At 65.8% G+C, this 113,516-nt stretch carries 100 protein-coding genes and 2 rRNA genes (1 of these 102 running past the window's edge); 42 read left to right on the top strand and 60 right to left on the bottom strand.

Annotated features, from left to right (window positions below):
* The 7 genes from HDC96_RS17660 to HDC96_RS17630 form a co-directional block, all read right to left on the bottom strand.
* A protein-coding gene (locus HDC96_RS17660; protein ID WP_179461089.1) for a hypothetical protein crosses the window boundary here: on the bottom strand, positions 1–575 show its 5' portion. 94 nt of this gene lie to the left of the window's left edge; the window shows 575 of its 669 coding nt (coding positions 1–575); the start codon lies at positions 573–575; the stop codon falls past the left edge of the window.
* A 96-nt stretch (positions 576–671) separates the two neighbouring features.
* Positions 672–1,772, bottom strand: coding sequence for a hypothetical protein (locus tag HDC96_RS17655; RefSeq protein ID WP_179461088.1), 1,101 nt, complete (start codon positions 1,770–1,772; stop codon positions 672–674).
* Complete coding sequence (locus tag HDC96_RS17650) at positions 1,763–2,890, bottom strand: hypothetical protein (protein ID WP_179461118.1); 1,128 nt, start codon at positions 2,888–2,890, stop codon at positions 1,763–1,765. Before HDC96_RS17650 ends, HDC96_RS17655 begins: the two co-directional genes overlap by 10 nt.
* Positions 2,891–3,058: 168 nt before the next feature.
* Positions 3,059–4,321 carry a sigma-70 family RNA polymerase sigma factor gene (locus HDC96_RS17645; protein WP_179461087.1) on the bottom strand — a complete coding sequence of 421 codons (1,263 nt, stop codon included), beginning with the start codon at positions 4,319–4,321 and terminating at the stop codon, positions 3,059–3,061.
* A 55-nt stretch (positions 4,322–4,376) separates the two neighbouring features.
* Positions 4,377–4,787: a VOC family protein gene (locus tag HDC96_RS17640; protein WP_179461086.1), complete on the bottom strand. Its 411-nt coding sequence runs from the start codon at positions 4,785–4,787 to the stop codon at positions 4,377–4,379.
* 27 nt (positions 4,788–4,814) lie between these two features.
* On the bottom strand, positions 4,815–5,237 hold the full coding sequence (locus HDC96_RS17635) for a VOC family protein (protein WP_179461085.1): 423 nt from the start codon (positions 5,235–5,237) through the stop codon (positions 4,815–4,817).
* Between the two features lie 27 nt (positions 5,238–5,264).
* The gene (locus HDC96_RS17630; protein ID WP_179461084.1) at positions 5,265–5,684 is read right to left on the bottom strand and encodes a YciI family protein; all 420 of its coding nucleotides are present in this window, start codon (positions 5,682–5,684) and stop codon (positions 5,265–5,267) included.
* A 213-nt stretch (positions 5,685–5,897) separates the two neighbouring features.
* Here HDC96_RS17630 and HDC96_RS17625 point away from each other — a divergent pair, with 213 nt between their 5' ends.
* Positions 5,898–6,272: a YciI family protein gene (locus HDC96_RS17625; protein WP_179461083.1), complete on the top strand. Its 375-nt coding sequence runs from the start codon at positions 5,898–5,900 to the stop codon at positions 6,270–6,272.
* Positions 6,273–6,278: 6 nt separating this feature from the next.
* Here HDC96_RS17625 and HDC96_RS17620 read toward each other — a convergent pair whose 3' ends face one another.
* Complete coding sequence (locus HDC96_RS17620; protein WP_257018792.1) at positions 6,279–8,357, bottom strand: SMP-30/gluconolactonase/LRE family protein; 2,079 nt, start codon at positions 8,355–8,357, stop codon at positions 6,279–6,281.
* Between the two features lie 133 nt (positions 8,358–8,490).
* On the opposite strand from HDC96_RS17620, the gene HDC96_RS17615 reads away from it, so the two are divergent.
* Positions 8,491–10,017: a hypothetical protein gene (locus tag HDC96_RS17615; RefSeq protein ID WP_179461082.1), complete on the top strand. Its 1,527-nt coding sequence runs from the start codon at positions 8,491–8,493 to the stop codon at positions 10,015–10,017.
* Positions 10,018–10,026: 9 nt separating this feature from the next.
* On the opposite strand, the gene HDC96_RS17610 is transcribed toward HDC96_RS17615, so the two are convergent.
* Positions 10,027–10,800, bottom strand: a complete 774-nt coding sequence (locus HDC96_RS17610) for a lytic transglycosylase domain-containing protein (protein WP_179461081.1) — start codon at positions 10,798–10,800, stop codon at positions 10,027–10,029.
* A gap of 273 nt (positions 10,801–11,073) precedes the next feature.
* Here HDC96_RS17610 and HDC96_RS17605 point away from each other — a divergent pair, with 273 nt between their 5' ends.
* A complete protein-coding gene (locus tag HDC96_RS17605; RefSeq protein WP_179461080.1) occupies positions 11,074–12,678 on the top strand; it encodes an EAL domain-containing protein in 1,605 nt (534 codons plus the stop codon).
* A 9-nt stretch (positions 12,679–12,687) separates the two neighbouring features.
* Here HDC96_RS17605 and HDC96_RS17600 read toward each other — a convergent pair whose 3' ends face one another.
* Both HDC96_RS17600 and HDC96_RS17595 read right to left on the bottom strand, forming a co-directional pair.
* Positions 12,688–13,635 carry a polysaccharide deacetylase family protein gene (locus tag HDC96_RS17600; protein WP_179461079.1) on the bottom strand — a complete coding sequence of 316 codons (948 nt, stop codon included), beginning with the start codon at positions 13,633–13,635 and terminating at the stop codon, positions 12,688–12,690.
* A gap of 106 nt (positions 13,636–13,741) precedes the next feature.
* Positions 13,742–14,944, bottom strand: coding sequence for an MFS transporter (locus HDC96_RS17595; protein ID WP_179461078.1), 1,203 nt, complete (start codon positions 14,942–14,944; stop codon positions 13,742–13,744).
* Between the two features lie 309 nt (positions 14,945–15,253).
* Here HDC96_RS17595 and HDC96_RS17590 point away from each other — a divergent pair, with 309 nt between their 5' ends.
* Positions 15,254–16,156 carry a LysR family transcriptional regulator gene (locus tag HDC96_RS17590; RefSeq protein ID WP_179461077.1) on the top strand — a complete coding sequence of 301 codons (903 nt, stop codon included), beginning with the start codon at positions 15,254–15,256 and terminating at the stop codon, positions 16,154–16,156.
* A 174-nt stretch (positions 16,157–16,330) separates the two neighbouring features.
* Positions 16,331–17,941 carry an ABC-F family ATP-binding cassette domain-containing protein gene (locus tag HDC96_RS17585; RefSeq protein ID WP_179461076.1) on the top strand — a complete coding sequence of 537 codons (1,611 nt, stop codon included), beginning with the start codon at positions 16,331–16,333 and terminating at the stop codon, positions 17,939–17,941.
* Positions 17,942–17,950: 9 nt separating this feature from the next.
* On the opposite strand, the gene HDC96_RS17580 is transcribed toward HDC96_RS17585, so the two are convergent.
* Entirely contained in the window at positions 17,951–19,282 is a 1,332-nt protein-coding gene (locus HDC96_RS17580) for a GTP-binding protein (protein WP_179461075.1), read from the bottom strand.
* A 69-nt stretch (positions 19,283–19,351) separates the two neighbouring features.
* Here HDC96_RS17580 and HDC96_RS17575 point away from each other — a divergent pair, with 69 nt between their 5' ends.
* A complete protein-coding gene (locus HDC96_RS17575) occupies positions 19,352–19,723 on the top strand; it encodes a MerC domain-containing protein (protein WP_179461074.1) in 372 nt (123 codons plus the stop codon).
* Positions 19,724–19,732: 9 nt separating this feature from the next.
* Here HDC96_RS17575 and HDC96_RS17570 read toward each other — a convergent pair whose 3' ends face one another.
* Positions 19,733–20,071: a hypothetical protein gene (locus tag HDC96_RS17570; protein ID WP_179461073.1), complete on the bottom strand. Its 339-nt coding sequence runs from the start codon at positions 20,069–20,071 to the stop codon at positions 19,733–19,735.
* 993 nt (positions 20,072–21,064) lie between these two features.
* Here HDC96_RS17570 and HDC96_RS17565 point away from each other — a divergent pair.
* Positions 21,065–21,484 (top strand): hypothetical protein, encoded by a 420-nt coding sequence (locus HDC96_RS17565; protein ID WP_179461072.1) that lies wholly within the window; start codon positions 21,065–21,067, stop codon positions 21,482–21,484.
* A gap of 148 nt (positions 21,485–21,632) precedes the next feature.
* On the opposite strand, the gene HDC96_RS17560 is transcribed toward HDC96_RS17565, so the two are convergent.
* Positions 21,633–22,118 carry a transposase gene (locus tag HDC96_RS17560; protein WP_176990480.1) on the bottom strand — a complete coding sequence of 162 codons (486 nt, stop codon included), beginning with the start codon at positions 22,116–22,118 and terminating at the stop codon, positions 21,633–21,635.
* Positions 22,119–22,308: 190 nt separating this feature from the next.
* Here HDC96_RS17560 and HDC96_RS17555 point away from each other — a divergent pair, with 190 nt between their 5' ends.
* Positions 22,309–23,151 (top strand): MnmC family methyltransferase, encoded by an 843-nt coding sequence (locus tag HDC96_RS17555; RefSeq protein WP_179461071.1) that lies wholly within the window; start codon positions 22,309–22,311, stop codon positions 23,149–23,151.
* A gap of 12 nt (positions 23,152–23,163) precedes the next feature.
* On the opposite strand, the gene HDC96_RS17550 is transcribed toward HDC96_RS17555, so the two are convergent.
* From HDC96_RS17550 to HDC96_RS17525, 6 genes are all read right to left on the bottom strand, one after another.
* Positions 23,164–23,340 carry a hypothetical protein gene (locus tag HDC96_RS17550; protein WP_179461070.1) on the bottom strand — a complete coding sequence of 59 codons (177 nt, stop codon included), beginning with the start codon at positions 23,338–23,340 and terminating at the stop codon, positions 23,164–23,166.
* A 110-nt stretch (positions 23,341–23,450) separates the two neighbouring features.
* Positions 23,451–24,263 (bottom strand): alpha/beta hydrolase, encoded by an 813-nt coding sequence (locus HDC96_RS17545; RefSeq protein WP_179461069.1) that lies wholly within the window; start codon positions 24,261–24,263, stop codon positions 23,451–23,453.
* Between the two features lie 505 nt (positions 24,264–24,768).
* Complete coding sequence (locus HDC96_RS17540; protein WP_179461068.1) at positions 24,769–25,056, bottom strand: hypothetical protein; 288 nt, start codon at positions 25,054–25,056, stop codon at positions 24,769–24,771.
* Positions 25,057–25,268: 212 nt separating this feature from the next.
* The gene (locus tag HDC96_RS17535; protein WP_179461067.1) at positions 25,269–26,411 is read right to left on the bottom strand and encodes a YncE family protein; all 1,143 of its coding nucleotides are present in this window, start codon (positions 26,409–26,411) and stop codon (positions 25,269–25,271) included.
* Positions 26,412–26,678: 267 nt separating this feature from the next.
* Positions 26,679–30,593, bottom strand: coding sequence for an XVIPCD domain-containing protein (locus HDC96_RS18480; RefSeq protein ID WP_179461066.1), 3,915 nt, complete (start codon positions 30,591–30,593; stop codon positions 26,679–26,681).
* Between the two features lie 11 nt (positions 30,594–30,604).
* Positions 30,605–31,060, bottom strand: a complete 456-nt coding sequence (locus HDC96_RS17525) for a hypothetical protein (RefSeq protein WP_179461065.1) — start codon at positions 31,058–31,060, stop codon at positions 30,605–30,607.
* 523 nt (positions 31,061–31,583) lie between these two features.
* On the opposite strand from HDC96_RS17525, the gene HDC96_RS17520 reads away from it, so the two are divergent.
* From HDC96_RS17520 to HDC96_RS17495, 6 genes are all read left to right on the top strand, one after another.
* Positions 31,584–32,447 carry a hypothetical protein gene (locus HDC96_RS17520; protein ID WP_179461064.1) on the top strand — a complete coding sequence of 288 codons (864 nt, stop codon included), beginning with the start codon at positions 31,584–31,586 and terminating at the stop codon, positions 32,445–32,447.
* A gap of 84 nt (positions 32,448–32,531) precedes the next feature.
* On the top strand, positions 32,532–33,059 hold the full coding sequence (locus HDC96_RS17515) for a hypothetical protein (RefSeq protein ID WP_179461063.1): 528 nt from the start codon (positions 32,532–32,534) through the stop codon (positions 33,057–33,059).
* A 40-nt stretch (positions 33,060–33,099) separates the two neighbouring features.
* Positions 33,100–33,960 (top strand): hypothetical protein, encoded by an 861-nt coding sequence (locus tag HDC96_RS17510; protein WP_179461062.1) that lies wholly within the window; start codon positions 33,100–33,102, stop codon positions 33,958–33,960.
* Positions 33,961–34,060: 100 nt separating this feature from the next.
* A complete protein-coding gene (locus tag HDC96_RS17505; RefSeq protein WP_179461061.1) occupies positions 34,061–34,927 on the top strand; it encodes a hypothetical protein in 867 nt (288 codons plus the stop codon).
* A gap of 27 nt (positions 34,928–34,954) precedes the next feature.
* Entirely contained in the window at positions 34,955–35,902 is a 948-nt protein-coding gene (locus HDC96_RS17500; RefSeq protein ID WP_179461060.1) for a hypothetical protein, read from the top strand.
* A gap of 95 nt (positions 35,903–35,997) precedes the next feature.
* On the top strand, positions 35,998–36,894 hold the full coding sequence (locus tag HDC96_RS17495) for an HNH endonuclease (protein WP_179461059.1): 897 nt from the start codon (positions 35,998–36,000) through the stop codon (positions 36,892–36,894).
* A 51-nt stretch (positions 36,895–36,945) separates the two neighbouring features.
* On the opposite strand, the gene HDC96_RS17490 is transcribed toward HDC96_RS17495, so the two are convergent.
* Positions 36,946–37,761: an endonuclease gene (locus tag HDC96_RS17490; RefSeq protein ID WP_179461058.1), complete on the bottom strand. Its 816-nt coding sequence runs from the start codon at positions 37,759–37,761 to the stop codon at positions 36,946–36,948.
* A gap of 34 nt (positions 37,762–37,795) precedes the next feature.
* The gene (locus tag HDC96_RS17485; RefSeq protein ID WP_179461057.1) at positions 37,796–38,215 is read right to left on the bottom strand and encodes a very short patch repair endonuclease; all 420 of its coding nucleotides are present in this window, start codon (positions 38,213–38,215) and stop codon (positions 37,796–37,798) included.
* Positions 38,216–38,347: 132 nt separating this feature from the next.
* Between HDC96_RS17485 and HDC96_RS17480 the strand changes: the two genes are divergently transcribed.
* Positions 38,348–39,670 (top strand): DNA cytosine methyltransferase, encoded by a 1,323-nt coding sequence (locus HDC96_RS17480; protein WP_179461056.1) that lies wholly within the window; start codon positions 38,348–38,350, stop codon positions 39,668–39,670.
* Positions 39,671–39,733: 63 nt separating this feature from the next.
* On the opposite strand, the gene HDC96_RS17475 is transcribed toward HDC96_RS17480, so the two are convergent.
* From HDC96_RS17475 to aceE, 3 genes are all read right to left on the bottom strand, one after another.
* Positions 39,734–40,567 (bottom strand): hypothetical protein, encoded by an 834-nt coding sequence (locus HDC96_RS17475; protein ID WP_179461055.1) that lies wholly within the window; start codon positions 40,565–40,567, stop codon positions 39,734–39,736.
* A 225-nt stretch (positions 40,568–40,792) separates the two neighbouring features.
* The gene (locus HDC96_RS17470) at positions 40,793–43,636 is read right to left on the bottom strand and encodes a DEAD/DEAH box helicase family protein (protein ID WP_179461054.1); all 2,844 of its coding nucleotides are present in this window, start codon (positions 43,634–43,636) and stop codon (positions 40,793–40,795) included.
* 72 nt (positions 43,637–43,708) lie between these two features.
* Positions 43,709–46,396 carry a pyruvate dehydrogenase (acetyl-transferring), homodimeric type gene (gene aceE / locus HDC96_RS17465; protein WP_123731337.1) on the bottom strand — a complete coding sequence of 896 codons (2,688 nt, stop codon included), beginning with the start codon at positions 46,394–46,396 and terminating at the stop codon, positions 43,709–43,711.
* Positions 46,397–46,865: 469 nt separating this feature from the next.
* On the opposite strand from aceE, the gene HDC96_RS17460 reads away from it, so the two are divergent.
* From HDC96_RS17460 to HDC96_RS17450, 3 genes are all read left to right on the top strand, one after another.
* A complete protein-coding gene (locus HDC96_RS17460; RefSeq protein ID WP_176990507.1) occupies positions 46,866–47,369 on the top strand; it encodes a PadR family transcriptional regulator in 504 nt (167 codons plus the stop codon).
* A gap of 90 nt (positions 47,370–47,459) precedes the next feature.
* Entirely contained in the window at positions 47,460–48,257 is a 798-nt protein-coding gene (locus HDC96_RS17455; protein ID WP_179461053.1) for a siderophore-interacting protein, read from the top strand.
* A 57-nt stretch (positions 48,258–48,314) separates the two neighbouring features.
* Positions 48,315–48,752 carry a hypothetical protein gene (locus tag HDC96_RS17450; RefSeq protein WP_179461052.1) on the top strand — a complete coding sequence of 146 codons (438 nt, stop codon included), beginning with the start codon at positions 48,315–48,317 and terminating at the stop codon, positions 48,750–48,752.
* 184 nt (positions 48,753–48,936) lie between these two features.
* Here HDC96_RS17450 and HDC96_RS17445 read toward each other — a convergent pair whose 3' ends face one another.
* Both HDC96_RS17445 and HDC96_RS17440 read right to left on the bottom strand, forming a co-directional pair.
* Complete coding sequence (locus tag HDC96_RS17445) at positions 48,937–49,638, bottom strand: YceI family protein (RefSeq protein WP_179461051.1); 702 nt, start codon at positions 49,636–49,638, stop codon at positions 48,937–48,939.
* A gap of 85 nt (positions 49,639–49,723) precedes the next feature.
* Positions 49,724–50,314, bottom strand: a complete 591-nt coding sequence (locus tag HDC96_RS17440; protein ID WP_176990511.1) for a malonic semialdehyde reductase — start codon at positions 50,312–50,314, stop codon at positions 49,724–49,726.
* Positions 50,315–50,443: 129 nt separating this feature from the next.
* On the opposite strand from HDC96_RS17440, the gene HDC96_RS17435 reads away from it, so the two are divergent.
* From HDC96_RS17435 to HDC96_RS17415, 5 genes are all read left to right on the top strand, one after another.
* Positions 50,444–51,415 carry a mitochondrial fission ELM1 family protein gene (locus HDC96_RS17435; protein WP_179461050.1) on the top strand — a complete coding sequence of 324 codons (972 nt, stop codon included), beginning with the start codon at positions 50,444–50,446 and terminating at the stop codon, positions 51,413–51,415.
* 123 nt (positions 51,416–51,538) lie between these two features.
* Positions 51,539–52,402, top strand: a complete 864-nt coding sequence (locus tag HDC96_RS17430; RefSeq protein ID WP_179461049.1) for a DUF2145 domain-containing protein — start codon at positions 51,539–51,541, stop codon at positions 52,400–52,402.
* A 35-nt stretch (positions 52,403–52,437) separates the two neighbouring features.
* The gene (locus HDC96_RS17425) at positions 52,438–52,941 is read left to right on the top strand and encodes a hypothetical protein (protein WP_179461048.1); all 504 of its coding nucleotides are present in this window, start codon (positions 52,438–52,440) and stop codon (positions 52,939–52,941) included.
* A gap of 42 nt (positions 52,942–52,983) precedes the next feature.
* Positions 52,984–53,508: a hypothetical protein gene (locus HDC96_RS17420; protein ID WP_179461047.1), complete on the top strand. Its 525-nt coding sequence runs from the start codon at positions 52,984–52,986 to the stop codon at positions 53,506–53,508.
* 75 nt (positions 53,509–53,583) lie between these two features.
* Positions 53,584–54,138, top strand: a complete 555-nt coding sequence (locus HDC96_RS17415) for a queuosine precursor transporter (protein ID WP_070471518.1) — start codon at positions 53,584–53,586, stop codon at positions 54,136–54,138.
* A gap of 213 nt (positions 54,139–54,351) precedes the next feature.
* Here the strand turns inward: HDC96_RS17415 and glnE are convergent, their stop codons facing one another.
* Entirely contained in the window at positions 54,352–57,192 is a 2,841-nt protein-coding gene (glnE, locus tag HDC96_RS17410) for a bifunctional [glutamate--ammonia ligase]-adenylyl-L-tyrosine phosphorylase/[glutamate--ammonia-ligase] adenylyltransferase (protein WP_179461046.1), read from the bottom strand.
* 375 nt (positions 57,193–57,567) lie between these two features.
* On the opposite strand from glnE, the gene HDC96_RS17405 reads away from it, so the two are divergent.
* On the top strand, positions 57,568–59,082 hold the full coding sequence (locus HDC96_RS17405) for an acetyl-CoA hydrolase/transferase family protein (protein ID WP_070471520.1): 1,515 nt from the start codon (positions 57,568–57,570) through the stop codon (positions 59,080–59,082).
* Between the two features lie 115 nt (positions 59,083–59,197).
* On the opposite strand, the gene HDC96_RS17400 is transcribed toward HDC96_RS17405, so the two are convergent.
* From HDC96_RS17400 to HDC96_RS17360, 9 genes are all read right to left on the bottom strand, one after another.
* A complete protein-coding gene (locus HDC96_RS17400; RefSeq protein WP_179461045.1) occupies positions 59,198–60,565 on the bottom strand; it encodes a VOC family protein in 1,368 nt (455 codons plus the stop codon).
* Between the two features lie 178 nt (positions 60,566–60,743).
* Complete coding sequence (locus tag HDC96_RS17395) at positions 60,744–61,292, bottom strand: hypothetical protein (RefSeq protein WP_179461044.1); 549 nt, start codon at positions 61,290–61,292, stop codon at positions 60,744–60,746.
* Entirely contained in the window at positions 61,289–62,041 is a 753-nt protein-coding gene (locus tag HDC96_RS17390; RefSeq protein ID WP_179461043.1) for an HAD family hydrolase, read from the bottom strand. Before HDC96_RS17390 ends, HDC96_RS17395 begins: the two co-directional genes overlap by 4 nt.
* A gap of 108 nt (positions 62,042–62,149) precedes the next feature.
* Positions 62,150–62,566 carry an EF-hand domain-containing protein gene (locus tag HDC96_RS17385; RefSeq protein ID WP_179461042.1) on the bottom strand — a complete coding sequence of 139 codons (417 nt, stop codon included), beginning with the start codon at positions 62,564–62,566 and terminating at the stop codon, positions 62,150–62,152.
* A gap of 219 nt (positions 62,567–62,785) precedes the next feature.
* Complete coding sequence (locus tag HDC96_RS17380; protein ID WP_179461041.1) at positions 62,786–63,163, bottom strand: hypothetical protein; 378 nt, start codon at positions 63,161–63,163, stop codon at positions 62,786–62,788.
* A 43-nt stretch (positions 63,164–63,206) separates the two neighbouring features.
* On the bottom strand, positions 63,207–63,944 hold the full coding sequence (locus tag HDC96_RS17375) for a M15 family metallopeptidase (RefSeq protein ID WP_179461040.1): 738 nt from the start codon (positions 63,942–63,944) through the stop codon (positions 63,207–63,209).
* Positions 63,898–65,475: a serine hydrolase domain-containing protein gene (locus HDC96_RS17370; RefSeq protein ID WP_179461039.1), complete on the bottom strand. Its 1,578-nt coding sequence runs from the start codon at positions 65,473–65,475 to the stop codon at positions 63,898–63,900. The genes HDC96_RS17375 and HDC96_RS17370 overlap by 47 nt, the downstream gene beginning before the upstream one ends.
* A 94-nt stretch (positions 65,476–65,569) precedes the next feature.
* On the bottom strand, positions 65,570–68,596 hold the full coding sequence (locus HDC96_RS17365) for a TonB-dependent receptor (protein ID WP_179461038.1): 3,027 nt from the start codon (positions 68,594–68,596) through the stop codon (positions 65,570–65,572).
* Positions 68,597–68,646: 50 nt separating this feature from the next.
* Complete coding sequence (locus HDC96_RS17360; RefSeq protein WP_179461037.1) at positions 68,647–70,131, bottom strand: transglutaminase domain-containing protein; 1,485 nt, start codon at positions 70,129–70,131, stop codon at positions 68,647–68,649.
* Positions 70,132–70,292: 161 nt separating this feature from the next.
* On the opposite strand from HDC96_RS17360, the gene HDC96_RS17355 reads away from it, so the two are divergent.
* From HDC96_RS17355 to HDC96_RS17325, 7 genes are all read left to right on the top strand, one after another.
* Positions 70,293–71,711 carry an SH3 domain-containing protein gene (locus tag HDC96_RS17355; protein WP_343203024.1) on the top strand — a complete coding sequence of 473 codons (1,419 nt, stop codon included), beginning with the start codon at positions 70,293–70,295 and terminating at the stop codon, positions 71,709–71,711.
* The gene (locus tag HDC96_RS17350) at positions 71,712–72,818 is read left to right on the top strand and encodes a dipeptide epimerase (RefSeq protein WP_176990525.1); all 1,107 of its coding nucleotides are present in this window, start codon (positions 71,712–71,714) and stop codon (positions 72,816–72,818) included. It abuts the gene before it with no gap.
* Positions 72,819–72,939: 121 nt separating this feature from the next.
* Positions 72,940–73,788, top strand: a complete 849-nt coding sequence (locus tag HDC96_RS17345) for a MurR/RpiR family transcriptional regulator (protein WP_179461036.1) — start codon at positions 72,940–72,942, stop codon at positions 73,786–73,788.
* A 15-nt stretch (positions 73,789–73,803) separates the two neighbouring features.
* Positions 73,804–74,580 (top strand): L,D-transpeptidase family protein, encoded by a 777-nt coding sequence (locus HDC96_RS17340; protein WP_179461035.1) that lies wholly within the window; start codon positions 73,804–73,806, stop codon positions 74,578–74,580.
* Positions 74,577–75,875: an amino acid permease gene (locus tag HDC96_RS17335; RefSeq protein ID WP_179461034.1), complete on the top strand. Its 1,299-nt coding sequence runs from the start codon at positions 74,577–74,579 to the stop codon at positions 75,873–75,875. Before HDC96_RS17340 ends, HDC96_RS17335 begins: the two co-directional genes overlap by 4 nt.
* Before the next feature lie 105 nt (positions 75,876–75,980).
* On the top strand, positions 75,981–76,328 hold the full coding sequence (locus HDC96_RS17330; RefSeq protein ID WP_176990529.1) for a hypothetical protein: 348 nt from the start codon (positions 75,981–75,983) through the stop codon (positions 76,326–76,328).
* 144 nt (positions 76,329–76,472) lie between these two features.
* Positions 76,473–77,621 carry a PQQ-dependent sugar dehydrogenase gene (locus HDC96_RS17325; protein ID WP_179461033.1) on the top strand — a complete coding sequence of 383 codons (1,149 nt, stop codon included), beginning with the start codon at positions 76,473–76,475 and terminating at the stop codon, positions 77,619–77,621.
* A 49-nt stretch (positions 77,622–77,670) separates the two neighbouring features.
* On the opposite strand, the gene HDC96_RS17320 is transcribed toward HDC96_RS17325, so the two are convergent.
* From HDC96_RS17320 to tsaD, 5 genes are all read right to left on the bottom strand, one after another.
* Positions 77,671–78,312, bottom strand: a complete 642-nt coding sequence (locus HDC96_RS17320; RefSeq protein WP_257018791.1) for a hypothetical protein — start codon at positions 78,310–78,312, stop codon at positions 77,671–77,673.
* A gap of 117 nt (positions 78,313–78,429) precedes the next feature.
* Positions 78,430–80,604 (bottom strand): glycoside hydrolase family 3 N-terminal domain-containing protein, encoded by a 2,175-nt coding sequence (locus tag HDC96_RS17315; RefSeq protein ID WP_179461032.1) that lies wholly within the window; start codon positions 80,602–80,604, stop codon positions 78,430–78,432.
* A gap of 137 nt (positions 80,605–80,741) precedes the next feature.
* Entirely contained in the window at positions 80,742–82,016 is a 1,275-nt protein-coding gene (locus tag HDC96_RS17310; RefSeq protein ID WP_179461031.1) for a mechanosensitive ion channel family protein, read from the bottom strand.
* A 26-nt stretch (positions 82,017–82,042) separates the two neighbouring features.
* The gene (gene folB / locus HDC96_RS17305; protein ID WP_176990533.1) at positions 82,043–82,411 is read right to left on the bottom strand and encodes a dihydroneopterin aldolase; all 369 of its coding nucleotides are present in this window, start codon (positions 82,409–82,411) and stop codon (positions 82,043–82,045) included.
* Between the two features lie 455 nt (positions 82,412–82,866).
* Complete coding sequence (gene tsaD / locus HDC96_RS17300) at positions 82,867–83,892, bottom strand: tRNA (adenosine(37)-N6)-threonylcarbamoyltransferase complex transferase subunit TsaD (protein ID WP_179461030.1); 1,026 nt, start codon at positions 83,890–83,892, stop codon at positions 82,867–82,869.
* A 167-nt stretch (positions 83,893–84,059) separates the two neighbouring features.
* On the opposite strand from tsaD, the gene rpsU reads away from it, so the two are divergent.
* From rpsU to HDC96_RS17270, 6 genes are all read left to right on the top strand, one after another.
* The gene (gene rpsU, locus HDC96_RS17295; RefSeq protein WP_002808376.1) at positions 84,060–84,275 is read left to right on the top strand and encodes a 30S ribosomal protein S21; all 216 of its coding nucleotides are present in this window, start codon (positions 84,060–84,062) and stop codon (positions 84,273–84,275) included.
* 136 nt (positions 84,276–84,411) lie between these two features.
* A complete protein-coding gene (locus HDC96_RS17290; RefSeq protein ID WP_176990535.1) occupies positions 84,412–84,858 on the top strand; it encodes a GatB/YqeY domain-containing protein in 447 nt (148 codons plus the stop codon).
* A gap of 155 nt (positions 84,859–85,013) precedes the next feature.
* Complete coding sequence (locus HDC96_RS17285; RefSeq protein ID WP_179461029.1) at positions 85,014–85,928, top strand: YihY/virulence factor BrkB family protein; 915 nt, start codon at positions 85,014–85,016, stop codon at positions 85,926–85,928.
* Positions 85,929–85,991: 63 nt separating this feature from the next.
* Positions 85,992–87,722, top strand: coding sequence for a DNA primase (gene dnaG / locus HDC96_RS17280; RefSeq protein WP_179461028.1), 1,731 nt, complete (start codon positions 85,992–85,994; stop codon positions 87,720–87,722).
* Positions 87,723–87,793: 71 nt separating this feature from the next.
* Complete coding sequence (locus HDC96_RS17275; protein WP_343203025.1) at positions 87,794–88,267, top strand: sulfur transferase domain-containing protein; 474 nt, start codon at positions 87,794–87,796, stop codon at positions 88,265–88,267.
* A gap of 52 nt (positions 88,268–88,319) precedes the next feature.
* Positions 88,320–89,318 carry a bile acid:sodium symporter family protein gene (locus HDC96_RS17270; protein ID WP_179461026.1) on the top strand — a complete coding sequence of 333 codons (999 nt, stop codon included), beginning with the start codon at positions 88,320–88,322 and terminating at the stop codon, positions 89,316–89,318.
* 51 nt (positions 89,319–89,369) lie between these two features.
* Here HDC96_RS17270 and HDC96_RS17265 read toward each other — a convergent pair whose 3' ends face one another.
* The 5 genes from HDC96_RS17265 to HDC96_RS17245 form a co-directional block, all read right to left on the bottom strand.
* Complete coding sequence (locus tag HDC96_RS17265) at positions 89,370–90,056, bottom strand: calcium-binding protein (RefSeq protein WP_343203023.1); 687 nt, start codon at positions 90,054–90,056, stop codon at positions 89,370–89,372.
* A gap of 202 nt (positions 90,057–90,258) precedes the next feature.
* Complete coding sequence (gene cyoE / locus HDC96_RS17260) at positions 90,259–91,149, bottom strand: heme o synthase (RefSeq protein WP_179461024.1); 891 nt, start codon at positions 91,147–91,149, stop codon at positions 90,259–90,261.
* 4 nt (positions 91,150–91,153) lie between these two features.
* Positions 91,154–92,365, bottom strand: coding sequence for a COX15/CtaA family protein (locus HDC96_RS17255; RefSeq protein WP_179461023.1), 1,212 nt, complete (start codon positions 92,363–92,365; stop codon positions 91,154–91,156).
* 11 nt (positions 92,366–92,376) lie between these two features.
* On the bottom strand, positions 92,377–92,952 hold the full coding sequence (locus tag HDC96_RS17250; RefSeq protein WP_179461022.1) for a hypothetical protein: 576 nt from the start codon (positions 92,950–92,952) through the stop codon (positions 92,377–92,379).
* Between the two features lie 27 nt (positions 92,953–92,979).
* Positions 92,980–93,714: an SURF1 family protein gene (locus HDC96_RS17245; RefSeq protein WP_179461021.1), complete on the bottom strand. Its 735-nt coding sequence runs from the start codon at positions 93,712–93,714 to the stop codon at positions 92,980–92,982.
* Between the two features lie 57 nt (positions 93,715–93,771).
* Here HDC96_RS17245 and HDC96_RS17240 point away from each other — a divergent pair, with 57 nt between their 5' ends.
* On the top strand, positions 93,772–93,990 hold the full coding sequence (locus HDC96_RS17240; protein WP_019185993.1) for a twin transmembrane helix small protein: 219 nt from the start codon (positions 93,772–93,774) through the stop codon (positions 93,988–93,990).
* A gap of 40 nt (positions 93,991–94,030) precedes the next feature.
* On the opposite strand, the gene HDC96_RS17235 is transcribed toward HDC96_RS17240, so the two are convergent.
* The 6 genes from HDC96_RS17235 to HDC96_RS17215 all read right to left on the bottom strand — a co-directional run bounded on the left by HDC96_RS17235 (position 94,031) and on the right by HDC96_RS17215 (position 98,755).
* A complete protein-coding gene (locus HDC96_RS17235) occupies positions 94,031–94,906 on the bottom strand; it encodes a cytochrome c oxidase subunit 3 (protein ID WP_179461020.1) in 876 nt (291 codons plus the stop codon).
* A gap of 20 nt (positions 94,907–94,926) precedes the next feature.
* The gene (locus HDC96_RS17230) at positions 94,927–95,517 is read right to left on the bottom strand and encodes a cytochrome c oxidase assembly protein (protein WP_179461019.1); all 591 of its coding nucleotides are present in this window, start codon (positions 95,515–95,517) and stop codon (positions 94,927–94,929) included.
* Complete coding sequence (locus tag HDC96_RS18410; RefSeq protein WP_257018790.1) at positions 95,514–95,648, bottom strand: hypothetical protein; 135 nt, start codon at positions 95,646–95,648, stop codon at positions 95,514–95,516. Before HDC96_RS18410 ends, HDC96_RS17230 begins: the two co-directional genes overlap by 4 nt.
* Positions 95,649–95,656: 8 nt before the next feature.
* The gene (gene ctaD, locus HDC96_RS17225) at positions 95,657–97,267 is read right to left on the bottom strand and encodes a cytochrome c oxidase subunit I (RefSeq protein ID WP_179461018.1); all 1,611 of its coding nucleotides are present in this window, start codon (positions 97,265–97,267) and stop codon (positions 95,657–95,659) included.
* Positions 97,268–97,331: 64 nt separating this feature from the next.
* On the bottom strand, positions 97,332–98,267 hold the full coding sequence (gene coxB, locus HDC96_RS17220; RefSeq protein ID WP_179461017.1) for a cytochrome c oxidase subunit II: 936 nt from the start codon (positions 98,265–98,267) through the stop codon (positions 97,332–97,334).
* Between the two features lie 11 nt (positions 98,268–98,278).
* Positions 98,279–98,755, bottom strand: a complete 477-nt coding sequence (locus HDC96_RS17215) for a DUF2244 domain-containing protein (protein WP_176990547.1) — start codon at positions 98,753–98,755, stop codon at positions 98,279–98,281.
* A gap of 276 nt (positions 98,756–99,031) precedes the next feature.
* Between HDC96_RS17215 and putA the strand changes: the two genes are divergently transcribed.
* Complete coding sequence (putA, locus tag HDC96_RS17210) at positions 99,032–102,256, top strand: bifunctional proline dehydrogenase/L-glutamate gamma-semialdehyde dehydrogenase PutA (RefSeq protein WP_179461016.1); 3,225 nt, start codon at positions 99,032–99,034, stop codon at positions 102,254–102,256.
* A 94-nt stretch (positions 102,257–102,350) separates the two neighbouring features.
* Here the strand turns inward: putA and HDC96_RS17205 are convergent, their stop codons facing one another.
* From HDC96_RS17205 to HDC96_RS17195, 3 genes are all read right to left on the bottom strand, one after another.
* Positions 102,351–102,995, bottom strand: coding sequence for a hypothetical protein (locus tag HDC96_RS17205; protein WP_179461015.1), 645 nt, complete (start codon positions 102,993–102,995; stop codon positions 102,351–102,353).
* 258 nt (positions 102,996–103,253) lie between these two features.
* Positions 103,254–103,733: a hypothetical protein gene (locus tag HDC96_RS17200; protein ID WP_179461014.1), complete on the bottom strand. Its 480-nt coding sequence runs from the start codon at positions 103,731–103,733 to the stop codon at positions 103,254–103,256.
* Between the two features lie 129 nt (positions 103,734–103,862).
* Positions 103,863–105,206, bottom strand: a complete 1,344-nt coding sequence (locus HDC96_RS17195) for an outer membrane protein transport protein (RefSeq protein ID WP_179461013.1) — start codon at positions 105,204–105,206, stop codon at positions 103,863–103,865.
* Between the two features lie 226 nt (positions 105,207–105,432).
* Between HDC96_RS17195 and HDC96_RS17190 the strand changes: the two genes are divergently transcribed.
* Positions 105,433–106,125 carry a rhomboid family intramembrane serine protease gene (locus HDC96_RS17190; RefSeq protein ID WP_179461012.1) on the top strand — a complete coding sequence of 231 codons (693 nt, stop codon included), beginning with the start codon at positions 105,433–105,435 and terminating at the stop codon, positions 106,123–106,125.
* A 173-nt stretch (positions 106,126–106,298) separates the two neighbouring features.
* Here the strand turns inward: HDC96_RS17190 and HDC96_RS17185 are convergent, their stop codons facing one another.
* Positions 106,299–107,828, bottom strand: a complete 1,530-nt coding sequence (locus HDC96_RS17185; RefSeq protein WP_179461011.1) for a S41 family peptidase — start codon at positions 107,826–107,828, stop codon at positions 106,299–106,301.
* A 126-nt stretch (positions 107,829–107,954) separates the two neighbouring features.
* Positions 107,955–109,379 carry a peptidoglycan DD-metalloendopeptidase family protein gene (locus HDC96_RS17180; RefSeq protein ID WP_179461010.1) on the bottom strand — a complete coding sequence of 475 codons (1,425 nt, stop codon included), beginning with the start codon at positions 109,377–109,379 and terminating at the stop codon, positions 107,955–107,957.
* Here HDC96_RS17180 and HDC96_RS17175 point away from each other — a divergent pair.
* Both HDC96_RS17175 and HDC96_RS17170 read left to right on the top strand, forming a co-directional pair.
* Complete coding sequence (locus HDC96_RS17175) at positions 109,378–110,040, top strand: hypothetical protein (protein WP_179461009.1); 663 nt, start codon at positions 109,378–109,380, stop codon at positions 110,038–110,040. The genes HDC96_RS17180 and HDC96_RS17175 overlap by 2 nt on opposite strands.
* A gap of 54 nt (positions 110,041–110,094) precedes the next feature.
* The gene (locus HDC96_RS17170; protein WP_179461008.1) at positions 110,095–111,825 is read left to right on the top strand and encodes a M28 family metallopeptidase; all 1,731 of its coding nucleotides are present in this window, start codon (positions 110,095–110,097) and stop codon (positions 111,823–111,825) included.
* Positions 111,826–113,185: 1,360 nt separating this feature from the next.
* Here HDC96_RS17170 and rrf (HDC96_RS17165) read toward each other — a convergent pair.
* Together rrf (HDC96_RS17165) and rrf (HDC96_RS17160) are read right to left on the bottom strand one after the other, a co-directional pair.
* A 5S ribosomal RNA gene (rrf, locus tag HDC96_RS17165) occupies positions 113,186–113,300 on the bottom strand.
* 130 nt (positions 113,301–113,430) lie between these two features.
* Positions 113,431–113,516, bottom strand: a 5S ribosomal RNA gene (gene rrf, locus HDC96_RS17160); the annotation flags it as partial.

Here is a 113,516-nt window from a genome sequence, read left to right as displayed (position 1 = left end):
AGGCCCTTCAGGTAGCCCGGCGATTCCTTGGCAACCCAGGCGCCGGCAGCCAGCTTGCGGCCGGCGGTGGCCAGCTGGGTGGCGCCCAGGCTCTTCATGCCGGCGGCGAAGTTGCTGGCTTCACCGCTCAGCTTCTGGCCTTCGGCAGCCGAGGCGACCAGGGCCACCAGGCCGTCGGCGTAATGCTTCTTGGACTCGGCGCTCAGTTCCGGCTGCGCGGCGACGCGCTCGTTGATCGCGGCCTGGGCGTTTTCGCTCACCGACACCGACTTCTTCATCTGGTCGACGTTGACCGAACCGGACGACAGCGCGGTGCGCTCGGCTTCCAGCAGCTGCACCTGTTCGGCCAGGCCAAAGGCGCGGGCGAACGAGGCCTGGGCCTGCAGCGAATGCGACTGCGAGCTGACGAAACGACGCACCAGGGCTTCCTGCGCGGCTGCGTCGGGGGCTGCGGCGCTGCTGGAGGCGGCGCTGTCGCCGCCGCCGACCAGGCCCTTGAGCTTGCCGAGCTGGGCGTGGGCCGGGGCGGCGAAGGTGGTGGCGATGGCCAGTGCGATCAGGGTCTTGCGGATCATGAGGGATTCCTTATGGGTGGGTTGTTGCCGACCATCGGCCGGCCGTCGTGCGGGTAGCTGCCGACCGTTGGTCGGCAGGCATTGGCCTGCGCTGGATCAGCGCACGGCCTTGACGTTGAGTTCGTTGATCATCTGCTGGGCAGCCTTCTCGGCCGCTTCGCGCAGGGCATTGGTACGGGCCACGGTTTCATTCGGGCCCAGGCCGGCGTACTGCACCGGGCCGACCGAGGACACGGTGCGCGGGAAGCGCCCGGTCACGTCCAGCACCTTGCCGGTCACGGTCACATACACGCGGGTGTTGCCCGAGACCGGGTCACGGTCGCGCATGCCGATATCCAGCGTGCCCACCGCGATGTAGGGGATGTTGGCCGCGCGGATGCCGTTGGCGGTGTCGCGCAGGGTGGCCGCGGACAGGTCGTTGCCGGTGCTGAAGTCCTTGCGGATGCGCTCGATGCTGAGCAGGCCGCGGCTTTCGCCTTCCACATATTCCGCTTCGACCACTTCATAGCCGGCGCTGCTGAAGGCGCCGGTCATGGCGGTGTTGACTTCGGCGGCGTTGGCCACCTTCCAGCTGATGTTGTCGCTGCGCGCAGTGGTGCTGCCGCCGCTGGTGACCGACACCGACGCGTTCTGGTTGATGCTGCCGTTGGTGCTGACCGAGTTGCCGCGGAAGCTGTCGCCTTCGCGGGTCTTTTCGTCATAGCTGCGGCTGGCGTCGACGCGGCGGTATTCCTTGTCCTGGAACGACTGCACGGTGTCCTGCGAGCGCGCCATGAACAGGAAGGTCAGCAGCGAACGCTCGTTGCTGCGCGCACCGGCCACGGCCGAACCGGCATCCAGCTTGGTCTGCAGCAGGGTGGTGTTGATTTCGGCACGGACGGTGACCGAGTAGGTCTTGGCCTTCTTGTCTTCGTCTTCGGACAGCGGCACCGCCGACAGCACGTAGCGATCGATCTCGCCGATCATTTCGGCGCGGCGCGCCTCGAACAGGCGCAGCTTGGCCGCGCCCGATTCGGCGATGTAAGCCTCAAGCGCGTTGACCTTGGCCTTGTTCAGTGCCTGCGCACGGGTGTCCGCGCTCAAGCGCAGGCCATAGCTGGCCGACCCGGTGCCACGCGAACTGGCGGTCTGCGCGGCGACCGGAGCGGTCACCAGCAGCGCGATGAGAATCAGCAGTACGGTACGAATCAACGACATGAATTGATCAACTCCTGGAGGGCCTGGGTCTGTTGCTGCAGCGGGCGTCCGCCCGGCTTCTGTTCGTTCAGCCAGGCGCGCGCATCGGCGCGCTTGGCGGCGGCGCCGGCGAAGGCGTCCAGCCCGGCCAGCACGGTTTCATAGCCGGCCGACCACTGGTCGACCTGCCACTGGGTGACCGGCACCACCTTGGTGGCGCCCTTGCGCAGCGGCTGGTCGAAGTACACCTTGCCGGAGAACGGCTCGACCACCGACACCTGGAAGAACGCGCCGAACAGCATGGTCTTCATCACCGGCGTTTCGCTGACCACCCCGCTCTTCATCGCATCCAGCTGCAGCTTGATCACGTAGTCCGGCTCGGGAATTTTCAACTGGTAGACCTTGCCGTCGGCAAAGCGCGCCGCCATCGCCCCGCCGATCGCCTCGCCGCTGGCCGGCGGCAACAGGCCGATGCCGGTGCTGGACGACAGCGCCTTGGACAGTTCGTGGGCCAGCGTGGCGCGCAGCGGCGCTTCCATCGCCGGATTGGGCAGCTTGGCGCGCGCGGCATCGGACAAGGTCACCGCGCCAACCTGCAGGCGGCGGACCGAGGCGTTGGGCAACTGGGCGTTGGCCAGGGTATTGGCCAGCACCGTGGGCAGGCCGGTGGCCGCCCCGCCGTAAAGCAGGTCGGCGACTATCGCGTCAATCTCGTCCTGGTCCGGGCGATACTCCAGCAGGTCGATGCGCTGCAGGGTGAGCGGATAGGAGGCCACCACCTGGCGCTCGCGGAAATCGAAGAACAGCGCCTGCAGCGCCACTTCCACCAGCACCTTGTACTGGTCGCCGATCGGCTCGACCGAGACCAGTTCGCGGTCGAGTGCAGCAGCCAGCACGGTGGCGCTGGTAGTGCCATCGAGCTTGGCCAGCTGGTCGCTGATCAGCTGCAGGTGTGCCGGTGGCTGACGGCGCAGGGCCGCGCTCAGCTGCTGGTTCAGGGTGTCCGCGCCGCGGGCCTGGATGACCCGGGTGCTATGCGGAGCCACGTCGTTGCGTGCCGATGCTTCACCGGTAAAGGCGAAGCCGGCCCAGTAGACCTGCTGGGACTTGTCGGCGGCGTAAGCGCCCCCGGTCACCATCAACAGGCACAACACCACCCACGCGCCAACCGTGCGCGTCCGCTTCTTCCCTGAAACCATCTGCCTGCGATCCTTGTCGTTGTCCGGCCCAAGGACGATCCCGGGAGCGGCAACTTGAATGCGCGGAACGATAGCCCTTAGCTTAGGCGTGGGCAAGAGGTGATTACGTCAGCCTTCTGCGAGGGCCTGGGCCCGCGCCTCCAGAACCGCGCGCTCGCGCGCGTTGCCGGTCAGCCCGGCCGCGCGGACAAAGGCGGCGCGAGCTTCGGCGCTGCGACCCAGCTGGGCAAGGAGATCACCCTGGACCGCGGCCAGCGGCGCGTAGTCGCGCAGCCGTGCGTCGCCAGCGAGCGCATCGACCAGAGGCCATGCCGCAGCCGCACCCTCCGCGCGCGACAGGGCGACCGCATGGTTCAAGGCGATCACCGGCGACGGCTGGCGCTGGGCCAGGCGCGCATAGAGCGCCGTCATCCGCGTCCAATCGGTGTCTTCGGCACGGCGCGCGCGCGCATGGCACTCGGCGATGGCCGCCTGCAGGACGTACGGATCCTCGCTGCCCCCCAGCGCCACCGCCTGCTGCAGCGCCGCCTGCCCGCGGCCGATCTGCAGCCAGTCCCAGCGCGCGCGGTCCTGATCGGGCAGCAGGATCGGCGTGCCGGTGGCATCCGTGCGCGCGGCGGTGCGCGAGGCCTGCAGCTCCATCAGGGCGAGCAGCCCCTTCACCTGCGGCCAGGTCGGCAACCGACTGGCGAGCACGCGGCCCAGCCGCAGTGCTTCATCGCACAGCGCCGGACGCATCCAGTCATCGCCGGCACTCGCGGCGTAGCCTTCGTTGAAGATGAGATAGACCACCTCCAGCACCGACGCCAAGCGCTCCGGCAACGCCGCCTGGCGCGGCACTTCGAACGGCACCTGCTTCTGCGCCAGCGTACGCTTGGCACGCACGATGCGCTGGGCGATGGTCGGCTCGGGCGCGAGGAAGGCCCGTGCGATCTCATCGGTGGTCAGCCCGCCCAGCAGGCGCAGGGTGAGCGCCACCCGTGCGTCGGCCGCCAGCACCGGATGACAGGCCACGAACATCAGCCGCAGCAGGTCATCGCCGATGTCGTCTTCCAGCGCATCGCTGTCATCCGGCGCAGGCAGCGGCAGCGGCTCCAGTTCACTGCCGTACTGCGCGTGCTGCCCGGCGACGCGCTGGTGCTGGCGCAGCACATCGATGGCGCGGTTGCGCGCAGTGGTCATCAGCCACGCTCCGGGATTGTCCGGTACGCCCTGGCTGGGCCAGCGCTCCAGCGCGGCCAGCCAGGTGTCCTGGACCAGCTCTTCGGCACGGCCGACATCACCGCCGAGCAGGCGGGTCAGGCGGGCGGTCAGCACTGGCGCCTCCATGCGCCAGATCGTGTCCAGTCGTTGCGTCAGTGCCGTGTCCATGCGGCCGATCAAAGCACCGGTGCGGCCGGGGCACAAGCCGCACCGCGCCGTGCCATCACCCGGGTTCGCCGTCCATGTGCGCGATTTCCCACAGATGGCCGTCCAGGTCCTGGAAGCCGCGCTGGTACATGAAGCCGTAATCGCGCGCCGGCTGCGGTTCGCGGGCACCGGCCTTCAGCGCCGTGTCCACCAGCGCATCGACTGCCTTGCGGCTCTCGGCCGACAGACAGGTGATCACCTCGGTCTGCCGCCGCGCGTCGCTGATCGGCTGGGTCGTGAACTGGGCGAAGAAGGACTCCACCAGCAGCATCACGAAGATGCTGTCGCTGATGATCATGCAGGCCGCATTCTCATCGGTGAAGGTCGGGTTGAACGTGTAACCAAGCGCGGCGAAGAACGCCTTGGAGGCCTCCAGGTCGCGTACCGGGAGATTGACGAAGATCATCTGTTGCGTTGCGTTGGACATGCGTGGGTTTCCTGTTGGACGTGGGGATCAGGGCTGCTTCATGCAATTGACCATCCACGGTTTGCCGTAGCGGTCGATCAGAAAGCCCCAGCGATGGGCCCAGAACGTTTCGGTGATCGGCATCTTGATGTCGCCGCCGTCGGCCAGGGCCTTGAACACGCGCTCGGCCTCCTCGATCGAGTCGACATCGATGTTGATCGTGGTGCCGCCCTGCCCTTCCGCGGACGGACCATCGGCGGCCATCAGGATCGCCGGACCGACCTCCAGCTGGCTGTGCGCGACGTGGTCCAGTGTCTCCGGCGGCATCTCGCCACAGCCTTCCTGGCTTTCCATCGGTGGCATGTCGCGGTACTTCATTTCCGACGTGACCTTGCCGCCGAGGACCTGCGCGTAGAAGGCCATGGCTTCATGGGTCTTGCCGTTGAAGCCGAGGAACGGAATCAGTTTCATGGGAATGCTCCAGGGGTGAGGGGTGGGTCAATCGGCAGTGCCGATCTGGTCGCGCAGACGCTGTTCCTGCGCCTGCAATTCAGGGGTGAAGGCCGCGCCGAAATCCTCGGCACTGAGAATCGGGCGCAGCTCGACCACGTCGCCCGGCGCGAACGGCGCACGCTTCAGCCATTCGGTGGCTTCGTCCAGCGAACGGACCTGCCAGAGCCAGAAGCCGCAGACCAGCTCGCGGGTTTCCGCGAACGGACCATCGATCACGCGCGGCGGTTCGCTGCCGAACGCCACCCGGCGCGCACGCGAGGTCGGGTGCAGGCCCTCGCCGGCCAGCATGATCCCGGCCTGGACCAGCTGCTCGTTGTAGGCGCCCATGGCGCGGATCTCCTGCTCGGTCGGCAGTTGTCCGGCCTCGGTGGCCGCGGTGGCCTTGACCAGTACCATGACTTTCATCGGTGTCTCCTTCAGGGCCGGCCCGTCTCTGGGCCGTTCAAGGGATACAACGTTGCAGTGCGCCGGAAATCGACATGCCCGCAAAAAAAAATGCCGCTGCCGTCGGCCGGGCCGTCGCAGGCAGCCTGAACAGGCGCGCCCTGTCGCGCTGCAACACGGCTGCCGCGTGGCCTGGGGCATGATGATGGCCCCTGCCCATTCCCTGGCCTGGCCATGCAATTCCTGCTGCTGATCTACATCGACGAGGGCCTGTTGCAGGCCCTGCCAGGCGAGGAGTACGACCGCCTGATGCACGACTGCCTGCGGCACGCCGATGCATTGCAGACCGAGGGCACGCTGGTGCTCGCCCAGCAACTGGAACCGGTGGACAGCGCGCGCACGCTGCGCGTGCGCCAGGGTCAGGCCCGCATCACCGATGGCCCGTTCGCCGAGACCCATGAACTGCTGGCCGGCTTCAACCTGATCAACGCCCCCGACCAAGCAGAGGCGATGCGCATCGCCCAGCAGTTCCCGTGGTCGCGCTTCGGCAGCATCGAGGTACGGCCGCTGGCCGACATGGACGCCGAGCGCGTGCGCGTCGGCGCCTGATACTGCTCAGGGCAGCAGCGTGATCTTCAGATCGCGCGTGCCGATCGCTTCGTTGCCGCTGTAGTCGCGCGCACTGCCACGCAGGATGTAGTCACCGGCCGGCAACGCATCGGGCTGCCAGCGTGCGGTCTCGACCAGCCCATCGCGCACCGTATTGGTGACCAGATAGCGGAACCGCGTGATCGCGCTGCCATGCACGGTGATGCCACTGTCCGGTGCATAGGCCACGCGGGTGGCGCTGTCTTCGCGCGGCATCCGGTTGAACACGATGTTGAAGCGCGGCTGCTCGTAGCCCGCCAGCGGCCGGCCCTGCGCATCCAGCACCTGGTAGCCGACCTGGTACAGGCCCAGCCGACGCCGCGGCAGGTTGCGGTCGACCTGGTCCCAGGCCTCCACCACGATCTGCACCCCCGGGCCTTGGCGCGGTATCGCAACGCGACCGTCGGCGCCGGCCGTGATCGGCTGGTCGAGATCGTCCAGTACGGCCACGTCGGTGATGCGCGGCGCGAAGGCATCGGCGTAACCGGAGAAGCCCAGGGCCACCGCATTGCGCTCGAAACCGCTGGCCCCCACGCTCAGGTGCACGTGCGCCATGCGGTTGATGGTGCCGAGCGCTTCACCTGCGGCGAAGCGGGTGCCGCGACGCACGCGGATACGCTCCAACTTACCGTCTTCACCGGACACCTGCTGCCAGCGCGCATCGAACGGACGGTCGCGCGGATCGCGACCGACCTTCATGTGGATGTACTTGAGCCGGCCCAGCGACAGACCCTCGGCCTGCCCCCCCACCGACCACGCCGCGAACGGGGTGTCGACCTTGCCATCGGCGATCGCCAGCACCGGCTGGCCGACGTCGCCGCGGATATCGAAGCCGCCGTGCAGGTGATGGCGGCTCTCGCCCTTGAAGTCACCGCGGACCTCACCCAGCGTGCCGACCACTTCATGCCACCCCTCCTGCGGGGCCAGCGGCCAACGGCCGGCGGTGGCGGGCAGCGGGGCGTCCGGCGCCGGGCCGATCAGGGCCGGCGGTGCGGTCTGGCCCGCGGCCAACGGACGCAGGCGATGCACACGGTAGGACGCGGCATCGGCCAGATACAGCCCACCGCCCGCATCCAGCGCGAGCGCGGTGGGGCGGGCGAAGCGGGGCTGCGGCGGCACCCCGGCCAGCGCGAGCTGGTGGCCCTGCGCCGAAATCTGCACCACCTTGCCATTGATGTCGCTGGCATAGATCACCCCGTCATGGGTCACCGCCAGGGACAGCGGACCGCTGAGCAGCCCGCCTTCGGCGACGCGCGTACTGAGCGTGCCATCCGGGGCGAGCTGGCGGATCGCGTTGTTGAACAGGTCGGCGATCAGCAGGTTGCCGTGCGGATCCAGCGCCAGCGCCACCGGCGTATCCAGCCGCGTGAGCGCACCATTCCCATCGGCGTTGCCCGGGCGTTCGCCACCGGCCACGGTGTGTACCCGCCCATCGGGCTCGATCACGCGGATGCGATCGTTGTAGGTATCGGCCACGTAGACACGGCCCCCCGCGTCCACCGCCACGCCCATCGGCCCATCGAAACGCGCCTGCGCGGCCGGCCCATCGACGAACCCCCGCTGGCCATCGCCGGCGAGCGTGCTCACCGTGCCATCCACCGCGATGCGCCGGATGACATGGTTGCCGGTGTCGGCGACGAAGACTGTGCCGGCGGCATCCACTGCGATGCCGGACGGCGTGTTGAACTGCGCCTGCATCGCAGCGCCATCGCGCCAGCCTTCGCCCTGCCCGGCCAGGGTGTCCACGCGCCCGTCGGGATGCACGCGACGGATGCGGTTGTTGTCGCCGGCATCGGCGATGTAGACGACGCCGTGGGCGTCGACGGCCAGCCCATACGGGTCGGCGAAGCGTGCCTGGGTGGCGGGGCCGTCCGCAATGCCGCCGACGCCATCGCCGGCGATGCTGTCGATCTGGGGGGACCAGCCCAACACGGTAGGCAGCGGGCCGGCGGGCGGCGATGGCGGCGATGGCGCACGCAGGAAGGTCCATGCGAGCACCGCAGCGGTAGCCGCGGCGATCATTCCTGCCCATGCGTTGCGTCCCATTGCGATCCCTGCATTCCAAAGGGCATTGACGATACGGCCTGCGCGCGGATCTGCAAACCCTGACACAGGTCGCTTGTGCCGCCACGGCCCGTCGGGTTCCAATCAGGATTCACGCCATGGAAGGAAGCGCCGCATGCTGCATCTGCGACCCCACAGCCTCGCCCTGTTGATCGCCCTGGCCCAGGCCATTGCCGTACCGGTGCAGGCATCGGTCGATACCCGCGCGCCAGTCGACAGCGCTCACGTACAAGCACTGCAGGACGCCCTGCGCGACGCCATGCAGCAAGGCGAGCAGGGTGACACGCTGGGCGCACTGATCACGTTCGAGCGGCTGCTGGCGGATCCCGGCCTGGCGGACATTCCCGATGCTGATCGGGTCAACGCCTACGTCGTGGCCGGCTGGGTGGCGATGCAGGCTCGCCAGCATGGTCCAGCGCGCAGCTATCTTGAACTCGCCCAACAATCGACACCCGATGAACCGCGCGCGCTCTATCTGTTGGGCGTGCTGGATGCGGAGGAGGGCCGTCACCTCGAGGGTGCGCGTCTGATCACCCGCTCGCTGCAGTTGTCCGATCAGTTCCTGCCCGACATCAGCATGTCCATGGCCGGATCGCTGGGCCAGCAGCTGCAGGGCCACGAAAGCGACTACCGGGACTTCCTGCAGGCGCTGTTCGACCAGGGCTGGAAACCCCAGGATATCGAGCCGACCGATTTCTGGAAGCGGCTGGCGGTGTTGCAGATCGACAGCGGCCAGGACGACCGGGTCGCCGCGACACTGGAACGGATCGACAGCCCGATGGCGATCCTCGCCCTGCGGGCGGACAAGCGGCTCGACCGCTTCATTGATCGCGACAGTCCGCGCTTCGACCCGCTGCAGTCTGCACAGCGCGAGCTCGATGCATTGCGCGTGGGTAACCTGCTGGCACCCGAGAAAATCCGCAATCTCGTGGAGATGAGCTATGCGCTGCTGGCACTCGGGCGCCATGAAGAGGTGGTCGCCATGACCGGGAGCGTCGCCGGCGCGGCGGCTGATACCAGCCTGCCGCGCAGCTTCGAGCACTCCGGGGATATTGCCTGGCTGCTCAACAACCGCGCCATCGCACAGCGCCGCCTCGGCGATGCGCAGGCCGGGCTGGCGACCCTGGAAACCGCCGCCGCGTTCCACGAGGAAGGCGCGGCCAACGTCAGCCAGCAGTTGAACCTGGCGACGTGGCAGGCGTCGCTGCTACGGCCGCGCGAGGCGCTGGAGACCCTCGAGAGGACCGGCAGCAACCTGAGCCCGTACGGTGAGGCCGTGCAGCAGTGGGTGCGCTTCTTCGCCTACCGCCAGCTGGGCGATACGGCGCAGGCCGCCACCGCCCAGCGCTGGCTGGCGGATCACAAGGACATCGCCGAAGACTACGTGGTGGAAACCCTGCTGGAAGACAATGCGCTGGACCAGGCCGCCGCACAGCTGATCGCACGGCTGCGCTCGACCGAGCACCGCAGCGAAGCACTGATGTCCATGCAGCAGCTGCTGACCGTACCCTCGCTGCCCGGTGACGCCGAGCGCGATCGCCGATGGCGGCAGGTCGTCGCGCGCGCCGATGTGCAGGCGGCATTGGACGCCGTCGGACGCAGCGAGCAGCACGCGTTGTTTGGTACGGGTTCCTCGCGCTGAAACACCGGCCTACTTCGCCGGCGTCTCCACCTTGAAGCCCATCGCCTCGCGATACCGCACATACAGCGCGCTGACCTTCTCCACGTAGGCCAGCGTCTCGGCATACGGGGGCACGCCCTTGTAGCGCGTCACCGCACCGATCCCTGCGTTGTAGGCGGCGGCCGCCAGCACGCGGTCGCCTTTGTAACGGCGCAGCAGCGCCTTCATGTAACGCGCACCGCCACCGATGGACTGCTCGGCCGAGAGGGGATCGGCCACGCCGTATTCGGTGGCGGTATCAGGCATCAGCTGCATCACGCCCTGCGCGCCCTTGGGCGAGATCGCGCCGGCGTCGAAGCCACTCTCGGCATGGGCGATCGCCCGCAGCCAGGCATCGTCCACCCCGGTGGCTTTCGCCGCCGCCTTGAACTGCTTGGCATGCCGGTTCAACTGCGGCGTACCGACCTTGCCCAGGCCTTCATGCGCCGGTTCGCCCGGCGGCGTGGCAACAGTGAACTTCAGGAACACACGCGAGCCCGGCAGGTTGCGCGTCGAGTAGACCAGCGCACCGTCCTGCTCGCGTTCGTACAGCGTGCCGCTGAAGACGCCCATGTTGCCCCACAGGTTGGGCGTCTGCACGGCGTTGTCCTCGATCTGCTGCGGGGTGCAGCGGGACCCTGGCTCGGGCGCGGTGGCCAGGCTGACCGTGTTGCTCTGCACGCAGCGATAGACCGTGCGCGCCGATGCCAGGCCAGGCAGCAGCAACGACAACAGGGCCAACATGGCAGGCAGGGTCGGGTTCATCGGCTCGGATCGGGGCACGGAAGGGTGCGGCGCGATCATCCGGCCGACGGCGCGAACCGAAGGTGAATACCGGGCCCGTCCCGGCGGGCTCATGACGGGATCAGCCAGTTCGGTCCGTGATCTTCCCCCTGCCCGCGCCGGCTCGGCAGGCGGCCCTGGACGCGCTGGTTTCAAATCGACCGCACTGATGGTCATATAGCGACTGGGGCCGCGACCGCCCTGGCCCGCCGGGCTGCCATGGAACCCCCCTTTCGACGAGGCATCGAGATTCGCTTGAACCGCGCCAGGATCATCGCCCTCACCGTCCTGCTGGCCCTGCTCGGCGCCCTGGTGCCGAACGCCACCGTGTTCTATTTCACCTGGAGCCGCGCCAGCGAGTCCGAGCAGGTGCGGTTGCAGACCACCGCCGAGCGCACCCTGCAGCGCGCGCACCGCGCCTACGAGGGTGCATTGAACACCTTGCGCGAGCTCAACCGCAGCACCCTGGTGCCCTGCTCGCCCGCGCACCTGCAGCTGATGCGCGGGCTGGTGATGCTCACGCATTCGGCCGAGCAGATCGGCTACTTCGAGAACGGTCGGCTGGCCTGCACCTCGTGGGGGCCGATGGAGGCCGAGGTCATGCAGCGGCCACCGGCCTACGTCACCGCCGAGGGCGCCGGCATCACGCTGGACGTCCGCCCGCTCGCCGGCACGCCGCAGCAGCCCCTGATGGCGCTCGGCTACGGCCGTTACGACATCCTGATGGACCCGGCACGGCTGATCGACGTGATCGTCGATCCCAACGTGCGGCTGGCCGTGGCCAGCCCCGACGGACGGCTGATCGCCCAGCAGGACATCCAGGATCAGGCATTGCTGCAGCGGCTGCTGCGCGAGCCGGCCAGCGGCCTGGAAGGTCAGACCCTGTATGCCAGCGCGCAGGACCAGGAGTGGCTGGCGATCGCCACCGCACCGCGCACCGACCTGGTCGCCGCGTTCCGCCACCAGATCGGCCAGTTCATTCCGCTGGGCGTGCTCGGCGCGCTGGCGGCGATCGGCGGCGTGGTGTGGCTGTCGCGGCGGCGACTGTCGCTGCGCGGCGAACTGGCCACTGCGGTGCGCAAGCGTGAGTTCTTCATGCACTACCAGCCGATCATCGAGCTGGCGACCGGCATCTGCGTGGGCGCCGAATCGCTGGTGCGCTGGCGCCGTCCCGATGGCAGCCTGGTGCGGCCGGACCTGTTCATTCCGCTGGCCGAGGAGGCCGGACTGATCGATGCGCTGACCGACCAGGTCATCGACCACGTGATCGCCGACATGCGCACCCTGCTGGTGCAGGATCGCAGCGCGCACATCGCGATCAACCTGGCCGCCGAGGATGTCAGCAGTGGGCGGGCGCTGAAGGTACTGGCGGCCAAGCTGCACGGCACCGGCATCCACCCCCAGCAGATATGGCTGGAAGCGACCGAGCGCGGCTTCATGGATGTACGCCGCGCGCGCACCCACCTGGCCAATGCACGGCGCATGGGCCACAGCGTGGCGATCGACGATTTCGGGGTCGGCTATTCCAGCCTGCAGTACCTGCAGCAGCTCCCGCTGGATGCGTTGAAGATCGACAAGTCGTTCATCGATGCGATCGGCACCAACAGCGCCACCAGTCCGGTGACCTCGCACATCATCGAGATGGCCAAGACGCTCGGTCTGTTTACCGTCGCCGAGGGCGTGGAAACCCCGGCACAGCTGGCCTATCTGCAGGCACGCCAGGTGGAGTTCGGCCAGGGTTGGCTGTTCTCCAAGGCGCTGCCGCCGGCGGAGTTCGTGGCATTCCACGAACAACGCAAGCAGCAGTACGGGCAGGCACCGGAGAACATGCAGAACCCCAACGGCGACACGCCCGACTGAGCGGCCACGCTACTCCGCATCGAGCCCGGCCAGCGTCATCACCCACGCCGGCACCTGGGGTTCGCCCGCGTAGAAGGCCTTGGGCCTGTTCTCGGCCATGGCCCAGCGCTGGATCCAGCTGATGCCGCCGGCACCGTTGTAGCCATCGGCATGCTGGTAGGCCGGATCCTGCAGGGCGGCCTCCAGCGAAACGAAGCGATAGCCGCGCCGACGGGTGGCCGCGACCAGTTCCTCCACGCAATCGGCGCTGAGCGCGTTGGCGTGGATCAACCACACCTGCGCCGGCAGCCGGCCCAGCAGCTGCTGCCCCTGCTGTTCGTAGTAGTCCAGCTTGTTGAGCATGTACGGCACATAGCCGCGGCGCAGCTGGCGCAGGCGGGCCTCGCGCGCGACGGCATCGGTCTCGGTATCGCGCACGCGGTCGTAGGCGAACGCCCAGATCCACTCGCTGTTGTCGACCGTGACCGGCGCCACCCGATAGCCGTGCTGCTGCAGGAACACACCGAGTGCGGCACGTTCCTGCGGCGACTGCCCGGCCCGCAGATAGGGATGCCGGAACCAGCGCGGCGCCTGCCCGGTCTCGGCCAGCAGCGGGCGCAACGTCGCCTCACCGCGCAGGATGTCCTGCTCATACGCGGCCAGCCCGATCGCATGCAGATCGACATGGCCGAAGGTGTGGTTGCCGAGCTCGAACCCGGCATCGCGCCAGTCGCGCAGCATCTGCACGCGCGCCGGCTGTATCCGGCCATCCACCTCGAGCTTGACCTCGTTGACGAAGCCCACCACCGGCACGTCCGCGTGCTTCAGGGCCGCGATCAGCTGCGCATGGCGGGCAGCAAGCTCGGGCTCGGCGCGTTCGTCCAGACGCTGCCAGGGCAGATCGTCGATGGTCAGCGCGATGCGCCGATCCGGCGCCGCCGCGTGGGCGATGCCGGCCAGGCACAGCAGTGCCAGCACAGCACTTCGAAGAACTCCCTTGCGCACCCGCTGCTCCCATCGCGATACCCGGCCCCAGCATAGCGCCGGGTATCGCGGCCCACCTTGCCGTGTGCGGCGGCTGGGCTCAGTGCGAGATCGGTTCCCATGCCCGCGGCTGGCGCAGCACCACGACCAGCGTGGCCAGCAGCAGCACCAGCAGGACCGCCGGCAACCAGCGTTCGCCGACGGTTTCCAGCATCACGCCGCCAAGGATGCCGGCCAGCGCGATCGCCAGGTTCCAACCGGTCACCACGAACGACTGCGCGATGTCACCGGCCTCGTCGGCACGGCGCGCCACGGCCGTCTGGAACTGGGTGGCGACACCGCCGAAGGACACGCCCCACACCACCGTGCCGGTCACCAGCACCCACGTCGAGCCCGGCCACAGCCCGAACGCCACCGCCGAGAGCGCGAAGGCCACCGTGCTCGCGATCACCAGCCCGCGCAGCCAGCGGTCCACCAGCAGGCCGGTGATCCAGATGCCGACCAGGGCGGCCACGCCGAACACCAGCAGCAGGCGATCCAGCCATGCGGCCGCGCCGGACAACGCCGCGAACGGTTCGATGTAGGTATAGAGCACGTTGTGCGCCAGCACGTACAGGAACATCGTCAGCAAGGCGGTGCGCATGCCGCGCAGGCGCAGCACGCTGCCCAGTGGCTGCTGCGCCGCCGCGCCCGGTGCCGGCAGCGGCGGCAAGGCCAGCCGCGCCCACACCAGCAGGCCCACGCTGAGGATCGACATCAGCGCGAACGCCCAGCGCCAGCCGATGGTCTGGCCCAGCAGGGTGCCGGCCGGAATGCCCAGCGACAGCGCCAGCGGTGTACCCACCATCGCCACTGCGATCGCCCGGCCCTGCAGCTGCGGCACCACCATGCGACTGGCATAGCCGGCCACCAGCGACCACAGCAGGCCGGCGCTGATCCCGGCGCAGAAACGCGCGACCAGCATCACCCCGTAGTGGTGGCTCATCGCGGTGATCGTGTTGACCACCACGAAGCCGGCGATGGCGGTGAGCAGCAGCGGACGCCGCGGCCAGCGCCGGGTCAGCGCGGTCATCGGCAGTGCCGCGACCAGCGAGCCCAGCGCGTAGATCGTGACCAGCTGTCCGACCAGCGCGCGGCTGACGCTGAGATCGGCGCTCATCGGCGACAGCAGCCCGGCGGGCAGCGCCTCGGTGAGGATGGTGATGAAGCCCGCGCAGGCCAGCGCCAGCAGGCCGCCGAGCGGCAGGCGGGTGGCGGCGTCGGGGAGGGGGACGGCGGTGGGATCGAGCGCATGCCCGCTCATGGAGAGGCCACCGTGCACGCAGCGGTACGGGGGGCGGAGAACGTGGCAGGGGCGTGGCGAGCAGACATGGGCAGCGGCCGGAAGGAGGGGAGCGCCACCGTAGGCCCTGTGCCGCCGGGGAAACAGTCGGGCGGCGCTCCGCACATTCCGGACTTCGGTGGCGGCAATCGGCAAGGTGCCCGCCCTGCAAGGTCCTGCGCCCGAACCCACCGATGGCGCACCGCAGTGTTGCGAGCCGATGCGCGCGCCCGTGCTCCTGCGCACCCCGATGGCCGCTAGAGTGGCCGCTTCCCTCCTCTATGGCCGCCCATGTCAGCCCTGGACAACCTCGGCAATCTGCAGACCTTCGTGCAGGTGGCCGATACCCGCAGCTTCGTCGAGACCGGCCGCGTGCTCGGCATCTCCGCTTCGGCCGCCGGCAAGACCGTATCGCGGCTGGAGCAGGCGCTGGGCGTGCGGCTGTTCCACCGCAGCACCCGCAGCGTCACCCTCACCGCCGAGGGCGAGCGCTTCCTGGTGCGCTGCCGGCGCATCCTCGACGAGCGCGATGCCGCCCGCGATGAACTGGTCCAGCAGACCGAGGCGCCGACCGGCGTGCTGCGGGTCAGCCTGCCGCTGGTCGGCGACATCTCGCTGCCGCTGCTGACCGAGTTCATGGCCGCTTACCCGGGCATCCGGCTGGAGCTGGATTTCGATGACCGCCTGGTCGATGTGATCGAGGAAGGCTTCGACGCCGTGCTGCGGGTCAGCGAGCCCGCCGACTCGCGCCTGAGCGCGCGGCAGCTGGGCGAGTTCCCACGCTATCTGGTCGCCTCGCCGGATTACCTGGCCCGCCGCGGCACCCCGCGTGTGCCCGAGGACCTGCTGCAGCACGACTGCCTGCACTACCGCTTCCCCAGCAGCGGCAAGCTGGAACCCTGGCCGCTACCGCAGGCCCCGGGCGCCGCGCCGCTGGTCCTGCCGATCTCAATGGTCAGCAATACGATCGAGGCGCGGCTTGCCTTCGCCCTGGCCGGGCGTGGCATTGCTTACCTTCCCGAGCACTCGGTGCGCGAGGCACTGGCCGATGGCCGCCTGCAGCGGGTGCTGGCCAACCGCATCCACGCCTGCGGCAGCTTCTACCTGCTGTGGCCCTCGGGCCGCCATGTGCTGCCCAAGCTGCGCGTTTTCATCGATTTCATCAGCGCGCGGCTGACCGGGGTGAGCTGCTGAGCAGGCCGCGTTCATCGCCCGGCCGCCGGGCGGTTTTATACTGGCCGCGCGACAGCCAGTCGCCTTTGTTGCCGAGGTAGGCCTACATGCGCCATTGATGCCGCCGTCGTCTGACGGCCTGTCTCCACCCGCCTGTCCTGCAGGAGGGGAGTCCTTGGCATCCATGGAGGTCGCATGACCGCATTCGCTCTCACGCTCGATCGCGTGACGCATACCCTGCCAGACGGCCGGGTCCTGTTTTCCGAACTGTCCGCCGCGTTCGACGGCACCCCGGCCGGTCTGGTCGGGCGCAACGGCGTGGGCAAAAGCGTGCTCGCCCGCCTGCTCAGCGGGGATCTCACGCCCACGTCCGGCCGCATCCAGCGCAGTGGCCCCGTGCACCTGCTCGCGCAGCACAGCGGCGTGCCTGCAGGCCGCATCGCCGATCTGGCCGGTGTCGGCCCGGTGCTCGACGCACTCCACCGCATCGAAGCCGGCAGCGTCGACCCGGACGACTTCACCTGCGTCGGGGAGCGCTGGGACCTGCGCGAGCAGCTGCAGGCGCAGTGGCACCTGCTGGGCCTGCCAGCGCTGGACCCCCTGCTGCCGGCCGCCACGCTCAGCGGTGGCCAGGCGGTGCAGGTAGCGCTGGCCGGCGCATTCCTCTCCGGTGCCGAGGGTCTGATCCTGGATGAGCCCAGCAACCATCTCGACGCCGCGCACCGCGAGCGCCTGATCGCGGCGCTGCAGCGCTGGCACGGCGGCCTGATTGTGATCAGCCATGACCGTGCCTTGTTGAACAGCATGGCGCGCATCGTGGAGCTGTCACCGGCCGGACTCCGCCACTACGGCGGCAACTACGCGCTCTATGCCGCGCAGAAACAGGACGAACGCCGCAGTGCGGATGCGCAGCTTGCCCTGCGTAAACGCGAGCGCCGCCAGCAGCAGACCGAGCTGCGCGACCAGCGCGAACGGATGGAGCACCGCCAGGCGCGGGCGACGCGCGATGCACGCACCGCCAACCAGGCACCGATCCTGCTCGGTGGCATGAAGAACCGCAGCGAGCACAGCGCGGGCCGCTGGCAGGCGCAGCAGAACGAGCGCCGTACCGAACTGGACGCGCGCGTGCGCGAGGCCGCCAGCGAGGTGGAGCAGGACATCGAGATCGCCCTGCTTGCCCCGGTGATCAGCCAGCCGGGCCCACAGCGCGTGGCCGAGCTAGTCGCTGCCGGGCTGCCGTGGGTGCAGGCGCCGTGGAAGACCCTCGATCTCACCCTGCAGCGTGGACAGCGGATCGGCGTGCAGGGCCGCAACGGCAGCGGCAAATCGACGCTGCTGCGATTGTTGGCCGGCACGCTGGCGCCCGTGTCGGGGCAGGTTGAGGTGGCCGCCAGCGTCGCCCTGCTCGACCAGTCGCTGACGATGCTGCCGGGCGATGCCTCGGCGCTGTCACTGCTGCAGCACGCGCATCCGCTGGCCGGCGAGGGCACGTTGCGCACGCAGTTGGCGCTGCTCGGGCTCGATGCCGAACGCAGCCTGCGGCCGTTGGCCACGCTCAGCGGTGGCGAGCGGCTGAAGGCCGCACTGGCCTCGGTGCTGTACGCGCAGACGCCACCGCAGCTGCTGTTGCTGGACGAGCCGGGCAATCACCTCGACCTGCCCTCGCTGACCGCACTCGAGCAGATGCTCAGCCAGTACACCGGCACGCTGATGATCGTCTCGCACGACAGCGCGCTGCTGGACGCGGTCGGACTGACCCACACGCTGCACGCGGCCGATGAGGGATGGCGGCTGACCCCGGTGTAACGCCGGCGGTCAGGCCTGCGCCCACGCCGGAAACGCATCCGGCAGCAGCTGCCACAGCAGCGGCCCGGCGCGCAGTTCTTCATCGTTGAGCAGGCAGGCATCCAGTTCGGCGCGGACCGCGTGCTCGTCCATCGCCACCCCGATCACCGCCAGCTCCTGCCGGCGGTCGCCCCACCAGGGATGCCACAGCCTGCGCATGGCCTGGTACTCACCGGCATCGCCGACCTGCTCGACGCTGGGCATCGGCGCGGTCCAGCAGGCCGCCTGCTGGCGGGCCCAACCCATATCGGTATACGGCACGCGCGTGGGCGGCAGCGTCGGCACGGTGTTTTCCAGCCCGGCCTCCATGCGCTCGCGCGCGGCGTACCAGAACCCCGCGACCGAGGTCTGCGTCGCCGCACCGACGCTGGAGAGCTCCCCCACCGAGTCCATGCGGTTGGCCAGCCAGAAAAAGCCCTTGCTGCGGATCACGCTGCCCAGCCCGGTGTCGAGCAGCTGTGCGAAACGCTGCGGATGGAACGGCCGGCGCGAGCGGTAGACGAAACTGGTGATGCCGTATTCCTCGGTCTCCGGCGTGTGCTGGCCGCGCAGCGCCTGCATCCAGCCCGGCGCCAGCTGTGCTTTGACGAAGTCGTAGCGGCCGGTATCAAGCACCTCGTGGAGCGGCACGTTGCCGTGTTCGGACAGGAGCAGCCGCGCATCGCGGTTCATCGCACGCAGCACGGCCAGCGTGGACTGCAGCGTGTCGTCGTCGATCAGATCGCACTTGCTCACCACGATCACGTTGGCGAACTCGATCTGCTCGGCAAGCAGGTTGACCACACCGCGGTCGTCGTCTTCACCGGCCTGCTGGCCGCGGTCGATCAGCCGATCACTGGAGCCGAAGTCGTGCAGGAACCGCGCGCCATCGACCACCGTCACCAGCGTGTCCAGCCGCGCGATGTCGCTGAGGCTGAAGCCCTCTTCATCGCGCACCGAGAAGGTCGCCGCAACCGGCATCGGCTCGGCGATCCCGGTCGACTCGATCAACAGGTAATCGTAGCGGCCCTCGGCCGCGAGCCGGCGCACCTCCTGCAGCAGGTCATCGCGCAACGTGCAGCAGATGCAGCCGTTGCTGAACTCCACCAGCGTCTCCTCGGTGCGGCTCAGCGCAGCGCCGCCGTCGCGGACCAGCTGCGCGTCGACATTGATCTCGCTCATGTCGTTGACGATCACCGCCACCCGGCGGCCCTCGCGGTTGCACAGCAGCTGATTGAGCAGGGTGGTCTTGCCGGCGCCGAGGAAGCCGGACAGCACCGTCACCGGCAGGCGGGAATCACGAAGGGCAGCAGAGGCAGTCATGGCGGAGCAGGTCAGGAGGGGGAATGAAATGTTACTATATAACATTCACAGACCAAGACCCCACGTCCCATGAAGCGATCCTCTGCCCTGTTGGATGCCGGCGCCATTGCGCTGTCCGGCCTGTGCCTGCTGCACTGCCTGGCCCTGCCGCTGCTCGCGGCAATGCTCCCGCTGATGGGCGTGTGGGCCGAAGCCGAGTGGGTGCATGCCCTGTTCGTGGCGATCGCCGCGCCCCTGACCGGCTTCGCGCTGTGGCGCGCGCACCGCCAGCACAGGCTGCCTGCGTGGGCGATGGCCGGCGCGGCGGCGGGGCTGTTGCTGCTGCTGGCCGGCGCCCTGGGCTGGCCGAGCCACGAGGCCGAGACCCCGATGACCGTGGTCGGCAGCCTGCTGCTGGCCAGCACCCATGTGTGGAATGCGTGGCGGCGGCACCGGCACTGAGCGCACGGCTCAGTGCTTGAACATCATCCCGATCAGGAACAGGACCAGCGGTGCTGCACTGAGCACCGCGCCGATGATGCCCAGCCACGGCCAGCGTTCCTGGCGCACGCGCGAGCCGACGGTGGCGATCAGGCCCACCGCGGCCGATGCGAGCACGCCGATGGACACGCCGGTGGTGCTGGCGCCTGCGGTGACGCCGTGATTGGCGGCGGTGGCGATGTGTGCGGCGAAGGCGCCGATGGGGAGGCCGAGGAAGCTGACGAGGCCGAGCAGCGGGAGTCGCTGGGCACGCCGTTCAACTGCCGCCGAGGATCGAACGGGGCGAATCTTCTCTTCGTGCACGCGCATGTCTCTTTTGGGGAAGCCCCAACCTACACCCTCCCGTGCGCATTGCCGATGGTAGATCGCCGCCCATGTACTGCATCACTAGGGAGAGTATTGGTCCGGTGAACGTGCGCTAGGCAAGCGATCCGAAACACAAATCACATCCGCTTCAATTGTCTGACCTTCGGCACATCGTGGCGGTAGGCAACGAACCAGACTGGACACTCCAACAACCACTATGTTCGAGGTCAGTATGCGATTTCTCAGTCTTCTCCTGATTGCCTGCATCCCTTTCTCGTCACATGCAGACGAGCAATCAACGATAAACGACCGAATTGAGTTCGACTCACGAGGTCAACGCGTAGTCATCCGCACCAGTCCGTGGGCGGACCTCAAGGGCACAACGGTAAATGTTGAGCAGAAATTGTACGTGAATGAGGACGGAAACCTTCACTACGACTATCACCAGCAGAACACTTCCACACAATTATTCCATCAAACGCTGTGCGCCGAGGATGGAATGCTCCCGGCAATGGGCGGCGAGACCGTTTTTATCGGTAGTACTACAGGATGGCACTGCAGCAGGGTAGTGGAGTACGACCCAGATGCCCCGCCACTCCAAAAGGAGAGGCCTCTCAACCAAGAGAAATCAGTGGACTACGTGTTCACCAATGCCCCCAGCGGAAGCGCCGCTGTTGGAGTCAACTTCTATTCAACGGGATCAGCTCGCTTCCAGAGCTCGCAGGCCGGTTCGCTACGGGGAAGCGTTCAAGTAGACGGTCGCTGCAGCACATATTTCTCCCAGTACTATGGCACTCCGTTCTCCGGTGATCATAGTGCTCGCGTGGTGTGCATCGTCCACCAGCCCAGGTTCGTCTCCACGGGTACGGAAGCCTGTGTACCGAAGCAATGCGGTCAAAGCACCGGTACCATTTCGGTGAGATGACGAAGCATCTCTACACCGGATCCTGCGCGGCGGTGCCTACAATGCCCCACCACCCGCCGCCAGGATCCGCCATGCGCCTGCTCCCCTGCCTGCTCCTACTGACCCCGCTCCTGTTGACCGGCTGCGGCAGCGACAACAGCGCCGGCGTGTTCTCCTCCGATCCGATGCTGGGCTGCTATGCCACCCACGCGCGCAAGCCGGCCGAGTTCCGCATCGAGCAGCAGAGCGGCCAGTACTACGTATCCTTTAACCGCGATGAGCAATGGCAGCGCGACGCCACGCCGCTGCAGGAATCCAGCCGCGCCGAGATCGCACAGTTCTTCCGCGACGATGCGGATCAGATCAACAAAGCGCTGGTCCGCCCCGGTGGCGGCTTCGGCATCTTCAAGTTCAATCCGGGTGCCACGCTCAAGGGCAAGGCCAAGGACAGCGACTACATGGCCCTGGTCCTGATCGGCGCCGGCCCGGTGTTCCCGGTGAAATGCCCCTGACCATCCGCGCTCGATACCCCCACCCGCCGGACCACCGGCGGCAGGCAGCGATCACCGCCCGCCCGCACCGGTAGCCCGGCCCGCAACACCCATCCCCGACACCGCCCCACCCGCAGGCCTACACAGGCGGGCATCCCCTCCCCGTACTTCAACATGGCGTCTCCGGATCACGGCGACCGCGATGGATCGAGCTGTACGGCCACTGCGTCGCATCGCGCACATGCCCGTGCTTGACCGGGTTGTGGTGGACATAGGCCACATGCCGCTGCAGGTCGTCGGCGTCCACGATCCGATGCTCGCGGAAACCGTTGTGCCACAGCGGCCGCAGACTGCGATCCCGGCGCAGCTGCAGGCGCGGCTCGGCCACAGGCAGCTGGCGGTCGAAGATCGCCTGGATCTGCGACCAGCGACGATGGCCCTCCTCGTCGCCCTCCGGCAGCGTCCACACCCCATGCAGGTGATCCGGCAGCACCACGATCGCGTTGATCCGGAATGGGCGCGCCTGCTGCGCCACCCGGAACGCCAGCCGCAGGACCTGTGCCTGCTCCACCAGCAGGCTGCTGCTGCGATCGCGCAGGTGCGCACTGAAGAAGTACGCGGTGCCGGTGGGCCAGAGGAGGTGGTCGTAGGACATGACCCAAGTATCCAAAGTCCTCGGCCCGCCACGATCAGCGCACTCCCTGCCAGCGCCTCGGACACACGCGCACGGAAGGGTCGGATTCCCGGTCTGGGGGAGTGCATCAGGGCCCGCGACGGCCTTCTCAGGTACGATGCCCACCCCTGACTGACAGACCGCCTGGCGCCCGCGCCGCGGCCCCGATCCCGTGCCCCATTACACCGGCCCCCTGCTGACCCGCCCGCTCGCCGAGACCCTGACCCGCGCCCGCGATGCCGGCCCCGGGGAATGGACCGGCTCGCTCGACCTCGGCCGCTCCACCGGCACCGCCCTGCTGGCGGCCGACCACTGGCAGTGGAAAGGCGAGACCTATGCCTATCCCGGCAAGACCAAGGACCGCACCCTGTACTACTGGGACGGCGAGGAGTTCCTGGCGATCTCGCGCTTCGGCTCGGCGCTGATCAAACTGGTGCCGACCGACTGGGACGCGCCGACCTTCGAGATCGACGGCATCAAGATGCTGCCCAGCGCGCAGGTGTCTCCGTTCGAGGATGCCCGCCGCAAGGTCGCGCTGATCGCCCCGGCCGGCAAGACCGTGCTCGATACCTGCGGCGGCCTGGGCTATTTCGCCGCGTGCTGCCTGGAAGGGGGCGTCATCCGCATCCGCTCGTTCGAGAAGAATCCGGACGTGCTGTGGCTGCGTACGCTCAACCCGTGGTCGCCAGACCCGGAGGCGGAGAGCAGCGGCGGCCGGCTGTCACTGAGCCAGGGCGATGTGTCGCAGGAGATCGAAGGGCTGGAGAGCGCCTCGGTCGACGCGATCCTGCACGACCCGCCGCGCTTCGGCATTGCCGGTGAGCTGTATTCGCAGGTGTTCTACGACCAGCTCGCACGCGTCATCCGCAAGGGCGGCCGGATGTTCCATTACACCGGTGCGCCGAACAAGCTGACCAGCGGCCGCGACGTGCCGCGCGAGGTCGCCAAGCGGCTGGAGAAAGCGGGGTTCAAGGCCGAGCTGGCGATGGATGGGGTGCTTGCGGTCAAGCGTTGAGTCAGCCGTCGCTCAACTGCCCCGGGGCAATTTGGCCGCCCACATGTTGTCGACCAGATTGGGATAGCGCCGCCCGTTTTCCTCGGCGCGCTGACGTGCCGCATCCTTCTGTGCCTGGGAAAGCGGCTGCGACTTTTTCTTCCCATTGGGACTGGGCTTCTTCCAGGGCGGTGTCTGGGACTGGGCCATGTGCGGTCTCGACTGGATTAACGCTGCATTCCGCTCAGCGAGTGCAGCTTACAAGAACGCCCGACACGTGATCGCAACGTGCCGGGCGCTATCTGCGGACGTCCTGCGACTTACTTCTTCAGGAAATCCAGCAGCGCCTTGTTGAACGCCTCGGCGTGGCTGGCATTGCAGCCGTGCGGCGCATCCTTCAGCACCACCACCTCACTGCCCGCGATGGCCTCATGCGTGCGCTTGCCCGAGCCTTCGAACGGCACCGTGCCGTCGCTGTCGCCGTGCAGGACGAGGGTCGGCACCGTGACTTTCTCCAGGTCGCCACGGAAGTCGGTCGTGCCGAACGCCTTCATGCAACCCAGCGCCGCGGTCTGGTCGGACTGCTTGCACAGCGTGATCGCGGCCTGGCGCTCTTCCTCGCTGACCTTCAGCTCGCCGTTGGCGCTGAAGAAATCCTTGGTGAAACCATCGAAGAACGTGTCGCGGTCCTTCTCCAGGCCCTCGCGCATTTCATCCGCTTTCTCCTTCGTCAGCGGGCCCTCGGGGTTGTCGCTGGTCTTGAGCAGGTACGGCGGCACCGCCGAGGCGAACACCACACTGTGCAGGCGCGATTCGCCATGTTTGGCGACATAGCGCGCCACTTCACCACCGCCCATCGAGAAGCCGACCAGGGTGGCATCCTTCAGGTCCAGATCCTCGATCACACCGGCCAGATCGTCGGCGAGCGTGTCGTACTCGTAGCCATCGGCCGGCTTGTCCGAGCGCCCGAAGCCCCGGCGGTCATAGGCCACCACGCGGTAGCCCGCATCGCGCAGCGCGGGAACCTGCGCCTTCCACGATTCGGCCGAGAGCGGCCAGCCGTGGATCAGCACCACCGGGCGGCCGGTACCACCGGAATCTTCAACGTGCAGGCGAACGCGGGAAGCAGCCATGGGAACTCCTTGGAGCGATGGGGAAGGAAGAATCGATCCTAGGGAGACGGGGTTGGGTGAGCCGTGAAAGAAAGCGCGATGTTGCTGACGTTACGTGCACAGGGCTGACTGATACCGGCCGGGGTGTTCAGGGGTGAGAGGGAGGAACCGGGCCCACGATCTCAGGATCTGCGACAGCTCAGGACGATAGTTGCGATGGGGCATCGTCGAGGGCGGGAGCCGGTACATGGATTGTCATGAGATCACGCCGGAGGCTGGCACCGGCACGCCAGCCGGGCTGCCCGGCCCTCAAGAGGTCGCTTGCTGCGGGCTGACCGTCATCCTGCTGCTGCATGGCCTAGGTGGGCACCCCGCATCCCGCGCGGCATTGAGCGCTGCACTGCGGCAAACACCGTGGACTGAGCGTTGTGTGCGCTGCACCAGTTATGCGTTGTTGCGTGGGCGCACGGTTCCGTAGACAGGGCGTCGCACAGCGAGGCGTCTCAGACAGTGCTGATGCCACGATTCATTGACGTCGGTCGACGGATTCAATCGGACGACGCACCGTCGACGCAATGGGCAGGTCCGCCGGAGAATCCGAGTACCCCACGATCTCCAAGCCGGTAATCCGGCCATTGAGGCCAAAGACAAGCACGCCCACCTCCTCCCCGCTGGATGTCTCGCCGATCGCGTCGGCCACCAGCTCGGCGATCTCTCCCGCCCCGAGGAGCTTGAAGTCCACGGATGCACAGCCGCAGGCACAACGACTTACTACGTTGAGGGATTCCAGGTCTTCCAGTGAAGGGAGCTTCATGCCCTCCACCGGCGCGGACTGTACGGCGCGCCTGACCACGTCCACCTCGTGTGTCGATATAGGTCTAACTGCCATCCTTGATCTGTTCATGCGTACGGATGCCGAGGGCGTTGCGCCAGTCTCGCATCATGGCCTACGGGGGACAGTCCATCCAATGCAACGCGTACGAAACCGGCCGCTCCAAGCGGCCGGTCCTTTCCAACGGTGGTGCGCTACAGCGCAATCCGGGCAACAGACTCTTCGCTGCCCTTCGGCTCGCTGTCACCGTTCTTGACGGTCACGTACAGCACGTTCTTCTTGGCATCCAGCGCCAGACTGTTCGGGTGCGTCGGCACCGCGTACGTGGCCACCTGCTTGTAGGTGTCGCTGTTGTACGCCGTCACGGTGCCGCCATCGCGGTTGGTCACGTACAGGCGCTTGCGCGGCGCATCCAGCAGGATGCCCAGCGGGCCGGCGTCGGTCGGGATGCTGGCCAGCTCCTTGCCGGTGGTACGGTCCAGCACCAGCACGCGCTGGCCCGGATGCTTCGATTCAAAGCCCGAGCTGCTGGCCTGGTACTTGCGGATCATCTCCGAGCCCTGGTCGGTCACGAACAGGCGCTTGCCGGCCGGGTCCAGCGCGATGTTCATCGGCTGCTCCGCACTGACCTTGAAGCGCTGCTCGACCTTGCCGCTGTCGGTACCGACTGTGACGACCTCGGCCAGCAGGTTGGAGGTGTAAACGCGCTTGGCCTTGGCATCCAGCGCCAGACCCGGCGCCTTGGCATTGCCCAGGCCCTGAATGGTGTTGATGACCTTCAGCGACTTCGTGTCCACCACGAACAGCACGCTGCCCTCACCGGAGTGTCCGGTGACATACAGGCGGTTGTTGGCGCCATCGACGACCAGCTCGCGCAGATCGTGGGTGTAGGCGGCTTTGCCATCCTTGCCGACCTTCTTTTCCATCAGCTGCACGATGCCGACCGACTTATTGGTGGCGGTGTCGACCACGGTGACCGAGGTATCGACGGTGTTGCCGACATACAGGCGGTTGTTGGCGTCGTCCAACACCACGCCGAACGCCTTGCGCTCCAGCGGAATGGCGATTTCGACGGCCAGGGTTTCCGGGTTCAGGCGCAGGACCTGGGACGGACCGGCGGCATCACCGAAGCCGCCCGAGGAAGCGACGAACACGGCGTTCTGCTTGGCGCTGAAAGCCAGCTCGTAGAGGCCTTGGGCGACGGCTTTGCGCTGGACAGCGGCGTTGGTGGCGGCTGCGGCAGTGGTCGGCTCAGCAGCAAGGGCCGACGGAGTGCCGAGAGTCAGGCTGACGGCAAGGGCCAGGGCGGCCGAACGGAACAGGGAACGAGGGTGCATGCGAGCTTCCTTGGATGGGCACGGGAGGTGTCCTGGCTCGCGGGCCGCTGGAAGCGGCCGACCACTATCGGAAGACGTGGACAGGCTGGCTGGCCGGCCATCTTAACAGGCGCGGCCAAGGGTGTCGGGTTCGGCCCAGTCCCAAACGGTGAGACGGCGCTGGCGTTCGGCAACGACTACGACCTGGACCGCGCGCATGTGGTGTGGCCGCCGGTTGGGCTGCTGCTGAACAGCTGAGCCAGGCGCCGGCGCCGGGAGGTGGGTGAGCTAGCCGCCTACGCTGGCGGCCGCAATTTGCATGTCATGCTGCACTTTGTCGTCTTCAAACTGCCGCTGGAGGTTCAGTTGCTGGTTGCGCTGTTCCTGCTCGTGCGCGGCCACGTCAAACTGCTCCAGCGATTCCTCAAAAGGGGTCTTCACCGCCTGTTCGGTTGGCATGCCCGCGCGTAGGTGACCGGGGTTGCCCATGTCGCCCTGCACGACGAATACGGTATGCGCGCCGGGCTGCTGGGCCGTGGGGTTGCTCAGCGCCACGTGGTCCACCCGGTCCAGACCGTTGCTCTTGGCCAGCACCAACAGGCTGCCGGTGAGGCGCTCGCTGGTCTGGTCGTAGCTGCGTCCGTGCGACTCGTCCAGCCTGGCGACTTCCTTGCGGATCTGCTGGTAGAGCGCATGGTCCGGGTGGTGCGGGTTGACGGGTGTCCAGGGTGCTGCCTTGTCGGGTGGTGCTGGCGTCTCGGTCCGGGCTTCCTGTGGTGGAGGCACTTCCGTTGGCGCCACCTGTGCGTTGGCAAGCTCTTCGGATGGGCGGGCATTCTCGGGCGCAGCCAGCCGTTCGTGCTCCGCTGCATCGGTCGGAGACGGCTCCGCGTTGAAACGGGCTGCCTGCAGCTCCGCAGTTTCAGCTGTGTGAAGCCTCGGACCTTCGGTCTCAGGCGCGACACTCGCTTCGCTTGTGGCCGTCGGAAGCTGACGGGTGCCTTCGGCATTTTCGTTGCGGGTTGGGGCTTCGTTTCGGGATTTCAGCAGCTCTGCTTCCTGCGCTTGGCCGGCCGCGGACGCGCGCTCCGGCGCCTCAGTTGTCGGCAGCACTGTTCGTTCTGATCGCTCTGGCATAGAGACGAAATCCGCCGCCTGCGGCGCGGGTTGTTGTTGACGATGCAGCGCATTGTCTTCCCGGTGCAACTGGTCTGCATGCTCAGCGTTGCGGGCAGTGTCTTCCCTGCTTCGCTGTTGCTCCACCGTGGAAGCTGCGTCCTCCGTGGGCGGCCGGGGCGCGGCATGCTGCTTGGGCTGTGTGTCGTGACCAGGGAGCGCAGGCGCGGCGGCGATGGCAGCCGCTGCGCTCTGCGCGGGCGCGGCTGTTGCACTCGCTGCGGCAAATGCCTGCGACGGGACGGCCTGGACCACATCCTCGGGAAGCTGGGGCGCTCGCGCCTCGTCGACGTCCGCACCACCTGCAGCCATCGCCGCAAAGGTCGCGGCCTGCTGCGCTTCGGCAGTGGAGGCACCCTGGCGATTTGCCTCGCGCAAGGCCTGTTGATGCGCGTCCTGTTCTCGAGGAGAGAGCCTGTCGATGCGGAGTTCGGGGGTGTCCGGGATTGGCGCCTGCTGCTGTGCCGACGCGACGCGGTGCGCCACGCCATCGGGCTCGGTTTGCGCCGGCCTGGGCGCAGTAACGGCCACTGTCCCCAACGTTGGAATATCGGTATCCACGCGAGCGATCGAAGGTGCAGCAGATTGCTGGCGCAAAGACTGGATCTTCGCGACGTCTTCCATGGTGGTGGTCGCCGTGAGCACCATCCGGTTGCCGCCAGCATCGCCAAACGCGGCGATGACGCTCTCCGCGCTGGGCGCACGGGTGCGCGGGTCAGGGATCAGCTCCAGAACGAGGTCGGCCTGTCGGCCGTTGCTGGCGAGATTCTGCTCCACGGCCACCGCCGTTGCGGCCAGCTGCTCCTCGGTTCGTTCAATGCCGTAGTGCGCATACAGCGCCGCGACCTGGCCGCGTATGCCTTCGGGCGTCACCTGCACGTTGGCCCTGATTTCCTGGGCCACGCTATCCAACCCGGCTACGCCCGCTTGCTGGCTCTGCCAGGTCACATCCAGCTGTTCGCTCACGTTGCGGTTTGCGGTGCTATCGAAGACGAGACCCTTGCTGATCCAGCGGCCGTCCAGCTCGCGGGTGTAGCTGTTGCCGTCACTGGCCTGCAGCGTGTCGGCACTGGCTTGTGCATGCTGGATGGCGTGCGGAATGGAAGGGTTTTCCGCGTCGCCGAAGTCGCTCCAGCGCCCCTGCTCGTAGGCGACCATGTAGCGCGCCGCCATGGCAGCAGGTGTATTGGCAGCGTTCTGAGCAATCACGGTCCGCGATTGCTCATCGAGCGCCTGCGCGCGCTCGGGCGAGACGGCTTCGTGCCGTGTGACGGGCACGCGCCCATCCACCACTTGCTTGATCTCCAGTTCCCACCGCCGGGAGATGGGGTCACGTACAAACGTCCGCTCGGTTTCGACGGGTGCGCGCGGTGGCGACTGCTCGCCACTGGCACTCAAGCGGTACGGGTCCTGCGGCGGCGGCGGATTGGCCAGCCCCAGCTCGTACGAAGCGTTGGCAGCCTGCCAGTTCAACTGGCGCTCCAGCGTGCCGCTGGCCACATAGCTGGCGCGGAAGGTGACATCGTCACCCTGCGCGGTCTGCACCGGGCGCACTTCCACACCGTTGCCCAGGTTGCTGCTCTGCACCTGCTGCTGATGGGCGCCCCGCAGCCAGCGCCCTTCCGGGTCGGCCGGGTCGCGGGTCCAGGTGCGGCCCATGGGGTCCACTTGGGTGTAGATGCGCTCGATGTCTTTCTGCTCAGCCCATCGTTCGCCTAGGTGGGCACCAAGGACGCCGCCGCCGATACCGACGACGATGGCACCCGGACCCGCCCACGAGCCCGACGCGAGGCCAACGCCGGCGCCGCCGACAAAGCCGCCCAGCGCCCCGCCCACATTGCGACCGACGAAGTGGGCTGCGGTGGAATCAGCGCCTGCCACATTGCCTCGGGCATCGAGCTCCACCCACTTGTGCCCGGACGTTGCGAAGTCGTGCGCGAGTAGCGCCATGCCGGCAACACCGGCCACCTTCATGGTGGGACTTATGCCGGCGCGGCTGCCATGCGGCGTGGAATCCGCTGCCACCTCGGCGATCGTTGCGGCTGCATTCGGTGGGCCGCGGGGTGCACCCGGTTGGCTGTGCCGCTGCGGTATCGGCTCGGGTAGATCGGCATAAAGCCGCGGACCGGTTGCCACGCCGTTGCGCGAGGCCACCCAATCGGCACGCGCATGCGTCATCTCGCCAAAGTGAAGGGTCTTGAAATCGTCCAGCGGGCGGTTGAACAGCGTTCGATCAGCGGCGTCGTAACCATCGATTGGCTTGAGATGGGCGCGCACTTGCGCCACCGTCACCGGATGACCGCTGTTGGTGGAAGCTTGCTGTGCGATGGCCCGTTCGAGCGTCTGATATTCGGCGGCCGAGTTGCTTACGAAGGTGAGCGGGTCAGGGCCGAAGGCGCTTACAGGGTAGCCGTTGATCCTTGCATCGGGGTGTTGGAGCGCCGTGGTGAGTTCGAAGTTGCTGAAGCCACGGTTGATGGGTGCGTTTTCTACAAAGGCCAGGATGGGCTTGCCGGTGGCGATGGCGTTTTCGAAATACTGCGGGCTGCCGGCGTTCCACATGATGTCGCGGAGGGCTGCGCCATATTCCCCATTGAAAGGCACAGTGCCCTGCGCCTTCATGAAGATCCTCAGGCCGTCTTCCATGACCTGTAGCTCCGGGTGTCGAGCGGGACTGACCTCCAAGTCGTGAACGAACTGCCCCCAAGGGGTATCTCCAATAATGCCCGCCCGTCCGTTGACGTCGTTTGCATACTGGATTGCATTGTCAGCGTTGGGGATGCCGGCGCTGTCTCTTCCCGAGAAGCCAAGATAGTCCATTCCCGTTGGAAGCAGGGCCGGATGCTGCTGCATTTTCCCGGCAAGGTAGTCCGCATAGCTGGTGGCAGCATCAGGGCCCGACCCTGGTGATTCGAGGTAAGAGATCACCTCATGAAGCTGCTGGGCAGACAATGCGCTGCCATCAATGGCGTTTTGTGCGCCGCCGAGCGTGGTTCGCGCGAAGTCGTAGAAGATGAAATTGGTCACAATGTGTGGCCTCAGTCAGCGCGCGCGGGTATCGCGATCTCGGATAGAACCAACGTGCTCTCTGGCACTAGTGAACTGGTGTCGAAGATGACGACCCCAGCGCTGGCCAGCGCTTCGGACGTCGTTATCGCCACATATCGGAGGTTTTGGTCGTTGTCGGTTCTCCCCGCATACGCGAGAACCAAGCCTAGCGAGAGGTCTCTGAGGTAGGTCAGATCATCATCCGTGCTTCCGAACGCGTCCTTAAAACTGAGCATGGACCTGATCGTCTGCTCATGGGTGAGATCAAACGTAAACACCCACTCGCGACGTCCCTCTATCTCTACGATTGCGTCTGGCCCTTCAAATCCCAACCCACCGATACGCTTTCCATCGCGGATAAACGCATACTGGTACTCCGTTCCGCGCTGCCCGCTGGAAAGGGTTGTTGGCAGAATTCGAGGACGCGGTATCGAAACGTCGCTCACGGGATCATAGGAAGAGTGTGACCGGGGCTGAAAATTAAGGGGCATGGTCAATCCTTGGTATTACGTTGATTGTGCGCCACCCCGATCGACGACTGCAACGCCCAGAGGATGCTCGCGATTGTCGGCCAACCTTTGCTCGGCAATAGGCAGATAAGACTTGCCAACCGCGCTGGATAGCGATGCCTGAATTCGCTCGATATACCCCGGGTGGCCGCGCAACATTAGACGGAGCTTCGCTGGCACTGGGGCGTCAGGAATGTCATTGCTGGCACTTCTCTCTCGACCGTCTCCGAGGTGAGTATTGGGCTCCACTGCTACGCCTGCAGCCGTCGCGACTGAGCAGCCTGCCACGACGTCTCCTTCCCCGGCTATCGGAAAGTTCCGAATGTTCCCCTCGGAGGTCTCCTATGGTGGTGGAGTCGCATGGAACAGAGCGGCTTGGGCGCAGGGTCTCCTTTCGCGTTGACAGCGCATTGCCTATAGTTGACCCCATCCAATGCAATGGAATGGAATGGAATGGCCCATGAGCGGGGTGTCATCCGACCGGTGCCTCACAGTTGCACTCGCCGTCGCGCTGAGCGCCAGCGCTTGTGGACGGACGCCGCCTACTGCACAGGATGGGAAGTCGAATGCATCAGAAGCTGCGGAGGCGGGTCGCACAATCAATGGACATACCTACACCGATGCGCCGGTAGATGTGGAGCTCGGGCCGAGTACTTTCCGGATTCCGGCCAACTACCTGGATAGCCAGATTGCGCCTTGGCCCGGTGGAGGCGTGAGCCTGATCCTTGAGTGGCCGGACATGAAGCCCACTGCGCCAGGCGCTCGGGCCAATCCCCGGACGAATGACTTCCGCAAGGAGATCGCAGTCTCTATCGATTACATCGACAGCGCTCCCATCGAAACCTCACTGGAACGGCTGTCTTCCAATGAGGCTGTCACCGAGGCTGACTCGGTGGAGCGTGGAAATCCCAAGGATCGCCTGGACCTGCGCGTCGCCCAGCCTGAGACGATGGGGCTGACTCCTTACGCCATCGACGAAGCGAAGATGGCCGTGTACTCAGGGCAGTACGAAGCCCGCTACCGCAAGCCGCATGCCCGCAATCCGGGCTTCGAGGATGACTGGTACGTGGCACGCGGCCCGGCCGGCAACCTCACGACCTTCATCAAGTGCGACAGCACCACCTTCCGCGAAGATGGTGTCCGGCTTGAAGGTGACCAGGTCATCCATAAGCAGGGCACCGTTGCCGCCGGGTGCATCCATTACTTCGCCGATGTAGAGAACAAGCTCTCCATCACCCTCGACTACAGAAGGGCGTTCCTGAAAGACTGGAAGCGCATGGAAGACGCAGTGCGGGACCTCTTGGCACGCACCGAGGCCAAGTAACGCGCACGCGCGGGAATCTGCAGCGGCTGGTCGTGGCAGGGCAGCCAGCAGGATCAGCGTGAGGCTGAGCCGAAAAATATGCGGATGGAGTTATTTTCTTTTGAAGGGATACCAATCACCAATACGCCGCAGCAGGAAACACGCTCCTCCATCGAGAACGATAGTGGCATCAGAATCGTGCTGTCGAGAGTGCAGGGCGCGTTATCGGATGGTAGCGATCCCGCCCAGTACGAGTACGTGCTCCTTAAGGGCAGCGAGAGGGTCGGGGCCCTGGGTCTAAGCGGGGGTGAAGATCGCTTTCAGCTTGAACCGCGGCGGGAGTGGACCTACTCGCTGGACATGACCCATGTGGCGACATTGAAGTCGATGCTTGAAACGAGGTTCGTATTCAAGAGTGCCGAAGGCGACTTCGAGTTTCTTTGCTCTCTTGCGCACGGTCTTCTCTTCTCTGCACAAGAGGGCGGAGAGTCCTCTGACGATGTCCGCTACATCGCAATTACCACGCCCACAGCCTTGGCAGGTGCCGGCATTTTTTCCACTCCGCGCGAGGCCATTTCGTCCGATGGCACCGTCGTCCTGGCAGAGATATTCATCCCTGGGACCGCCACCTGACTGCGTCAGCTTCGCTCTGCTAGAAGCAATGGAACTACCCATGAGTGTGATGTCGATTTCATCCGGACGGTGCCTGGCAGTTGTACTCGGCGTCGTGCTAAGTGCCAGTGCCTCTGGACAAGCGCCGCCTACGGAGCAGGAAGGAGCCCCGGCTGCAACAGAGACCGGTCGAACCATCAATGGGCACACCTACACCGATGCACCGGTAGAGGTGACGTTGGGGCCGAACACATTCGAGATTCCGGCCAACTATCTGGACAGCCAGATTGCGCCGTGGCCTGGTGAGGGTGTCTCTTTGGTCATCGAGTGGCCGGACATGAAGCCCACCGCACCGGGAGCGCGCGCCAAGCGCCGTAAAAATGATTTCCGAAAGGAGATTCGCGTGCTCGTCAGCTACGTCGACAGGGTTCCGATCGGCAGCGTGTTGGAGCGGCTCTCTTCCAACGTGGCGATCACAGAGGAAGACTGGCTGGAGCGGCGAAATCCTGCCGATCGTCTGGATCTTCGGGTTTCCCAGCCAGAGCGACTAGGCCTGACCCCATACGCCATCAACGAATCACTGATGGATCAGTATGCGCGCGCGTATGAAGCCAAATATAGCCGCCCTCTTCCGCGCAACCCGGCGTTCGAGGACGACTGGTACATCTCGCGCGGAGCGGGTGGCGCGCTCTCCAGTTTCATCAAATGCGACAGTCCGAAGCATTCGGGCGATGGCTTGGCGATCAAGGGCAAGGACATCATTGATGCCCCAGGTGGAACAATTGCAGGTTGCACACACTACATCGTGGACATTGAGAACAGTCTGTCCATCAGCCTCAACTACAACCGCGTGTTTCTCAGAGACTGGAAGGCCATGGAGCAGGCCATACGTGATGTCTTGAACCGCACCAAGGTCCGTTGATGCCGCAAGCTGAGCCGCCCAGATCAGATCGATGCGGTTCTCGTCCGAGTGCCGGCACTATCCCTATAGTTGAACGTACTCAATGCAATGGAATGGCCCCATGAGCGTGATGTCCTCCGGGCGGTGCCTGACGGTTGCACTAGCCGTCGCCCTCAGCGCCAGCGCCTGTGCCAAGGTTCCACCCACGGAAAAGGGAGAGAAGGAAGCTGCCATGTCTGAAGATTCCAGCCAGAGCCGCACGATTGACGGCTACACCTATACGACGGCGCCGGTAGTAGCAAAGCTGGGCCCGCATCGTTATGCCTTCCCGGCGAATCTTTATGACGACCAAATCGGCCCCTCCATTGGTGGCGGCGTGGCGCTTACCCTGATGTGGCCGGGTCTGAAGGCGGCGCCACCCGGCACGCGCCCCACACGGACCATGGCTGACCACTACCGGGCGGTCACCGCATCGATCGATTACCTCGATGCCATTTCTGCATCTGATTTGCTCCCGCGCCAGACCAGCACAGAAGCAACTACTGAAGGCGGCTCGGTCAATCGCAATGACCCCCGCCGCCGTCTGGACCTGCGGGTACCTGTAGCCGAGCAGTTTGGCCTCACGCCGTATGCCATCGATGAGCAGCGCATGGCGCTGTTCTCCAAAGCGTACGAGAAGCAATTCGGACAGCCCGCTACGCGCAATCCACGCATGGAAGACGAGTGGTACATCGCCCGCGCGGCGGATGGGCAACTGGCGACCTTCATCAAGTGCGACCAACCTGAAGGTGGCCAGGAAGGTCTGGTCATCAAGGGTGATCTTCTGGTGCCGGATGACGCACCCAAGGTGGCCAGCTGTACGCACTACTTCGTGGACAGCAAAGACAATCTTGCCGTGAGCCTGTTCTATCCGCGCGTGCTGCTTAAGGACTGGAAAGCGATGGAAGATGCTACGCGCGCTACGTTGGCGCGTTACAAGGTGCAGTAATCCGGAACTGTTCAGGAGGAACACCGCGTGAGCGGATTGAATCAGAAGGACGTCGAGATACTACGTGCGTACGCGACCGAAGGTAATCGCGAGCGTTACTGGAGCTACCTGGCGCAGAAGGACGGATCTGATGGCTACGGGCTTCTGACGCTTGGCGTGGTACGCAATGACAACCTGCCTGGACAGGTGGCCAATGCCTATGCCCAGGGTGCGGCAAGCGACCAGCACGAACGAAACCCCGCGCTGCCCAACCGTGTTCTGGCCGAGCGCGAGTGGGAGCATTTCGGGCAAACCCTGCTCCAGCGCGATCTGGAACGGCGGGAGCGATGGTTGGATGCAGGCAAGCCCGACTTGGCGCTCAACCTGCCTGGCCGCGACGTGCAGGTAGCCCACGACAAGGCATTTGTCGAACATCGTCTGGACCCGAACTGCTGGACCCCGCGCATCCTTCTGGAAGCCACCCGCAAGAATGTGAGCGAGGACGCCGCCGAGAAGGTCTGGCAGCAAATGCTCAACAACGACAACCGGGGCCTGAGCCGCGCAACGAACACGGTGGGCCATGCCTACGCCGCCATGCCCTGGGGACAGGCAACCGCCTACGTGGCCAAGCTCGGGTTCTATGAAGCAACCATGGCTGACCAGGCCCTGCCTGCCAGCAATCCGAATGTGATTGGTATACGCAGCTCGTACCACGGGTATGACGAGAAGGCTGGCACGTGGCACCACCACCCCGAAGGTGGGCTCCCGATGCAGGAGCGCAATGCGCGGGTGGTCGAGGGACTGAACGAAACGCGCGAGGTCCGCCTGGAGCGCGAGCAGAAGGCGACTCAGTTCCATCCCGATGATTCCTACCGGCAGCGGATCGAAACGGTAACTTACCCACCCTCTCACCGATCTTCTACCGCTCCGCGGGAACCGACGGAATGCCTAGGCTTTAACAACCTAACACGTCCCACTCAGCGCCCAAGGCCATAGATCGATGATGCCCAAATCGAAGCTACAGCTGGCCATTTGCGTCTTAATTTATCGCACCCCACCCGATAGGCTAGGCCTATTAGGGGGGGGGAACTATGCCCAAGGTCGTCTTCACTGCTTCAGATAGCTCCATTTACGATGACGTTAGGGACCGCTGGTACCACTTCCCAAACATGTATCTAAAAAGCGTTTGCGAAGCCGTCGGCGACCAGGTTGTGTTCTATCAACCAAGGCGAAATAGCGGCCCGACAAGCGCGGATGGTGCGCAAGCCTATTTCGCAGCGGCGCGGGTAGTGAACGTTCGGCCAGACCCGAATCGGCCAGATCATCATTTCGCCGACCTGGCCGAGTACATGGAGTTCGACCTGAAGGTTCCATTCAAAGTCGGCGATCACTACTGGGAGAGCTTTCTGCGGAAGGACGATGGTTCTACCAACAAAGGGGCGTTCGGCCACTCCGTGCGTTTGATCCCGGACGTGGAGTTTTCCGCAATCATCGCCGCTGGTCTCGGACCTTCAATCGAGGAGGCCCGCAGTGAATCTGACGAGCACAGGTTCGATCCCTCGCTGCCCGCTCCGCCCCTGATTGAGCGGCCAACTGCCACTACTACGATCACGCGGAAGATTCGCGACGTGGCGTTTCGCAGGCACGTCAGAATTGCGTACGCGAACACTTGCGCCATCACCGGACTGCGATTCTTTGATAGAAAGGGCCGTCCGGAGGTTCAGGGAGCACATATCTGGCCTGTCGAAGAGAACGGACCCGACAGCGTACGCAATGGCATCGCCATGACCGCGACGGTCCACTGGCTCTTTGATAGAGGCCTGATTTCAATTGGCGACGACTTCAGCATACTTCGCTCTGCGAAGCACCACGACGCCCTTGCGTCGCTACCCCTTCGCGACGTGATGACTGTACCTGAGAAGATCAGCGACAGACCTCACCCCACATATCTTGAGTGGCACAGAGTGAACCGATTCAACGAGTCTTAGTGAGGAGTCCCACCCAAAGTCTCGGCAAGACAACGCGCGTACCGGCGGTCGCTAACCGCGACCGCGACCCGCGTAGATGGCCAGGTCGTTGGGCGTGATGCTGGCCGACGTGACCAGTTCGTAGTGTTCTTCGGAGACCACCCGAATTTCATCGTCCTGCAGTGCAAGTTCGAACATAGCGATCTTGTTTGGATTGATGAACTGCGCTGACACCGGCCGGCACACCAGACCTGGGAACTTTTCCCGGCAGCAGGCGATGTCCTGCTCGGTCTGCTGGCGACCATGCTTGTCTTTGCCTCCCTTGGCCTGGACGGGGACAACGTACTGGCACCCATGTCGATCTAAGCCCACGTAAAGCTCATCGATCTCGATCTGCCCAATGCCTTTCACAGTCGTACGCAAATGGTTCTGCAGCGAAGACGCGGTAATACTTAGGAAGATGTCGACTAGGCGGTTGTAACGTACCTTGGCTAGTAGGGCCTGCTCGTCGCCTAGTGCATGGGCCTGGATGATCTCCGGGGTAGCGTCGGGGATCTTTACGACCAACTGGTTCAGACGCGGCACGATTTCGAGCGGCCGCTCCAGCCGGAACTCGTACTTCGAGCGGCCAGCACCATAGATGCCCCACTCCAACCCCTCCGGAGCAGTAGCCTGGATGGACGCAGGCAAGCTATTGCGATACTTGAAGGAATAGATGGCGTCCCCAAGGTTCTTTGGCAACACAACCCCGCGCTCAACAGCGGCCTCGAGAAACTGTTCTCGCTCAAACGGCACGGATGTCGCGCCTGGCGTGTAGTTCTTCCGAAAGACCTCTCCAACGATCTCGGAGTACCGGTTCAGCTTCGCTTCCTTCTCAGGCTTTCCCATCTAGGCTTCCTTACAATCAGTTGCGCCAGCAGTTCTAAGGCGAAGTAGCTCGACCAGACAGCGATCTCACTAGCTTCCGCGCCAGCCGTGCCGGGTACTTTAGCTCACACTCCCACACTTCGGTCACGTGCCAGCCAAGAGCCCTCAATGCCTTGCGCTTCCGACGGTCTCGCCGGCGATTGGCCTCGATCTTAGGTTCCCAATAGTCCAGCCGCGATTTGGGCATCTTCTCCCGCTTGCAGCTGTGGCCGTGCCAAAAGCAGCCATGAACGAAGATTGCCGTCCTTCGACCCGGAAGCACAATGTCCGGGGTGCCAGGCAGATCGCGCCGGTGCAACCGAAAGCGATAGCCAAGCCTGTGGAGCAGGGACCGCACCGCGACCTCAGGCTTGGTGTTGGCTGACCGCACCTGTGCCATCAGCCAACTGCGGCGCTCGGGCGTCAGTCGGTCCATACGGCATCTCCGGTTCTCAGCGACTGAGACTGACTGCCTTCAGGATAGGGACCCCGGAGTAGCAGCTTTCCGACCCCGGACAGCCATCTTTTCCGATCAACATTCAGCCTAGTCCCATCTATAATTGCCACCATGACCAGACCCATCGGAATCGATCTCTTTGCCGGCGCAGGCGGCCTCAGCCTCGGGTTCGAGCAAGCAGGCTTCGACGTTGTGGCTGCCGTGGAGATTGACCCTGTCCACGCGGCCGTGCACGCCTTCAACTTCCCGAACTGCGCGGTGATCCCCCGCTCTGTTACTGACTTAACCGGCGACCAGATTCGTGAGGCCGCCGGGGTGGGCGCCAGCGAGATCGACGTAGTTTTCGGTGGCGCCCCCTGCCAAGGCTTTTCCCTGATGGGGCAGCGCGCCATCGACGACCCGCGTAATTCCCTAGTTAAGGATTTCGTGCGCATTGTTCGTGAGCTCGACGCAAACTACTTCGTCTTCGAGAACGTTAAGGGATTGACGCTCGGCAAGCACCGGAAGTTCCTGGAAGAGCTCATTGAAGAGTTCGAAGAGGCGGGTTATGACGTCGTCAAGGACTGGAAGGTGCTCAATGCGTACTCCTATGGCGTGCCGCAGGACCGTCAGCGCCTGTTCCTAATGGGCGCCAAGCGCGGGCTCGCCGTGCCGAAGTATCCTGCCCCCCTTACTGCCAAGCCCGGCTCTAAGGATGCGACACTTCCGTACGCACCGACCTGCAAAGATGCGCTAGAAGATCTTCCAGATGCTGAGCGCTTCTCAGACCTCAACGTTATCGACGAGGTTCGGGTCAAGAAGTATGGCAAGGCCAGTGAGTACGCGGAGTTGATGCGGTGTGAAACGGCCGACGGCTGGGGCTTCGGCTACAAGCGCGAATGGGATCCCTTGCTGATGACCTCTAGCATGCGCTCCAACCACACCGACATTACACGCGAACGCTTTGCTGAGACTATTCCAGGGGAGGTAGAGCCTATTTCGCGCTTCCTGAAGCTACCTCCCAAGGGCGTGAGCAATACGCTGAGAGCAGGCACTGATTCCGCCAGAGGGGCCTTCACCAGCCCGCGTCCAATTCACTACAAGTGGGACCGCTGTGTAACTGTCCGAGAGATGGCCCGCTTACATGGGTTCCCGGACTGGTTCCGATTCAATGAGACCAAGTGGCATGGGGCTCGGCAAATTGGCAATTCGGTACCACCACCCTTGGCGCGTGCCGTAGCAACTCAGGTGATGAAGGCACTTGGCGCGGATATCAGGCGCCCCCAGAAGAAGATCAAGCTTGGGGAAGCTGCACTATTGAGAATGAGCTTGGCGCAGGCGGCCTCCTTCTGGGGCATACCCAGCCCTATCGGCCAAAGAGATAGGAAGAGCGGGGCTAAGAAGACAAAGCAGCGAAACATCGACCCTAGTCAAGTGACCCTACCCGTCACTTGACGGATTCTCGACACGGGAGCGGCGAACTGAGCCACCCATCGCTTCTCAGCACTAGAGGCTGGGTTAACAGATTCCCTTCACCCCAGGCTTGAGCCGACACAGAATCTCATGGGCAAGCGATAGTTCTGAGAATTCTGAGGCGTCCGCTCGCTTTACTGGGTCGAAGTGCATCACATGGACACCAAGTGCTGGCACAGACCTCATTGCCATTGGTACAACCAATGTTGCCTCCGTCGCTTCAAAGGCCGCCTTAACCTGCGCAACTATCTGATCGGGAAGCAATCGCTGTTTGTCCAACTTAGCCTCACACGTCGCGAGCACAAGTTCTTCGCCCTCCATTCCCAAGAGGTACAGCGAATCAATTTCGGTGCTGCGCAACTTCACACTCATCTGCAGATGAGTCACCTCAGTCACTCGCAAAGAAGACTCGATGGCAAGTAGCTGCTCCACGAGACGTAGCTTAACTGCAGTCTGGACGAGCCACGCCTCATCCCGACGTCCGAGCAACTTGGAGGCAACGGGGATGCTAAGCGTCTCCACGTCAACTGCCCTGGTACCTGCGCTGTGTCGAAAGAAATCGGGGAACGGCTCAACTTGACCAGTCTTGTAGGGGACGAACTCGAATGAATCTCCACGGCCAGTTCGCTGGACTCCCGTAAAGCCGAGCGCCGCAATTCGCGCAGGCCAGATTTTGTTTGCAGAAGTGTTCCGCACGACATCTTTGAGAAAGTTCGCCGGATTTCGGTCACTCCTCTCCCTGCCGTCCTTCTCATTGCATACCCGAATAGCTTTACTGACATCAGTCAGTGACATGATGGACTTTCTGAGTGCACGCTTTTCCGTATCCCAGTGACTGTCAAAGAGATACTCAATTACTTGCGGCTTGTCGGACGACATGGGTTCCTCTGGCTATTTTTTGCGATGCCCTGCGCCGAGGACGGCGACAAAGCATAATCCTGACTGTTATCTCATTGACTGGATGTTGAACCACCACACGCTCCTCGCACGTAGAGGAGCAGCGCAAGCATCGTAGGGGAACTTATGCTACTCGCGCGAACATCTGCAGCCATGGAAGATGTGGAGCATGGAAGGACTTCCCGATCGTGTGCAACCTTACCAAGTCTAGGGCGACACGATAATTCTAAGATCAACATCGTTCGCGCTGGAAACCGCCAACCAGGCATCTATCAGCTGATATGCCTGAAGCGACTCTGCTTTGGCATTCGCGCCTTTTGCCATTTCCTTCTTGAACGAGCCGTAAGAGAACGAGTTGCCAGCAACGATCCAGACTTCCTTCCTGCATCCGAGGGATCTCCTACGCGCCTTGATGGTAGCAAGTGCCTGCTCAACTCGTGTGGAGTATGCCTTCTTAGTCGATGGAATCGAGCGCTCGATACCGTCCTTTGCCATGAATCTAATCCGATGGTCGAGCTGATAGGTCGCGTTCTTGCTGGGCCATGGGCTACCAAGTATCCCCTCATTCCCGAAGGGAAGCTTCTCATCGGAGGACACTAGATACTCAATATTTTTGATTGCCTGAGAACCCACCTCGGCAAGAGCTCCGGCCGGCGAATTCGGCCTTAGCGACTTTCCACACTTGATATGTACAAAACAGAGCGCTTTGGGGGAGGTTATTACAAAATCGGCCGCCTCCGTACCCATGTCAGTACAGAGAACCAGGTCAACATCCGGGATCAACTTCCTAATTACCGCGTACTCAATGGAGGAGAATCTTTCATCTCGGCCGTGTGCGATATTGTCTACGAAGCTAAATACTGAGTCCGGGTCGAATGTCTGACGCGTTGTACGGATGTCCTCATCAAGAGATCTCACCGTTCCATCTGGGAAAACCATCTCCGCTCCTGCATCAGAAGTGAACTTGATTCGCCGCTCCGGCTCCGAATATTCGAATTTCAGCTCCACCGTTCCAATCTTGAAGGTCCAATCCGGGCATTCCAGAAATACGAAAGTCGAATCTATCGCGAAAGATTTCGCACCGAGGACGGCCTTTGCCCCTGGAGGGAGATCGGTGAAATCAATCGTTAGCGACAACGGCCCTGTCACACTTTGCGGATCAATTGGCAAGGCAAAAGCACCAATAACAGGACTCAGAGGCAACGGGTTCTGTTCAAGAACTTCCACGACTTCAGCAACCCAGTCACACAACGCCTCAAGGCTGAGCGCGCTTGCTCTCTGGTCAGAAACCCTGCCAGACCCAGCGCTTAGGTAGTAGCTACTCTCCACGCTACTTGTCGCGTCAAGGTTATCAACCTTAGTTACCGAAAGGGCATAGCTAGCCGCAGACTGTCCAGAAATAGACGGAGTGAGCTCTTGCCCGATATGCGAAACCCGCTCTGGTCGTTTGCGGGTAGAACTAATGGAACGTGCATGAGTCTCTTTCACTCGCGTGAAAGCGCCGCGCGCGGACAGATTAAACAGCTGCTTTGAGTCTACTGGCTGCTTAGTACCCAGGCCAGCATCCCCAGCATGATTGATCGAACGGCTATCAAAAAGTGCAAGGTATTCTCCTACGCGCTTCGCAATCACAATCTCGAGTGACGGCTCGAACAGAAGTTTGCTCCTAAGATACTTCGAACTCTCGAACCTAATCGAAGCAATTACTTTGAACCCATGAGCAGAATCATACGGTCTGGCCAACTCTCCTGATTGATGATGTCGCCACATCATCGCGTCCACAAATGCCTCGATTGTAAAGTCCTCCTCCACCCCAAGGAAACAGACCGACGCTATTGGAACGCGAATGTCTTGATCCACTTGCAACGTCGACAGCTCAAACTTTTCCCGGAAGCTTGAGCCCAGATAGGTGTAGCTAGGAAAAGATTCCAAGTAGCTCTCAATCAACTTTGCCGTATCAAGAGAGTTTACGAACTTATTCCATCCCGAGTCAGTGGAAATGTAAGAATCGAATTCGAGGTAGTTCTTCCAGAGTTTGGCATTGCTTGAAGAACTGCAGTCGAGAACGAGAGGCTGAATTCCCTCAAACTTTCTCACGATCCTTCCCACAGTCTGGACAAGCTCGCGTCCACTCGCTACCGGATAGGTGAGTATGCATAGCTTCGCTGAAGGAAGATCAACCCCTTCGTCTAGCTTCCGCTGATGGACTACCACCCGAACTTCTTGAGACTGGAGGTCTGAAGGAACCGATCTACTCGTGCCCGCTATAGGATCGTCCTTAAGGCGCTCATGGATGGCGAGACTCTCCAACCCCGCATCGTCTAATAGTCTCTTAGCGCGCTTAAGCTCATCAAGGTTCTTTGTCTTAACGATCGCTTTGGCGGAGGGGTGCTCATCCAAGAACTTTCCTGCGTGCGCTATAGCCTCTGCAAGTGTGCATTGTTCAAAATCAGGGAGTTCAATAACAGCATGTTCAATTGCTTTCTTGAACGTATAGCAGTAGTTCGCATCGGCTCCTATGTCGAACTGGAATAGATCATTCCTGTAAGGCGTTGCAGTCACAATTATTTTATGGCAAGCGAACGCCCGTACTGCTTTCCCCCAAAGAGGGGCTGGCTCCGAATGCCCTTCATCAACAATCAATAGTGAACAGGTGCTCGCGAGGTGCGCGAGCGCCTCCGCTTCCATTCGGATGAGCTTCTGGAATGTGGCGACATATATGCAGCCATTCTTCAGTTCGCCGCTTAGACCATCAACTTGACGGAGAGACTCAACTGCGACGCCCCTGTCTGAGAAAAACTTCCCTGCAATTTCGGTTGCAAGCTGGCGGCAAACCGCAGCTCGAGGACTGAGCACTAGCACCGGACCGCTTTCGTGAGCTTGGCACAAGGTGGCGATCAGCCCGGACTTGCCAGCTCCAGTGGGCATCACGGCCAAGAAGGCTGATCCAAAATGATCCTGCGCAAGATAGCGACGAACGGCCTCGAACGATTCTCGCTGACCTTGTCGCATGGAGCGTGTGACTTCGGCAATTTCATCCGTACTGAGCATTCCTTTACTCCTCGTGCGCCCAAAAAAAGGGCGATCAGATGATCGCCCTTCTATTACGAACTGCAGTAGAAATCAAACCCCAACAGGATTAGCCTTCTCAGGATCAATCTTGTACTGCTTGATCGCCCTCGCCACATCCTTCCCGGTCATCTTCCCTTCCTTAGCCAGCGCCGCAATCGCGGCATGCGCGATGTAGTACCGGTCAACCTCGAAGAAGCGACGCAGGTTTGCACGGGTATCCGAACGACCAAAGCCATCCGTGCCCAGCACCGTGTACGACATCGGCACGAACGCGCGGATCTGGTCCGCATACGCACGCACATAGTCGGTCGCGGCGATCGCCGGGCCCTGGCGGCCTTCCAGCAGCTCGGTCACGTAGGCCTTGCGCGGTTCGGCTTCCGGGTGGAAGCGGTTGTAGCGCTCGGCATCGAAACCATCGCGGCGCAGCTCGTTGATGCTCGGGCAGCTCCAGATATCGGCGGTGACGCCGAAGTCCTTGTCGAGCAGCTCGGCCGCGGCAATGGCTTCACGCAGGATGGTGCCCGAACCCAGCAGCTGCACGCGCAGCTCGCCCTTCTTCGGCTTGCCGGCGTCGGTGAGCAGGTACATGCCCTTGACGATGCCTTCGGCCGCGCCTTCCGGCATTTCCGGGTGGGTGTAGTTTTCGTTCATCAGGGTGATGTAGTAGTACTCATCAATCTGATCTTCCATCATGGCCTTGGTGCCGTGCTGCAGGATCACCGTCACTTCGAAGCCGAAGGTCGGGTCGTAGCTGCGCACGTTCGGGATGCCACCGGCGACGATATGGCTGAAGCCATCTTCGTGCTGCAGGCCTTCACCGTTCAGCGTGGTGCGGCCGGCGGTGCCGCCGAGCAGGAAGCCACGGGTACGCATGTCCGCGGCCTGCCAGGCAATGTCGCCCACGCGCTGGAAGCCGAACATCGAGTAGTAGATGTAGAACGGCAGCATCGGCACGTTGGAGACTGAGTAGCTGGTACCGGCGGCCATCCAGGAGCTGATCGCACCCGGCTCGCTGATGCCCTGCTGCAGCACCTGGCCGCTCTGGTCTTCGCGGTAGAACATCAGCTGGTCCGCATCGACCGGCTTGTACTTCTGGCCGAACGGGGCGTAGATGCCGATCTGGCGGAACAGGCCTTCCATACCGAAAGTACGGGCTTCGTCGGCCACGATCGGCACGATGTGCGGGCCCAGTTCCTTGTCGCGCAGGGTGATGTTGAGGCTCTGCACGAAGGCCATGGTGGTGGAGTAGCTGCGCTCACCGCTGGACTTCAGCAGGCGCTCGTAGCTTTCCAGCTTCGGTGCGTTGAAGCTCTTGGTCGCCTTGCGGCGGCGCTGCGGCAGGTAGCCACCCAGGGCAGCACGGCGTTCCTGCAGGTACTTCACTTCCGGCGAATCCGGGCCCGGGTGGTAGAACGGCACCTGGCCATCGGCCAGCTGTGCGTCGGTCACCGGGATGTTGAAGCGGTCGCGGAAGTGGCGAACGGCATCGTCGTCCAGCTTCTTGGTCTGGTGGGTCGGGTTGAGTGCTTCACCCGCGCTGCCCATGCCGTAGCCCTTGACCGTCTTGGCCAGGATCACGGTCGGCATGCCCTTGGTGTTCACGGCCTGGTGGTAGGCGGCGTACACCTTGTGCGGATCGTGGCCACCACGGTTGAGGCGCCAGATATCGTCGTCGGACAGGCCGGCGACCATCGCAGCGGTTTCCGGGTACTTGCCGAAGAAATGCTCGCGGGTATACGCGCCACCGAAGGCCTTGCAGTTCTGGTATTCGCCGTCGACGGTTTCCATCATCAGCTTGCGCAGGACGCCATTGGTGTCCTTGGCCAGCAGGGCATCCCAGTAACCGCCCCACAGCAGCTTGATGACATTCCAGCCGCCGCCACGGAAGACCCCTTCCAGTTCCTGGATGATCTTGCCGTTGCCACGCACCGGGCCGTCGAGGCGCTGCAGGTTGCAGTTGACCACGAAGATCAGGTTGTCCAGGCCTTCGCGGCCGGCCAGCGCGATCGCGCCCAGGGTTTCCGGCTCATCGCTCTCGCCGTCGCCGATGAAGCACCACACCTTGCGGTCGGACTTTTCGATCAGGCCACGGTTTTCCAGGTAACGCAGGAACTGCGCCTGGTAGATCGCGGCGAGCGGGCCCAGGCCCATCGACACGGTCGGGGTCTGCCAGTAATCCGGCATCAGCCACGGATGCGGGTAGCTGGAGAGGCCACCGCCGTCGACTTCCATGCGGAACTTGTCCAGCTGGGCTTCGTCGATGCGGCCTTCCAGGAAGGAACGCGCATAGATGCCCGGGGCGCTGTGGCCCTGGATGAAGAGCAGATCGCCCGGGTGGTCTTCGCTCGGGGCGCGCCAGAAATGGTTGAAGCCCACGTCATACAGCGTGGCGCCGGAGGCGAAGGAGGCGATGTGGCCGCCCAGGTCGCCCGGCTTGCGGTTGGCGCGCACGACGGTCGCCATCGCGTTCCAGCGGATGATGGAGCGAATGCGCCATTCCAGTTCGGCGTTGCCCGGGCTCTTGGCCTCCAGAGTCGGCGCGATGGTGTTCACGTACTCGGTGGTGGGAGAGAACGGCAGGTAAGCACCCGAACGACGGGTCAGTTCCACCATGCCTTCCAACAGCTGATGCGCGCGCTCGGGGCCCTCGACATCAATTACGGCCTTCAGCGACTCGATCCACTCCTGGGTTTCCACAGGATTCGGGTCGTTGTTCAGCACCTCGTTCAACCAGTTCATTTGCGCTCCCATGACCGCACGCACGCGCGCGACTGTTTTAGATTTCTAGCCGCAAAGTGTAGCGCACCAAGGGGTTTGCTTACTTCGCTACGGTTGCGTATGGAACCATCCGGGCGTGTCCGGAAGGACAGCAGGCGACAGCGCGCGGGCCGCGCCGGAAGGTTCCACGCTGCATTTCAGCCTGCCCGGTGGCGATGACACCGGCGCGTCAGCAGGACACCGATGGACAGCACAGGCGCTGCGGCGCAGGCGATTGACGCGGATCGTGCGCTGAGCGAGGGCGTTCCAGTGCGCGTCGGCGTGGATCATCGGCCGCGTTGGTCGGCCAGGAGGGCGCGCAGTGTTCCATCACAAGCACGCACCGTCGCACGCTGGATTCACCTGAACGCATCCCTGCCATGCGTGCGCCGCGGCTGGCCGAACGGGAGTTTTCGATATATCGTTCCGTCACTGCATTCGATATATCGAAATGACCTCTCCACGCGATCTCGACCGCCCTGCCCGCCCGCTGACCGCCCGGCCGCTCAGCCGCGGCGATCTGCGCCTGCTGGTGCTGTCACTGCTGGCCGACCAGCCGCGCCACGGGTACGAGCTGATCCAGCTGATCAGCGACATGTTCGTGCGGGTCTACACGCCCAGTGCCGGCTCGATCTACCCGGTGCTGGCGCAGTTCGAGGCGGCCGGCTGGGTCGGCGCGGTCGAGGACGGTGGACGCAAGCGGTATGCGCTCAGCGCGCTGGGCCAGGCCGAGCTGGAGGCGCAGCGCGACGAGGTCGATGCCGCGGTGCACCGGGTGCGCGACAGCGCGCGCACGATCACCAAGGCCAACCTGCCGCCGTCCGTGCGCGATGCGCTGCGCGAGCTCAAGCACGCGCTGGGCCTGTGCCACGGCCGCTGGCAGGACGACAACGCCGCCGCCGTGGCCGAAGCGCTGCGCGAGGCCGCCGCGCACATCCGTGCGCAGGGCCGCTGACCTTCCCTCTTCGTTTCAGACCCAGCCAGCCACCGCCCGCCAGGTCCTTCTCTCTCAACGCCGCGCTGCGGCACTGATCCAGGTAATCCCATGGCTTTGCATGAAAACCGACTGCTCCGTCATACCGTGAAGTTCCGCCCCCTGCAGGTGCTGCGCACCGAAGAGATCAGCCCGTGCATGCGCCGGGTGATCGTCGGGGGCGAGGCGCTGGAAGGCTTCGATTCGCCCTCGCCGGACGACCACGTCAAGCTGTTCTTCCCCAACGCCGAGGGCCAGTTCGTGGTCCCGACGATGACCCCGGAAGGCCCGCGCTACCCGGACGGCCAGACCCCCTCGCCCTCGCGCGACTACACCCCGCGCTGGTGGGATCTGGAGAGCAACGAGCTGGCGCTGGACTTCGTCATGCACGGCGACGGCCTGGCCTCGACCTGGGCCGCCAACGCGCAGCCGGGCGATGCGATCGCCGTCGGCGGCCCGCGCGGCTCGCACATGACCGCCGATGACTTCGACACCTACGTGCTGATCGGCGATGAAACCGCGCTGCCGGCGATCGGCCGCTGGCTGGAGACGCTGCCGGAGGGTGCGAACGCCGATGTCTACATCGAGATCCCGGAATCCGGCGACCGCCAGGAGCTGCCGGAGGACGACCGCATCCGCATCTCGTGGCTGGAGCGCAACGGCTTCGACGCCGCCAGCAGCACCCTGCTGGAAGACGTGCTGACCGATTTCGAGGAACCGGACGGCGACACCTTCTACTGGATCGCGGCCGAGTCGCGCCGGGCCCGGATGATGCGCAAGTACATCGAGGGTCACCTGGGCGTGCCGAAGGACTGGATCCGCTCGACCGGCTACTGGAAGGCCCACGGCAGTGAGCACCACGACGACTGAGCCCGCGACGGACACCGGCCACGGATGCGACAATCGCGTTTTGTGCCGGTGCTTTTCATGCAAGCCTCTCCTCTTTCGGCACTGACCGATCTGATCGACCGCGCCGAGCGCGCCGATCCCGCGCTGGACGCCGCCCTGGCGGCGCTGGCGCCTTCCGTGGGCGGGAACATCGCCCCGTTGCGTACCGCCCTGATCCCGCTGGCCCGCGCGCAGGCAGCGCTGGTGCAGGCGAACATCGATATCGACCTGGTCGCCGACGAACTGCGCCGTTACCAGAAGTACGCGATGCCCGGGAAGCCGAGCCTGCAGATCGTGCAGCTGCGCAAGCAGCAGGCCTCGGTGAAGCAGGCCGCGCTGCTGGCACGCCAGGCGTTCGCGCAGGCGACGCATGCATTCCTGCGGGAGAGCGGGTTGACTGCGCCGGCACGGCGGACGCCGACCGATTTCACCACGCTGTGGCTGGGCAAGGTGAGTGCGCAGGTGGCGGCGGGGTGATCGAGGCCGTCGTGCAGCCGCGCCAGGAACGGTAGTGCCGGCCGCTGGCCGGCTCGCCGTTGCGTCCAGGATGATGAGGAGCCGGCCAGCGGCCGGCACTACCGGGTATCGACCGGCAGCCGCACAAAAAGAAAGCCCGCCGATTGGCGGGCTTTCTGCCTTCTCACGACGAGTGAGGAGAAACTCAGGCAGCCGGCTTTTCGCCAGTGGCCTCGGTGGTGATGCGGATGTTCACTTCATCGCTGACGTTCGGGGCGTACGCGCCGACGCCGAAATCGCTGCGCTTGATGGTGGTGGTGGCATCGAAGCCAGCCGCCGGCACCTTGGCCATCGGGTGCTCGCCGCCGCCGTTGACGGTGACATCCAGGGTCACCGGCTTGGTGATGTCCTTGATGGTCAGGTCGCCGGTGACGGTCAGCTTGTTGGTGCCGTTGGCCTCGACCTTGGTGCTCTTGAAGGTGGCGGCCGGGAACTTGGCGGCGTCGAAGAAATCGGCGCTCTTCAGGTGCTCGTCGAACTTGGCGGTGAAGCTGTTCAGGCCAGTCAGCGGCAGCTTCACTTCGACGGTCGACTTGGTCACGTCGGCCGCGTCATACACCAGGGTGCCTTCGGCCGCGCCGAAGTGGGCGGTCGGGTGCGAGAAGCCGAAGTGGCTCCACTGGACCAGCACGTCGGTGTGGGTCGGGTCGAGCTTGTAGGTGCCCGAGGCGATCTGGATCGCGTCGGCCGCCGGGGCGGCAGCAGCAGCGTCCGCAGCCGGGGCGGCGGTTTCGGTGGCGGCCGGCGCGTCGGCAGCCGGGGCAGCGGCTTCGTCGGCCGGCTTGGAGCAGGCGGCGATGGCCAGGGTCAGGGCGAGCGGCAGCAGCAGTTTGCGGGTCACGGTCATGTCAGGTCTCTCTCGATTCGAAGGGAAAAGAAGCAAAGGTCATGCAGCCCATCCGCACGGATGGGCCACGATCCGGCGGTAACGCTTAAGCGATGCGGGCGGCTTCGTCGAACGACAGGCGAGGCAGCCGCGGGAACAGGCCCGAGGCGTCACCGTACCCCAGGTTGACGAGGAAATTCGACTTGATCGCGGTGCCCTTGAAGAAGGCTTCGTCGACCTTGGCGTTGTCGAAGCCGGACATCGGGCCGGCATCCAGACCCAGCGCGCGGGCGGCCAGGATCAGGTAGGCGCCCTGCAGGCTGCCATTGCGGAACGCGCCTTCGGTACGGCCTTCACGCGGGCCGTCGAACCACGCCTTGGCGTCGGTGTGCGGGAACAGGAACGGCAGCTTCTCATGGAAGTCTTCGTCGAAGGCGACGATCACCGTGACCGGAGCGGCCAGGGTCTTGTCGTGGTTGCCCTCGGACAGCGCCGGGGCCAGCTTGGCCTTGGCTTCCGGGGACTTCACGAACACGAAGCGCGCCGGGCTGCCATTGGCGGCGGTCGGGCCCCACTTCAGCAGCTCATAGAGCGCCTTCAGCTGGCTGTCCTCGACCGGCTTGTCGAGGAAGGCGTTCTGGGTGCGGGCGGTACGGAACAACTGATCGAGCGCAGCATCGTCAAGGACGTGGGACATGAAGCCTCCGGAAACAAGGGGAATCGTTCGCGCATCGGCTACCGTGGCAGGGCAACCGCGCGATCGGCGAAGGCTGGCAGTGTAGAGTGTCGCGACAGTTGCAACACCCAGCCTGACTGAAACGAATTAATGCCATACGTGAAACGATGGAGTCCGCCCTGGACGATCACTGACGGCCGTGCCGGCAATGTGCGGCAGGCGGTGGCTCTGGCCACGGCACTGAAGCTGGGGGCGCATCGTCCGCTGGTACTCACGCCGCGCGCGCCCTGGCGCTGGCTGGCCCCGCGCTGGTTGCCGGGCGCCGCCAAGGGTTACGGCGAAGCCTTCGCCGCGCTGGCCGAAGAGGTCCCGGAGCTGGCCATCGGCTGTGGCCGCCAGGCTGCCGGGGCGCTGCGCGAACTGCGCCGCCGCGGCACCCGGGTGGTGCAGATTCTCGACCCCCGCCTCAGCCCGCGCCACTGGGACCTGCTGGTCGTCCCCGAACACGACCGCCTGCGCGGCAGCAACGTGCTCACCCTGCTGGGCAGCCTCAATCCGGTCAACGATGACTGGCTGGCCTGCGGCCGTGCCGCCTTCGCGACGTTCAGCGCCCTGCCCGGTCCGCGCACCGCGCTGCTGGTCGGCGGGCCGACGCCGCACGCGCCCTGGCATGAGCCGGACATGGTGCAGGTATTCCAGCAGTTGGCATCGCAGCTGCGCGCGGAGGGCGGCAGCCTGCTGGCCACGACCTCGCGACGCACGCCCCCGGCGCTGGTCGGCGCGCTGCGCAGTGCGTTCGCCGATGTGCCGAACGTGATCTGGGGCGACGGCGGTGATGGCGTCAATCCGTATGCCGGCCTGCTCGGCTGGGCCAATCGCGTCGTGGTTTCGCCGGATTCGGTGAACCTGCTCTCCGAAGCCTGCGCCACGCGCATGCCGGTGGCCGTCGCCTTGGCCGACCAGGCGCAGGGACGACTGGCGCACTTCCAGAGCGCGCTGCGCGAGCGTGGCCGCCTGCAGCTGCGCTGGCTGGACTGGCAGAAGGACGGCCGCATCGAGCCGCTGCGCGAGACTACGCGCGTTGCAGAGGACGTGCGTGCAAGGCTGGGGATTCAGGCCTGACGTCCTTGCAAGCTGCCCCCGATCCGCGACCGACTGTGAACGGAAACTGGGCCGCCGCGGCGCGGCGCGCTGAGCACAGCGCTATGATGCGGCCGCGGCCGGTGCCGCCGGAGACTGTGTGACATGGACGTACCTTTCGCTGCCCAGATCATACGCCTGCGCCCGCTTTTGCTGTGTGGTGTCCTGCTTGGCGCTGCACTGACCGCGCAGGCTGAGCCGCAGTGCGTGGAGCGTCATCCCACCCCGCAATCGTTGGCGGCGACGTTCGATGTGGCATTGACCGCCGGGGAAACACTCGACGCGCTGGACGGCGTGGACGTGGTGATCATCGCCCGAGGTGGCCAGGACCTCAGCAAGTACGGCCTGCGCCATAGCCACCTGGCCTTCCTGTTGCGTGAGGCCGATGGCAATTGGCGCGCGGTGCACCTGCTCAACCATTGCAAATCACCGCAGTCCGAGCTGTTCCGGGAAGGGCTAAGTACCTTCATCGGTGAAAGTGGCAGCCATACCGATCTGCGCATCGGGGTGCCGACGCCGGCGGTTCGCAAGGCGTTGATCGCGATGCTCACCCCGCCTGCCATCCAGGCGCGTGCGCTTCATGAGCCACGCTACAGCGTGGTTGCCTACCCGTTCCGCGACGAGTACCAGAATTCCAATCAGTGGGTGCTCGAGGTGCTGGCCGCTGCACTGGCGCATGACGACGACGGGACATTGCTGATCAAGCGCGCACAGGCGCAGGCCTGGCTGAAGGGGCGCGACTATCGCCCAAGCACGTTGCATATCGGTGTAGCCAAGCGGCTGGGCGCGCGCTTCTTCGTGCCGAATGCTGCGGTGACCGATCATCCTGCCAGCGAACGCCTCTCGGGCAATTACTCGGTGGTGACCGTCGAGTCCGTGTTTGATTTCCTTGCACAGCGTCACGCGCTGCAGCAGGAACTCACCGTGGCCCACGTGCCAGTGGACGGCGCCGCGGCGCCGAAACCATGAGCGCTTCATCCCCTTCCCTCTCCAGGACCTGCGTCATGACGAAATCCCTTCTCTGTGCGGGCCTGCTCGCTGTGTCTGCGCTTACCGTGCTCCCTGCATCGGCCGGCAATCTCAACGGCAATCAGGCCTCGGGCGTGAGCGCGGTGATCAGCGTCTACACCGTCTCGTTCATTGCAGCCTCGCCGGTGTTGCTGGTGGCCAAGGGGTCGCAGAGCGTCCGCGAAGGTTCGAAGCGAACCCAGCCAGATACCGGCAAGGCCGCGCCGCTGCCACCCATGGCCGTGCAGCAGATCGACCGCCAGCCCGACGGGGGCTTCCACGTTGCGCTGCAGCGGCCTGACGCCCCCGATGCGACCGCGCTGATCGACTGGCCGGCACGCGCGGACAATCCTGCCGCGACGCTCAAGGTGGGCGATGTGCTGCATTTCGAGCCGACCGAGGTCGGTGCGGGTTGGACGGTGACCGCCGCCGACGGTGCCGCGTTGGCATTCCTGCCGACGCCGGACGCGGCCGCCGGGCAATCCAGCGAGCGCTGGTAAGCGTCCGTAGCCCTCTCCTCTTTCTGTGAACGGAGTGATCACATGAAACAGCTCTCACCGCGCATGATCGCCCCGGTACTGGTCATGGCGCTGTTCGCCGCCAGCCCGCCGGCCCAGGCGCAGTACTCCGTCTACCGCCACCCGGTCGCCAGCAGCGTGGCCGTGACTTCGGTGGTGAGCCTGGTTGTCGTCACCGCGCCGATCTGGCTGACCTCCGCCGGGATCGGCAAGCTGCACGACGGATCGGTCCAACGCAGCCGGGCGCGCGTCGCCCGCGCGGAAAAAGCCGGCCCGCTGCCGCCGCTGACCGTGGAGCGGATCGAGCCTCAGGCCGATGGCGGCTTCCAAGTGGCGCTGAAGAACCCCGACGCGCCAGACGACCTGGCACTGCTGCAGTGGCCGGCCCGCAGCGACACTCCCGCGCCTGCCGTGGCAGTGGGCGACGTGCTGGCCTTCGAGCCGACGCCGGCCGGTGCCGGCTGGACCGTGACTGCGGTCGACGGTGCGGCCCTGGCCTTCCTGCCGACCACCGACGCTGCCGCCAGCAACCTGAGCGAACGCTGGTAGGCAAACCGGCCCGGGCTGGCCCTGGGGTGGCCAAGCCCGGATAATCCGCCGCTTCCCTCACTCCCCCGGCTCGCCATGTCCGCGCGTCCTGCCATTGCCTTTGCCCCGTTGACCGTGCCGTCGCTGCTGCTGGCGGTGCTGGCCATGGGCGTGGTGGTACTGGGCAGCAACGTGCTGGTGCAGTACCCGATCAACGATTGGCTGACCTGGGGCGCCTTCAGCTACCCGGTGGCGTTCCTGGTGAGCAATCTCATCAATCGCCGCTTCGGGCCGCAGGCTGCGCGCAAGGTGGCGTGGGCGGGTTTCGCGCTGGCGGTGCTGCTGTCGATCTGGATCGCCACTCCGCGGATCGCGGTGGCCTCTTGCCTGGCCTTCATCGCCGCGCAGCTGCTGGACATCACCGTGTTCGACCGGCTGCGCCGTGGGCACTGGTGGCGCGCACCGATGGTGGCGACGACCTGCAGCGCGACGCTGGATACGACGATTTTCTGGAGCATCGCGTTTGCCGGCTCCAGCCTGCCGTGGGTGAGCTGGGCGCTGGGCGATCTGGCGGTGAAGCTGACGATCGGCGTGTTCCTGCTGGCACCGTTCCGCGCGCTGCTGTGGAAGATGGCGCCGCGCGCGGTGTGACATCTGCGCCGGCCGCCCGGTGTGGCGCTATCGGTCGGAGAAGGCGCTGTCGGTTGGACATGGCGGTCGGTCGGACATCGCTGTCGGTAGTGCCGGCCGCTGGCCGGCTCTGCAGGGTTCATGGGAGCCGGCCAGCGGCCGGCACTACCGTTGCCAGAGCGGTGCGAGACCGGTGCGAGACCGGTGCGAGGTCGATGCCCTGGCAAACCGGCATCAGGGCGCGACGTCGATCCGCACCTGGAACGGCAACCCTGCCGCATCGCTCGCCGCGATGATCATCGCGCGTGCCGCTTCCAGTGCCGGCGTCGGCGGTGCCAGGCGCGGGCGGCGGTCCAGCGTGCAGGCCAGGCCCACATCCAGCAGCGCCGCATGCGCCTCGTGCAGCCCATCCCGGGTGCCGCCGGGCAGCCACGCGGTATCGGCCAGCGCGTCGATCAGGCTTGGGGTATCGCGCGGCAGCACCACCTGCGGATGCATGCCGGCACTGTCGAGCACACCGGTCTGCAGCAGGAATTCCAGATCGACGATACCGCCCGCGCCCTGCTTGAGATCGAGCCGCGCGGCGTCGCTGCGGTCCAGCTCGGCGCGCATGCGGGCGCGCATCTTCAGCACATCGGCGTAGAGCACCGCGTTGTCGCGCGGGCGCGCCAGCGTGTCTGCGCGCACCCGTTCGAAATCGGCCAGCAACGAGGCGTCGCCGGCAATCGCGCGGGCACGCACCAGTGCCTGGTGCTCCCAGGTCCAGGCGCGTTCGCGCTGGTATTCGGTGTAGCTGGCCAGCGACGACACCAGGGCGCCTTTGCCTCCGTCCGGGCGCAGGCGCACGTCGATGTCGTACAGGCGGCCGGCGGCGGTCACCGCGCCCAGCATCGCCATCACCTTCTGCGCCAGGCGTGCGTACCAGCGGCCGGGATCGAGCGGGCGTGGACCGTCGCTGCTGTCCTGCCCGGCCGGGTGATCGTGCAGGAAGACCAGATCCAGGTCCGAGCCGAAGCCCAGTTCCAGTCCGCCCAGGCTGCCGTAGCCGATGATCGCGAAACGACCGCCCGGTATGCCGCCGTGCTGGCGCTGCATGTCGGCCTGCACCAGCGCGAGCACGGTGACGACCACCGCCTGTGCGAGCTCGGCCAGTTGCCGGGTGGTGTCGACGGCGCGCTGGCGGCCATCCAGCGTGGCCATCGCCATGCGGAAGCTCAGCGCCAGCCTCGTCTCGTTGAGCAGGCGCAGCGCGCCTTCGGGATCATCGACGGTCAGCGCGACATCGCACTCGGCCTGCATGCCCGCGGCATCCGGCATCGGGCCGGAGACACGCACGTCGAGCAGTTCGTCCAGCAGCAACGGATAGGCGGCCAGCCGCTCGGCCAGCAGGGCGCTGCGCGCCAGCACGTCGACCAGCCGCGCCAGTGCGCTGGGTTGTTCGTCGAGCAGGGCGAGGTAGCTGGTGCGGCGCAGGATCGCCTGCAGCAGGCCGAGCACGCGCTTGAGCGCGGCGTCCGGCTGCGGCGAGCGGGTGGCCGCATGCAGCAGCGCCGGCAGCACGCGGTCCAGGCGTGCACGCGCGGCATCGGACAGCGACTTCACCCCGGAGCTCTGCGCGAAATCGCGCAGGGATTGATCGGCGCTGCCGGCATCGAAGAAGCCGGCCTCGGCCAGTACCTCGGCGCTGCCGTTGTCCGGCAGGCCACGCCAGTAGCTCGCCAATGCATCCGGCGCGGCCTGGCCACGGCGCGGTGCGAGCAGCGCGGCGAACTCGGTGCTGACCCGCTCGCGCTGCACATCGAGCGCGGCAACCAGCGCGTCCCAGTCCTCGTAACCGAGGCCGGCGGCGATGCGCAGGCGGTCGGTGGCATCGGTGGGCAGCGCGTGGGTCTGTGCGTCGCGCAGCATCTGCAGGCGGTTTTCCAGCCGACGCAGGAAGCCGTAGGCATGCAGCAGGTCGGCGCCATCCTGCTCGGCCATCTGGCCCGAGGCGACCAGCGCCGGCAGCGCGTGCAGCAGGCGGCGTTCGCGCAGCGGCGCTTCGCGGCCCCCACGGATCAACTGCAGCGCCTGCGCAAGGAATTCGATTTCACGGATGCCGCCGGGGCCACGCTTGATGTCGTCGTGCATCTCGCGGCGCGAGACCTCGGCGGTGATCGCCGCCTTCATGTCGCGCAGGCCATCGAGTGCGGTGAAATCCAGATAGCGGCGGTAGACGAACGGGCGCAGGGTCTGCAGCCAGGCTTCACCGGCGGCGATATCCCCGGCCACGGCGCGCGCCTTCAGCCAGGCGTAGCGCTCCCAGTCGCGACCTTCGCGCTGGAAGTACTGGTCCATGCCGGCGAACGACAGCGCGACACGGCCGGCATTGCCGAACGGGCGCAGGCGCAGATCCACGCGGTGGCTGAAGCCGTCCACGGTGGTGTCATCCAGCAACCGCGCGAGGCGCTGCCCGAGGCGCGCGAAGTATTCCTCGGCCGCGAGCGGGCGCGCGCCATCGGATTCGCCGCCCTGCGGGTAGGCGTAGACCAGATCCACGTCCGAGCTGAAATTGAGCTCGCCACCGCCCAGCTTGCCGAGCCCGAATACGACCAGCTGCTGCGCGCTGCCGTCGGCGGCCCGGACAACCCCATGACGGCCGGTGAATTCCTGCTCCAGCGCGGACAGCGCCAACTGCAGGCACTCCTCGGCCAGCCGGGTAGCGCCGGCCAGCGTGGCCGGGACGTCATCCAGCCCGGTCAGGTCGCGCCAGATCAACCGGGTGGAGGCGGCGGTGCGGTAGCGGCGCAGGCGCTGCTGCCATTCGCTGGGTTGCAGCGGGTCCAGCTCGGGCAGCGGCAACGGCGGGCAGCCTGCCTGCGTGAGGTGCGGCAACAGCGCGGGTTGGCGGCACAGGGTGTCGATGGCGAAGTCGCTGGTGACGGCCAGCGCGCGCAGCGTGTCCAGCACGGGGTCCGGCGGCGGCCAGTGCCCGGCATCGGTCAGTGACAGGGCCAGCCGCGCGAGGGCACGGTCGACCAGGGGAACAAGGGCGTCGGGGACGCGCGCGGGCGCGGCGAGGTCGGAAATCGGCATGGAGGAGATTATGCCCGGCGCGGGTCGCCCTGCAGGGCAGAAGCGCGTTCACCGGTTGAGCGGTGATGCCCGGGCGCGTGTCGACGCGCGAAACACATCGGCGCCCGCATGTTCCGGAGGCGAGACATAAAAAAGCCCGCTTGCAGCGAACTGCCAGCGGGCTCTGCTCCCTCCCCCACGTCGGGATGCAGGTCGATCTTCTAGGGTCGGCGCAGAACTTGCACGCTGCACTGCAAAACAATACTTGCGGGTACAGAAGTAGGCCGGAAAGCTGAACAGGGAGGCGCCGATGTGAAAACGCCATCCCACCAAGGTAGAACCCCTGCCCCTGCGTGGATCGCCGATAATGGGGATCCCCCCAAAAACGTTGTCGTCATGTCTGTCGATCGCATTGCAAACGCGCGTCTGCGTGACCGCGTTGTCTCCGCCGAAGCTGCCGCCGCCCTGATCCAGCCGGGTGAAACCGTCGCGATGAGCGGCTTTACCGGTTCAGGCTACCCCAAGGCGGTGCCGGTCGCGCTGGCGCAGCGCATCGAGGCGGTGCACGCCCAGGGCCTGCCGTTCCAGATCAGCCTGATGACCGGCGCCTCGACGGCGCCGGAGCTGGACGGCGCGCTGGCCAAGGCCGATGGCATCGCGATGCGCATGCCCTTCCAGAGCGACCCGGATGCGCGCAACCGCATCAACGAGGGCAAGCTGGATTACATCGACATCCACCTCAGCCATGTCGCCCAGCACGTGTGGTTCGGCTTCTATGGCGACATCGACACCGCGGTGATCGAGGTCTCGGCGATCCGCGAAGACGGCTCATTGGTGCCCTCCACCTCGGTCGGCAACAACAAGACCTGGCTGGATCTGGCCAAGAAGGTGATCGTCGAGGTCAACGAGTGGCAGCCGGCCGGCGTGGACGGCATGCACGACATCTACTACGGCACCGCGCTGCCGCCGCACCGCAAGCCGATCCCGCTGGTGCACGCCAACGACCGCATCGGCGAGACCGCACTGCGCTGCGACCCGGACAAGATCGTGGCGGTGGTGCGCACCAACGGCCCGGACCGCAACAGCCCGTTCAGCCCGATCGATACGACCAGCGAGCAGATCGCGCAGTACCTGATCGAGTTCCTCAAGCACGAAGTGGCCAAGGGCCGCCTGCCGGCCAACCTGCTGCCGCTGCAGAGCGGCGTGGGCAACATTCCGAACGCGGTGCTGGCCGGGCTGGCCAAGAGCGGCTTCCGCGATCTGAGTGCGTTCACCGAGGTGATCCAGGACGGCATGCTCGATCTGCTGCGCGACGGCGTGCTGAGCTACGCCTCGTGCACCGGCTTCGCGCTGAGCCCGCAGGCGAACGAGACCTTCAAGGAGCACATCGATTTCTACCGCGAGCGCATCATCATGCGCACGCAGGAGATCTCGAACCATCCGGAACTGGTGCGCCGCCTGGGCTGCATCGGCATGAACGGCATGATCGAGGCCGACCTGTACGGCAACGTCAACTCGACGCACGTGATGGGCAGCCGGATCATGAACGGCATCGGCGGCTCGGGCGACTTCGCGCGCAACGGCTTCCTGTCCGCGTTCCTGAGTCCTTCGACGGCGAAGAACGGCAGCATCTCGGCGATCGTACCGATGGTCAGCCACGTGGATCACACCGAGCACGATGTCTCGGTGATCGTCACCGAACAGGGCCTGGCCGATCTGCGCGGCCTGACGCCGCGCAAGCGTGCGCGGGTGGTGATCGACAACTGCGCGCACCCGGATTTCCGCGACCAGCTGAACGATTACTTCGACCGTGCGAGCCGCGAGAGTTACGGCAAGCACACCCCGCACCTGCTGCCGGAAGCGCTGTCGTGGCACCAGCGGTGGCTGGATACCGGGACGATGAAGGCGTGATGCTGCACGGTACCGACCAACGGTCGGTACCTACCGGGGGATAACCGGTCGGTACCCACCCGCGGGATTCACCGGTAGGCCACGACCGTTGGTCGTGGCGCGCGCGGCCCGGGTATTACGCGTTGCGCAGCGTTGCCAGCGATTCGGCCTGCAGCCGCTCATAGATCGCGAACTCGTCCTCCACCTTCATGCCCAACGCCTGCTCGAAGGCATCGCGGTTGGCATGTGCGGCGTAGGCACGCTGCTCGTCGCCACCGAGATTGGACTGGAAGATGCCCGCGGCGCTGACCGGCAGGAAATCCTCGTAGACGATCGGATCGGCACTGGCCAGGCCGGCGGCGATCAGCGCTTCGGCCGGCAGATCACCCACCGCACCCGGGTTGGCACGACCGGCCTCGGTCAGGGCATAGCGGTAGTAACCCAGTCCTTCGCGGCGCAGGGTGTCGTGGTCATCCGGGAAGGCGGTGAACGCCGCGGCCAGGCGGGTCGGGTAATCCTGGCCGGTGCTGCCGGCACCCCCACTGTCGCGGGCCTGCGCCAGCAGCTGGTCGTACAGCGCGCGGCCCTTGGGCGTCAGGGCGAGGCCACGCTGTTCGATCTCACCGAAGCGCGCGGTATGCGTACCGGCATCGCCGGCGTCGCCGGAAGGGAAGTGCACGGTCTCTTCCAGCGCCTTGAAGCTGGTCTGGCGCAGGAGAATCGGGCAGCGGCGCGGTGGCGGACCTTCGATCACCGCTTTGGCATCGATGCCACGCGCGAGCATGCCGGCCTGCGCGGCGTCGATGTCCAGCGTGCGCGGGGTCAGGTGATTGATGTGCGGGCCGCGGAAGCTGACCACGTCGGCGATCAGCCGGTGCGCGTCATGCAGCGCGTGATAGGTGTCCAGCGACACCGTGGCGTCGCCATGCCAACGGAAGGTCTCCAGTGCCTCGATGACGAAGCGGCGCGCATCGGCTTCGTCGAGGCCGCCCTCGCGTTCGGCCTGCGCGATCAGGGCCAGCGCGGTATCGGTGAAAATCCGGCGCTGGGTGAGAATGGCAGCGGACTGCTCGCGCAGCGCGACGTTCTCGATCAGCTCCAACCGCAGCAGCGAGGTGAACACCCGGAACGGATTGCGTGCCAGCGCCTGCGCGGTACGCGGCCGGAACGCGGTGGAATGCACCGGCACGCCGGCCACGGAGAGGTCGTAGTAACCCACCGGGTACATGCCCATCAGCGCGAACAGGCGGCCCAGCGTGGCCAGTTCTTCCGCCGTGCCGACCCGGATCGCGCCGTGGCGTTCCTGGTCGAGGCGGGCGCGCTCGTCGGTGCGGTCCAGCTGCTCGGCCAGCGCCGGATTGGCGGTCAGCACGGCATCGTTGATCTCGGCCACCAGGTCGACCAGGGTGCCGTACAGCGGCACCTCGGTGCGGTACATGGTGGACATCGCCTGGGCGAACAGGCTGCGGATATCGTCGGGTGAAACGAAACGGTCGGTGCTCATGACGTACTCGGCAACGGATCACGGGGAGGGACAGCAGTCCGCCATTGTCGCCGAGGCGGTCGCGCGCGGCGATCTGCACAGCAGCAAAGGGGCGACAGGGTAGAGCCACCCCATGGGTGGCTGCACGGAATGCGATGGGCGCGAAGAGCATCCATGCATGGCGTGGATACGCGGTATCTCAGCGCGTCGCCGCGTCCGCCGGATTGGCGGCCGTGCGGCGCCGCTGCTCACGGTTGCCGAGCTGGCGCTGCAGCGTGGCGTCGAGCTTCACCGGGCGGTCCCAGTGGTCGTGGCTGGCGACGATGGCATGGCGCAGCGCGCGCCAGTGCAGGTTGGTCGGGGTGACCGGGAGCTCGGCGACCACCGCTTCCCAGCGTTTGGCCTCGCCCTCCTCAGGCACCGCGCGCGACCAGGCCCGCACGCTCTCGCGGCAGGAGTGTTCGATCACATGCGCCCAGGAGCAGGCGAAATAGATGTCGCCGGCCTGCCAGCCGTGGGTGTGCATCAGCGCGGCGACGTAGCCGCGCGAGACACCGGCGTAGCGCGAGACTTCATCCAGGAAACTGTCCGGGTAGCGTTCGGCGTAATGATTGATGTCCTGCAGTTGGGTATCCACCCAGGCATCGCCGGTGTCCACCACGTAGGCGGCGGACTTCTCCGGGGTCTGCTCGGCCGCGGCCGCCCAGGGCAGCATCAGCAGCAGCGCGAGCAGGCCGGCGCGCATCATCCGGCCTGTGCGGCCTTGGCTTCGATGGTCCGCAGCGCCTGCGGCCAGTCGAAGGCGGTCGGCGCGTCGACCATGCGCGGTTCGTCGTCGGCCACGCCGTGCTGGGTCTCATGCGCCCAGGTCACCGCGTACGGGGTATGGACGCCCCAGCCGCCCAGGGTGATCACCGGCTCGATGTCCGAGCGCAGCGAATTGCCGACCATCACGAAGCGCTTGATCGGCAGATCGAACTCTTCCAGCACGCGCGCGTAAGTTTCCGGGTCTTTCTCGGAGACGATCTCGATGCGCGGGAACAGGTCGCGCAGGTTGGCCACCTTGATCTTGGCTTCCTGGTGGAACAGGTCACCCTTGGTGATCAGCACGACCGGGTAGTCGCGGGCGATCTCGGTGACCGACTCCCGCACACCGTCGATCAGCTCGACCGGGTGGCGCAGGGTGTCGTGGCCGATGTCCAGCATCTGCTGCAGGTCGCGGGCGCTGATGGTCTGGTTGGTGATCTCGATGGCCGCTTCGACCATCGACAGGGTCATGCCCTTCACGCCGTAGCCGAACACACCGAGATTGCGCTGCTGCACTTCCAGCAGGTGGCGCGCGGTCTGCGTGTCATGCACGTCGATGTAGCGCGACAGGATGTCGAGGTAATCCTGTTCGGCCTTGCGGTAGAAATCCTCGCTCTTCCACAGCGTGTCATCACCGTCAAAACCAACCAGGCCGATAGCGCCTTGCGGCGTGGGCAGGGAAGTCATCATCGGCCAAGGATACCAACAGCGGCCATGCGGCCCCAAATGCCGGCGCATAAAGAAAGGGCGGCCGAAGCCGCCCTTTCCCCCTCACTGCGCTACCGGTGTCCCCGGTCCTTACTTGCTCTGCTGGGCGCCGTTATCGGCGGCCTTGCCCTGCTGGGCGGCCACGTACGCCTTGTATTCATCCGGCGAGAGCTCGCCGTCCTTGTTGGTGTCGGCCTGGTCGAACACCTGGGCGAGGCCCGCGTTCACCTGTGCCTCGGATTTGCTGATGGTGCCGTTGCCGTCGGTATCGACGCTGGCCCAGGTCTGGCCACCGCCGCCGTTGGCCTGCGCGGAGGCCTGCGCTGCGGCGTTGGCCGCGGTATCGGCTGCGTCTCCGGCCTGCGCCGCCGCCTGCTGCGCCTGGGCGGCCTGGTTCTGGGCCTGCGCGGCACTCTGCTGGGCCGACTGGGCCATCGCCGGAATGGCCAGCACACTGCCTGCGGCGACGATCAGGGCGATCAGGGGCTTGCGGATGCGAGTAGTCATTGGGGTGGTCTCCTTGGTAGTTGTTGCGCGGCCTGTTGTTTCCGCACGGCCCCACACTGCCACCCCGTTTGTGAATCGATATTGCCCCGCGACCGCCCTGCGCACGCGACCTTAACCACCTGCGGAAACGCGTGCATTACCGCAGTGGTTAGCCGCAGGTGAGTGATTGGTAACACACGCATTCATTGAGGCCGGATTTAACCGGAAGCGAACGCAATCTCACGGGGTGTCGCTGTTTTTTTCGCCTGAGCGGGAACTGAACAAAAGCCACCCCAGTGCAACACCGCCGATCGCACCGGCCACTTCGAGCACCACGCGCGAGCCCAGCTCGTTCGGATCGTGGATGCTGGCCAGGAACAGCCGTGCATACAGCGGCGACTCCAGCCGCATCATCCCCATGTAGAAGAGGTTCCAGGCATCGATGCCGGCCGAGGCCACCACCGCGATCACGCAGGCCCAGCCGATCGCATGGCCGTCGGTCCAGCCTGCCCACCGGCACAGCCGGTGCCACAGCGCATACACCAGCAGCCCGACCAACAGCGCGATCAGCCCTGCCTCCAGCGTTCCCAGCAATCCAAAGTGCAGCGGCAGGTTCATCGTGGTCCGATCCGGCGGTCAGCGCACAGTGTAGCGGTGCGCCTCAGCGGACCGGCACGTCGTAGGCGGTGGTCGGTGCCGGCTCGGGCTGCAGGGTGAAATGCCACCACTCCATCGGGTAGTTGGCGAAGCCACGCCGGGCCATCGCCTGGCGCAGCTGCTGGCGGTGGCGGCGCTGCGCCGTGTTGATCTCCGGCGCATCGGTATGCGCGCGCGGGCCGAAGAAATCGAACTCGGTGCCCATGTCCACCGGCGCGCAGGCACCCTGGCGGCAGTCGAGCAGGGTCAGGTCGACCGTGGCGGCCCGGCTGTGCCCGGAGGTCTCGGCGATATAGCCGCCCAGCAGGGCTGGCTTGTCGAGGTCGGGGTACTGCAGGGCCTTGCGCGACTGTTCGTGCGGATCGTGCGCCCAGGCGACGAAGGCCTTCACCGCGTGGGCCGGGCGGTAGCAGTCAAAGAGGCGCAGCGCGAACCCTTCGGCACGCAGGTCGGCTTCCACCTGCGCCAGCGCAGTGGCGGCCAAGGCGAGCAGATAGCATTTGGGCGCGTCATAGCCGGGTACGCGTTGCCCGGTGAAGTTGTCCGGGCCGGCGTAGCGGATGTCCTGTTCGATCGCCGGTGTCAGCGCGCGGATGTCGACCAGTCCGGCCTCGGCCACATCGCGCGCGGGCGAGATCGTGACCGCTGGCGCCGCCGCGTGGGCACTGCCGACCAGCAACGCCAGCAGCAGCGCGCTACGGACAATCGCCGATGCGGGTGAAGTGCAGGTCCTGGTAGTCATAACTGAAGTCGATCTCCGGATCGATCGCGGCCAAGCGCAGCGTGGGTGGCGCGCCGGGCTGCAGCTGCAGCCACGGCTCGGCATCAGCCCCGAGCGTATCCCACTGCACCAGCCAGCGCGCGCCGAGCTGCATGACCTGGCCGCGCAGCGTCGGCGACTTGGCGACGCTGAAACGCAGCGCACCCTGCTCCGGGCAGAGCAGCGCCTCGCCCAGCCACGGATCGCGATAACGGCCGTGCGCGGCGGCGGTGGTGCGAAGCGAGGCGGGTCGGCGCGCGGCGGTATCCGGGCGCACCTGCCCGGCATCGCGGCGGCCAGTGCGCTCCTGGTCCAGCAAGGCCAGATAGTGGCTCACATCGGCCGTGTCGTCCGGTGCGGTGTAGTGCTTCAACGCTACCTGCATCAGTGCGGTGCGTGCGTCCTCGGCATCGCTGTTGATCAGGATCACCACGCCGACCTTGCGGTCCGGCAGCAACGCCAGCGAGGAGTACATGCCGGACAGAGTGCCGGTGTGGGCCACCTTCCACTGTCCGTCCAGGTCCGACACGCGCCAGCCATACCCGTAGGCGGAGAAGTGCGCGTTGTCCCAGCGACGCTGCCGCTCACCCAACGGCATCGGCATGTGCGCGGTCCACAGTGCGCGACGCTGCGCCGTGCCCAGCCAGCCGGGAACCAGCGTGGGATCGAGCAGCACCTGGATCCAGCGGGTCATGTCGCGCAGGCTGCAGCGGATGCCGCCGGCGGCCATCGAGGTGAGATCGGCGCTGGTCTCACCATCGGCACCGCGCACCACGTTGCGTCCGTCCTTCCGCGCATGCGGCTGGGCGACGTTGCCGACCGCCGTGACCGACCACGCGCCGACCTGGCAGCGATCCATGCCCAACGGCAGGAACACGTCCTCGCGCAGCAGTTGATCATACGGCTTGCCCCCGGCTGTCGCGGCGACTTCACCGGCGACCACATACATCAGGTTGTCGTAGGCATAGCCGCTGCGGAAGCTGGTGACCGGCCTGAGATGCGCCAGCCCGGCGATGATGTCCTGGCGGGTGAAGGCATTGGGCTCGGGCCACAGCATCAGGTCACCCGCCCCCAGGCCCAGGCCGCTGTTGTGGATCAGCAGATCGCGGACCTGCATCTGCTGCGTGACCCACGGGTCGTGCATGCGGAACTGCGGCAGGTACTTGATGACCGGGTCATCCCAGCGCAGCGCGCCGCGCTCGACCAGGCGCGCGAGCAGCGCGGCGGTCATCGCCTTGCTGTTGGAGGCGATCTTGAACAGGGTGTCCGGGTTGATGGGATCGCCCTGCCCCGCGTGGCGCTCACCGCGGGTTCCGGTGAAGACAATCTTCCCGTCCTCGACGACGGCCATGGCGATGCCCGGCAGGTGTTCGTGGGCCACGGTCTGATCGAGCAGCCGGTTGAAGGTGTCGGCCGGGTCGGCCGCCCGTGCGCTGGGCGCGATGGCCAGCGCGCAGGAAAGCCCAAGCGTGAGAAGGCGGGACGGGATACGCGGTGAAGTGGGTGACGGCATGGGTTCCCTCGTCATGACCGGAGGGCGTGCAACCAAGGCCGCCCATGGAAGGCAGGTGCCGACGCGCTGTCGGCACCTGCCACGCTCGGCCGGATCAGAAGTTCCAGGTCACCATCAGCTGCGTGTAACGCGGCGCCTGCCAGCGGGTGCCGGTATTGAAGGTGTTCTCACGCACCTGGCCCGGCTGCGCCTCGTAGCGCTGGTGCACGTTGATGACGGTCTGGTTGTTGAACAGGTTGTAGACCGACAGGCGCGCACTCAGGTCGATGCCCTCCACCGGCAGGCGCCAGGTGACGTTGGCGCCCATGGTCCACGTCCACGGCAGGCGACCGAAGGCGCCGCGCGGGCTGTACTCGAACTGGCGCTGGTTGTACGCCCCCGAGCAGTTCGCCACGCACAGCCAGCCGGTACCGCCACCGCTGCCTTCACTGGAGGTGCTGCCACCGGCCACGGTGTCGTTGGGCCACATCACGCCGAACGCCGTGATCGGACCACCCGACAGGACCTGCAGCGTGGTACCGAACGACCACTGCTCGTTCAGGGCGTACGCCGCGCGGAACTTGAACTGATGGCGGAAGTCATTGAACAGCGGGCCATAGCGCTGGTTGTTCGACGGATGATCCCAGTGCTGGACCATGCCGGTATCGCCGTAGTTGGTATCCGAGTTGACCGGACCTTCGAAGTTGCCATCGCTGCGCGACCACAGGTAGGACGCGTTGAACAGCCACTTCTCATCCCACGCGCGATCGATCTGGAATTCCAGCGCCTTGTAGGTACGCTTGGGCTTGGAATAGCCAACCACCTCCAGGCTGCCGCCCTTGCGGTAGCCGTCCTTGGAGGTATCGATGGTGATCCAGCCCTCGGTGGCGCAGCCGATGCTGGAGTCGCCCCAGATCGTCAGGCTCTCGCCCGGGTTGGCGATCGGCCACAGGGTGCTGCCGGTCGGCCCGCACGGGGTGTGGTTGATCCGCATGTCATCCAGCGCGCGGTCCATCTTGCGGTAGGTCGCGTTGATGCCCCACGACCAGGCCTGGTTGATCATGGTCTGGAAGCCCAGGATGTACTCATCCTGGTAGACCGCCTTCAGATCCTTGTCCACGCTCTGGCGCAGGTCGGCCGCGCCGGTGTTCATGCGCGCATCGACCGGACCGATCTGCTGGCCGATGACCGGTGCCATGTACGGCGCCCCGGTGACCGGGTTGGCCTGCTGCTGCCAGCCATTGAGCACGTAGTAGGAGTACTCGTCGGTCAAGCCGCCAGCGAAGTTGACGTTGATGTTGTTGGTCACCGGCAGGTAATAGCGGCCAGCGTTGCCGAACAGCTTGGTGCTGCCGTCACCCTTCATGTCCCAGGAGAAGCCGAAACGCGGCGCGATCAGGTCGTCCATCTTGATGAAGGCGTCGCCATCGGCGGTGCGGTTCTCGAAGCGGTCCCAGCGCACGCCGAGGTTCAACATCAGGTTCGGGGTGATGTTCCAGATGTCTTCCAGGTAGAACGCGTTGGCTTCCGTCTCGAAGGTGCCGCCGGAAACGCGGTTGCGCGCACGCAGCATCTCGGTCACGCCGGCCGGCACATAGGCATTGGCGCCATCCCACACTTCATCGCCCGGGCGGGCCACGTAGGCGGTGTAGCTGAGCTGGGTCGGCCCCGGGTAACGGGTGGACTGCTCGGTCGTCATCAGCTCGCGGTCCACGCCGAAGCGCAGCAGGTGCGTGCCGAGCTGCCATTCGAAGTCCAGCCGCGCGACCTCACGCGTATCGTCGCGTTCGGCAACGGCGGCGCCGGTGGGATGGCAGCCCGCACGCAGGCCGTTGAGCTTGCCCAGACGTGACGCGTAGCTGGCGTCGGTGAATACCGGACTGCACGCCTCATCGAGCGAGGAGTTGGTGAAGGCCCGCTGGTTGTTCTCGCCCACCATGGCGCGCGCGGTGAAGTTCTCGCCGAAGTGACCGGTGTAGGTCGCCGACCAGTTTTTGCCACCGGTCTCGGTGACCGAGTCGCCGCCCCACGCACCAATCTGGTCGTCGTCCCAATCGTAGTTGTATGACCCGTTGGTGATGTCGCCCTCATCGGAGAACGCCAGCAGCGCCAGACTGTGGTTGTCGTTGATGTTCCAGTCCAGCTTGGCGCCCCAGAAGCCGTTGTCGCTCTTGTTCTTGAACCAGCTCAGTGCATCGGACGAGGTGTTGTGGCCGGTATCGTTACGGTCTTCATACATCGCGAACAGGAACAGCTTGTCCTTGATGATCGGGCCGGAACCCCACACGTTGGTCTTCAGGAACGAGTTGTTGTCGCGGCTGGCATAGGAATGCGGGGTGCCGTCGCGGTGGAAGTGGTCACGCGGGCTGGAGCGCCACGCACTCGGCTCGGCGGTGACTTCCACGCCGCCCTGGAACTCATTGGTGCCCGAGCGTGTCACCGCGTTGATTACACCGCCGGTGGAACGCCCGAATTCCACCGAGTAACCGCCGGTCTTGACCTGGAATTCGTTGAAGAAGCCGAACGGCGCGCTGGAGAAGCCACGACGGGTGTACATGTCGGTGACGTTCAGGCCATTGATGAAGACCGCGTTCTCGGCCACCGAGGAACCGGCGAAAGACAGGCCACCGAACGAGGCGTTGCCACCGACCACGCCAGGCGCCAGCAGCGCTACGGCCGACAGGTCCTGCGCCACCGGCAGGCGCGACAGCTCTTGGCGGTTGACGTTGAACGAGGTCTCGGTGGAATACACATCCACGCGATTGACCACGCGGGCACCGATCACCTGCAGCGCATCGAGGTTGACCACATCGCCGCTGCTGGCCAGGTTGACGGTGGTGGTGCCGCCGACCGCGACGCTCACCGCGAATGGCTCGCCCAGCTTCTGGCCATCACGGCTGAGCTGCAGCTGGTAATCGCCGACCGGCAACTGACCCAAGCGGTAACTGCCATCGGCACTGGCGGTGACCGTACGGGTCAGGCCAGTGCCGTTGCTGACGACCGTCACCTGGTCACCGGCAGTCGCACGGCCGGCTACGGCACCACTGACGTTCTGTGCCGAGGCGCCCATCGGCACCAGGCTCCCCAGACACACCCCCAGCGCGGCATACAGCGCCGCACGCTTCAATCGATTTACGTTCATTCCCTGCTCTCTCCTGCAGATGTGGAACCGTGGATACCGCCGTTTATCGTTTACCGCTTGGCCCCCAGTGGCACCACGTGCGACTGGAAGTCGTAGTTCCATTGATCGAAGTACAGGTTGCCGCCGGACCACTCGGCCTCACCGCGCTGCGAATCCACCGTGTCCGAGCGGAAATGCTGCTTGGCCGGCACCAGCGGCTGGCCGTAGTCGTCGTTGAAGGCGATGCGGTAGGCATCCAGCCCGCCCAGATAGAAATCGCGCAGCGCCGGCTGCGGACTGTCCAGCCGCCCGGTGGTGACATCCATCGGCACCCAGCCATACGGGGCCAGGTACACCGCGCCCCAGTCGTGCAGGTTGTTGTAGCCGACCGCATCATCGGAATAGACCATGCCCGACTGCCAGCGCGCGGGAATGCCGTTCAGGCGCAGCAGGGCGATCAACAGCAGCGTCTGCTGGCCGCAGTCGGCGTGGCCGGCGTGCAGGGCGTAATCGCTGATGTTGGAGATCGTCGCGTACTCGCGCGCACCGGCCCACGGAATGGCGTCCACCGCGTCAAACAGCTTCTGCACGATCCGGTACGGATCGGTCTCCGTCCCCACCACCTTCGTCGAGAACGCGCGCAGCGCCGGGGTGAACACGATGTGCGGCGCCTGCTCGGCGAGGTACGGCTGCAGCGCAGGATCTTCCGGCGTGGGCTGGACCCTGGCCGGATCGATCGCGACATGCCGCGCGTACACAGTCACTGCGTAGCGGATCTGGAACTCCGTGGGCGTGCCGGCCACTGCCTTGCGCTCCAGGTAGGCGGTGCGCTGCAGGGTACCTTCGGGGGCCACCTGCCCACCGGCCGGCGTACTCGTGATCCAGGTGATGTCTTCCTGCTGGCCGGCAATGGCGCGCGGGTACGGAATCCACGCGCGGATGGTTTCGCCGGCAGGCACGGCGTCGGGCTTGACCACGAGCGACTGGGTCACCTCGACGCGGCGCGGCACGAGGCTGGTCGCGTCGGTAGCGCGGGCGGCGGCGACGATCTCCTGGTGGTGCGGGTGCAGATGCTCGTAAGGGCCATCCTTCGGCACCGGGGCATCAGGTGCACGCCGGGCGCGTGCCTCGGCGCTGACCCGGAACAGGTTGGACGGCGCGCGTTTGAAGTAACGGCGCTGGCCATCGATATCGAGGTGTTCGATCAGGCCGGCGGCGTCCCAGCGCGCGAATTCGTCCTCGCGAAGGTCGGGAATCTGCTTCCGCAGCTGTGCCTTGGCGGCCGCCGCATCCAGGCTGAAATCCAGGCGCATGCGACGCATGCGTTCGCGCTCGAAGGCATAGGCCTGGCGATCCGCAGCCGACAGGCTGGGATCCTGGAACGCCGTCGCGATGGCTGCCTCGGCCTGCGCGAACGCACCACGGTCGATCCCGGCGATCACCGTCGGCAACGCGGCCGGCGCGGCGGCCAGCCCCCACGGCACTGCCAGCAGGCTGGCGCAGAGGTACCAGGCAGCAGGCAGAGGCAATCGCGGTTTGCGCATCACAGGATCCACGGCGACACTTCCCAAGGTGCGGGTGGGGTAATCGCTGTGTAACACGGGCCTGATAGCCGGTCAATAATTTATTCTTGCTTTCGCCGAAAAAAGGAATAAATATTCCTGACGCTTCCGAGGAGGGTGACCGCGTGATGATCCAGGCTTCCCCGCACCGCCCCGTGCGGTCCCGCTGGCTGTCCCGCGCCGTGCTGGCGGCGGTGCTTGCGACTCCCTTGGCACCCCTGTGGGCCAAGGCGCCTCCTGCCGCGCCCACCTCAGATTTCGGCGGGGTCATCGCCCTGCGCGAGGCCTACCTCAGCCCCGGCTTCTGGGCCGATCGCCTGCCCGATCCGGACCGCGTGATCCTCGATCGCGCCGGTATCGCGGCGCAGAACGCCCGGATGCGGGCCGAGGATGCCTCGATCCATGACCTGCGCGCGTTGCCGGCGCAGCTGCCACGCGCTCAGGTACTGGGCAGTATCCAGTCGCTGTCCAAGTGGCCGGAGCGCACGCTGTACGGTCAGGATGGCAAGGCCATCAGCGACCGGCAGCGCAGTGAGACGCTGGCCAACCTCGCCGTTGAGTCCATACCGGCGCAGCGCCCGCTGCAGTACGGCCTGGTGACCCATCGCGCCGCGCTGCGGGCGTTCCCGACCACACTGCGGGTGTTCAGCAGCCAGGGCGACACCGACATCGACCGCTTCCAGGAGTCGGCGCTGTTCCCCGGCGACGCCGTGGCGGTGCTGCATGAAAGCGCGGACGGACGCTGGCTGTTCATCACCAGCGAGCGCTATTCGGCGTGGATAGAGAAGCGCTTCGTCGGCATCGGCGATGCCGACACCGTGCTCGGCTACGGTCAGCACGGGCCGTACCGGGTGGTCACCGGCGCCACGGCGTTCACCGCGTATACCCCGGAAGAACCGCGCGTATCGCGGCTGCAGCTGGACATGGGCGTGCGCCTGCCGGTGCTCGCCGACTGGCCGCTGGACAAGACGGTCAACGGCCAGCAGGCCCACGCCGCGCATGTGGTGCAGCTGCCGGTGCGCGAAGCCGACGGTCGCCTGGCACTGATCCCGGCGCTGCTGCCGCGTTCGCAGGACACCGCCGACGACTACCTGCCGCTGACTCCGCGCACGCTGCTGACCCAGGCCTTCAAGTTCCTCGGTGAGCGCTACGGCTGGGGCCACGATTACGACACCCGTGACTGCAGTGGCTTCATTTCAGAGATCTACCGCAGCGTCGGCGTGCTGATGCCGCGCAACACCAGCGCGCAGGCGATCAGCCCGGCGCTGGACCGCGTCGCGTTCACCGCGAAGGACGCCAAGGCCACGCGCGACGCCGCGGTGAAGCAGCTGCAGGTGGGCGACCTGATCTATATCCCCGGCCACGTGATGATGGCCATCGGCCACATCGACGGCCGCACCTGGCTGATCCACGACACCGCCGGCGGCGGCTGGCTCGGCGCGGACGGCACGCGCGTGCAGGCGCATCTCAACGGCGTGTCGGTCACTCCGCTGGAGCCGATGATGGCCAGCGATACCGTGAGCTACATCGACCGCATCACCAACATCCAGCGCCTTCGGCCACAGACCCCCTGAATGAAGATCACCGACATCGAACTCGGCATGCTGCGCGTGCCGTTGAAAACCCCGTTCAAGACCGCGCTGCGCACCGTGGACACCGTCGAAGACGTGGTGGTGCTGATCCGTACCGACAGCGGCCACACCGGCTACGGTGAGGCGCCGGCCACGGCGGTGATCACCGGCGACACCCACGGCTCGATCATCGAGGCCATCGACGGCTTCATCAAACCGCGCCTGATCGGCGAGGACGTGGCCAACCTCAACCGGCTCTGCGGGCTGATCCAGACCTCGATGGAGCGCAACACCAGTGCCAAGGCGGCGGTGGAGATCGCGGTCTACGATCTGTGGGCGCAGCTGCACAACGCGCCGCTGTACCGCATGCTCGGCGGTGGCGACCCGGTGATCACCACCGACATCACCATCAGCGTGGACTACATCGACAAGATGGTGGCCGACTCGCTCTCGGCGATCGAGCGCGGCTTCGAGTCGCTGAAGATCAAGGTCGGCAAGGACATCGGCCTGGACATCGAGCGGGTCAAGGCGATCCATGCCGCGGTGCAGGGGCGTGCCCTGCTGCGGCTGGATGCCAACCAGGGCTGGACCGCCAAGCAGGCCGTGCATGCGATGCAGGCGCTGGAAGAAGCCGGTGTCGTGCTGGAGCTGCTGGAGCAGCCGGTCAAGGCCGCCGACATCAGCGGCCTGAAGTACGTCACCGACCGGGTCAACACGCCGGTCATGGCCGACGAAAGCGTGTTCAATCCCGGCCAGGTGTTCGACCTGATCCAGCAGCGCGCCGCCGACATCATCAACATCAAACTGATGAAAACCGGCGGCCTGTCCAATGCGATCCGCATCGCCGACATCGCCGCGATCTACGGCGTGCCGTGCATGATCGGCTGCATGATCGAATCGAGCATCTCCGTGGCCGCCGCCGTGCACCTGGCCGTCGCCAAGAGCGACATCATCACCAAGGTCGATCTGGATGGGCCGTCGCTGGGCCAGTTCAACCCGGTCACCGGGGGGGTCAACTTCAACGAATCGGAGATCACCATCAGCGATGCGCCCGGGTTGGGCATCACCGAAGTACGTGGGCTGGAAATGATCACGCCGCGGCGGTGGTGAGCGTTGTATCCGCCTCGCCGGTCGCCTACGGTAGCGCCACGCCATGCGTGGCTGCCGTTCGCGCAATCCCACCTGCCGCAGCCCCCCATGGGGTGGCTCTACCGGACCTGACGCCCTCCCCATGCCGCCCCTGGTGAAAATCCGCTCCGAGCGTGACCACATGTCGGCGATCGAACGTCGCATCGCCGACTTCATCCTCGACAACGCCCACCTGCTGCGCGACTACTCGTCCCAGCAGCTGGCGAGCGCGCTGGGCATCAGCCAGTCGAGCGTGGTCAAGTTCAGCCAGAAGCTCGGCTTCAAGGGCTACCCCGACCTCAAGTACTCCATCGGCGAGGCCGTCGCCCGCGCCGGCAACGATCCGCACAGCCGGCCGCCCGCGCCCGAGGCCGCCGACGACTACGCCCAGATCGCCGAGCGCCTGCGCGTGAGCAAGGCCGCCGCCGAAGAGGAAACCTGGCTGGCCAATCCGCAGGCCGACATCGAAGCCATCGTGCGGCTGATCGACGGGGCGCCCAAGGTGTTCGTGTATGGCCTGGGCGATGATGGCCTGTACGCACGCGAGTTCGCCATGCGCCTGTCGCTGCTGGGCATGCTCACCGTGCACCACGCCGACCCGATCCTGATGATGGCCAACCTCTCGGCGGCACGCACGGGCGATGCGATGCTGGTGTTCTCCGAGTTCGGCAAGCTGCCGCAGCTGTTCCAGCTCTCCCGCCAGTTCCAGGACATGGGCGGCAAGGTGGTCTCGATCACCCGCCACAGCGCCAACCCGCTGCGCGCGCATGCCGATGCCAGCCTGGTGCTGTGCGCCCACGACCCGGCGCCGCACGTGGCGCAACTGCTGTACCGTTCTTCCCTGCAGTCCCTGCTGGACGTCGTCTTCGTCCTGCTGTGCCACGCCAACCCGGACCGCCACCGCCAGCTCGGGGTGAACCTGGAACGGATCGAACACCTGATCGATACCTGATTGCCGGAGTAAACGATGCTGCCGTTGCTGCGTACCGCCCTCGCCGTTACCGCTCTCGCCGCCGCGCTGCCGGCCGCTGCACTCACCCCGGCGCCGCCGATGGCGCACAGCAGGCAGGCCATCGTGGTGGTCACCGACAGCTGGGATGCCTCGCACGGCCGACTGCAGGCCTATGAGCGCAAGAGCATCGACGGCGCCTGGCGCCCGCACGGCCCTGCCTTCACCGTAGCCGTTGGGCGCAACGGCAGTGCCTGGGGCCTCGGCCGTGCGTCGCTGCGCAACCAGCTGCCACAGAAGAAGGAAGGCGACGGGCGCAGCCCCGCCGGTATCTTCGAGATCGGCCCGGCATTCGGGTACGCACCAACGATCGCCAGTGCCATGCCCTACCAGCCGATGACGGCCAGCCACTACTGCATGGATGTACCCGGTTCGCGTTACTACAACCGCATCGTCGATGCCCAGGACGTCGGCGTCGCCGCAGTGAAAGGGTCCACCGAACCGATGCGGCTGGACCTGCACAACAAGGGCGATGTGCGCTATCGCGAGGGCTTTGTAATCGAGCACAACAGCAACCACACCCCTGGCGCCGGCAGCTGCATCTTCGCCCACCTCTGGCGCACGCCAGGCGAGGCCACTGCCGGCTGCACGGCCATGCAGCCGCAGCACATGAAGGCCCTGCTGGCCTGGCTGAAGCCGGATACCCGCCCGGCATTCGTGCTGCTGCCGAAGGACGAGTACGAGGATCTGCAGGTCGTATGGGAGTTGCCGGCCCTGAGTGGAGCGAAGCGTTGAGCGCCCCGCCCGATCCGCAACTCGAACGCGCGGTCAGCCGCTGGCAGATCGTCGGGCTCTCGATCAACGATGTGATCGGCAGCGGCATCTATCTGCTGCCCGCCGCCACCGTCGCCCTGCTCGGCCCCTTCAGCCTCTGGGGCGTGGTCGCCGCCGGCATCGTGGTGGCGCTGCTGGTGCTCTGCTACGCACAGGCGGCCAGTTATTTCGACGAGCCCGGTGGCAGCTATCTGTATGCGCGCGAGGCGTTCGGCCGGTTTGCCGGGTTCGAGATCGGCTGGATGATCTGGCTGACCCGGATCAGCTCGGCGGCCGCGCTCAGCAACGCGCTGGCCGATGCGGTGGCGCGGTTCTGGCCGTGGGCCGGGCATGACATCGGCCGGATCGCGATCATCGTGGTGTCGCTGGGCTTCCTCACCGCGGTGAACGTGGCCGGGGTGCGCTCGGCCGCACGCACCGGGGTGATCCTGGTGATCGGCAAGCTGCTGCCGCTGCTGCTGTTCGTGGCGATCGGCGCGTTCTACGTCGATACCGACCTGGCCTTCTCCGGCGTGCGCCCGGACCCGCACGATCTGCAGCGCATGGGCGAGGCCGCGCTCCTGCTGCTGTATGCCTACGCCGGCTTCGAGAACATCCCGGCTGCCGCCGGGGAGTACAAGAACCCGCGCCGCGATATTCCCTTTGCGCTGATCACCATGATCATCACCGTCACCGTGATCTACGGCGCGGTGCAGTTCATCGCACAGGGCACCCTGGCCGGGCTGGCCGCGTCGCCGACGCCGCTGGCCGATGCCGCCGCGAGCTTCGGCGGACTTACGCTCGCCTTGATCCTGACCGTCGGCGCGACGATCTCCATCCTCGGCACCAACAGCAACACGATGATGATGGGCCCGCGCTTCCTGTTCGCCTTGGCGCGCGATGGCTACGGGCCGAAGATCCTGGCGCAGGTGCATCCACGCTTCCGCACGCCGGCAGCGGCGATCATCGCGCAGGGCCTGATCGCGCTGGCGCTGGCCTTGTCCGGTTCGTTCGTGCAGCTGGCGCTGCTGTCGATGACCACGCGCCTGTTCGCCTACATCGGCACGGCCGCAGCGGTGCTGGTGCTGGCGCGTCGGTTCCGCGATCGCCCGGGCGCGCTGAAGCTACCGGGTGGCCCGGTGATTCCGATCCTCGCGCTGGTGCTGTGCCTGGCCTTGTTCGCCAGTGCTAGCTGGCAGAACATCGCCGCGGCAGGCATCGCGTTTGCCGTCGGTGCGGTGATCTACAGGTTCCCGCGCCGCGATCACGAGGGCTGAGAAGCTGCGCAGGTGAATGGCGCTTGATGTGTCATTCACCTCGCGGGTCCATGGCGTTAACCCGGCCCTGGGTACGGTGAAGCCTCACCCCACCGGAGCCAACACATGAGCACTGACTATCAGATTCCCGGCCGGGTGCCGGAAGACGGTGTCCCGCGCCAGGCGGTATCGGACTATTGGCGTGAACGCTTTCCGAGCGAACCGTATTACGACAACAACCAGTTCTTCGATGACTATGAGCCGGCCTACCAGCTGGGCCATCGCACCCGCGCCGACGACATGATCCGCGCCTACGAAGAAGTGGAAGCCGAGCTGCAGACCCGCTGGGCGCAGGAACGTGGCCAGAGCAAGCTGAGTTGGGAGCAGGCACGCAACGCGGTCCGCCGCGGCTGGGATGAATCCACCGCGCTGCGCCAGGCGCATCTGGACAAGGGCGTGCCGCGCGGCACCTGATCGCGCCTGCTTGCAGCCACGGCACATCGACGACGGCGGCCTTCGGGTCGCCGTTTTCGTGTCCGCAGGACGTCTGGTCCACGCGCCGTTGATGGGCATGGTGTACAACAGGGGCTGGCCATCGCCTCCCCGACGGAGACCTCCATGACCCGCAAGCTGTTGCTCACCCTTGCCATCAGCCTCACCCCCGCCCTGTTCACCACCGCCTGCGTCGCTGCAGACAACGCTGGCGCGCCGGTCGTGGCGAAGGCACAGTGGCCGTTCGCCGCTACCGAGTTCGCCCGATTCAACGAGCCCTGGGCGATGAGCTTCCTGCCCGACGGCAGCCTGCTGGTCACCGAGAAGAAAGGCGCGCTGAAACACTTCAACGTGCAGACCCGCAAGACGGCCACCATCACCGGCGTGCCCAAGGTGGCGTACGGCGGCCAGGGGGGCTTCGGCGATGTGCTGCCGCACCCGGACTTCGCGAAGAACCAGCTGATCTATCTCAGCTACGCCGAGGAAGGCGACGGCGACACCCGTGGCGCCGCGGTGGCGCGTGCGCGCCTGGCGCTGGCCGCCGATGGCAGTGGCACGCTGGAAGACCTCAAGGTGATCTGGCGCCAGACCCCGAAGGTCAGCGGCAAGGGCCATTACGGCCATCGCCTCGCGTTCGGCCCGGACGGCAAGCTGTGGATCACCTCCAGCGAGCGCCAGAAGTTCGATCCGGCCCAGGACATGAGCGGCAACCTCGGCAAGCTGATCCGTCTGAATGACGACGGCAGCGTCCCCGCCGACAACCCGTTCGCCTCGCAGGGTGGCGTGGCCGCACAGGTGTGGTCGCTCGGCCACCGCAATGCGCTGGGCATCGCCTTCGATGCGCGCGGCACGCTGTGGGTGCATGAGATGGGCCCGGCCGGCGGTGACGAGCTGAACCTGATCCAGCGCGGCGCCAACTACGGCTACCCGATCGTCTCCAACGGCAATCACTACGATGGCCGTGACATTCCCGACCATGCCACCCGCCCTGAGTTCGCGGCGCCGAAGGTGACCTGGACGCCGGTGATCTCCCCGGCCGGCTTCATCATCTACAGCGGCAAGCAGTTCCCGAACTGGAACGGCAGCGGCTTCATCGGCGGCCTGTCGTCCAAGGCGCTGGTGCGCGTGGCCTTCGATGGCGACAACGCCCGCGAGGCCGAACGCTTCGACATGGGCGAGCGCATCCGCGAGATCGAACAGGGCCCGGATGGCGCGATCTGGCTCCTCGAAGACGGCAGCAACGGCAAGCTGCTCAAGCTCACGCCGAAGGCCTGAGCCAGACAGGCTGCCGGCGCACCGCCGGCAGCCTGCGTGACACCCGTGCTTACTGGATGGTCACGACCTTGACCTCGGTGCGGCTGCACGCCTGGTCCAGGCAGGTGCCGTTGAGCCAGACCTGGCCATCGCCGATCATCACGCCCTGCTGGTTGACCATGACGTCGTCGAATGTCTGCGCGGCGATGGCCTTGCGCACGGCCGGGGTCAGGATGCGCTCGTAGTTGCGCTGGAACTCACCGGGCCCGGTGATCTTGGCGCCATTGGCAATGTTCAACGGGAAGCGGACTTCCTCGACCACGGCGGCGCGATCGCCGCCATTGACGGCCTTCTGGAAGGCGTTGAAGACGGTCTCGTACTGGGCCGCATCGCCGAGCACCTGCTCGATGCGCTGGCGGACGTCGCTGGTGGCAGCGGTGTTCGGTGCGGCGGGTGTGGCGGCAGCGGCATCGCCCGCAGCAGGCGCAGCGGCATCCGGCGCCGGGCTGCCCGCAGTGACCGCATCCGGTGACAGGCCCGAGGACGGCACGGTGTCACCGGGTGTCGGGCGGCCTTCGGGAATGGCCGTGGCCGGTCCCTGTGCGGGGTCTGCCGCCGCGGTATCGGCCGGCGGCGGCGTCGACGGGCTGCAGGCGGCCAGCCATAACGGGCTGGCCAGGGCCAGCAGCAGGGGGGTATGGGACAGGCGCATGGGTGGCTCCATCGGTTTCACGAGGGAGCCAGCGTACCCGCCAAAACGTCAGCCGCCGATGATGGATCACGATGGTGCCGGCCAGCGGCCGGCACTACCGGGTGACGCTTTGCCGGCTCAGGCGGCCAGCAGCTCGAAGATCACCGGCTCGCCGCTGGCCGAAGAAGCACACACCCACAGCTCGAACTGGCCCGGCTCGGCGCGGAAGACGCCGTCGCGACCGGTGAAGCCCAGCGCGTGGCGATCCAGCGTGAACTGCACCTCGGTGCTCTCACCCGGCTGCAGGGCGATCTTGTCGAAGCCCTTCAGCTCGCGCACCGGCCGCACGCGGCTGGCCACGCGGTCGTGGATGTACAGCTGCACCACTTCCTCACCCGCCACCGCACCGGTGTTGGTCAGGGTGGTGGTGATGGTCAGGGTGTCGTCCCAGGCCAGCGTCGCGCTGCTCAGCTGCGGCACGCCATAGGCGAAGGTGGTGTAGCCGATGCCGTGGCCGAACGCATACGCCGGCTCGTTCGGGATCTCGCGCCAGCGTGCCTTGAACTCGGACATGGTCGGCAGTTCCGGGCGACCGGTGCGGGCGTGGTTGTAGAAGTACGGCTGCTGGCCGGACACCTGCGGGAAGCTCACCGGCAGGCGGCCGGACGGGTTGTAATCGCCGAACAGCACATCGGCCACGGCGTGGCCGGTCTGCGTGCCCAGGTACCAGGTGATCGCCACGGCATGCGCATTGCGCACCGCGCCCTGCAGGGCCAGCGCGCGACCATTGCGCAGCAGCACGACCAGCGGCTTGCCGGTCATCGCCACCGCTTCGGCCAGCGCCTGCTGCGCGGGCGGCAACGTGATCTCAACGCGCGACTGCGCTTCACCGCTGTAGCGCTGCGGCTCGCCCAGGGCGAGCACCACCACGTCGGCACGCAGCGCGGCGGCCACGGCCTGTTCGATGCCATCCTGCACGGCCGCTTCCAGGTCGCAGCCCGGCACGATTTCCAGCAGTGTTTCATCGCTGATCGCCGCGCGTACGCCGGCTTCCAGGGTGACGTAACGCGACTTGTCGCCGAACAGGGTCCAGCAGCCTTCGATGTTCTCGCGGTCCTGCACGAACGGCCCGATCAGCGCGATCTTCTGGCCGGTCTTCTTCAGCGGCAGTACCGAATCCGCGTTCTTGAGCAGCACGATCGAGCGGCGCGCGGCATCGCGCGAGAGTTCATCATGCGCGGCGATGTGCGAGGTATCCGCTTCGCGCGCCAGGTCCAGCGAGCGGTAGGGATCGTCGAACAGACCGATCGCCTCCTTCAGGCGCAGGATGCGGCGCACCGATTCGTCCAGCGTGGCCATCGGCACTTCGCCGCTCTCGATCAGGCCCGGCAGGTGCTCGGCGTAGAAACCGCTCTGCATGCTCAGGTCCAGGCCGGCGGTGAAGGCCTTGGCGGTGGCATCGCGGTCATCGGCGGCATAGCCGTGCGCGACCAGTTCCATGTCGGCGGTGTAATCGGAGATCACCACGCCCGGGAAGTTCCACTCCCCGCGCAGGATGTCGGTCAGCAGCTCGGCGTTGGCACTGGCCGGCACGCCGTTGATGTCGTTGAAGGAGGACATCACGGTCAGCGCGCCGGCATCGAAAGCGGCCTTGAACGGCGGCAGGTGGACGTCGCGCAGGGTCTGCGGCGAGATGTCGACCATGTTGTATTCCATGCCGGCCATCACCGCGCCGTAGGCGGCGAAGTGCTTCGGCGTGGCCAGCAGCGCATCGTCGGCGCGCAGGTCCGGGCCCTGGAAGCCGCGCACGCGGGCGGCGGCGAACGCACAGCCCAGCACCACGTCTTCACCGGCGCCCTCGGCACCGCGGCCCCAGCGCTGGTCGCGGGCGATATCCACGGCCGGTGCGTAGGTCCAGTGCAGGCCGGCAGCGGTGGCTTCCACCGCGGTGGCGCGCGCGGTGCGCTCGGCCAGGTCCGGCTCGAAGCTGGCGGCCTCGCCCAGCGGGATCGGGAACACGGTGCGCATGCCGTGGATCACGTCCGCGGCGAGGATCACCGGGATCTTCAGGCGGCTTTCTTCCAGCGCGACCTGCTGGATGCGGCGACCGGCTTCAACGCCGACCCCATTGAACAGCGAGCCCACCTTGCCCTCGCGCACCTGCTGCAGCACCTGGTCGGCGTTGAGCACGTTGGCTTCCGGGTTCACGTCCGGGGCGAACGGGCGGACCATGTCGGCGAACACACCCAGCTGGCCGACTTTTTCTTCGACGGTCATCTGGGCAATGAGGGTTTCGATACGATCGGCGGCCACCGGCGGTCCTTATGAAAACGTTTACAAGCCCGGGATTCTAGCGTTCCCGAGGCGGTTGTGAATGACTTTTGCGTTCATTTTTCTTCCCCGGGGGAAGATCTCCACCCCCGCCGGCGCGCCGACGGGGGCACAGGAGCTTACTCTTCCGCCGCCAGCCGCTGCTGTCCGGCCATCAGCATCGCATCGCTGGAGGCCTGGAACACGCGCAGCCCGAACGCCGGCAGGATCGCCAGCAGGTGATCGAACACGTCGGACTGCACGCCTTCGTACTCGCCCCAGGCGGTGCTGCGGGTGAAGCAATAGATCTCCAGCGGCAGGCCTTCGGTGGTCGGCTGCAGATGCCGTACCAGCAACGTCATCTCCGTATGGATGCCCGGATGCTGCTTCAGGTAGCGCTCCACGTACGCACGGAACGTGCCCAGGTTGGTGACCCGACGCGCGTTGACCGCCGCCATGCCCTTGGCCTGCAGTCCGGCGTTGTACTGCTGCAGCTCGGCCTGCTTCTCGCGCAGGTAATCGCCGAGCACCGCGAACTGCTGCAGCTCGGCCAGCATCGGCGCATCGACGAAGCCGACGCTGTGCTGGTCCAGGTACAGCGCGCGCTTGATCCGGCGTCCGCCCGCCTCCTGCATGCCGCGCCAATTCTTGAACGACTCGGTGACCAGCTTCTTGGTCGGGATGGTGGTGATGGTCTTGTCGAAGTTCTGCACGGTGATGGTGTGCAGCGCGATATCGATCACGTCGCCATCGGCGTTCTGGCTCGGCATCTCGATCCAGTCGCCCAGCCGCACGCGTCCATCGCCGCTGATCTGCACGCTGGCCACCAGCGACAGGATGGTGTCCTGGAAGATCAGCATGAATACCGCGGTGGCCGCACCGAGGCCGGTGACCAGCGGGCCGAGCTTCACGCCCAGCAGGGTCGCCACGATCGACAGGCCGGCGATCACGAAGACGATGATCTTCACGACCTGCAGGTAGCCCTTGATCGGCTTGTTACGTGCATCCGGGCGGCGCTCGTACAGATCGTTGGCCGCGTCCAGCGCGTGCGAGACGGCCAGCGCAACGGTCAGCACCGCCCACGCCCGGCAGGCCCCGATCACGAAGTCCACCAGTTCCGGCGGCAGGTCCGGCACGATCCGGATGCCGGCCGCGATGACCATGCTCGGCACCACGTTGGACAGCCGCGAGATCACCCGCAGGTTGTTGCCGCCTTCATTGCCCGCGCTGTGCCCAGGCAGGCGGCTGACCAGCTTGCGCAGGCCGCGCAGCAGGATCTTCTTGGTGACGAAGTTGGCCAGCCAGGCCGCCAGGGCCAGCGCTGCCAGCACCAGCAGGGTGTAGGCCCAGGGCCAGGGTTCGAGGGTCCGCTGGACACTGTCCAGCCATCGGGTTGCCACTACCGCATCCAACATCGTGTGTCGCTCTCCTATCGGGGTTATCAGGGCGTTGCCAGGTCCTGCCGGGTGCGCTCGATGATCACGCCGACCGCGCGCGCGCCGCGCACCGCGCCGGGCTTGCTGAGTTTGAGACGCAGCCATTGCACGTTGAATTCACGCAGCACGATCTCGGCGATGCGCTCGGCCAGGGTTTCGACCAAGCCATAGTCCGAGTCACGCACGAACTGCTCGATGCGCTTGCTGACGGCTTTGTAATTGAGGGTGTCGGCGATGTCGTCGCTGGCCGCCGGGCGGCGGTTGTCGAAGCCCATTTCCAGATCGAAACGCAGGGTCTGGCGGATCCGCCGTTCCCAGTCGTAGATACCGATCAGGGCATCGATCTCGAGCCCTTCAATGAATACCTTGTCCATAGCCATGCCACGTGGAAGATGGCGACCATGGTAACGGGGCTGTCCGGAATGTGCCGGGAATCGGGGTGAGTGGGCATCTGCACCGATGCCAGAAAAGACAAAGGGCCCCGCGCGGGACCCTTTGCTTACCACCACTGTCCCCGGGGGAAATGGGCTGACCCATCAGCTGATCCCGGTGGCACACACGGCAACGGTACTGGGGAAGCCCAAAAGGGTCAATGGCCGCAACCCGGATTTACGACGTGGTGCTCACCACCGCCCAAGCGCTTTGTCGCACGCGCCCAACTGCGCGCCCATCCATTTGAGCTGTATCGATGGAACATGCGTGTCAGCGGCGCATTTCTACTGCCACTCCATACCTGCGAAGTAGTCATCCGCAACGCGGTGGCTGAAGCAGTAGCGCAGCAGCACGGTGCCCTCTGGCCGTGGCAGGAAGGTTTCCGCGCCAGCCAACCTCACACCGCCGGCAGCGTCGCCATGTCCCAGCGCGGGGTGACCTGCACCTGCGGCGGGTTGTGCTGGCCGGCTTCCAGGCGCAGGGCACCGGCGAAGGCGATCATCGCGCCGTTGTCGGTGCACAGCGCCGGGCGCGGGAAGCAGGCACGCCCACCGCGGCGGGCGGCCATCTGCTGCAGCTTGGCGCGCAGGCGCTTGTTGGCCCCCACGCCGCCGGCCACCACGATGACATCGGTGCCCGCCGCATCCAGCGCGCGCTCGCACTTGATCGCCAAGGTGTCGACCACGGCGTCTTCAAAGCCCCGCGCGATATCGGCGCGGGTCTGCTCGCTCTGGTCACTGTCGCGCCAGGCCAGCAGCACCTGGGTCTTCAACCCGGAGAAGCTGAAATCCAGCCCCGGGCGATCGGTCATCGGGCGGGTGAACTTGAACCGGCCCGGGGTGCCGCGCTCGGCCAGCGCGGCCAGCTGCGGCCCGCCCGGATACGGCAGGCCCATCAGCTTGGCGGTCTTGTCGAAGGCCTCGCCGGCGGCATCGTCCAGGGTCTCGCCCAGCAGGCGGTACTGGCCGATCCGGTCCACCGCCACCAGCTGGGTATGCCCGCCGGATACCAGCAGGGCCACGAACGGCGCCTGCGGCGGGTCGTCTTCCATCAGCGGGGCCAGCAGATGGCCCTCCATATGATGTACACCGACCGCCGGCACCTCCAGCGCCCAGGCCAGCGAACGGGCCACGCCCGCCCCGACCAGCAGCGCGCCGACCAGGCCGGGGCCGGCCGTGTAGGCCACCCCGCCGATGTCGGCGACCGTCATGCCGGCCTCGGCCAGGGTCTGCCGGATCAGCGGCAGCAGCTTGCGTACGTGGTCGCGGCTGGCCAGCTCGGGCACTACCCCGCCGTACTCGGCGTGAAGGGCAATCTGGCTGTAGACCGCATGGGCGCGCAGGGCGTCGATCCCGGACAGGGAGGTGTCATACACCGCCACGCCGGTCTCATCGCAGGAAGATTCGATACCAAGGACTCGCATACGGGGTATTATGGACCTCTTCAGGCCCCGGCAGACGTACGCTGGCCTGTCTCTGCATCACCCGTGGCCAAGAAGTTCGCCGGGGTGGGTTGCAACTTCTTTTCTCGCCGCTATAATGTGCGGCTCTCACCGGGCGAGACCCGGTTCTACTGTGTCCCGGAGATTCCATGCCCAGCGTTAAAGTCCGCGAGAACGAGCCCTTCGAGTTTGCGCTCCGTCGCTTCAAGCGCACCTGCGAAAAGGCCGGCGTGCTGGCCGAAACCCGCAAGCGCGAGTTCTATGAAAAGCCGACCCAGGAGCGTAAGCGTAAGGCTGCCGCTGCTGTGAAGCGTCAGCTGCGCCGTTCGTCGCGCGACGTCACCAAGCGTCAGCGCCTGTACTGATCGGACGCAACTTCGATACGGCAGGCCTTGGCCTGTCGTGACGGAGCCGAAGCCGGAACGCGCGAGCGTTACCGGCTTTTTGCGTTCCAGCGCTTCGGCGCCCCGCTTTCCTTTTCCACCGACACGAGGTGTTCCCATGAGCCTGAAGCAGCAGCTCACCGATGACATGAAGGCCGCCATGAAGGCCGGCGAGAAGCACCGCCTGGGCGTGATCCGCCTGATGAACGCCGCGATCAAGCAGCGCGAAGTCGACGAACGCATCGAGCTGGACGACGCCGCCGTGCTCGCCGTGCTGGAAAAGATGGTCAAGCAGCGCAAGGACTCGGTCACCCAGTTCGAAGCCGCCAATCGTGAAGACCTGGCCGTGATCGAGCGCGAGGAAATCGTGGTGATCGACCAGTACCTGCCGGCCAAGCTGGGCGAGGCCGAGATCGTGGCCGCCATCCAGGCCGCTATCGCGGAAACCGGTGCGACCACCCCGGCCGACATCGGCAAGCTGATGGGCGCGCTGAAGCCGCGTCTGGCCGGCCAGGCCGACATGGGCCTGGTGTCCAAGCTGGTCAAGCAGCAGCTGGCCGGCTGATTTCGCCGCCATGCCGCAGTGCAAAGGCCCGCATCATGCGGGCCTTTTCCGTTCCAGCAAGTGCGGTGTTGCGATCAGAACCCGATCCCCGACTTCACCCAGTGCAGTCCGGCAATTTGCTAGAACGGGGGCCTCGCCCCGATCCGACGCCGTCAATGCACCTACCCAGCCACTCCCTGTCCAAGGTCCGCAAGCACATGGCGCGGCTGGAGAAGAGCTTTCCTGCCGTGCTGCTGCGCCGCTTCATCGATGCGGACGTCATGACGCAGGCCGCCGCGCTGGCGTTCTACGCCCTGCTCTCGATGGCGCCACTGCTGGTCCTGCTGCTGTGGTTGACGGCCTCGCTGTACCCGCCCGCGCAGGAGGCGCTGCTGGGCCAGATCAACGATGTGGCCGGCACCAGTGCCGCCTCGGTGGCGGAGACCGTGCTCAGCAATGCCAACAACCAGCCGGACATCGGCACACTGGCCGGCGTGTGGAGCACGCTGCTGCTGTTCATCGGTGCCACGGCGGTGTTCGCCCAGCTGCAGAACGCCCTGAACCTGATCTTCAACACCAGCGGCGAGCGCCTGGACGGCATCGTGGCGTGGCTGCGCAAGCGCGTGTTCTCGTTCGGCGTGGTGCTGGCGCTGGGCTTCCTGCTGATCCTGTCGATGACCGCGACCACCCTGCTGCAGGTCGTCTTCGCGCACCTGCCTTCGGTACTGCCGGCGATCGGCTACCTGACCAGCCTGGCGCTCTACACCGTCGGCTTTGCCTTCCTCTACCACTACCTGCCCGACCGCCGCGTGGCGTGGCGCCAGGCCTTCATCGGCGGTGCGATCACCTCGGCCCTGTTCGCGCTCGGCCGCTATGGCATCGGCCTGTACATCGCCACGGTCGCGCCCGGCAGCGCGTATGGCTCGATGGGCGCACTGGTGATCTCGCTGGTCTGGATCTACTACGCCACCGTCGTGTTCTTCGTCGGGGCGCTGATGACCTCGGTGATCGACGAACGCCTGCGTGCCCGCGCCTTCCTGGCCCAGGCCGGTGTCGAGCCGCCGAAACCGGGCGAACCGGTCGGCACCTAGTAGACTAGCGGCACCCCCGCTTCCGCGCGTGGCCGTGACCGGCCATGCCCCTGCCTGCTGCCCATGGCCCGTATCCCCGACGCATTCATCGACGACCTGCTGGCCCGCTCCGACATTGTCGAGGTAGTGGGCAGCCGCGTGCCGTTGAAGCGCCAAGGCAAGGAATATGCGGCGCGCTGCCCGTTCCATGACGAGCGCTCGGCCTCGTTCACGGTCTCGCCGACCAAGCAGTTCTATCACTGCTTCGGCTGCGGCGCGCATGGCACGGCGATCAGTTTCCTGATGAATTACGACCGCCTCGAGTTTCTCGACGCGGTCGATGAGTTGGCCAAGCGCGTCGGCATGGAAGTGCCGCGCGATTCCCAGCCGCGCACCGCGCAGCAGCAGGACGACAGCCGCGATCTGTACTCGGCGCTGGACGCGGCCACGCGGTTCTTCCAGACCGCGCTGAAGGGCAGCGACAAGGCGCGCGCCTACCTGGACCAGCGCGGTGTCGATGAAGAGAACCGCGAGCGCTTCGCCATCGGTTACGCACCGGACGGCTACAGCGCGCTGAAGGATGCGCTGGGCAAGGACGAGCGGCGGATGAAGCTGCTCGACCGCGCCGGGCTGTTTTCCAAGAACGACCGCGGCCACGTCTACGACAAGTTCCGCGACCGGGTCATGTTCCCGATCTTCGACCGCCGCGGCCGCGTGATCGCGTACGGCGGCCGTGTGATGGAGAAAGATGACGGACCGAAGTACCTCAACTCGCCCGAGACCGCGCTGTTCCACAAGGGCCGCGAGCTGTACGGCCTGTGGCAGGTGCGCCAGGCCAACCAGAAGATCGAGCGGCTGATCGTGGTCGAGGGCTACATGGACGTGGTCTCGCTGTTCCAGTTCGGCGTCACCCAGGCGGTGGCCACGCTGGGCACGGCGACCACGCCGGACCACGCCGAGCTGCTGTTCCGCAACGCGCCGGACGTGTTCTTCTGCTTCGATGGCGATGCCGCCGGTCGTCGCGCCGGCTGGCGTGCGCTGGAGTCGGTGCTGCCGCGCATGAAGGACGGCCGCCAGGCCTTCTTCCTGTTCCTGCCCGATGGCGAAGACCCGGACACCATCGTGCGCAAGGAAGGCCGCGAGGGCTTCGATGCGCGCCTGCAGCAGGCCACGCCGCTGTCGCAGTTCTTCTTCGACGAGCTCACCCGTGAAGTCAACATGGGCACGCTCGACGGCAAGGCACGCCTGGCCGAACGGGCCAAGCCGATGCTGGCGCAGATTCCCGATGGCGCCTTCGGCGACCTGATGAAGCAGCAGCTGACCACGCTGACCGGCCTGGGTGCCAAGCCCAGTGCATCCGCGCAGCCCTCGCGGCAACCACAGCGCGCGGTGGCGCCGGCACAGCGCCGCAGCCTGGTGCGCGCAGCCATCGCGATCCTGCTGCAGCAGCCCTCGCTGGCGATGACGCTGGAAGGCCACCATTTCACCGGCCTGCGCCTGCCCGGCATCGATCTGCTGACCGAGCTGCTGACCCTGGTCGAGCAGCGCCCGGACATCAGCACGGGCGCGCTGCTGGAGCATTTCGAGGGCCGCGAGGAGCAGGAATCACTGCACAAGCTGGCCGCGCAGACCCTGCCCGGCGATGAGGCGATGTGGACCCAGGAGCTGCATGACGCGGTCGCCCAGCTGGAGAAACAGCTGCTGATGCAACGCCTCGATGAGCTTCAGGCAAAGCAGAGCCAGCAGGGTCTGGACGATACTGACAAGTACGAGCTGCGCGAACTGCTCAAGGCGCGCAGCACCCTCCGCTTCTGACCGACGGAGCAGTCGTGGCTTCCCACATCGTGAATCCTGCCGCATCGATCGTCCGCCTGCTTCGCCTTGGCATCTTCGCTGCGCTGTTCGCGCTGGCCCTGCCCGCCTGGGCCGCGGAACTGCCGTTCGCGCAGCCACGACCGCAGCTCTACACCGCCGGGCAGCCCAGCGCCGCCGAGTTGCAGCAGGCCGCCGCGGCCGGGGTCACCACCCTGATCGACCTGCGCCAGCCCGACGAAGCGCGTGGCTTCGATGAAACCGCCGCTGCCGAACGCCTGGGCCTGCGCTATGTGCGCATCCCGGTTGCCGGTGCCGCCGGCCTGACCGAGGCCAATGCGCAGGCCCTGCGTACCGCGCTCGCGCAGAGCCAGGGGCCGGTGCTGCTGCACTGCGCCTCCGGCAACCGCGCCGGTGCGCTGCTGGCGCTGCTGCAGGCGCGCGAGGGCGCCTCGGTGGAGGATGCCCTTACGTTCGGCCGCGCCGCCGGCATGACCTCGCTGGAAGCACCGACCCGTGTCCTGCTGGAGCAGGACGCCGCGCGTTGATCGTGCCCTTCTTCCCCCGCTTACTTCCCTGCTCTACAGGAGCCTGCCCACCATGACCCGCTGGTGGTCGCGCCTGCGACCGGACAACTTCACCCTCGCCCTGCTCTGCACCGTGCTGCTGGCCTCCTTCCTGCCGATGCACGGCGCCGCGGCCATGGTGCTCGACGATGTCACCAACGTCGCCATCGCCGCGCTGTTCTTCCTGCACGGTGCGCGGCTGCCGCGGGAATCGATCGTCGCCGGCCTGCTGCACTGGCGCCTGCACCTGACCATCCTGGCCTGCACCTTCGTGCTGTTCCCGCTGCTGGGGCTGATGTTCAAACCGCTGGACGGCTGGCTGCTGACACCGGAGCTCTACATCGGCGTGCTGTTCCTGTGCGCGCTGCCGTCCACCGTGCAGTCGTCGATCGCGTTCACCTCGATCGCGCGCGGCAACGTGCCGGCGGCCGTATGCAGCGCCTCGCTGTCGAGCATCCTGGGTGTGTTCCTGACCCCGTTGCTGCTGGCGCTGCTGGCCGGTACCGAAGGCGGCATGCACAACCCCGGCCAGGCCATCGTCAGCATCATGCTGCAGCTGCTGGTGCCGTTCGTGGCCGGCCATCTGCTGCGCCCGTGGATCGCCCGCTGGGTGGAAAAGCAGCGCGCCCTGCTGCGCTACACCGACCAGGGCACGATCCTGCTGGTGGTCTACTCTGCCTTCGGCGAAGCCGTCAGCGAAGGACTGTGGAGCAAGACCCCGCTGCTGTCGCTGGTGAGCGTGGCGGTGGTGGCAGCGGTACTGCTCGGCATCGCGATGCCGCTGATCCGCTTCATCGCACGCCGGTTGGGCTTCAACCGCGAGGATGAAATCACCATCCTGTTCTGCGGCTCGAAGAAGAGCCTGGCCACCGGCGTGCCGATCGCGAAGGTGCTGTTCGCCGGCGGCAGCCTCGGTGCGATCGTGCTGCCGATCATGATCTACCACCAGATCCAGCTGATCGTCTGCGCGATGATCGCGCAGCGGTATGCGCGTGATCCGGTGGAACCGATGAAGGGTGACGGAGGCAGTTGAGCTCGCTCAACTGCCTGACGCTGCGGCGCGGGCCATCCCAGCCGCAAGCAGCTAGTCCACCCATCTCGCCACGCTGAATCGCGGCACCCATATCTGCAGATCGTATGAACGGTCGGTGCCCGTCTTCTGCAGCGGCGAAGGCCCGGTGTATGCCACCAACGATCGCGCACCGCATTGCCGATGCTGCGCGCAGGCCCACGCCTCTCCGCTGCGAGCATCCACGCGGACCGCATAGGGCTGGAGCGCGAGCAGCAAGGCGGTCATCGGCGGCCACGGCAGCCCCTCTGGCTGAGTGCGCATGGCATGCACATTGCCGGTCAGTACCAGCAGCCGCCCATCGGAAGGCAACGTTGCGTGGTGTGCGCGCAGTGCTTCCGCCATCGCCGCATCACGCGCGCCGGTACCGGCCTGTGCCGCCGGCAGCACCTGGTCGAACCCAAAGACCTGCACATCGTGGCCCTGCGCGCGCAGCACCCGCACCGCCTCGATCAGCGACAGCGTGTCTTCATTGCGGCGGCCGTCGTGCGGTTTACCGGCGGTCCGCCAATAGGAGGTAGTGCGTACCGCCTGGCGTGCTGCGGCATCACCGTTGGAGGACAGGTAGGTGGCCAGCCGGGCGTTCTCGGTCGCCGGCAGTTCCAGCCCAAGGTGCAGCGGGGTGCCCTGCGCGACATAAGCTTGGACAAGTTCCTGGATAAGCTGCGGCATCTCGCGCGTACCGTGCAGTTCGCCCAGCACGATCAGGCGCGCATCGCCTGCATGCCGCATGATCTGCGTGGCTGTCTCATCGCGTGCAGGCGCGGCAATCGCCGCGCTGCACAGAAGTGTCATGGCCAGTACTGCACTTCGCATCCATCGTTTCATGCCGTCACGTCCTGTTCGGTCATGACAGCAATGGCGACGTTTGCGGGAAATTCAATGTGTCGCAGCGCACCCGCCCCTACAACCAGGGCAGCATCCAGTGGTCCACCATCAGGAAGGCGAACAACGCCATCAGGTAGACGATGGAGTAGCCGAACATCTTCATCGAGAACAGTTCGTCCGGCGGGTTGAGCATGCGCCAGGCGTACCAGAGGAAGACCGCGTTGAGCACGATCGCGCCGCCGAGGTAGAACATACCGCTCATGCCGAACACGACCGGCAGGATGCTGACGATGGCCAGTGCGATCGAATAGACCATGATCGACTTGCGGGTGTACGCCACGCCATGGGTCACCGGCAGCATCGGGATCTCCGCCTTGGCGTAATCCTCGCGGCGGAAGATCGCCAGCGCCCAGAAGTGCGGCGGGGTCCAGATGAAGATGATCAGCACCAGCAGCGACGCGTAGGCCCAGTCCCACGGGCCCTGCATGCCGGTGATCGCGGCCCAGCCCAGCATCGGCGGGGTGGCGCCGGCGAGGCCGCCGATGACGATGTTCTGCGAGGTCGCGCGCTTGAGGTACACGGTGTAGATCACCGCGTAACCGATCAGCGAGGCGAAGGTCAGCACGGCGGTGATCACGTTGACCCAGACCACCAGGATCGTCATCGACAGCGCGATCAGCAGGCCGGCGAAGACCAGCACCTGCCACGGCTTGACCTTGCCCACCACCAGCGGGCGCCACGAGGTGCGCGCCATCTGCGCATCGATGCGCGCGTCCAGCAGCTGGTTGATCGCCGCGGCGGCCGAGGCGGCCAGCCAGATGCCGAGGAAGCCGAGGGCGCCGTCCAGCGCCTGCTGCGCGGTCGGCACGCCGGGGATGGCCAGGAACATGCCCACCAGCGCGGTGAACACGATCAGGGCGACGACCTTGGGCTTGGTCAGATCCCAGTACTGACGGTAACTGGCCATGCCGTCAGCCTGCCTGCACGGCAGGGGACGCAGCGCTGGCCTTGCCACCATCGGCATCCGGCGCACGCAGGCGCGCCAGCAGCGTCACCAGCACGAACAACAGCGCCACGGCGCCCCCGCTGTGCGCGACGGCCACTTCCAGCGGCACCGCCAGCTTCACGTTGAGGATGCCCAGGGTGATCTGCAGCACCACCAGCAGGCCCAATGCGCTCGCCCAGCCGCGCATGCTCGGCAGGCGGAACAGGCGCACGGAGAGCCACAGCAGGTAGACAGCCACCACGATCGCCATCAGCCGGTGCGCCATCTGGATCGCGATGCGCGACGCGCCATCGAGCACGCCCCCTTCGTAATCCACGCCGATGCCGCGCCACAGGGTGAAGCCTTCCTTGAAGTCATGCGGCGGCCACCACTGGCTGACGCAGCGCGGGAAGTTGTCCAGCGAGGCGCTGCCGCCACCGCAGGCGAGTGCGGCGTAGTTGGCGCTGACCCAGCCGCCGAGGGCGATCTGCGCGACCAGCACGGCCACGCCGGCGCGGATCAGCCATTTCAGCTTTGGTGCTTCGGCGAGAGTGATCGGCATATGCGTGGCGCGCCACGCCATCCACACCAGCAGACCGAACATCAGCATGCCGCCGAGCAGATGGCCCATCACCACGATCGGTTTGAGCAGCCAGGTGACCGTCCACATGCCGAGCAGGGCCTGGAAGATCACCACCGCCAGCGTCAGCAGGGCCGCGCGGGCCAGGTCGATGTTTGTCCATCGCAGTGCGGCGATCAGCAGGATCGCCTCGCCGATGATCGCCAGGATGCTCGCCGGAACGTGCATCCCCATCATGTACAGCGGTATGCCGGTCGCCACCAGCACACAGGCGGTGATCACCGCGGTGCTGCCCCAGCGACGACGGCGCGTGGCCAGCAGCGCCAGGGTGAGGATCTCGATGCCGAGTGCGCCAGCCAGGAAACGGTGAACCTGCTCGCGCCACGCCTTGTGCGTTTCCAGCGGGCGGATCTTGGCGGCCTCGTGGCCGATCACGTCCACGGCGTGCTGCGGCCAGGTGACGCGGCCATAGCAGGTCGGCCAGTCCGGGCAGCTCAGGCCCGCATCGGAGAGACGCACGAACGAACCGAACATGATCGTGCTGGCGGTCATGATCAGCGCAAACCACGCCAGACGGTGGAAATTGCGGTGCAGCACCGGGCGTGCGGAGAGGCTCATCTAAATGGAACTCACTTCAGTTTCAGCAGCGTGGCCAGGTCTTTGCGCAGACCGGCCATATCGAATCCCGGCGCGTACCGCATGATCACGAATCCATTGGGATCGATCACATACACAGGCGTGCCGGCGGCGTCATCCACGGCGGGCAAAGCGGCACGCAGGTCCGGTTGGGCGCGCAGCGCGCGCAGTGCGGGCATGCCCTGGACCTCGGCCGGCGGCGTGCCCAGCCACAGGATCTCGACATTATCGGCGTTATGGCCGAACAGCTGCCACACCTTGCCCAATCCCTGCGACAAAGTGACGCACTCGCTGGTACAGCTGGCAGACGGGGCGACGAGGATCCGCCAGGTGCGATCGTTCGGGTTCCACGGGTACGGCTGACCATCGGCCAGGGTGGGCGGCAGCGCGCGCAGATCGGCCGGCGGCTGCAGCAGCTCCCCGGTATTGCGGTGCGCGGTCGGCTGCCAGCCGGAGAAGCGCAGCACGCCCGCCAGCGCCATGGCGCCGAAGAACACGCCGAACAACGCGATCAGGGTCCAGCGGCCGCGTGAACGGGACGGCAGCCGTGCCGGGGAAGTGGCATTCATGGGCGGCATTTTCTCATGTTGAGCCGGTCAGCGCCGGGGAGTGCCACGCCGGCGGCGATGGCGACGGAATTCCAGGACCAGCGCGACCACCAGCACGGTCAACGCCAGCCCGAACCATTGCACGGCGTAGCCGAGATGGCGACTGGGCGGCAGGGTATTGGGCAGCAGCTCCAGATCGCGCGCGTAACCGCCGGGCAACGCCGGATCCAGCCGCAGCACGCGCACGGCCAGACTGCCGGGCGGCAGCGACAGCGCGCGCGCCATGTCATCGGGCGGCATCCGGCTGGCCAGCCACACGCCCGCCTGCGGGACGGGCGACAGCGCCGGCCCCAGGGCCAAGCCGGTGGCCGGCGGTGGCGCCAGCAGGCCGCTGATGGCCGTGTGGCCGGTACGCGGGGTGATCGACGGCACCACCCGATCAGGCGGCATCGGCAGCCAGCCGAGATCGACCAGCACCTGTGCGCCGTCATCACTCTGGAACGGCTGATAGACCTTGATCCCGGCGCGGCCTTCGCGGGTCTGGTTGTCGAGCAGGATCGTGCCGGGCAGGAAGCGACCGCGATCCTCCACCCAGCGCAGCTGCGGCGGCGCGGTCTGGGCCTGGCGCAGCGTGAGCGACTGCGCGCGCGCGGGCACCTGCTGGGCCAGCAACGCCTCTTTCTCATGCATGCGCTGCAGTTGCCAGCGGCCCAGCTGGCAGAACGCGAGGATGACGAGCAGCGCGGCGATCCAGCCGATCAGGCGTGTGTGCTTGCGCATCATGACAACGCCGGCAAAACGCGGTGATATAGGCACACCCGCCACGCCATCGAGCCGCGCATGAATGATTCGTTGAAAACCCTGCTGGTAATCGCGTTTCTGATCGTCATCGTCTGGAATCTGGGCGCCGGGCTGTATTACCTGCTGGTCGATCGCGGCCAGACCAAGCGCACCGTCAATGCCCTCACCCGCCGCATCGCGGTGTCGGTGGCGCTGATCGTGCTGGTGGTCATCGGCATCTACAGCGGTTGGATCAAGCCCCACGGCATCGGCGGCTGAGGCCGCACCGGCGTCGATGCGGCAGGACGTCGCACCGACGCTACAGCACGTAGACGAACAGGAACAGCATCAGCCACACCACGTCGACGAAGTGCCAGTACCACGCGGCGGCTTCGAAACCGAAGTGGTTGTCGCGGGTGAAATGCCCTTTCGAGGAGCGCAGCCACATCACCGCCAGCATGATCGTGCCGAGCAGCACGTGCACGCCGTGGAAGCCGGTGAGCATGAAGAAGGTCGAGCCGTAGATGCCCGAGCCCAGGGTGAGGTTGAGTTCCTTGTAGGCGTGGATGTACTCCTCCGCCTGCAGGGTGAGGAAGCCCACGCCGAGCAGCACGGTGATGCCCAGCCAGACCAGCAGCTGGCGGCGGTGACCGGCCTTGAGCGCGTGATGCGCGATGGTCAGGGTGACGCCGGAAGTGAGCAGGATCAGCGTGTTGATCAGCGGCAGACCCCACGCCGGGATGGTCTGGAAGTGCCCACCGATCGCGCCGGGGCCATTGGTCGGCCACGCCGCCGAATAGCCGTCCCACAACAACTCGTTGGTCATCACCCCGTCGCCCGCACCGCCCAGCCACGGCAGGCCCAGGTTGCGGGTGTAGAACAGCGCGCCGAAGAACGCGCCGAAGAACATCACTTCCGAGAAGATGAACCACACCATCCCCATCCGGAACGAGCCGTCCACCTGGCGGTTGTAGCTGCCGGCCTGCGATTCGCGCACCACGTCGCTGAACCACCAGAACATGGTCAGCACCAGCATCGCGATACCGGCGTAGAAGGTCCACTTGCCCCAGCCCGAATCGTTGAGCCAGCTGGCCACGCCGACCATGGTCACCATCATCGCGATGGAACCGATGAACGGCCATTTGCTGTGCGTGGGCACGAAGTACACGTTCGCATCGGGGCTTTGCTGGGCCATGGTCTTGGGTCCGGTCCGGATCAGGGAGCTGCACGCGCGCCGGTCGGCAGGCTGGCCGGGGCCAGCTCCGCGGACAAGGCGTCGTTCTTGTAGAAGGTGTAGGACAGGGTGATCGTGGTGATGTTGGCCGGCAGGTCGGGATCGACGATGAAGCGCACCGGCATGTCGCGCTTCTCACCGGCCTGCAGGGTCTGCGCGGTGAAGCAGAAGCACTCGGTCTTGCTGAAGTAGCCCGACGCCTTGGCCGGCGCCACCGAGGGCACCGCGCTGCCGACCAGCGCGCGGTCGCTGTCATTGCGTGCGAAGTACAGCGCTTCGTTGAGCTCGCCGGGCACCACATCCATCGTCAGCTGCTCGGGATGGAAGGCCCAGGGCAGCTTGGAATTCACCCCGCCATCGAACTCGACCCGCACCGTGCGCTTGCCGGTGGTCGCCGCCGCGGACGCAGCGGCGCCGGGGCCACGCTCCAGGCGCACGCCGAACACCTTCTCGCAGGCGATGCGGTACAACGGCACCAGCGAGAAGGTGAGCACGAATACCGCCAGCGCCACCCCAATCAGGCGGGGCAGGCCCGCATGACGTGCGGGGGCGGCCGGGCGCGGATCGCTCATCGCCCGATCACCCCGCTGAGGATGAAGCCGGCATAGACCATCACCGCGACGATGCCGACCGCCCACGCGGTGCGATGCGCGCGGCGACGCTGCAGGGCCTGCTCATCCGGAGTACGCGTTGTGCTGGTCATGAGCGACCTCAATGGGTGATGTCGTCATGGGCCAGATCACCCGGACGGATGGTCGGCGGCGTGGTGAAGGTATGCGCCGGTGCGGGCGAGGGAATCGTCCACTCCAGGCCACGTGCGCCTTCCCAGCAACGATCCGCGGCCTTCGCGCCGTGGCGCAGCGAGTGCCACAGGATCGCGGCCATCATGAAGGGCGTAATGAACATGCCGAACGCACCGATCGAACTGATCAGGTTCCAGTCGGCGAAGGCCACGCTGTAGTCGGGGATGCGTCGCGGCATGCCGGCCAGGCCGAGGAAATGCTGCGGGAAGAACAGCAGGTTCACGAACACGATCGACCACCAGAAATGCACCTTGGCCCAGGTTTCGCTGTACATGCGCCCGGTCCACTTCGGCCACCAGTAGTACACCGCGGCGATCAGCCCGAACACCGCACCGGTGACCAGCACGTAGTGGAAGTGCGCGACCACGAAATAGGTGTCGTGGTACTGGAAGTCGGCCACCACGATCGCCAGCATCAGGCCGGAGAAGCCGCCGATGGTGAACAGGATCACGAAGGCCACCGCCCACAGCATCGGTGCTTCGAAGGTGAGCGAGCCGCGCCACATGGTGCTGACCCAGTTGAACACCTTCACCCCGGTCGGGATGGAGATGAGCATCGTGGCGAACATGAAGTAGATCTCGCCACCCAGCGGCATGCCCACGGTGAACATGTGGTGGGCCCAGACGATGAAGGACAGGAAGGCGATCGCGGCGATCGCGTAGACCATGGCCTGGTAGCCGAACAGCGGCTTGCGGCTGAAGGTCGGGATGATCTCGCTGACCACGCCGAACGCCGGCAGGATCATGATGTAGACCTCCGGGTGCCCGAAGAACCAGAAGATGTGCTGGTACATCACCGGGTCACCGCCACCGGCGGCATTGAAGAAGCTGGTCCCGAAGAACTTGTCGGTGAGCAGCATCGTCACCGCACCGGCGAGCACCGGCATCACCGCGATCAGCAGGAACGCGGTGATCAGCCAGGCCCAGCAGAAGATCGGCATCTTCAGCAGGTCGATCCCGGGGGCGCGCATGTTGAGCACGGTGGCGATGATGTTGATCGCCCCCATGATCGAGCTGATGCCGGCCACGTGGATGGCGAACACGCTGAAGGCCACGTTGTAGCCACCCTGCAGCGACAGCGGCGGGTACAGCGTCCAGCCACCGGCGGGGGCGCCGCCCGGCAGGAACAGGGTCAGCAGCAGCAGGCTGAAGGCCACCGGCAGCAGCCAGAACGACCAGTTGTTCATGCGCGGCAGGGCCATGTCCGGCGCGCCGATCTGCAGCGGGATCATCCAGTTGGCCAAGCCGACGAAGGCCGGCATCACGCCACCGAAGATCATCACCAGCGCATGCACGGTGGTCATCTGGTTGAAGAACTCGGGCTTGACGAACTGCAGGCCCGGTTGCGCCAGCTCAGCGCGGATGATCACGCTCATCGCCGCGCCGATGATGAACATGATGAAGCTGAAAAGCAGGTAGAGCGTGCCGATGTCCTTGTGGTTGGTCGAGAAGAACCAACGCTCGAAGAACCCCTGCTGATGCCCGTGATGCCCGTCGTGGTCAACTGCGGAATGCGCCATCGCAACTACACCTCACTGTATCCGGTGGTACCCGCATCCGCCGGTTGGCGGACGCGGCTCGATTTCAGGCGTTGCTGTCTGTTGCTGCAGCGACCGGCTCGCTGGCCGGTGCCGGGGTGGCCTCGGCCGGGGCGGCCGGCGCAGGAGCGGGAGCCGCCTCGGGCGCAGGTGCCGGGGCAGGCTTCTTCGAGGCCAGCCACTTCTGGTAGTCCTCCTTGGAGACCGCCTCGACCACGATCGGCATGAAGCCATGGTCCTTGCCGCACAGCTCGGCGCACTGACCGCGGTACACGCCGACCTGCTCGATGTTGGTCCAGGCCTCGTTGATGAAGCCGGGGATCGCATCCTGCTTCCAGCCCAGCGCCGGCACCCACCACGCGTGGATCACGTCGTCGGAGGTGATCACGAAGCGCACCTTGGTATCGACCGGCAGCACCAGGCGGTTGTCGACATCCAGCAGGTAGTGCGGATGGCTGTCGCGGGTCGGCACGACGCCACTCTGGCGCACGCGGTCGGACTCACGGTCCAGGCGGCTGGTGAAGCTGACATTCTCGCCGAGGTATTCGTACTTCCACATCCACTGATAGCCGGTGACCTTGACGGTCATTTCCGAATCGCGGGTGTCGTAGAACTTGATCAGGTTGGCCGTGGCCGGCCACGCCATCACCACCAGGATGATCACCGGGATCACGGTCCAGATGACCTCGGCCCTGGTGTTGTGGCTGAAGGTGGCGGCAACCGCGCCCTTGGATTTGCGGAACTTGAAGATCGCGTAGAACAGCGCGCCGAACACCAGCACCCCGATCACGGTACAGACCCACAGTGAGAACAGGTTGGACTCCCACGCCAACCGCGAGCTCTGGGTCACCCCCTTGCCCATGTTCAACTGCCACGGTTTGGGGTCGGCCGCCTGGGCCCAGCCCATGGCCGGCGCCAGCAGCGCGACCCCGCTCAACACTGTCTTCCCGAACGTACTGCCCCACTTTCTGCATTGCTTCATTGCCTAGACCCTTAGCGTCGTCGGTTGCGGCCGTCATTGGCCGCGAGCAAGCCTTCTAGTTTCTGAGCCAGTACCTGGCGTTCGGCCGGTGCGAGGAAACTTCCCACGTCCACCTGCCTACCGCTGGATGCCAGCCGGACTCTGCGTTCATCGGCGATCAGCCTCACCCAGTGCGGGTGGGCGCTGAACACCGGCGAATGCCCGGGTGCGGGAATCACTTCCACGCACGCCGGCACTACCCGGATCTCTTCCTGCCGTTCTCCACTGCGCCACACCGTGCGCAGCGCCACTGCCAGCAACGCGCTGTACAGCAGAGCAAACACGGGGGCGAATACGTTGCCGGTGAACCAGCCCAGGCCGGCCGCCAGCCACATCACCCCCGCCAACACCACAAACAACAGGACGAACTGCCGGGCATCGAGCGCCCGTGGGGGACGCAGCCGCAGTTGCGTCCCTGATCCGTCCGGAGCGATGAGCACCTCGATCATGTCGCAACCGCGTTTTTCCTGCCGCGGGAAACGTCTCGATGGTAGCCCTGCTCTCCAGCGAGTAGCAAGGGTCCATTCACAGTTTCGGGAATGGTGCAATACAGCATCGACTGCGGCGGCCGTTTTGACGAAAACAGCACAATAAACAGTGGCCGGGTCGAATCCGCCGAATCCCCCTGTATGAAAGGCTATGGGACGGATGGGGCCGGCCACGGAAAGCACTTGACTCGCCCAAAAAACGATTAAAATGGTCAAGTTCTCCACGAGCCGACCGGCATGACTGCATCTTCTGTCCTTCCCCCTGCCCCGGCATCGTCCGGCGCCGCCCGCCCGCCGCTGCTGTCCCCTGAGCTGCCGGCCGTTCCCAATGCGTTCCGCCAGGCGATCACCGATGCCTGGTTGAAGGACGAGGCCACCCATGTGCGCGAGCTGCTCGAACAGGCACGCCTGCCGGCCGCCGAGCAGGCCAAGGTGCAGGCCACTGCCGCCGACCTGGTCAAGCGCGTGCGCGTGCGTGCGCAGGACCAGGGTGCGATCGAAGCCTTCATGCGCCAGTACGACCTGGGCAGCGAGGAAGGCGTGCTGCTGATGTGCGTGGCCGAAGCCCTGCTGCGCATTCCGGACCAGGACACCGCCGACAAGCTGATCCGCGACAAGCTCGGCGACGCCGACTGGAAGAAGCACATGGGCGGCAGCGACTCGGTGCTGGTCAACGCCTCCACCTGGGGCCTGATGCTGACCGGCCGCCTGGTCCAGATCAACGATTCCACCCGCGCCGACGTGCCGGGCGCGTTCAAGCGCCTGATCGGCCGCGTGGGTGAGCCGGTGATCCGCCTGGCCGTGCGCCAGGCGATGAAGATCATGGGCCACCAGTTCGTCATGGGTCGCACCATCGACGAAGCGCTGTCGCGCTCGCACAAGGGCGACAACGCCAGCTACCGCTATTCGTTCGACATGCTCGGCGAAGGCGCGCTGACCATGAAGGATGCCAAGCGTTACCTGGAAGATTACCGTCGCGCGATCCACTCGATCGGTGGCGACCACAAGGCCCGCGGCGGCCGTCCGGATGGCGACGTCAATTCGGCTCCGGGCATCTCGATCAAGCTCTCCGCGCTGTACCCACGCTACGAGCACGCCAAGCGCGCACGCGTCATGGCCGACCTGGTCCCGGGCGTGCTCGAACTGGCGCAGTTGGCCAAATCGTACGGCATCGGCTGCACCGTCGACGCCGAAGAAACCGACCGCCTGGAGCTGTCGCTGGACATCATCGACACCGTGGTCAGCGATGCCTCGCTGGCCGGCTGGGAAGGCTTCGGTGTGGTCGTGCAGTCGTACCAGAAGCGCACCCCGTACACGATCGACTACCTGGCCGACCTGGCCCGTCGCATCGGTCGTCGCCTGCAGGTCCGCCTGGTCAAGGGCGCGTACTGGGATGCGGAAATCAAGCGTGCACAGATCGAGGGCCTGCCGGCCTATCCGGTGTTCACCCGCAAGCAGAACACCGACGTGTCCTACCTGGCCTGTGCCAAGCGTCTGTTCACGCACAGCGATGCGATCTACCCGATGTTCGCCACGCACAACGCGCACACCATCGCGGCGGTGCAGGCGATCGCCAAGGGCGGCCAGTACGAGCACCAGAAGCTGCACGGCATGGGCGACGACCTGTACGCCGAAGTGGTGCCGGCCGACCGACTGAACGTGCCGTGCCGCGTGTACGCGCCGGTCGGTTCGCATGAAGACCTGCTGCCGTACCTGGTGCGTCGTCTGCTCGAGAACGGCGCCAACTCCAGCTTCGTCAACCGCATCACCGACGACAACGTGGCCATCGACGACCTGATCCGCGATCCGGTCGAAGTGGTCTCCGCGTTCGCGTCCATCCCGCATCCGAAAATCCCGCTGCCGGTCGATCTGCTGCGCAGCCAGAACCATGACAGGAAGAACTCCATGGGCGTCAATCTCGCCAACGACAACGATCTGCGCGCTCTGGCCGAGCAGCTCAACGCCGCCGTGAAGCCGTGGCACGCCGCGCCGCTGGTGCCGGGTGCCAACCCGACCGGCGCGCTGTTGAACGTGACCAACCCGGCCGACACCCGCCAGGTCGTCGGCCAGTGGCAGCCGGCCGACAGCGCCACCGTCGAGAAGGCGCTGGCCAATGCGGTGGCCGCGCAGCCGGCCTGGAACCGTACCCCGGCCGCCAGCCGCGCCGCAATCCTGGAGCACGCGGCCGACCAGCTGGAAGCGCGTCTGCCCGAGTTCATGGCGCTGTGCGTCAAGGAAGCCGGCAAGAGCCTGCCCGACGGCATCGCCGAAGTGCGCGAAGCGGTCGACTTCCTGCGCTACTACGCCAAGCAGGCCCGCGAGCAGTTCGGCCATGCCGAAAAGCTGCCGAGCCCGACCGGTGAATCCAACGAGCTGCAGCTGCATGGCCGCGGCGTGTTCGTCTGCATCAGCCCGTGGAACTTCCCGCTGGCGATCTTCCTCGGCCAGGTCAGTGCCGCACTGGCGGCCGGCAACAGCGTGATCGCCAAGCCGGCGGAACAAACCAACCTGATCGGCTACTACGCGGTGAAGCTGCTGCTCGACGCCGGCGTGCCCGAAGGCGTGCTGCAGTTCCTGCCGGGCGATGGCGCCACCGTCGGTGCGGCCCTGACCGCCGACCCGCGCGTGGCCGGCGTGGCCTTCACCGGCTCGACCGACACCGCCCGTGCGATCAACCGCGCGATGGCCGCACGCGACGCCGCGATCGGTGTGCTGATCGCCGAAACCGGTGGCCAGAACGCCTTCATCGCCGACTCCTCGGCGCTGCCGGAGCAGCTGGTCAAGGATGCGATCGGTTCGGCGTTCACCTCGGCCGGCCAGCGTTGCTCGGCCGCGCGCGTGCTGTTCGTGCAGGACGACATCGCCGACAAGGTGATGACCATGCTGTCCGGTGCGATGGCCGAACTGAAGGTCGGCGACCCCGGCCTGCTGTCGACCGATGTCGGCCCGGTGATCGATGCCGACGCGCTGCAGATCCTCAAGGATCACGCGGTACGCATGGAGAAGGACGCCCGTCTGATCGCCGCTGCCACGCTCGGCGAAGAAGCCGCGCACGGCACCTTCTTCGCCCCGCGTGCGTACGAACTGAAGAACCTGGACCAGCTGCACAAGGAAATCTTCGGGCCGGTGCTGCACGTGATCCGCTGGAAGGGCGATCAGCTCGACGCGGTGATCGACCAGATCAACGCGACCGGCTACGGCCTGACCCTGGGCGTGCATTCGCGCATCGATGAGACCGTCGACCGCATCTCCTCGCGCATCAATGTCGGCAACGTGTACGTCAACCGCAACCAGATCGGTGCGGTGGTCGGCGTGCAGCCGTTCGGCGGCCAGGGCCTGTCGGGCACCGGCCCGAAGGCCGGCGGTCCGCACTACCTGCTGCGCTTCGCCACCGAAAAAACCGTCACCGTCAACACCACGGCGGCCGGCGGCAATGCGTCGCTGCTGACGTTGGGCGACTGATTCCCGGCGTCCTGTGTTGAACGAAAAACCCCGCGAAAGCGGGGTTTTTTTTGGATCATGGCGGGTGCCAAAGAAGCCCTGCCAGTGGCCGGCACTACTCTCCGATCGACTCGATCTCGTCGCGCATCAGCAGCTCGTTGCCCATGTAGCGCTCGAACCGGATGCGGCCGAACCCGGCGGCGTACCAGGCCTCGATGCGGCTGTCTTCGAAGGTGGCGGTGACGTGGCAGGTGTCCTTGAAGGTACGCGGCTGGTAGCCGACCTGCGCTTCCACGTCCTCGAAGCCGACGAAGGTGTAGTCGGAGAAGCCGTCATAGTCGATCGCCTCGACGGTGTCTTCGGCATGGTTCGTGCGCTCGCCCTTGCCGTTGACGTCGAAACGATCGCCCGGCTTGGCGTTCGCCGGGAACGTCGGCGCGGGCTTGAACACGTCGGTCATCACCGGCTTGGCGCCGTCGCCACCCCAGGCGGACATGCCAAGGCGCTCCTGGCCGAGGAGCTGGCGGCCGCTCGCATCGTAGTAGCTGGCGCTACCGACACCACCGCCGGCACTGTTTACCTTGATCGCCTCCTGGCCGGCAAACGTGGCCTTCTCGATGGTCAGCGTTTCATCACTGGTGGACCACGACAGGCCCGGGGTCAACGTAAAACAGGCGGCGAACTCCGGTGCAGCGAGGGCCGGGAGCGAGAGACCGGCTAGGCCAAGAGCGAGCGCGGAGCGCAGAAGCAGAGACGACATATACAGATCCTTGTCAGCAGTCATGACCCGCGCCATGCGCGGATCGGTGCGGGATTGTACGCGTTGCACCTGCGTGGGCGGTACGCGAAAAGTCCGTGCGGCCACGGATGAGATCCATAGCGGTGTCCGGCCGTGCGCAACGACCCGCGCCTGTTTCTGGTGTCCTTGATCGCGCCCAGTGCGCGCGCGGCAACGCCGTCCGATCCGCGCTGTTGGTCGACCGCGCCGCGCAGTTGAAGCAATCGAGCACGCACTTCTTCAGGCCGCCTCCCCCTGATGGGACGCTTCGCCCCGCGGGCGGATGAAGTAACAGGGTTTGGCTTCCCGCTCGCCGACACCGATGACGTACTGCTCCGCTGAGACAATCCGCTCCAGCCATTCCGGAACATCCTGGTCCCAACGTGCATCAGGGAAGACATAAGGGAAAACGGATTCGTATGGATTCGGCGAGTGCACGAACACCGCATCATAGGCGGTGTCTGCGCACAGCATGACCCAACACTGCGTCTTGAGCTCGCGCTCGCGGAGCGCTTCGTCCAACCTGCCAAGCAAGCGGATCGCAATCTTCGCCGCCGATACGCGATCCTCGATGGATCTGTTGCCTTTTCCCCGCCAATCCGGGTGCGTATGGGAGTAGTTGAACCACTCTGATCTCGCCCAGTCCTCTACCCTGAGCGCTGCCTTGCGCTCCTCGCGCGACCAGTACGCGTCCATCTTCTTCCTGTAACGACGATCCATTGGTTGCTCGGTCATTGCATTTGGTCAGCCTGGCGGGTGATGACAACGTCGTTGATGGCGCCCAACAAGCAAAAGGCCTCGCTTGCGCGGGGCCTTTTGCCATTCAAACAACCGGTGCAGCTGCGTCGATCAGAACTTGTAGTTGAACGAAGCGGCCAGGACGTCGCCACGGACCTTGTACTTGCCGTTCAGCGAGTTGCCCTGGTTGTTGGTGGTGCCACCGATGATCACGTCCGGATCCTTGGTGAACAGGTGGGTGTAACCGAAGTTGTATTCGGTGTTCGCCGACGGGGTCCAGCCCACGCCCATCGACAGCCACTTGCGGCTGGTGTCCGGCACGCGCACGTCGCGGTGTGCGTTGGTGGTCGGGGTCTGGTCCAGCGCGATACCGCCACGCAGGGTCACGGTGTCGCTCAGCTTGAAGTCGGCACCCAGCGAGACGAAGGTCGTATCGCGGTAGCCGAACTCCAGCACCGAATCGGGCTGGCTGGAGGCGTAGTCGATGGTGACCTGGTCGAACGCGGTCGACCAGGCGGTACGGGTGACATCACCCATCACGGTCCAGCGGTCGTTGACGTTGTGGGTGACGCTCAGGGTCGCCGAGGCCGGCAGGGTCAGCGTGGCCTTGCCCGAGGTGCTCACGAAGTTGCCCGGCTGGGCGCGTGCGAGCACGGCAGCCGCGTTCGTCGGCACGTCGAAGGTGGCGTCGCCGCCGGTGATCTTGTGCTCGACCTTGGAGCGGTAGCTGATGCCGATGTGGGTGTTCTCATCGGGGCTGAACAAGCCGCCGACGGTCCAGCCCACGGCGTTGTTGTCGCCTTCGACGGTCAGCTTGCCATCGGCGCTGCCCGGCGCGAAGCCCGGAACGCGGGCCTGGGCCAGCGCGGTGCCGAAGTCGATCTGGTTGCTCAGTTCGATGGTCAGGTGCTCGACGAACACGGACGCGCCGAAGGACACGTACGGGTTGACGTCGTAGGACGCGGCGAAGCCCAGGTCGATGGCCTTCATGTCGGTCTTCAGACCGCTGTAACGGCCGACCCAGCCATTGTCATAGTCGGTCTTGAAGCCGAACGGGGCGGTCAGCGAGACGCCGAAGTGCGCCTGCTCGCCGATCGGCATGTGGAAGTACGCGGCCGGGACCGGGGCGATCATGCCGGCGTCGCCGCCGTCACCGCCGGTCTGCGGCTGGCCGGTCGGCTTGCGGCCGGTGCCCTTGAACTTGGCCGAGAAGCTGATGGCGCTCAGGTCGCCCTGGACCTGCATGCCTTCGAGCTGGCGCATGCCGGCCGGGTTGACGGCCATGATCGAGGCGTCGCCGGCGGCGCTGCCGGAACCGGCGAAGGCGCGGCCGAGGCCCTTGGCGCTGTTTTCCTTCAGCTGGAAGGCGGCAGCGTTGACGTGGCCCACGGCCAGGACACCGGCAATGCCGACGGCCAGGGCGGTGACGCGGGCAAGAGTGGAAGCGGTATGCATTGTTGTTTCTCTCCGGAAAGCGGTGATGTTGGCAACGCGCGCCTGCGCCGCCCCTCCCCTTGATGGGTCAGGACAACGCGCCGGATTCCCCTCCCGACATACGACGCCGTATGCGAGTATACCGAGAGCGGTTAATGAAACAATAACGTGTGTCGCCCTTGTGGCTATTCATGCTGAACACGACATATCCCCGTCAGCCCGGCCACCGCGCTAGGCTAGTGCCCGCATGTTCGTGTCGACCCCCTCCCGCAAGAAAGCCGCTTACCGCTGGGCCACCCCCCTGCTGTTCGCCGCGCTGTGGACGGCCTTCCTGTGGTCGATCTCCCGCCCGGACGATGCCCGTCGCAGCCTGTGGATGGATTGGGGCGCGCTGTCCACCGGCCTGACCCACCCGCTGGACTGGTGGGCGACCCTGCAGGACGGCAGTGTGCTGCGGCTGTTCACCGCGCTGTTCCTGCACGCGGACTGGTCCCACCTGCTGGGCAACCTGGTGTTCCTGCTGATCTTCGGGCTGCCGGCCGAGCGCGTGCTGGGACCGTGGCGGCTGATGCTGCTGTTCCTGGTGGGCGGGGCGATCTCCAACCTGACCGCGATCTACACGATGGGCAGCCCGGACCAGATCATCATCGGGGCCAGCGGCGCGGTGTCGGCGCTGATCGGCGCCTACCTGGCGCTGTTCCCGGGCGCGCGGCTGGGCGTGGTGATCCCGCTGGGCCTGTTCCTGGAATTCGTCCGCGCCCCGGCCTATCTGCTGATCGGGGTCTGGGCCGCACTGCAGGTGGTGTTCGCCTACATCGGCCCGACCTTCGGCATGGTGGCCTGGTGGGCGCATATCGCCGGCTTCGTGTTCGGGCTCGGCTACGGCGTGTATGTGCGCGCGGCCATCGCGCGGCGGCTGCGCAAGCGGCACGGGTTCTGAGGCCATGACCGGGAACGGGTCGGCCAACGGGTAGGGTCGGCCGACAGGTCGGCCAACGGGTAGTGCCGGCCGCTGGCCGGCTCCACGCAGGGTTGGATTCGAGCAGAGCCGGCCAGCGGCCGGCACTACCTGATGGGCTTCATGCGGAGCCGGCCAGCGGCCGGCACTACCGATCAGGGCTTGATCGGTGCCGTCGAGGCCGGGGCCTCGGGCTTGGCCGGTGCGGGCGCAGCCGGTGCAGCCGGTGCAGCCGCAGGCTGTTCGGCCGGTTTGGTTTCTGCCGGCTTCGTATCTGACGACTTCGTTTCTGCCGGCTTGACCGTTGCCTCTGCAGGCTTTGCCGCCGCCGCCCCTGCCGGCTTGGCCGCCGGCTTCTTCGCCGCCTCGGCCTTCTGCCTGGCCAGCACCGAACCCGGCTGCTTCAGTTCGGCCAGGGCATCGTTGATCGGACCATCGCCGGGCAGCACGTCACCGGCCTTGTAACCCTCGGTGCCTTCTTCATCGCCACGCAGGTGGCCCGGAAGGGTGGCTTCGCTGTAATCGGTCAGGCTGGCCGGCAGCTCGTCATCCCCGGCGCGCTTCTCCGGCTGCAGCAGCACGTCCGGGATGATGCCGGTGGCCTGGATGGACTTGCCGCTCGGCGTGAAATACCGCGCGGTGGTGAGTTTCACCGAATCACCGTTGTCCAGTGGCAGCACGGTCTGTACCGAGCCCTTGCCGAACGTGCGGCTGCCGACCACGCGGGCACGACCGTTGTCACGCAGGGCACCGGCCAGCACTTCGGAGGCGCTGGCCGAGCCGGCGTCGGCGAGGACGATGACCGGCGCGCCCTTGAGCAGATCGCCCGGGGTCGCATCGAAGCGCGCATCGCTGATCGAGATGCGGCCACGGGTGCTGACGATGTTGCCCTTCTCGAGCAGATCGTCGGCCACCTGCACGGCGGCGGTGAGCAGGCCACCCGGGTTGCTGCGCAGATCCAGCACCAGCCCCTTGAGCTTGCCACCGGCCTGCTGCTGCAGCTGGGCGACATGCTTCTGGAAATCGGCACCGGTGTCGGCCTGGAAGGTGCTCAGGCGGATGTAGCCATACCCGGGTTCAAGCATCCTGCTGCGCACGCTGGTGACGCGGATGGTCTCGCGGGTCACCGTGACATCGAACGGCTTGGGCTTGCCCTCGCGCACCAAGGTCAGCACGACCTTGGTGCCCGCGGCGCCACGCAGCGGTTCGGTCGCTTCGATCGCGCTGATCGGCTTGCCGTCGATGGCGATGATCAGATCGCCCGCCAGGATGCCCGCACGTGTCGCCGGGGTATCGTCGATCGGCGAAATGACTTTCAGGCTGCTGTTGTCAGGCTGCTGCTGCAGCTCCACACCGATGCCATCGTAAGCGCCGTTGGCCTGCTCATCGAAGGCCTCGGCGTCTTCCTTGTCGAAGTAGGTGCTGTGCGGATCCAGGTCCAGCAGCAGGCCGCGGATGGCGGACTGCATCAGCTTCTTGTCGTCGACCGGATCGACGTAGGCCGCGCGCACCGCGTTGTACACGGCGACGTAGCGGCGGATTTCTTCCAACGGAACCCGTGAGGTCACCGCTTCTTCCGTGGTGGCCGCATCGGCCCCGCGTGCCGGCGCTTCAGCGGTCTGCTGCGCCCAGGACACCGCGGGCAACAGGGCCAGCAGCAAGGTGGCGGAACGGGCTACGCGCATGAAGCACTCCAGGATGAGCGGGGGACGGTTATCCACGCACCGCGGTGCGTCGCCCGATTATGCGCGAAGCGACGATAAATTCCCGTTGAATCCCGTGCACGGCGGCGCGCCCAGGTTGGGCGCGGTTTATCGCCGCTGCAGCCAGCTGCCCGGATCGACCGGCTGCCCATTGCGGCGCAGTTCGAAGTAAAGCGCGGTCACCCCCTGCCCGCCCGAATTGCCAACCTTGGCCACTGCCTCGCCCTTCTTCACCGTGGCGCCAGCATCGCGCAGCAGGGTGTCGTTGTGGGCGTACAGGCTCATGTAGCCGTTGCCATGATCGACGATCAGGATCATCCCGTAGCCGGTCATCCAGTCGGAGAACACCACGGTGCCATCGGCGACGGCGGTGATCGTGCTGCCGGCCGGCGCACCGATCAGCACGCCACTGCTGGTGCGACCATCGGGCAGCTTGCCGCCGTAGCGCGCGAGCAGGTTGCCGGAGAGCGGCCAGCCCAGCCCACCCACCTTCGGCGGCGGCGCGGAAGCGACCGCAGGCGGCGTCTTGGTCGCGCGCGGCGGCGGGCGCGTGCCACTGGCAGCGGCGGCACGATCGGCCTTGTCGGCAGCGGCTTTCTCCGCGGCGGCACGTCGCGCGGCAGCCCGGCGTTCGGCCTCCGCCCGGGCAGCGGCGGCACGCAGGTTGGCGAGCAGAGTTTCCAGCGCCTTGGCGTCCTGGCCCAGCGCCTTCTCGCGTTCGCTGCGATCCTTGTAGCGCTCATCCAGCGTCGCCACCGTGGCCGCCCGTTCGCGGCGGTCATCGGCCAGCGTGGCAACCTGCTGCTTCTGCTGCTGCCGGGTGCCTTCCAGCGCCTTGCGGCGCTCGACGATCTCCGTCTCCACGCGCTGCAGTTCGGTGAGGTCGGCCGTCAGCGACTGGATGCGTTGCGCACGCTCGCGCTGCAGATACCGGTGATAGGCCAGGCTGCGGTTGGCATCGGCGACGCGATCCTGCGACAGCAGCAGCTTCAACGGTGCGTTGTTGCCGATGCGGTACGCCGCGCGCAGCAGCGAGGCCAGCTCCGACCGTTGCTGTTCCAGCCCGGCCTGCAGTGCATCGCGCTTGGCCTGCAGCTCGTTCATGGCGCGGGTTTCGCGTTGCAGCGCGGTTTCGGTCTGGGCCAGTACCCGGCCGGTGCGGGCGACCTTCTCATCGGCTTCGCGCAGCTGGCGCGAGGCCTGCCCGCGCTGACCTTCCAGGTTCCGCCGTTCCTGGGCCACGCCCTTGAGCTCGCTGCGCAGTTTCTGCAGCTTGCGCTCGGCTTCCCTGGAGGACTGCGCGGCGAGCGGACTGGCACCCAGCACGGCCACCGCCAGCAGCAGCGCACGCAACGTCGGGGTCAGCCACTGCGAGCGACCGCGTCCGTCGGTCGGATTGTTATCCCGGCGTGAGGAGAAGGCGTTGTGGCGCAAGGGCTTTCCAGTGACTTCAGGCAGATGCGGATTGCAACGATGCATGGTGACATTCCTGCAGGCGGCCTGCCAGCCGCGCTCCACCATCGAGGTTCCCATGAAACGCTCCCTGCTTCCGCTGCTGCTGGCCCTGACGCTGCCCTGTGCGCCGGCCTTCGCAGGCGACAACATCAGCAAGGTCAACGGCAGCATCTCCGCCGAGGCCGGCCAGAGCTACGGCAATCTGGAGACGGTCAACGGCGGCATCAAGGTCGCCGAAGGCGCCATCACCGGTCGCATCGAAACCGTCAACGGCGGTATCCGCGTCGCCGATCGCGCGCGGACCGGCGGTATTTCCACGGTCAACGGCAGCGTGCGGGTCGGGCGTGAAGTGATTGCCAGCGGCGGCGTGGACACGGTCAACGGCGGCATCTTCCTGGATCGCGGCAGCCAGATCGACGGGGGTCTGGAGACCGTCAACGGCAGCATCGGCCTGGTCGAGACGCGCGTGGCGGGCGGCATCGAGACGGTCAACGGCGACATCACGGTCGGCGTGGGCTCGCAGGTCGACGGCGGGATCGAGGTGAAGAAACCGAACTTCAACCTGACGCTGACCCCCGGCCGCAAGCCACGCGTGATCGTCGGGCCGAATGCGTCGGTCAACGGACCGTTGCAGTTCGAACGCGAGGTCACTCTCTACGTCCACCGCACCGCGCGGGTGGGACCGGTCAGTGGTGCCGTGGCCGTGCCGTTCGATACCGACACCGCGCCGCAGGATTGATATTGTGCTCTCTGGTGCGATGCGCACCCGCCTTTCCCGTTCCAGGAACCGATGATGCCCCGCAAACTTCTGTTGTGCCTTGCCGCTGCCGCTGCGTTGACCGCGTGCAAGGGCGAATCCGCGGCGCCTGCCGCCGCGCCCGCCACCGACGCGGCGCCGACCGCGCCCAGCCACGCGTTTTCGCCGGAGATCAACGCCGACGACTTCGCCGAGCTGGTCAAGACCCTGGCCTCGGATGAGTTCGAAGGCCGTTCGCCGGGCAGCAAGGGCGAAGAGCTGACCGTCAACTACATCCGCGACCAGATGCAGCGCATCGGCCTGCAGCCGGGCAATGGCGACAGCTGGTTCCAGGATGTCGCGATGACCGAGACCACGGCCGATGAGTCGACCGTGCTGAAGCTCGACCAGGCCGGCAAGACCCGCGAGCTCACATTCGGCACCGACATGGTGATCGGCACCCGCAGTGGCCAGCCGGAGGTGAAGGTCGAGAACAGTGACCTGGTGTTCGTCGGCTACGGCGTGGACGCGCCGGAGCAGAAGTGGAACGACTATGCCGGCCAGGACTGGAAGGGCAAGACGGTCGTGATGTTCGTCAACGACCCCGGTTTCCACGTCAACGACGGGAAGCTGTTCGACGGCAAGCGCATGACGTACTACGGGCGCTGGACGTACAAGTTCGAAGAAGCCGCACGCAAGGGCGCGGCCGCCGCGCTGATCGTGCATGACACCGCCGGCGCGTCGTACGGCTGGGACGTGGTCAAGAACTCGTGGGCCGGTCCGCAATACGATCTACCCGCCAAGGATGATCCGGAAGCACGCCTGCCGGCGCAGGGCTGGCTCAGCGCCGATGCCGCCCGCCAGCTGTTCGCCGAGGCCGGCCTGGATCTGGACAAGGCCTACAAGGACGCCAGCAAGCGTGGCTTCAAGCCGGTACCGCTGAAGGCCAAGGTGTCGTTCGACCTGAAGAGCACCATCGCCGAGAAGAAGTCGCGCAACGTGGTCGGCGTGCTGCCGGGCAGCAAGCGGGCGGACGAGGCGGTGCTGTACATGGCGCACTGGGATCACCTGGGCAAGCACGAGGGTGAGCAGGGCGACAACATCTACAACGGTGCGATCGACAACGCGACGGGCGTGGCCGGCATCCTGGAAGTCGCCGACGCGATGGTGCACCAGCAGCCGGCACCAGAGCGTTCAGTGGTGTTCCTGGCGGTGACGCTGGAAGAGTCGGGCCTGCTGGGCTCGAAGTACTACGTCAGTCATCCGACCTTCCCGCTCGACAAGATCGCCGGCGTGATCAACATCGATGCGATGTCGGTGGCGGGCCGTGCCAAGGACGTGACCGTGACCGGTTTCGGCAGCTCCGAGCTGGAGGACATCCTCAAGCCGCTGGCGGCGAACCAAGGCCGTACCCTGCATGGCGAGACCGCGGTGCAGAGCGGCTTCTACTTCCGTTCGGATCACTTCAACTTCGCCAAGGCGGGTGTGCCGGCGTTGTATGCCGACGGTGGTGAGGATCTGCGCGACGGCGGTGCCGAGGCTGGCCGCAAGGCCGCCGAGGACTACGGCAGCAACCGTTACCACGGCCCGAAGGATGAGTTCGATCCGGCGACCTGGAAGCTGGATGGCACGGTCGAGGACCTGCAGCTGCTGTACGGGGTTGGCCAGGAGCTGGCTGGCGGCGACCGTTGGCCGAACTGGTACGAGGGCAATCCGTTCAAGGCGGCACGGGATGCCATGATGAAGGGCAAGGGCGCCGAGGCGCCGGCTGCGGAGTCTGCGCGCTGAGCGGTTGGTTGCTGTGAGGTGATCTTTGTTTGATGAAAACGGCGCCTTCCGGGGCGCCGTTTTTCTTGGGTCTTCTCCCACCTGAGGGGAGAAGGCGAACGACCGACCCCTTTGCCGCAACTCCAGCCGGATCTACCCCCCCGGAAGCAAAGCTCCTGCCCAAGCTCTGCACCCGCCCACATGTACATGATTGAGCGCGTGTTGTAGTCCGAGGTTGAAACGGCATAGACGGACCGAAGCGGGGTGTGAACCCCTGCCGTATGCCATTGCACGTCGTGGCTTGCGTCGTCAATGCCGTCCACATAGGTCAGGGGCGTCGAGAACTTCCCTTCCCCAGTGCCGTAGTTGCCGTAGATGAGGTCGTTGGGGCAATGCGCCGCTGTCGTGATCCCCTTTCTTCCTGTGGCCGTGTGCTTGACGGGAAAACCCGTCGTGCAAAACGAATTGTTGGTTTGAAGCACCGCGCCGCCTTGGATGTACTCGACATTGCGTGACGTGGACATGTTTGGTCTGAGAGTGATTGCGAAGCCCAGAACCCGCTCAAGCTTCTTGACCGTGGTCTGAAGCTCTTCCGCCTCTTGCTCATTTCCTTCGATGTAGATCACCAGCCGATCCTCACCTGGCCAACCTAGGAACCCGGTGGCGCCAGGTATGGCGCTGTAGAGAAGATCCATGTGTTTATCGAGGATGGCGTAGAACTCTTGCTTGGTGTACGTGTGTCCCGTCTCAAAAACCACCCGGGTCGTGCCACTTTCAGTACGGACGACACGGTCTGCGACGGCGCCTGCACCTTTCAGTTCGACAAGAATGTGTTGGTCGGGGGTATGCTGAAGGGAGATCTCCGTCAACCTGTCTGAGAACTCCTGCCGCAAGTCCTCCATCGATTGCATGATCTCGGTCTGAACGGCAAGCCGTGTGATGGCATCGTCGACGGACACTTCGGGATTCCGAGTGATGTAACTCTTCACCAGCGTCTGCATCTCCTCGCCCAGCTCCGAGTCCGGGTCGGGCACCTGCGCCCATACGTTGGCGGTCAGGCAAAGAGCGATAGAACAACCTAGAAGCGTCCATTTCATAGGGGTCTGCGTGTCCCTGTGGGTTGATCCCAAGCCATTCCAACGGCCAGAGAAAAAGCAGGCTAACAGTCAGAACAAGCAGTTGGAGTGACAGAGCTCACAACAAACCAGGTTCTATATGGCCGAGGGACTGTTCACGGGAAAGCGTTGCGGTCTCAGTAACGACGTGAATCGCCCCGGCGTCTGTAGACACCCCGAAGCCTCATTTTGATTGCTGCTTTTCGAACCCAAGCGGAGAACAAAAAAAAACCCCGCTGCGTGAGCAGCGGGGTTTTGGGTGTAAACCCTGGCGATGACCTACTCTCGCATGGCTTAGGCCACACTACCATCGGCGCAGCTGCGTTTCACTTCCGAGTTCGGGATGGGATCGGGTGGTGCCACAGCGCTAATTTCACCAGGGAGACGGTTGGAGCAGCGCATTGCGCCAGCTCGGCAGAGGTCTCTTCCGAGAAACAGATACCTGTAAAAACCAGGTGCCTGCAAAAAAAGAAAACCCCGCTGCATGAGCAGCGGGGTTTTCGGGTAAAAACCCTGGCGATGACCTACTCTCGCATGGCTTAGGCCACACTACCATCGGCGCAGCTGCGTTTCACTTCCGAGTTCGGGATGGGATCG

The organism is Stenotrophomonas sp. JAI102 (assembly GCF_013409105.1).
In the GTDB taxonomy this organism is placed as follows: Bacteria; Pseudomonadota; Gammaproteobacteria; order Xanthomonadales; family Xanthomonadaceae; genus Stenotrophomonas; species Stenotrophomonas maltophilia_AA.
This window is presented reverse-complemented; position numbering and strand designations above follow the sequence as displayed.

What these genes read in the sequence shown, in the direction of transcription:
- HDC96_RS17245 (WP_179461021.1), bottom strand. Translation starts at nt 93,714, where the DNA reads ATGATGCGCAAGCACACACGCCTGATCGGCTGGATCGCCGCGCTGCTC.
- ctaD (WP_179461018.1), bottom strand. Translation starts at nt 97,267, where the DNA reads ATGGCGCATTCCGCAGTTGACCACGACGGGCATCACGGGCATCAGCAG.
- HDC96_RS17180 (WP_179461010.1), bottom strand. Translation starts at nt 109,379, where the DNA reads ATGGGAACCTCGATGGTGGAGCGCGGCTGGCAGGCCGCCTGCAGGAAT.
- HDC96_RS17655 (WP_179461088.1), bottom strand. Translation starts at nt 1,772, where the DNA reads ATGTCGTTGATTCGTACCGTACTGCTGATTCTCATCGCGCTGCTGGTG.
- HDC96_RS17540 (WP_179461068.1), bottom strand. Translation starts at nt 25,056, where the DNA reads ATGAAGCTCCCTTCACTGGAAGACCTGGAATCCCTCAACGTAGTAAGT.
- HDC96_RS17170 (WP_179461008.1), top strand. Translation starts at nt 110,095, where the DNA reads ATGCCCCGCAAACTTCTGTTGTGCCTTGCCGCTGCCGCTGCGTTGACC.
- HDC96_RS17520 (WP_179461064.1), top strand. Translation starts at nt 31,584, where the DNA reads ATGAGCGGGGTGTCATCCGACCGGTGCCTCACAGTTGCACTCGCCGTC.
- HDC96_RS17560 (WP_176990480.1), bottom strand. Translation starts at nt 22,118, where the DNA reads ATGTCCTACGACCACCTCCTCTGGCCCACCGGCACCGCGTACTTCTTC.
- folB (WP_176990533.1), bottom strand. Translation starts at nt 82,411, where the DNA reads ATGGACAAGGTATTCATTGAAGGGCTCGAGATCGATGCCCTGATCGGT.
- HDC96_RS17450 (WP_179461052.1), top strand. Translation starts at nt 48,315, where the DNA reads ATGCAAGCCTCTCCTCTTTCGGCACTGACCGATCTGATCGACCGCGCC.
- HDC96_RS17565 (WP_179461072.1), top strand. Translation starts at nt 21,065, where the DNA reads ATGCGCCTGCTCCCCTGCCTGCTCCTACTGACCCCGCTCCTGTTGACC.
- HDC96_RS17380 (WP_179461041.1), bottom strand. Translation starts at nt 63,163, where the DNA reads ATGAACCTGCCGCTGCACTTTGGATTGCTGGGAACGCTGGAGGCAGGG.
- HDC96_RS17475 (WP_179461055.1), bottom strand. Translation starts at nt 40,567, where the DNA reads ATGTCGTCCGACAAGCCGCAAGTAATTGAGTATCTCTTTGACAGTCAC.
- HDC96_RS17455 (WP_179461053.1), top strand. Translation starts at nt 47,460, where the DNA reads ATGGCTTTGCATGAAAACCGACTGCTCCGTCATACCGTGAAGTTCCGC.
- rpsU (WP_002808376.1), top strand. Translation starts at nt 84,060, where the DNA reads ATGCCCAGCGTTAAAGTCCGCGAGAACGAGCCCTTCGAGTTTGCGCTC.
- HDC96_RS17270 (WP_179461026.1), top strand. Translation starts at nt 88,320, where the DNA reads ATGACCCGCTGGTGGTCGCGCCTGCGACCGGACAACTTCACCCTCGCC.
- HDC96_RS17250 (WP_179461022.1), bottom strand. Translation starts at nt 92,952, where the DNA reads ATGAATGCCACTTCCCCGGCACGGCTGCCGTCCCGTTCACGCGGCCGC.
- HDC96_RS17345 (WP_179461036.1), top strand. Translation starts at nt 72,940, where the DNA reads ATGCCGCCCCTGGTGAAAATCCGCTCCGAGCGTGACCACATGTCGGCG.
- HDC96_RS17175 (WP_179461009.1), top strand. Translation starts at nt 109,378, where the DNA reads ATGAAACGCTCCCTGCTTCCGCTGCTGCTGGCCCTGACGCTGCCCTGT.
- glnE (WP_179461046.1), bottom strand. Translation starts at nt 57,192, where the DNA reads ATGCCGATTTCCGACCTCGCCGCGCCCGCGCGCGTCCCCGACGCCCTT.
- HDC96_RS17420 (WP_179461047.1), top strand. Translation starts at nt 52,984, where the DNA reads ATGAAACAGCTCTCACCGCGCATGATCGCCCCGGTACTGGTCATGGCG.
- HDC96_RS17255 (WP_179461023.1), bottom strand. Translation starts at nt 92,365, where the DNA reads ATGAGCCTCTCCGCACGCCCGGTGCTGCACCGCAATTTCCACCGTCTG.
- HDC96_RS17350 (WP_176990525.1), top strand. Translation starts at nt 71,712, where the DNA reads ATGAAGATCACCGACATCGAACTCGGCATGCTGCGCGTGCCGTTGAAA.
- HDC96_RS17400 (WP_179461045.1), bottom strand. Translation starts at nt 60,565, where the DNA reads ATGAGCACCGACCGTTTCGTTTCACCCGACGATATCCGCAGCCTGTTC.
- HDC96_RS17580 (WP_179461075.1), bottom strand. Translation starts at nt 19,282, where the DNA reads ATGACTGCCTCTGCTGCCCTTCGTGATTCCCGCCTGCCGGTGACGGTG.
- HDC96_RS17240 (WP_019185993.1), top strand. Translation starts at nt 93,772, where the DNA reads ATGAATGATTCGTTGAAAACCCTGCTGGTAATCGCGTTTCTGATCGTC.
- tsaD (WP_179461030.1), bottom strand. Translation starts at nt 83,892, where the DNA reads ATGCGAGTCCTTGGTATCGAATCTTCCTGCGATGAGACCGGCGTGGCG.
- HDC96_RS17430 (WP_179461049.1), top strand. Translation starts at nt 51,539, where the DNA reads ATGGACGTACCTTTCGCTGCCCAGATCATACGCCTGCGCCCGCTTTTG.
- HDC96_RS17185 (WP_179461011.1), bottom strand. Translation starts at nt 107,828, where the DNA reads ATGCGCGTAGCCCGTTCCGCCACCTTGCTGCTGGCCCTGTTGCCCGCG.
- cyoE (WP_179461024.1), bottom strand. Translation starts at nt 91,149, where the DNA reads ATGGCCAGTTACCGTCAGTACTGGGATCTGACCAAGCCCAAGGTCGTC.
- dnaG (WP_179461028.1), top strand. Translation starts at nt 85,992, where the DNA reads ATGGCCCGTATCCCCGACGCATTCATCGACGACCTGCTGGCCCGCTCC.
- HDC96_RS17575 (WP_179461074.1), top strand. Translation starts at nt 19,352, where the DNA reads ATGAAGCGATCCTCTGCCCTGTTGGATGCCGGCGCCATTGCGCTGTCC.
- aceE (WP_123731337.1), bottom strand. Translation starts at nt 46,396, where the DNA reads ATGAACTGGTTGAACGAGGTGCTGAACAACGACCCGAATCCTGTGGAA.
- HDC96_RS17365 (WP_179461038.1), bottom strand. Translation starts at nt 68,596, where the DNA reads ATGAACGTAAATCGATTGAAGCGTGCGGCGCTGTATGCCGCGCTGGGG.
- HDC96_RS17470 (WP_179461054.1), bottom strand. Translation starts at nt 43,636, where the DNA reads ATGCTCAGTACGGATGAAATTGCCGAAGTCACACGCTCCATGCGACAA.
- HDC96_RS17340 (WP_179461035.1), top strand. Translation starts at nt 73,804, where the DNA reads ATGCTGCCGTTGCTGCGTACCGCCCTCGCCGTTACCGCTCTCGCCGCC.
- HDC96_RS17405 (WP_070471520.1), top strand. Translation starts at nt 57,568, where the DNA reads ATGTCTGTCGATCGCATTGCAAACGCGCGTCTGCGTGACCGCGTTGTC.
- HDC96_RS17490 (WP_179461058.1), bottom strand. Translation starts at nt 37,761, where the DNA reads ATGGGAAAGCCTGAGAAGGAAGCGAAGCTGAACCGGTACTCCGAGATC.
- HDC96_RS17330 (WP_176990529.1), top strand. Translation starts at nt 75,981, where the DNA reads ATGAGCACTGACTATCAGATTCCCGGCCGGGTGCCGGAAGACGGTGTC.
- HDC96_RS17625 (WP_179461083.1), top strand. Translation starts at nt 5,898, where the DNA reads ATGCAATTCCTGCTGCTGATCTACATCGACGAGGGCCTGTTGCAGGCC.
- coxB (WP_179461017.1), bottom strand. Translation starts at nt 98,267, where the DNA reads ATGAAGCAATGCAGAAAGTGGGGCAGTACGTTCGGGAAGACAGTGTTG.
- HDC96_RS17325 (WP_179461033.1), top strand. Translation starts at nt 76,473, where the DNA reads ATGACCCGCAAGCTGTTGCTCACCCTTGCCATCAGCCTCACCCCCGCC.
- HDC96_RS17390 (WP_179461043.1), bottom strand. Translation starts at nt 62,041, where the DNA reads ATGATGACTTCCCTGCCCACGCCGCAAGGCGCTATCGGCCTGGTTGGT.
- HDC96_RS17425 (WP_179461048.1), top strand. Translation starts at nt 52,438, where the DNA reads ATGACGAAATCCCTTCTCTGTGCGGGCCTGCTCGCTGTGTCTGCGCTT.
- HDC96_RS17590 (WP_179461077.1), top strand. Translation starts at nt 15,254, where the DNA reads ATGTCAGCCCTGGACAACCTCGGCAATCTGCAGACCTTCGTGCAGGTG.
- HDC96_RS17370 (WP_179461039.1), bottom strand. Translation starts at nt 65,475, where the DNA reads ATGCCGTCACCCACTTCACCGCGTATCCCGTCCCGCCTTCTCACGCTT.
- HDC96_RS17395 (WP_179461044.1), bottom strand. Translation starts at nt 61,292, where the DNA reads ATGATGCGCGCCGGCCTGCTCGCGCTGCTGCTGATGCTGCCCTGGGCG.
- HDC96_RS17635 (WP_179461085.1), bottom strand. Translation starts at nt 5,237, where the DNA reads ATGAAACTGATTCCGTTCCTCGGCTTCAACGGCAAGACCCATGAAGCC.
- HDC96_RS17440 (WP_176990511.1), bottom strand. Translation starts at nt 50,314, where the DNA reads ATGTCCCACGTCCTTGACGATGCTGCGCTCGATCAGTTGTTCCGTACC.
- HDC96_RS17445 (WP_179461051.1), bottom strand. Translation starts at nt 49,638, where the DNA reads ATGACCGTGACCCGCAAACTGCTGCTGCCGCTCGCCCTGACCCTGGCC.
- HDC96_RS17385 (WP_179461042.1), bottom strand. Translation starts at nt 62,566, where the DNA reads ATGACTACTCGCATCCGCAAGCCCCTGATCGCCCTGATCGTCGCCGCA.
- HDC96_RS17200 (WP_179461014.1), bottom strand. Translation starts at nt 103,733, where the DNA reads ATGGATCGTCGTTACAGGAAGAAGATGGACGCGTACTGGTCGCGCGAG.
- HDC96_RS17570 (WP_179461073.1), bottom strand. Translation starts at nt 20,071, where the DNA reads ATGCGCGTGCACGAAGAGAAGATTCGCCCCGTTCGATCCTCGGCGGCA.
- HDC96_RS17545 (WP_179461069.1), bottom strand. Translation starts at nt 24,263, where the DNA reads ATGGCTGCTTCCCGCGTTCGCCTGCACGTTGAAGATTCCGGTGGTACC.
- HDC96_RS17415 (WP_070471518.1), top strand. Translation starts at nt 53,584, where the DNA reads ATGTCCGCGCGTCCTGCCATTGCCTTTGCCCCGTTGACCGTGCCGTCG.
- HDC96_RS17460 (WP_176990507.1), top strand. Translation starts at nt 46,866, where the DNA reads ATGACCTCTCCACGCGATCTCGACCGCCCTGCCCGCCCGCTGACCGCC.
- HDC96_RS17645 (WP_179461087.1), bottom strand. Translation starts at nt 4,321, where the DNA reads ATGGACACGGCACTGACGCAACGACTGGACACGATCTGGCGCATGGAG.
- HDC96_RS17320 (WP_257018791.1), bottom strand. Translation starts at nt 78,312, where the DNA reads ATGCGCCTGTCCCATACCCCCCTGCTGCTGGCCCTGGCCAGCCCGTTA.
- HDC96_RS17505 (WP_179461061.1), top strand. Translation starts at nt 34,061, where the DNA reads ATGAGCGTGATGTCCTCCGGGCGGTGCCTGACGGTTGCACTAGCCGTC.
- HDC96_RS17515 (WP_179461063.1), top strand. Translation starts at nt 32,532, where the DNA reads ATGGAGTTATTTTCTTTTGAAGGGATACCAATCACCAATACGCCGCAG.
- HDC96_RS17375 (WP_179461040.1), bottom strand. Translation starts at nt 63,944, where the DNA reads ATGACTACCAGGACCTGCACTTCACCCGCATCGGCGATTGTCCGTAGC.
- HDC96_RS17640 (WP_179461086.1), bottom strand. Translation starts at nt 4,787, where the DNA reads ATGTCCAACGCAACGCAACAGATGATCTTCGTCAATCTCCCGGTACGC.
- HDC96_RS17630 (WP_179461084.1), bottom strand. Translation starts at nt 5,684, where the DNA reads ATGAAAGTCATGGTACTGGTCAAGGCCACCGCGGCCACCGAGGCCGGA.
- HDC96_RS17550 (WP_179461070.1), bottom strand. Translation starts at nt 23,340, where the DNA reads ATGGCCCAGTCCCAGACACCGCCCTGGAAGAAGCCCAGTCCCAATGGG.
- HDC96_RS17435 (WP_179461050.1), top strand. Translation starts at nt 50,444, where the DNA reads ATGCCATACGTGAAACGATGGAGTCCGCCCTGGACGATCACTGACGGC.
- HDC96_RS17480 (WP_179461056.1), top strand. Translation starts at nt 38,348, where the DNA reads ATGACCAGACCCATCGGAATCGATCTCTTTGCCGGCGCAGGCGGCCTC.
- HDC96_RS17615 (WP_179461082.1), top strand. Translation starts at nt 8,491, where the DNA reads ATGCTGCATCTGCGACCCCACAGCCTCGCCCTGTTGATCGCCCTGGCC.
- HDC96_RS17205 (WP_179461015.1), bottom strand. Translation starts at nt 102,995, where the DNA reads ATGTCGTCTCTGCTTCTGCGCTCCGCGCTCGCTCTTGGCCTAGCCGGT.
- HDC96_RS17650 (WP_179461118.1), bottom strand. Translation starts at nt 2,890, where the DNA reads ATGGTGACCGGGGGCGCTTACGCCGCCGACAAGTCCCAGCAGGTCTAC.
- HDC96_RS17215 (WP_176990547.1), bottom strand. Translation starts at nt 98,755, where the DNA reads ATGATCGAGGTGCTCATCGCTCCGGACGGATCAGGGACGCAACTGCGG.
- HDC96_RS17620 (WP_257018792.1), bottom strand. Translation starts at nt 8,357, where the DNA reads ATGGGACGCAACGCATGGGCAGGAATGATCGCCGCGGCTACCGCTGCG.
- HDC96_RS17535 (WP_179461067.1), bottom strand. Translation starts at nt 26,411, where the DNA reads ATGCACCCTCGTTCCCTGTTCCGTTCGGCCGCCCTGGCCCTTGCCGTC.
- HDC96_RS17495 (WP_179461059.1), top strand. Translation starts at nt 35,998, where the DNA reads ATGCCCAAGGTCGTCTTCACTGCTTCAGATAGCTCCATTTACGATGAC.
- HDC96_RS17510 (WP_179461062.1), top strand. Translation starts at nt 33,100, where the DNA reads ATGAGTGTGATGTCGATTTCATCCGGACGGTGCCTGGCAGTTGTACTC.
- HDC96_RS17235 (WP_179461020.1), bottom strand. Translation starts at nt 94,906, where the DNA reads ATGGCCCAGCAAAGCCCCGATGCGAACGTGTACTTCGTGCCCACGCAC.
- HDC96_RS17595 (WP_179461078.1), bottom strand. Translation starts at nt 14,944, where the DNA reads ATGAGCGGGCATGCGCTCGATCCCACCGCCGTCCCCCTCCCCGACGCC.
- HDC96_RS17285 (WP_179461029.1), top strand. Translation starts at nt 85,014, where the DNA reads ATGCACCTACCCAGCCACTCCCTGTCCAAGGTCCGCAAGCACATGGCG.
- HDC96_RS18410 (WP_257018790.1), bottom strand. Translation starts at nt 95,648, where the DNA reads ATGACCAGCACAACGCGTACTCCGGATGAGCAGGCCCTGCAGCGTCGC.
- putA (WP_179461016.1), top strand. Translation starts at nt 99,032, where the DNA reads ATGACTGCATCTTCTGTCCTTCCCCCTGCCCCGGCATCGTCCGGCGCC.
- HDC96_RS17585 (WP_179461076.1), top strand. Translation starts at nt 16,331, where the DNA reads ATGACCGCATTCGCTCTCACGCTCGATCGCGTGACGCATACCCTGCCA.
- HDC96_RS17195 (WP_179461013.1), bottom strand. Translation starts at nt 105,206, where the DNA reads ATGCATACCGCTTCCACTCTTGCCCGCGTCACCGCCCTGGCCGTCGGC.
- HDC96_RS17610 (WP_179461081.1), bottom strand. Translation starts at nt 10,800, where the DNA reads ATGAACCCGACCCTGCCTGCCATGTTGGCCCTGTTGTCGTTGCTGCTG.
- HDC96_RS17310 (WP_179461031.1), bottom strand. Translation starts at nt 82,016, where the DNA reads ATGTTGGATGCGGTAGTGGCAACCCGATGGCTGGACAGTGTCCAGCGG.
- HDC96_RS17290 (WP_176990535.1), top strand. Translation starts at nt 84,412, where the DNA reads ATGAGCCTGAAGCAGCAGCTCACCGATGACATGAAGGCCGCCATGAAG.
- HDC96_RS17230 (WP_179461019.1), bottom strand. Translation starts at nt 95,517, where the DNA reads ATGAGCGATCCGCGCCCGGCCGCCCCCGCACGTCATGCGGGCCTGCCC.
- HDC96_RS17485 (WP_179461057.1), bottom strand. Translation starts at nt 38,215, where the DNA reads ATGGACCGACTGACGCCCGAGCGCCGCAGTTGGCTGATGGCACAGGTG.
- HDC96_RS17190 (WP_179461012.1), top strand. Translation starts at nt 105,433, where the DNA reads ATGTTCGTGTCGACCCCCTCCCGCAAGAAAGCCGCTTACCGCTGGGCC.